Here is a 114,008-nt window from a genome sequence, read left to right as displayed (position 1 = left end):
GAGACAGCGGACGGGGCCGGCGATAGCCGCGATCACTCATGGACGCGAAGGTAGCCCCACGACCTCCTCGGACCGTGGACGCCGAGGCCGACCGGCCCGCCGCACCGCACTGACCACCGGATATGCAGGTGAAGGGCGCGTCGAACCCCTGGTATTGTTTTCCATGTCGCCGCGGGGAACACGCCGCGAACGACAGACACCTTGTCCGGGTGGCGGAATGGCAGACGCGCTAGCTTGAGGTGCTAGTGCCCTTTATCGGGCGTGGGGGTTCAAGTCCCCCCTCGGACACCAGGGTCAACCGACCAAATAGAGCCGGTCAAAGCGACACTTTGTCGCTTTGACCGGCTTTGTTGTTCTGGTGGCCCTGAGCTGGGCCTCGCGCGTCAGGCCTCGCGGGCGCCCTCGTACATTCCGTCGATGACCTCGGCGTACTCACGCTCCACGACGGGCCGCTTGACCTTGAGACTCGGGGTGAGTTCGCCGTGCTCGATATCGAGATCGCGCGGGAGCACGGCGAACTTCTTGATCGTCTGCCACCGCTGCAGATCGCCGTTGACCCGCCGGACGAAGCCGTCGATCAGCTCGTGGACCTGCGGCGAGGAGACGATCTCGGCGTACGTGCGGTCGCCGGGACCCTGGGACGCTGCCCACGACATGATCGCGGACTCGTCGAGGGCGATCAGGGCGGAGCAGAAGTTGCGGCCGTCGCCGATGACCAGAATGTTACTGACGAACGGACAGATGGCCTTGAAGCGGCCCTCGATCTCGGTGGGGGCCACGTACTTGCCGCCCGAGGTCTTGAACACGTCCTTCTTGCGGTCGGTGATCCGGACGTAACCGTCCTTGTCCACCTCCCCGATGTCACCGGTGCGGAACCAGCCGTCGCTCTCCAGCACCTCCGCGGTCTTCTCCGGAAGGTTGTGGTAGCCCCGCATGACCCCGGGGCCTCGCAACAGGACTTCGCCGTCCTCGGCTATGCGGACCTCGGTACCGGGCAACGGCTTGCCGACCGTGCCGACCCGGTAGTCGTCGGCGGGGTTGACGGTGCACGCGGCGCTGGTCTCGGTGAGGCCGTAGCCCTCGAGGACGTGCACACCCGCGCCGGCGAAGAAGTAGCCGATGTCGGGGGCGAGGGCGGCACTACCCGAAACGCTGCCGCGCAGGTTGCCGCCGAAGGCCGCGCGGATCTTGCCGTACACCAGCCTGTCGGCGACGGCGTGTTGCACGGCGAGCGGCAGGGGCACCCGGCGCCGTCCGGTCGCCGCCCTGCTCTCCTGTTCCGTCCGGGCGTAGTCGCGGGCGACCTTGGCCGCCCAGAGGAAGATCTTGTACTTGGCACCGCCCTCCGCTCGGGCCCGGCCCGCGATGCCGTTGTAGACCTTCTCGAAGATCCGCGGCGCCGACGCCATCAGGGTGGGCCGGACGGCGGGCAGGTTGGTGATGATCCGGTCGATCCGCCCGTCCACCGCCATCACATGGCCGGTCCTGACCTGGCCGGAGATCAGGGCCTTTCCGAACACGTGGGACAGCGGCAGCCACAGGAACTGCACGTCGTCGGAGCGCAGCAGCCCGCTGGCCTCCTGGGCGACCCCCTGGTACGACCAGCAGTCGTGCACCAGGCGCACGCCCTTGGGGCGGCCCGTCGTGCCCGAGGTGTAGATCAGGGTGGCGAGCTGTTCCCGCTCGATCGCCCGGACCGTCTCCTCCACCGCGTCCGGATGCTCGTCCAGGTACGCCGTACCCCGCTTCTCCAGCTCGGCGAGGGAGAGCACCTCCAGCCCCTCCACCCGAGGGAGGTCCGCCTCGGGGTCGAAGAGGATCGCGTGGCCGAGCTCGGGCAGGTGTTCGAGGCCGGAGGCGACCTTGTCCAGCTGGTCCGCGTTCTCGACGAAGATCGCCCGACTTCCGGAGTCGGAAAGGATGTAGACCGTCTCGTCGGCATGGGTGCTGGGGTAGACGGCGGTGGTGGCGGCGCCGGCGCACATCGCACCCAGGTCGGCCAGGATCCACTCCACCCGGGTGGAGGAGGAGATCGCCACCCGCTCCTCGGGCCGCACCCCCAGGGCCAGCAGACCGGCCGCTATCGCCCTGACGCGTTCGGCGGTCTGCGCCCAGGTCAGAGAGTGCCATTGCTCCGCGCCGGCAGTGTCGTCGCCTGCCGGCACGGGATAGCGGTAGGCCTCCCGGCCGGGTGTGGCTTCGACGCGGGAGAGAAAGAGATGCGCCACGGAAACCGGGCGGTTGTCGACAAGGGATCGCGCGGAACTCACATTGACCTCCGGGCCTGGGGGCGCCCATCTTCGAGTGGCTTACTGACAGGTAACTCGCAAGCGGTGGTCACACTATGGGGAAGCCCGCCTCCGCGTAAGGGGCTGGGAGCCGGCAGGTCCGGCCGGGGCCGCCACGATCCCGGTCAGAGGCTGAGCACGAGCTTGCCGCGGACCTGCCCGGTCCTGCTGATCAGCTGCGCTTCGGCCGCCTTCTCCAGGGGCAGGACGTCCTGGACCTCGACGCGGACGGCTCCTGAGTCGATGAGCTGCCCGATGTGGCGCAGCGCCTCGCTGTCAGGAGTGACGATGACGCGCCGCCCCGTGATACCCGGGACGCGGTACGTCTCGTCGATCGGTTCCGGCAGGGTGATGAGCACGCCGCCCGGACGCAGCAGTCGCCATGACTCCTGCTGTGTCCGGCCGCCGACGGCGTCGATGACGACGTCGACCGGTTCGATGCCGTGCTGATGGTCCGCCGTGCGGTCCAGGGGCTCGTCGACGCCGAGCCGGCGCAGAAAGCCGAGGTTGCGCGGGGAGGCGGTGGCCGTGACGTGGGCCCCGCGGGTCCTGGCGAGCTGAACGGCGAAGTGGCCGACCCCACCGGCCCCACCGTGGACCAGGACGCGCTGACCGGCGGTCACCTGTGCGGCGTCGAGCGACTGCCAGGCGGTCAGGGCCGCCAGCGGGACGGCCGCCGCCTGGGCGAACGACAGCTCGACGGGCTTGGGAGCCACGGCTGAGACCGGCAGGACGGCGAACTCCTGATAGGCCCCGGCATACGGCAGAGGCAGCATCCCGTATACCTCGTCACCGACAGCCGGGCCGTCGGCCGTCGTCGCGACGACTGTCCCCGCCACGTCCCAGCCCATCCCCAGGGGGAAGGGACGGTCCGTGCCGACCGCTCCCTCTCGGAACTTCCAGTCGACGGGGTTCACACCGGCGGCCCTCACCTTGATCAGGAGCTGTCCCTCGGCGGGAGCCGGTACCGGTTGCTCGGTCAGCTCCAGGACGCTTTCGTCGCCGTGGCGGGAGAAAGTCACTGCTCGCATGGTCGGTGCTCCAAGGGGGGAACGGGCCGGCGCCTCAGACGGCGACAGCTGTGCGCGGTACGCACTGGGCTCCACCGTGGACCGGGAAGATCCTGTCGGCCAGTACCCCGTCAGTACCCCCCTTCGCGGTGAGGAGGGGGGTACTGACGGGGTACATGGCAAACGGCCCCGGTAAAGGCATACTGGCGCCCGAGGTGGGGGGCCACAGCACCCCGCTGTGCTGAGAGGATCCGGGGTCGCCGTGAAGCAGGCACGTGAGCTGGGCAGCTTTCTCCGTTCACGGCGATCGCTGGTGACGCCTGAGGCAGCAGGCGTCCCGGCTCTGGGCCGGCGGGGTGTGCCCGGACTCCGCCGCGAGGAGGTGGCGGGGCTCGCCGGAGTGAGCACCGTCTACTACACGCGCCTGGAGCAGGGGCGGGCGACCAATCCCTCCGAGGCCGTGCTGGAGGCCCTGGCCCGTGTGCTGCGGCTGGACGCGACCGAGCGGGCCCATCTGCACGATCTGGCGCGCCCTCCGCAGCGCCCGCGGGCCGAGTCGTCGTCCCCGAGGACCCGGCGGGTTCGTCCGGATGTCCGTCGGATGCTGGATGCGGTGGGTGCCGTGCCCGCCTATGTCCTCGACCCCAGCATGGAGGTTCTCGCCGCCAACGAGCTCGCTCTGGCACTGGTGCCCGGCCTGGCCGGTGCCCCGGCGGGCGGACCGAACGTCGCCCGTCACATCTTCCTGGACACCGCGGCACGCAGCCTGTACCCGCAGTGGGACCAGGTCGCTCGTCAGACCATCGGCTACCTGCGCTTCTCCGCCGCACGTCACGCACACCACTCCCGTCTCGGGCACCTCGTCGCCGAGCTCAGCGCTCTCTCCCCCGAGTTCCGGATCCTGTGGGCGGCACAGGAGGTCCGGGAGAAGACGTACGGCACCAAGAGCTTCGACCACCCCCTGGCCGGTCGATTCGAGCTCGCGTACGAAACCCTTTCCCTCCCCGGAGACGAAGGCCAGTCGCTCGTCGTCTTCCTGGCTGTCCACGGCACCGCGCGGAGCGCGTTGAAGCGGCTGAGCGGTTCGCCGGTTCCATGCCCGCAGAGGTGAGGAGCTTCACGGGCAGGTGGCATCCTGCGTAGGGCTCGGCCTGGAACTAGGAACGTGTCTGTGCGCTCCGCTACGCCCTCTTCTCGGCAACGGCCGTGCTCAGGACGGTGGACATGTGGGTCTCGGCGCACAGCCCAGAACGGTGCCGGCTTCTGCCATGGTGAGCGGGCGTTCCGCTGTCCGGAGGCCCCGGGAGTGTTCACGCCGAAGTCAGCCGGACGGCACCGTGCCGCCGAGCGCTACAGACGTACGACGATGTTGCCGATCTTGCGGCCGCTGTCGACCCGATGATGTGCCGCGGCGATGTCGCGCAGATCGTAGACCTGGTCGATCACCACGGTGAGTGAGCCATCGGCAGCCAGTCGCAGGAGGAACTCGAAGTCCGCGACCCGCTCGGGTGCGGGGCCCGCGACGACGTTGCCGCGAGCGCGGACAGTGTCGCGCAGATCCGCGACGGCCAGCAGCAACACCCCTTTGTCGCTCAGCAGGCGCCGACCTGCCGTGATCGAGAGGTTGCCCACGGCGTCCAGCACCACGTCGAACCGTTCGGCGACGTCGGCCAGGTCGTCCTGGGTGTAGTCGATGACCCGCGCTGCTCCCAGGTCCGTCACCAGGCGGGCGTTCCCCGTGCTCGTCACACCGGTGACGGTCGCACCGAAGTGTTTCGCCAACTGAACGGCATTCGTGCCGATCGCACCTGACGCGCCGTTGACGCACACCGACATGCCGGGACTCACCGACGCCTTGTCCCGCAGGAAGAACAGAGCTGTCGAGCCCCCGAACAACACCCCCGCCGCATCCTCGTGGCTCACCGCGGACGGCTTCCGCGCGAGCTTCTTCGCCGGCACCACCACGTATTCGGCGTGTGCGCCCAGTCTCATCCCGGTCATGCCGCACACCTCATCACCCGGCGACATGCCATGAACACGCTTGCCGATGGCCTCGACCTCCCCGGAGAAGGAACTGCCCAGGATCGTCCGCCGGGGGCGGAAGAGGCCGAACGCCAGCCGTGCCGGCACCCCGAAACCAGCGGGGAACCGGGCACCTCGGATACGCGCGTCTGCCGAGGTGACCGCCACCGCCTTGACGCGCACCAGCACCTCACCGTCACGCGGCTCGGGCTGTGGGACCTCGCCGATGCGTATGACGTCGGGGGCCCCGTACCGGTTGGCTACTGCTGCCTGCATGACCGCTCCTTACGAGTGTAAGTCTGTGGCTCGAAGGTAGCCTTACTGGTGTAAGGAAGCAAGGCCGATTCGGGAGGTTCCCCCATGCCCCGGCGTCCAGCGCTCAGTCACGAGCGCATCATCGAGGCCGCAGTCGAGGTCGCCGACCGCGGCGGCCTCGACCAAGTGAGCATGCGCAACGTCGGCAAGGAGCTCGGCGTCGAGGCGATGTCGCTCTACCATCACATCGCCGGCAAGGACGCGCTGCTGGACGATCTGGCGAACTGGGTCTTCACCGGGATCGAGCTGCCGGGGCCCCGGCAGCCGTGGCGACAGGCGATGACGGACCGCGCCGCCTCGGCCCGCGCCGCCCTGTCGCAGCACTCATGGGCCCTTGGTCTCATCGAATCGCGCCGCGCCCCCGGCCCGGCCCTGCTTCGCCACCATGACGCCGTACTCGGCTGTCTGCGCCGCAACGGATTCTCGATCACGCTGGCGGCACACGCTTTCTCCGCGATCGACGCGTACGTCTACGGCTTCGTGCTGACCGAGCTCAACCTGCCCTTCGACACCGGCGCCGGAGCCGACGAACTCGCCGACGAGATCCAGGGGCAGTTGCCTCCTGGCGCCTACCCGCACTTGGTCGAGCTGATCACCGAGCACGTCGTGCAGCGCGACTACTCCTACGCCGCCGAGTTCGAGTACGGCCTGGGCCTGATCCTCGACAGCCTCGAATCACGTTTGGCGGACCGGCGGGACGGCCTCCTCTAGCGCGGACCAAGGGGCGGCTCACGCTGCGCGTTCCGGCTGGCACACGTTGAGCGGTCATCACGGCCCCGGCACACCCGTGCCCGGCGGTTCGCGCGGCCGGGTGCGGCATCCCCGGCTGAGACGCAGGCCACATCTTCCGGGGTCGAAGTGACCTCCTGGGTCCCGGGGGCATCTGACCGTGCGTGAGCGAGATGAGCGACGAAGGCATCGTCCGGGCCGTGCGGCGGCTGGCGGCGATGGAGGACGAGCGAGACCGGTTGAGTGAGCGGGTCGACAGGCTCCGGGAAGCCGCGACGGCGCAGGAGCTAGCCGAGCGCGACCGGTGGGGCGACGCCATGGCGGACCTGGATGCCCGCATCCTCCTGGAGTCGATCGGCGTGCTCGACGAGATGGGCATGCGCAGCGCTGCGACGGCGGTACAGCACGTAGCCGAGGAAGAGGGACTGCCGGCCACCCTCGCGGAGCAGGACGCCCAGGGCGCTTTCTGAGCAATACGAGCCGCACGCGACAGTGCGGCGGAGGGCTGCCCCGCCTGCCCGACGTGCCCGTGAATGAGCCCGCGAGGCTCCGGCGCTCCAAGGCCCCCTCTTCGTCCGCCCCTCCGTCACGATCAGGTCTCGGACCCGGGGCGGGGTCTTGTTTTCAGCCATGTAATCGATTCCAATCGTCCCTGTAATCGATTCCACGGCGTCGTGCGAGCGGACTGCCCCCTGGTTTCGAGGTGCACGGAAACCACAAGGAGGTGGTCCGGGCATGGCGGGCATCAAAGATGTCGCGGCCGCGGCGGGCGTGTCCGTCGCGACGGTCTCGCGGGTGCTGAACAGTCATCCGTCCGTCAGCGCGGAGGCGCGCACCCGCGTCATCGCCGCGGTCGACGCCCTCGGCTACCGGCCCAACGCCGTGGCGCGCTCGCTGCGCACCGCGCAGACCCGCACCCTCGGCCTGGTCATCAGTGACGTACTCAATCCGTACTTCACCGAGCTGGCACGCTTCGTCGAGGAGGAGGCCCGCGCGCTCGGCTACAGCGTCATCATCGGCAACGCCGACGAGCGGCCCGAGCTCCAGGACCACCACATCCGCACGCTCATCGACCGCAGGATCGACGGGCTGCTCGTCTCGCCCGCCGACGGAGGCTCCCCGCTGATGCGGGAGGTCGCCCAGAGCGGTACACCGATGGTCTTCGTGGACCGCTGGATCCCCGGCATCGACGTCCCCGTCGTCCGGGCCGACGGTACGGGCGCGGTCAAGGACCTGGTGGCACACCTGCACGGCCTCGGCCACCGCAGGCTCGCGATCATCGCCGGGCCCGCGGCGACCACCACCGGCAACGAGCGTGTCGAGGCCTTCCGGGAGGCGATGCGCGAACTCGGCCTCGCGCTGCCGAACGCCTACATCGGGCAGGGCGACTTCCAGGCCGCCAGCGGACGGCGGGCCACCGAGGGGTTCCTCGCCCTGGCCGAGCCGCCCGAGGTCGTGTTCGCCGCCGACAACCTGATGGCTCTCGGCGCGCTGGACGCGATCCGGGCCCAGGGGCTGCGGGTGCCCGACGACATCGCGCTCGCCGCCTTCGACGACATCCCGTGGTTCGTCCACACGGACCCGCCGATCACCGCCATCGCCCAGCCGACCGCGGACCTGGCCCGCGCCGCCGTACGCGCACTGGCCGACCTGATCGAAGGACGGACCCCGCAGTCCGTCACCCTGCCCGCCCGTCTCGTCGTCCGCCGCTCGTGCGGCCGGGACGCGACCGACCAGAGGAGCGACCGGTGAACGCACCGGAGAGGCAACCGGTGGCCACACCGGACGAGTTGCTGCGCATCGAGGGTCTGCGCAAGACCTTCCCCGGCGTGGTGGCACTCGACAACGTCGACTTCGACCTCCGCAGTGGCGAGGTCCATGTCCTGCTGGGCGAGAACGGCGCCGGAAAGAGCACCCTGATCAAGATGCTTTCCGGCGCCTACCGCCCCGACCGCGGCCGGATCCTCGCCGAGGGCCGCGAGGTGCGCATCAACAACGCGCAGGACGCCGAACAGCTCGGCATCGCCACCATCTACCAGGAGTTCAACCTGGTGCCCGACCTGACGGTGGCCGAGAACATCTTCCTCGGCCGCCAGCCGCGCCGCCTCGGCCTCATCGACCACCGGCGCATGCGGGCGGACGCGGAGAAGCTGCTCCGCCGCGTCGGCGTCGATGTGCGCCCGGACGCCAAGGTCCGTGAACTGGGCATCGCCAGGCTCCAGATGGTCGAGATCGCCAAGGCGCTCAGCCTCGACGCACGCGTCCTGATCATGGACGAGCCGACCGCCGTGCTCACCTCCGAAGAGGTCGACAAACTCTTCGCGATCGTCCGGCAGTTGCGCACGGACGGCGTCGGGATCGTCTTCATCACCCACCACTTGGAGGAGATCGCCGCGCTCGGCGACCGCGTCACCGTTCTCCGCGACGGCCGCAGTATCGACCAGGTGCCCGCCTCCACGCCCGAGGACGAGCTCGTCCAGCTCATGGTCGGGCGCAGCATCGAGCAGCAGTATCCACGCGAACGCCCGGACACGGGCGAGGTGTTGCTGTCCGTCCAGGGGCTCACCCGGGACGGGGTCTTCCACGACATCAGCTTCGACGTGCACGCCGGTGAGGTCGTCGGCCTCGCCGGACTCGTCGGCGCCGGTCGCACGGAGGTGGCGCGCGCGGTCTTCGGCGCGGACCCGTACGACGCGGGCACCGTCGACGTACGCGGCGAACGCCTCACCCGGCACGACGTGCCCGCCGCGATGGACGCCGGGATAGGTCTCGTACCGGAGGACCGCAAGGGCCAGGGGCTTGTCCTGGACGCCTCCGTGCAGGAGAACCTCGGTCTGGTCACCCTGCGTTCCGCGACCCGCTCCGGGCTCGTGGACCTGAAGGGGCAGCGTACGGCGGCCGCCCGCATCGCGAAGCAGCTCGGCGTCCGCATGTCCGGCCTCGGCCAGCACGTCCGTACCCTCTCCGGCGGCAACCAGCAGAAGATCGTCATCGGCAAGTGGCTGCTCGCCGATACCCGGGTGCTCATCCTCGACGAACCCACCCGGGGCATCGACGTCGGCGCCAAGGTCGAGATCTACCAGCTCATCAACGAGCTCACCGCCTCCGGCCACGCCGTCCTGATGATCTCCAGCGACCTGCCCGAAGTCCTCGGCATGAGCGACCGGGTGCTGGTCATGGCCCAGGGCCGGATCGCCGGCGAACTCCCCGCGGCCGAGGCCACCCAGGACGCCGTCATGGCCCTCGCGGTCTCCGCCGCCGGGACGCACGAACCCCACGAACCCCACGCACCGAAGAACCACCCCGCACCGAAGAAGGAAGAAGAGGAGGGCCCCCGTGGCCACTGAGACACAAAAGAGTGACACGGGCGCGGGTGGCACCTCCGTGATACGCCGCGTCCTGCTCGACAACGGCGCGCTCAGCGCCCTGGTCGTCCTGGTGGTGGCGATGTCGCTGCTCTCCGGCGACTTCCTGACCGCCCAGAACCTGCTGAACGTCGGCGTGCAGGCGGCCGTCACCGCGATCCTCGCCTTCGGCGTCACCTTCGTCATCGTCTCGGCGGGCATCGACCTGTCCGTCGGCTCGGTGGCCGCCCTGTCCGCGACGGTCCTGGCCTGGTCGGCGACATCGGCGGGCGTACCGGTCGTCCTGGCCGTCGTCCTCGCGATCGTCACAGGCATCGCCTGCGGCTTCGTGAACGGCGCCCTGATCTCGTACGGCAAACTCCCGCCGTTCATCGCGACGTTGGCCATGCTCTCGATCGCCCGCGGTCTCTCCCTCGTCATCTCGCAGGGCAGCCCGATCGCGTTCCCCGACTCCGTGTCCCGGCTCGGCGACACACTCGGCGGCTGGCTCCCCGTACCGGTCCTCGTGATGATCGCGATGGGCCTGATCACGGCGCTCATCCTCGGCCGCACTTTCATCGGCCGCTCGATGTACGCGATCGGCGGCAACGAGGAAGCGGCCCGGCTCTCCGGTCTCCGCGTCAAGCGCCAGAAAATCGTCATCTACGCGCTCTCCGGCCTCTTCGCCGCCGTCGCGGGCATCGTCCTGGCCTCGCGCCTCGTCTCCGCCCAGCCGCAGGCCGCCCAGGGCTACGAGCTCGACGCCATCGCCGCGGTCGTCATCGGCGGCGCCAGCCTGGCCGGCGGGGTCGGCAAGGCGTCCGGCACCCTGATCGGCGCGCTCATCCTCGCCGTGCTCCGCAACGGCCTCAACCTGCTCTCGGTCTCCGCGTTCTGGCAGCAGGTCGTCATCGGCGTCGTCATCGCGCTCGCGGTCCTGCTCGACACCCTGCGCCGCAAGACCGGTTCGGGCGCGGCCTCCTCGGCCGGAACGGCCCCCGGCGCACCGGGTTCCGGGCGCAGGGGAGCGCTCAAGTTCGCCGGAGCGGCGCTCGTCGTGGCGGTCGTCGTCGGCGGGGTGTCCTACGTCAACTCCGGTTCGTCCGGGGGAACGACGAAGGTCGGCATGTCCCTCTCGACGCTCAACAACCCCTTCTTCGTGCAGATGAAGGACGGCGCACAGGCCGAGGCCAAGAAGGCGGGTATCGACCTCACCGTCACCGACGCCCAGAACGACGCCTCCCAGCAGGCCAACCAGCTCCAGAACTTCACCAGTTCGGGCGTCTCGTCCATCATCGTCAACCCGGTGGACTCGGACGCCGTCGGCCCGGGCGTCCGCAGCGCCAACAAGGCTGGCATCCCGGTCATCGCCGCCGACCGCGGTGTGAACAAGGCCGACGCCGCCACCCTCGTCGCCTCCGACAACGTGGCGGGCGGAAAGCTCGCCGCCGACGCGCTCGCCGACAAGCTCGGCGGCAAGGGCAGCATCGTCATCCTCCAGGGCACGGCGGGCACCTCCGCCAGCCGCGAGCGCGGAGCGGGCTTCGCCGAGGGGCTCAAGGCGTACCCGGACATCAAGGTGGTCGCCAAGCAGCCCGCGGATTTCGACCGCACCAAGGGCCTGGACGTCATGACCAACCTGGTCCAGTCCCACCCGGGCATCACCGGCGTCTTCGCGGAGAACGACGAAATGGCGCTCGGCGCGGTCAAGGCGCTGGGCAGCAAGGCCGGCACGTCCGTGTCGGTCGTCGGCTTCGACGGCACCCCGGACGGCCTGAAGGCGGTCGGGGCCGGGACGCTGTACGCGTCGGTGGCCCAGCAGCCCGGAGAGCTGGGCAGGATCGCGGTCCAGAACGCCGTCAAGGCGGCGAAGGGCGAGAAGGTCGAGAAGACGGTGAAGGTGCCGGTCAAGGTGGTCACCCGCGAGAACGTCGCCGACTTCTCCTGACGCCGCCCCTGCAGCCCTGACCGACCGACGAAAGCAGGAAGCAGAGAAATGCCCGACAACGCACCCGGCGACGACCGTTACGACCTCCTGGTCGTCGGGTCGGCCAACGCCGACCTGGTGATCGGCGTCGAACGCCGCCCCGCCCCCGGCGAGACGGTGCTCGGCTCCGACCTGGCCGTCCACCCGGGCGGCAAGGGCGCCAACCAGGCTGTCGCGGCAGCCAGGTTGGGAGCCCGTACGGCTCTGCTCGCCCGGGTCGGCGACGACGACCACGGCCGCCTCCTCCTGGAGACCCAGCGCACGGCGGGCGTCGACACCGACGGCGTCCTGGTCGGCGGCGCCCCGACCGGCGTCGCGCTGATCACCGTGGACCCTTCGGGCGACAACAGCATCGTGGTGTCCCCGGGCGCCAACGGCCGCCTGACTCCCGAAGACGTACGGGCGGCGGCCCCGCTGCTGGCGGCCGCCCGGGTGGTCTCCGTACAACTGGAGATCCCCCTGGACACGGTCGCGGAGACGGCCCGCGGCCTGGCTCCCGGGTCCCGACTCGTCCTCAACCCGTCCCCGCCCGCCCCGTTGCCCGACGAGGTGCTGGCCGCCTGCGACCCGCTGGTGGTCAACGAGCACGAGGCGCGCTACACCCTCGGCGAGGCAGCGGGCGAGAACCCGCACGACTGGGCCCCGGCCCTGCTCGCGCTGGGCCCGCGCTCGGTCGTGATCACCCTCGGCGCCGCGGGCGCGCTGGTAGCCGACAGCCGCACGGACTCCCTGGACCACCTCGTCAGCCCGAAGGTCGAGGCCGTCGACACGACGGGGGCCGGGGACGCGTTCACCGCCGCCCTGGCCTGGCGCCTGGGCCGGGGCGACGACCTCCGGGAAGCGGCGGCGTTCGCGGTACGGGTGGGGGCGGCGGCCGTCACTTCGAGGGGCGCCCAGGCATCCTTCCCGACGCTGGAGGAGGTCGACGCGCTGTGAAGAAGTCCGGCATCCTCAACCGCCACCTGGCCGGAGCCATCGCCGAACTCGGCCACGGCGACACCGTGTTGATCAGCGACGCGGGCATGCCGATCCCACCAGGCCCTCGCGTGGTCGACCTCGCCTTCCGCGCCGGAACCCCGTCGTTCGCCGAGGTTCTGGACGGCCTGCTCGACGAGCTGGTGGTGGAGGGAGCGACGGCGGCCCTGGAGGTCCGCGACGCCAACCCGCAGGCCACCCGCCTCCTGGACGCCCGCTTCCCCAACCTGGAACTGGTCCCGCACGACGACCTGAAGGCCCGCACGGCGTCGGCCCGCCTGGTCGTACGGACGGGGGAGGCCCGGCCGTACGCGAACGTGCTGCTGCGGTGCGGGGTGTTCTTCTGACGGGCTGACCGACGCTTCGCGGACGGGCCGCACTCCGGTGAGGGCTGCGGCCCGTTCACGAAAAGGGTTCCTGCCGCTCGCGGTGAGCGCGGTCGAGACCGTGACCGTCCGCCGTCAGGCCGGGGACTGGGCTGGGGCCTGCGCCGCAGTAGGCGTCGACGTCGGTCTCCAGCTGCGTTCCGTCGCTCGTGCCCTCGGCCGGGAACTCGCCACCCATATCCGGGCCGACCCTCGCCATCTGGTCCCTGACCTGTTGCGCTGGCACATGCCGAGGATCGCCCCGCACGGGCTGCAGACCTCGTGGCCCACCCTGCAGCCGGCGGGCCGGAACGTCATCGGCCTGTACCCGACGGAGCACACGGCGCCGCTTCTGGAACGGGGACGATCCCGGCTACGTTCCACCCGGGCCGCCGACGTGGGCGCGGGTCACGGAGATCGGGTAGCTGTCCCGGACGAGGGCTGTGCGCCGCGTCAGCACGCCCCCACCAGCTCCGCCAGCGCCCCCGCCAGCGCGTCGAGTCCCGGTCCCGCGGGCCCGCCCGGCTCGCTCATGTACGTGTCGCGGCGGATCTCGATCATCAGGGCCGTGACCCGGCGGTCCGTGCCGTAGTGCTTCAGCGGGACGTACGTACCGGCGAACGGGCTGTCGACGCCCGTACCGCCGAAGCGGGCGAATGCCGCCTCCGCCAGGGACCGCAGCTTTGGCGGGGTGTGGAACGGGTCGGTGCCCAGGCAGACGGGCGGGCGGGGGCCCGTGCCGTGGAGTTCGTACGGGAGGGGCGCCGTCGGGTAGGAGTGGACGTCGACGATCACCGCCTGGCCCGTGGCCGCGATCCGGGCGTCGACCGTCTCCGTCATCGCCTGCGCGTACGGGTGGAAGTAGCGCTCCAGCAGCGGGCGTTGATCGGCGTCCGGGGCGCGCAGCCGTTCGCGGTGGGTGGTGTGCGTGTAGACCGCGCCCATGCCCACGGCGCGCATCTCCTCGCGGTCGTCGGGGAAGCGCTCGGGGTCGACGACCAGGCGGGAGAGGGCGTTGATGTGACGCCAGGGCCGGATGGCGCACGCCTCGGCCGCCCGGGTGGCCAGTTCGGCCGTGTGGGAGTCGGTGATGTGGTCGAGTTCCCGCTCCAGAGCATCGTCGTCCAGCAGGATTCCGTCGCGTACCTCCGCCGGAATCGCCCGGGATCCGTGCGGTACGTGCAGCAGTACCGGGGAATCGGGGCTTCCGGGGACGAGGTGGAACGACGGCTGGGGGGCGGTGCTCATGGAGCGGGTCCTTCACGGGCGGGGGAGGGGCCCCGATTGTTTCACCCGTGGTGTCAGTTGGCGGAGCCGATCACCGGGTAGTGGTCGGAGAGGTTCGTGTACGTGTAGGTCTTGCCCCAGCTGGAGACCGTCCAGGGGGCGCTCTGCTCCTTGATCACGTCGTTCTTCCAGCCTGACGGCTTCGCGTGGCCGGCGCGGTGCAGGACGTGGTCCAGGTCCTCGCGGGGGTCGTTCGGGTAGCGCTCGGCGGCGATCGAGTTGTCGCGGGTGTCGAAGGAGTAGGGGTGGCCCGTCTTGGTGTCGGCCGCCGTCAGGTCCGCGTCCTTGAGGAAGGAGGCGTACTCGGCGGAGTGTCCGTCCACGTTGAAGTCGCCCGCCACGATGACCTGTTCGGAGGCCGGGATCTTCTTGGCGTCCAGGAAGGCGTCCATCGCCTTGAACTGGAGACTGCGCATCCGGGCGGCCTCGCCCGCCGAACAGCCGGGGTCGGTCGACTGGGCGTGGGTGCCGACGACGTGGACGCGGGTGCCGTTGACGTTCAACACCGTGTAGGCGAAGCCCTTGTTGGACCACCAGTCGCCGCCGCAGGCATCCTTGAAGACGTACTGCTCCTTGCGCACGATCGGCCACTTGCTGAGGATCGCGACGCCGCCGTCCTCCGGGGTCGTCGCCGAGTACGAGCCGCTCGTGGCGTCCCAGCCGCTCTTGCTCCGGCCGACCACCGGGGTCTGGTACGGGTACTGGGCGGCGGAGTTCCGCAGCAGGGCGTCGGAGGCCCCGTTGTCGAAGGCCTCCTGGATCACGACCACGTCGTTGCCCCGGAAGAACGAGGTCTTCGGGATCTCCGCCGCCCGGTGGTCCTGGCCCCAGTTGGGATACAGGGTCTTGCTGAAGATGAACGCGTTGTACGAGAGCACCCGCAGCGACGGGGTGTCGGCGGTGGTGGCCGCCGCTGCCTGGGGCGTGTTCACGGCCAGGGGGACGGCGGCGAGCGCGGCGGAGAGGGCCACGCCGGAAAGGCGGCGGAACGTGGAGTGCGGCACGAGGTCTCCTGCTGAATGAGTGGGGGCGTACCGGGTGGCACCCATCAAAGCAGCGGGAGTTACCCACGGGTAGACATCGGATGCCGTGAGTCTGTCCGGGCGAATGCCATCAGGGTTCGGTCGTCGACCCGCTCGGCCGCGCCCGGTTCACCTCAGCCCAGCTCGGCGTAGACGATGAGGTTGTCCACGGGGTGCCCCTCCGTGTCGAACGCGCCGTCGCACGTCACCAGCCGCAACGTGCTGGCCTGGGTGGCACCGTAGACGCGCTCGGTGGGGAACGCTTCCTTGGCTACGGCCTCCTTGCCCGTGACGGTGAAGCGCAGCGACTTCCCGTCGCCGCCCCGGACGCGTACCTCGGCGCCCTTGCGGATGTTCTTGAGGTCGTGGAAGACGGCCCGGCCGAAGCGGGTGTCGTTGTGGCCGATCAGGACGGCCGGCCCCGGACGGCCGGGTACGGATCCGCCCGTGTACCAGCCGGCCGTCATGCCCTTCTCCGCGGGTGGCACCTCGACCGTGCCGTCCGCGTTGAGCCCCAGGCGCATGAGGGAGCTGCGGATCTTGAGGGAGGGGATGGTGACCTGGATGGGGGCGGCCGAGGCGTCCGTGGGGGACGGTTGCCCTTGCGTGGTCGTGGAGGTCGGCGCCGAGGACGCCGGAGCAGACGCTGCCGCCGGGGGTGCGGCGGCCGACGGTGCCGGTCCCGCGCAGGCCGTGAGGGCCGCGCAGGTGACAATCGCGGTCAGCAGAGCGGCCGTTCGGGGACTGCGGGAGAAGCGGGGGGTGTGCATGGGAGCTCCAGGGGCGAGCACCGGGCGTGGCGCCGCCCCGGTGCGGGACGGCGCCACGATCGGTGTGGAGGGGCGGTGATGACTACCGGTCAGCCGTTGCGGCGGCGCAGCACGAGCGTGCCCGCACCCGCGAGCAGCGCGGCTCCGGCCACCGAGCCGGCGAGGGCCGTCGTGCTGTTGTCGCCGGTGCCGGTCGGGCGCTCACCGGCCGCCACGCCACCACGCGGCGCGACCGCCGGGGCGGGCGTGGCCTCACGGGGTGCCTCGGATGCCGCGGGTGCCGGGCGGTCGCCCGCCGCGACGCCGCCACGCGGGGCGACGGAGGGGCGGTCCTCCTTCGGCGCGGCCTCGGCGGCCTTCGCGGCCTTCGCCCGCTCCGGCGACACCTCCGGGGCGCTCTCGGCGGGCGCCGACGGCCCCGGCGTCGCGTCGGCGAAGGCGGCGGTGGACGGGATGAGGACCGCGCCGGCCGCTACGGCGGCGAGCACGGCGGTGCGCAGGGAGAGGCGAGCGGTCAAAGCTGTCATACGGATGGCTCCATTCCATACGTCGCCCCATGGCAGGCCCGGGTGCCGTTGTGCACCGGGTACGGGGCAGGGAGCCAGGCTGACCGGAAGTTATGAGGAAGCTGTCAGGACGCTGTGGTCATCCCATCAGGGCCACCGGCCGCCGCAGCTGCCGGTCAGGGCGTCGGCGCGGCGGCCGGGAGCCGGAGCGTGAAGGTGGAGCCCTCGCCCTCCGTACTGGTCGCGCTCGCCGTTCCGCCGTGCGCCTCGGTCAGCTTCCGGACGATGGCGAGGCCGAGCCCGCTGCCTCCCGTGCGGCGGCTGCGGGACTTCTCCGCACGCCAGAAGCGGTCGAAGACGTACGGGAGGTCCCCGGCCGGAATACCGGACCCGGTGTCCGCCACCTCGATCACCACCTCCCTGGCTCCGGGCCCGGCCTCGGACCTGGCCTCGGGCCCGGCACCGGCCCCGAAGGGCCCGTCCCCGCCCTCGTACGCCCGCAGCGTCACCGTCCCGCCCGCCGGTGTGTGCCGTACGGCGTTGGAGACCAGGTTCCCCACTGCCTGCCGCAGCCTGACCGGGTCCGCCCGCACCATCGCGGCCGCCCCCGCCCCCGCCTCCACCGTCAGCGTGACCCCCGCCGCCTCCGCGCGGGCCTGATGGGCGGCGGCGACCTGGCTCAACAGCTCCCCGATGCGCACCGGTTCGGGGTGTAGCCGCAGCACCCCCGCGTCGGCGGCCGCCAGGTCCTGGAGGTCGTCGATGATGTGCTGGAGCTGCACCGCCTCCTCCAGCAGCGAGGAGACGAACGCCGGATCCGGGTCGGCCAATCCGTCCTGGGCCGCCTCCAGCCAGCCGCGGATGTTGCTCAGCGGGGTGCGCAGTTCATGGGCGACATCGCTGACCATGGCCTTGCGCTGCTCCTCCAGGCGCGCCCGGTGCGCGGACATGTCGTTGAACGCGGCGGCCAGCCGGCCGATCTCGTCGTCCCCCGAGACCGGTACGGAGGCGTGCTCCTGACCGTCTCGCATCCGCTGCGCGGCCCCGGTCAGCGCGTGCAGCGGGCGGACCAGCCGGGCGCCCGCGAGCACCGAGGCGCCCACGGTCAGTGCCAGGACCAGCGCCGCCGCACCGGCGATCTTCGCGGTGTTGGCGGGGGAGAGGTCGAAGCCGGGCACGGTGGCGCCGCCCTCGTCCCCGATGAACAGGAGCGCGGGGGAGGCCACGTACGAGCTGAGTTGTTCGCTGCGCGCCGTCCCCACGCATGAGGCGATGGCCCGGTCGTCCTCCCCGGTGAACTCCCGGGGCGGCTCGACGGCCGGGGCGGGGCCCGCCTCGCGCGCGTCGGTCGGCAGGGGAGCGGGCAGAGGGCCCGGCACGGGTACGGCGACCCCCTCGCCCCACGACAGGTCCCGGTTCAGCCGCACACCGGTGCGGTCCTGGCGCTTCAGGCAGGCGTCGGCCAGCTCGTTGAGCGCGGTGAGCGCCTTCTTCTCCGTACGGGTGGGAGCGTCCAGGTTCGCCGGGTCGCACCGGGTGCCCAGCGCCCGTTCGGGGTCGTTGCCCACCATCTGCACCCGGGGCCGGCCGCTCGGCCCGACGATCACGTCCGCGGCGACCCCCACCCGGTTCAGGCACTCCGCGTTCCGGTCGGCCGCCCGCCGCAGCGCCGCCCGTTCGGCCGCCGGGAGCAGGAACGGCCCCACCGCCCGCGGGTCGATCCGGTCCGCTGCCGTGCCCTGTCCCTCGGTGCTCCGGGCGGCCAGCACGGTGTCCACGGACAACGGGTCGACCACCGCCGAGGCTTCCGGCGGCAGAGCGGGCGGAGTCGCCGCGGTGGCGGAGTCGGCCAGCGGCTGCCTGCTCTGCGTGGTCAGCGCCACGCGCCGGCCCGACTGCTCGGCCAGTTCCCGTACGGTCGCGTCCACCCCGTCCCAGGTCGGGTGGCGGGCCGCGTAGCCGAGCAGGGTGTCGTAGATCCGGGCGTCGGCGGTGAGGTTCTGGCCCTGCTCCTGCAGAATCGCGCCCGAGGTGGTCTGGACGGCGAGCCAGGCCGTGGCCGCCACCGAGCACGCGGCGACCAGCGCCGACACACCGAGCAGCCGGCCCAGCAGGCTCCGCCGCAACGGCACCCGGGCGGACCGGTCCCTACGCACGCCGTGCGGCCTTCGCCGGGTCGGTCAGCTTGTAGCCGACCCCGAAGACGGTGAGCAGGCGCACCGGCCGCCGGGGAGCGGGTTCGATCTTCTTGCGCAGGTTCATGACGTGCACGTCGACGGTCCGGTCGCTGATGTAGCGGTCGAAGCCGTGCAGCTCCTCCAGCAGTCGCTGACGGCTGAACACCCGGTCGGGGCCGGCCGCCAGTGCGGCCAGGATCCGGAACTCGCCTCGAGTGCACTCCACCGGTTCGCCGTCCACCGTCACCTCGTGCCGCTCCGGATCGACCACGAGGCCGCCCACCCGCAGAACGTGGTCGTCGGCCGCTGATGCCGCACCGCCCGGCCGTCGCGCGCGGCGCAGCAGCGTACGGACCCGGGCCATGAGCTCACGCGGGCTGTACGGCTTGGTCATGTAGTCGTCCGCGCCGAGGTCGAGCCCGAGCAGCAGATCGTCCTCGGTGGTGCGGGCGGTCAGCATCAGCACCGGCAGCTCCCGGGCCTCGGCCCGCAGCACCCGCACCACGTCCAGGCCGTCCGCCCGGGGCATCATGACGTCGAGAACGAGCAGGTCGGGTTCCTGGTGCCTCACGGCGTCGAGCGCGGCCAGGCCGTCGCCCACGATCCGTACGGCATGTCCCTCCCGTTCCAGATAGCGGCGTACGAGTTCGGCCTGCTTCTCGTCGTCCTCGGCAACTATGACGTCTGCGCACACGCCCCCGATCGTAGAGCGGGGCCGCTGCGGGGTGCGGAGGGGGCGGGTGCCGGGCGGCGGAGGGGATGGCGTTCCGGCGCCGAACCGGAGGCGGTGAGTTCCGGTGTCGATCTTGTGATCAAACCTGCGCAGATGTCGTACGGGAGTGATCGAAGCATCGTGGGGAAGCGGGCGGGAGTGGGCAGAAAAGGGAGTGATTCCGCCCCGTCGGTTCACGGAACCTCCTTATAGTGGTGCCGCGTTGATCGTATGGTCGCAACGCGCGAAGCCGTCGCCACTGGAGTCCGTACGATGACGAACCCCTCGTCCGCCACGCCCGCGTCCCCGGCCGGTGGAGGCGGTGGCTGCCCCATGGGCTCCGGCAACGGAGCCGTTCCGCTCAGCGGGCCCGGCTTCCACACCGAACCCCAGGCGCTCTACCGCACCATGCGGCGCGACCACGGCCCCGTCGTCCCGGTCGAACTGCCCGGTGGCTTCCCCGCCTGGCTCGTGATCGGCTACCGGGAGCTCCACCAGGTCACCAGCGACGGGGAGCTGTACCCCCGGGACGTCTCCCTGTGGAACCAGTGGGAGAACATCCCCGCCGACTGGCCGCTGCTGCCCATGGTGGGAAGTCCCATGCCGTCCATCTACTTCACCGCCGGAGCCGAGCACCGGCGCCACGTGCGGATGGTCGTCCCGGCGCTCGAAGAGGCCGACCCCTTCGAGATCCGGCAGCACTGCGAGCAACTGGCGGACCGGCTCATCGACGCCGTGTGCAGCCGGGGCACCGCCGACCTGGTCGCCGAGTTCGCCGAGCCGCTCCCCGTCCTCGTGCTCGCCCGGCTCGTCGGCTTCCCCGACGACGAGGGCGCCGGCATCGCCCAGGTGCTCAAGGACCTGGCCGACGGCGGTCCGGGCGCCCAGAAGGCCCACGTGCGCTTCGGCGAGCACATGCACCGGCTCGTCGCGGCCAAGCGGGCGCACCCCGGGGACGACGTGACCTCACGGATGCTCGCCCACCCCGAACCGTTCACCGACGAGGACTACGCGCTCGACCTCATGGCCATCACGGCCGCCGGGCACCTGACCACCGCCGACTGGATCAGCAACTCCACCCGGCTCATGCTCACCGAGGACCAGTTCGCCGACGCCCTCTCCGGCGGCCGGCACAGCGTCGCCGAAGCCATGAACGAGGTGCTCTGGGAGGACGGGCCGACCCAGATCCTGGCCGGCCGGTGGGCCTCGCGCGACGCCCGGCTCGGCGGGCAGAACATCGCCCGCGGCGACATGCTGCTCCTCGGCCTCGGCGCCGCCAACGCCGATCCGCACATCCGGCAGCAGGTCACCGACCAGGTGGTCCGCTCCGGGCGGGGCGGCAACAGCTCCCACATGGCGTTCAGCCACGGCGAGTACCGCTGCCCCTTCCCCGCGCAGGAGATCGCCGAGATCATCGCCCGTACCGGCATCGAGGTGCTGCTGGACCGGCTGCCCGATCTCGAACTGGCCGTACCGGCGACGGAGCTGGTGCGCAGGCCCTCCGCCTTCCTGCGCGGGATGACCGCGCTGCCCGTCCGCTTCACCCCCGTACGCACGACAGGAGACGCGTTGTGAAATGCCCGCACACCGGAGCCGCGGAAACCGACCTGAGCGCCGGGACCATCACCATCGACCCCATGGTCCAGGACCTGGACGGTGAGACCGCCCGGCTGCGCGACGCCGGTGTGCTCGCCCGGATCGACCTGCTCGGGGTCCCCGCCTGGGCGGTCACCCGGCACGCCGGGGCGCGTCAACTCCTCGTCGATCCGCGGCTGGTGAAGGACATCAACGCCTGGGGGCTCTGGCGGAGCGGTGAGGTCACGCACGCGTGGCCGCTGATCGGCATGATCGACGCCGGGCGCTCCATGTTCACGGTCGACGGGGCCGAGCACCGGCGGCTGCGCACCAAGACCTCGCAGGCGCTCACCCCCCGGCGGCTCGAAGCGATCCGCCCGGCCATCGAGAAGTTCACCGACGAACTGCTGGTCGACCTCGGCGCGGCGCGGGGCGAGGACGGGGTCGTCGACCTGAAGGCCGTCTTCGCCCAGCCGCTCCCGATGCGGGTGGTCGGCATGCTGATGGGCGTCGACGAGTCCCAGCATGCGATGCTGACCCGGCAGTACAAGGCGTTCTTCTCCATGCTCACCCCGCAGGACGAACGCCTCGCGCTCCTGGCCGAGCTGGACGTCTTCTACACCGACCTCGTCCGCGCGAAGACCGCCGAGCCGACGGACGACCTGACCAGCGCGCTGATCCTGGCCGAGGAGGGCGGCGAGCCGCTCACCGAGGAGGAGGTGGTGGGCAACCTGAAGGCGATGGTCGCCGCCGGGCACGAGACGACGATCGGTCTCATACTCAACGCCGTACGCGCCCTCCTCTCCCACCCGGACCAGCTGGCGAAGGTGCGCTCCGGCGAGGTCGGCTGGGACGCGGTGATCGAGGAGACCCTGCGCTGGGACACCCCCACCACCCACCTCCTGATGCGGTTCGCCACCGAGGACGTCACCGTGGGCGACACCGTGATCAAGGAAGGGGAAGGGGTCGTCATCTCCTACCGCGCCATCGGTCGCGACCTCGAGCAGCACGGCGGCGACGCCGACGCCTTCGACATCACCCGCGCCACCCGCAACCGCCACATGACCTTCGGCCACGGCCCGCACATCTGCCCCGGCGCCGCTCTCTCCCGCGTGGAGGCGGCCGTGGCCCTGCCCGCCCTGTTCGCCCGCTTCCCCGGACTGCGGCTCGCCGTCCCGGACGCGGAGATCACCAAGCTGCCGGTGATGACGCAGAACGACATGGCGGCCTTCCCGGTGCTGCTGGGCTGAGGCCCGGGGAGCTCCGGAACGGTTCGCCGTACACCGTTCACGGGCTCCCCCGCCGCGGCACCCCTGGCGGGAGACCCACAGGTGCCCGCACGTGCCTCCCGAGTGAGGTGCGTCACGCAGAGTGAAATTCTTGGCATACATTCCGGCGGACGGGGGAGGGGCCCCGACCGCTGGTGCGGCCGTACCCCGGTCCACCGCGCAGGACGCCCTCGGCCGAACCGGCGAGGGCATTTCGGGTACGGAAGGCAGAACACGACATGTCGGCGCTCAGCACCATCCACATCGACGGCACCTGGCGGGCCGCCGGATCAGGCGCGACGCGCGAGATCCTCGACCCGGCCGACGCCGCCGTCCTGGCCGTCGTCGCCGAGGGCGGCGTCGAGGACACCGATGCGGCGATCGCGGCGGCGCGGCGCGCCTTCGACGACGGCCCCTGGCCGCACAAGCCCGTCGCCGAGCGGGCCGGGCTGCTGCGCCGGGTCGCCGAGCTGCTCCAGCGGGACCGCGAGGAGATCGCGATCACCGAGAGCCGCGACACCGGCAAGACCCTCGAAGAGGGCCGGGTCGACGTCGACGACGTCACGAACGCCTTCCGCTACTTCGCCGACCTCGTGATGAACGAGAGCGGCGGCCGGGTCGTCGACGCGGGCGACCCCGACGTCCACAGCATCGTCGTGCACGAGCCCGTCGGCGTCTGCGCCCTGATCGCCCCCTGGAACTACCCCCTCCTCCAGGCCAGCTGGAAGATCGCCCCGGCCCTCGCCGCCGGCAACACCTTCGTGCTCAAGCCCAGCGAGGTCACCCCGCTCTCCACCGTCCACCTGATCAGGCTGCTCGCCGAGGCCGGACTGCCCGACGGCGCCGCCAACCTGGTCACCGGCGCGGGCGACCCGGTGGGCGCCCGGCTCTCCGAGCACCCGGACGTCGACCTGGTCTCCTTCACCGGCGGCCTCGCCAGCGGTACGAAGGTGGCGCAGGCCGCCGCGCCGACCGTGAAGAAGGTCGCCCTGGAGCTCGGAGGCAAGAATCCCAACGTGGTCTTCGCCGACGCCTGCGCCACCGAGGAGGGCTTCGACACCGCCGTCGACCAGGCCCTGAACGCCGCCTTCTTCCACAGCGGCCAGGTCTGCTCCGCCGGCGCCCGCCTGATCATCCAGGAGAGCATCAGCGAGCGGTTCGTCACCGAGCTGGCCCGCCGCGCCGACGCCATCCGCCTCGGCCGGGGCACCCTGGACGGTGTGGAGTGCGGCCCGCTCGTCTCCGCCCAGCAGCTCGCCAAGGTCGAGGCCTACGTCGCCTCCGCCCGCGAGGAGGGCGCGATCGTCCGGGCCGGCGGGACGCGCCCGAAGCCCAGCGACGTACGCCCCGAAGGCGGCTACTTCTACCGGCCGACCGTCCTCGACGGCTGCCACCGGGAGATGAAGGTCGTCCGCGAGGAGACCTTCGGCCCGATCCTCACCGTCGAGACCTTCCGCACCGAGGAAGAAGCCATCACGCTGGCCAACGACACCGACTACGGCCTCGCCGGCGCCGTCTGGACCACGGACGCGGGCCGGGCCCGCCGGGTCGCCGGACGGCTGCGCCACGGCACCGTCTGGATCAACGACTACCACCCCTACCTTCCGCAGGCCGAGTGGGGCGGCTTCGGGAAGTCCGGTACGGGGCGCGAGCTCGGCCCGACGGGGCTCGCCGAGTACCGCGAGTCCAAGCACATCTACCAGAACCTCAACCCGCGCCCCCAGCGCTGGTTCGCCGGCTGACACCTGCGGGGGCCCCGAAACGGCTGGACCCCGGGGCCCCGCCCGGCTGTTCGCAGCACCACGCACACGCACGAACCTTGCAGAAGGAGCAGTGACCGATGCCTCCCACCCCCCGCAGCACCGCTGTCCCCGACCCCGACGGCCCCGTGGCCGACTACGTGATCGTCGGCGGCGGCACCGCCGGATCGGTCATCGCCTCCCGGCTCACCGAGGACCCGGACGTGACCGTCACGGTCATCGAGGGCGGCCCCACCGATATCGACCGCGACGACGTGCTGACCCTGCGCCGCTGGCTCGGCCTCCTCGGCGGCGACCTCGACTACGACTACCCCACCACCGAGCAGCCGCGCGGCAACTCCCACATCCGGCACAGCCGGGCCCGGGTCCTAGGCGGCTGCTCCTCGCACAACACGCTCATCAGCTTCAAGCCGCTGCCCGGCGACTGGGACGAGTGGGCCGAGGCGGGCGCCGAGGGCTGGGACGCGGCCGCGATGGACCCGTACTTCGCCAAGCTGCGCAACAACATCGTCCCGGTCGACGAGAAGGACCGCAACGCCATCGCCCGCGACTTCGTCGACGCCGCCCAGGCGGCGGCCGGGGTCCCGCGCGTGGACAGCTTCAACCGCAAGCCGTTCCACGAGGGCGTCGGCTTCTTCGACCTGGCCTACCACCCGGAGGACAACAAGCGCTCCTCCGCCTCGGTCGCCTACCTCCACCCGCACATCGAGGCCGGTGACCGCCCGGGCCTTCGGATTCTGCTGGAGACCTGGGCCTACCGGCTGGAGTTCGACGGCACCCGCGCCACCGGCGTACACGTCCGGACGAAGGACGGCGAGGAGATCCTCCTGCGAGCGGCCCGTGAGGTCATCGTCTGCGCGGGCGCGGTGGACACACCCCGGCTGCTGCTGCACTCCGGGATCGGTCCGCGCGAGGACCTGGAGGCGCTGGGCATCGATGTCCGCCACGACCTTCCGGGCGTCGGCGAGAACCTGCTCGACCACCCCGAGTCCGTCATCGTCTGGGAGACCGACGGGCCCATCCCGGAGAACTCCGCTATGGACTCCGACGCGGGACTCTTCGTCCGCCGCGACCCCGGCTCCCGGGGCCCGGACCTGATGTTCCACTTCTACCAGATCCCGTTCACCGACAACCCGGAACGGCTCGGCTACGAGAAGCCCGAGCACGGGGTGTCGATGACGCCGAACATCCCCAAGCCGCGCAGCCGGGGACGCCTCTACCTCACGAGCGCCGACCCCGAGGTCAAGCCGGCCCTGGACTTCCGCTACTTCACCGACGAGGACGACTACGACGGCCGCACCCTGGTCGACGGCATCAAGCTCGCCCGTGAGATCGCGGCCACCGAACCGCTCGCCCACTGGCTCACCCGCGAGGTCTGCCCCGGCCCCGAGGTCACCTCGGACGAGGAGATCAGCGAGTACGCCCGCAAGGTCGCCCACACCGTCTACCACCCGGCGGGCACCTGTCGGATGGGCGCCACCGACGACCGAGAGGCCGTCGTGGACCCGCAGTTGCGCGTCCGGGGCCTTGAGGGCATCCGGATCGCCGACGCGTCCGTCTTCCCGACCATGCCCGCCGTCAACCCGATGATCGGAGTCCTGATGGTCGGCGAGAAGTGCGCCGAACTCCTTGGCGACCAGGCGCGTGACGCCGTCCCGGTCACCGGCACCAGCACCGGAGGTGATGTCCGATGACCGCAACAAAGGTCACCGAGGCCGCAGTTGAGGCCGCCGACGAGAACGCCGTGTTCTCCGTACGCAACCTCTGGAAGGTCTTCGGCCCCAAGGCCGACCGCATCCCCGGCAGCGAGCACGCCTCCCTCCCGCCCGCCGAACTGCGCGAGGCCACCGGCTGCACCGCCGCCGTACGCGATGTCTCCTTCGACGTCCGCAAGGGCGAGGTCTTCGTCGTGATGGGCCTGTCGGGCTCCGGCAAGTCGACCCTCGTACGCTGTCTGACCCGGCTGATCGAGCCCACCAGCGGCACCCTCGCCATCGACGGCGAGGACGTTTTGGCGATGGACCGCTCCCGGCTGCGCGAACTGCGCCGCCACCGCGCCGCGATGGTCTTCCAGCACTTCGGGCTGCTGCCGCACCGCACGGTGCTGGACAACGTGGCCTACGGCCTGGAGATCCAGGGCCTGAGCAAGGCCGAACGCCGCGCCAAGGCGGCTGAGCTGGTGGAGAAGGTCGGCCTCGCCGGCCTGGAGGACCGCCGCCCCTCCCAGCTCTCCGGCGGCCAGCAGCAGCGCGTCGGCCTCGCCCGCGCACTCGCCGTCGACCCGTCCGTCCTCCTCTTCGACGAGCCGTTCAGCGCGCTGGACCCGCTGATCCGCCGCGAGATGCAGGACGAGGTGGTCCGGCTGCACCGCGAGGAGGGCCGCACCATGGTCTTCATCACCCACGACCTCAGCGAGGCGCTCCGCCTGGGCACCCGGATCGCGCTCATGCGCGACGGAGGGATCGTCCAGCTCGGCACGCCCGAGGAGATCGTGGGCTCGCCCGCCGACGACTACGTCCGCGAGTTCGTCCGCGACGTGCCGCGCGAGCAGGTCCTCACCGTCGCCACCGCCATGCGCCCCGCGCTCGCCGGGGAGAGCGAGAGCGGCCCGGCCGTGCGCCCCGACGCCACCGTGTACGAGGCCATCGAGGCGGTCTCCCGCTCCGGCGACCCCGCCGCCCGGGTGATGGACGGCGGCCGGCTCGTCGGCGTCGTCGACCACGCCTGCCTGCTGGACGTCGTGGCCGGCACGACCGGGCCCGGCGAGGCGACCGCCCCCGACGCTCCGGACGGCCCCCGCGAGGTGACCGTCTGATGGCCACCGCCCAGGCCGCCCCGGTCCGCCCCGCGCAAGCGGGCGCGCGCCGGGGGCCGCTGGCCGCCCTCCGCGAACGCCCGGCGGCCGGGAAGCTCCTGCTGCTCGCGCTCGCCGCCCTGGTCCTCGTCCCCCTCGTGCACAGCCGCTGGGGCGGCGGCATCTGGCCGGACGCGCTGACCGCCGACCTCTCGGCGCCGCTCGGCGAGGTCACCGACTGGATCGTCTCCAACCGGGACAACCATCCGCTCTTCCTCTACTTCTTCGGCCACATCAGCAACGCCGTCGTGCTCTCCGTGCGCGGCGTCTACCTGGTCCTCCTGGCGCTCGGCTGGGCCGGAGTCACGGTGCTGGCCGCCGCCGTCGCCTGGCGGGTCGCGGGCGTCAGGCTCGCCCTCACCGCGGCCGTGTCGTTCCTGGTCTGCGGACTGCTCGGCATGTGGGTGCCGACCATGCAGACGCTCGCGCTGATGGCCGTCGCGGTCCTCGCCTCCGTCGTCCTGGGCCTGCTCCTCGGCCTGGCCGCCGGGCTCTCGGACCGCACGTTCCGCGTGCTGCGCCCGGTGCTCGACACCATGCAGGTGCTGCCCGCCTTCGCGTACCTGCTCCCCGTGGTCCTGGTCTTCGGCATCGGCGTGCCCGGAGCGGTCCTCGCCACCGTCGTCTACGCGGCTCCGCCGATGGCCCGGCTCACCGCGCTCGGCCTGCGCGGAGCGGACGGCGGCGTCATGGAGGCCGTCGCCTCGCTCGGCGCGACCGGCAGGCAGCGGCTGCTCACGGCCCGACTGCCGCTGGCCCGCAAGGAGCTGCTCCTCGGCCTCAACCAGACCATCATGATGGCGCTCTCCATGGCCGTCATCGCCTCGGTGATCGGTGCCGGCGGTCTCGGCGACCGCGTCTACCAGGCGCTGTCCTCCGTCGACGTGGGCGCCGCCCTCGCCGCGGGCATCCCGATCGTGCTGCTGGCCGTCGTCCTGGACCGTACGACGGAGGCCGCGGGCCGCCGCATCGGCGCCGAACCCACCGGCCCGGCCCTCCTCCGCGGCCGGCGCGGCTGGACCCTCGCCGCCGTGGCCACCGCCGCCGTCGCCTTCGTCGGACGCCTCACCGACGGCCGGGTCTGGCCCGAGGACGTCACCGTGGCGATCGCCGGGCCGGTCAACACCGCCAAGGACTGGATGGTCGACCACCTCTACACCGGCGTGCCCGTCGTCGGCGGCACCGCCGACCTGGCCTCCCACTTCACCAGCGGCGTCCTCAACCCGCTGCGCAGCGGACTCACCGGCCTGCCGTGGTGGTCGGTGCTCCTCATCGTCGCCGCCCTCGCCTGGACGATCGGCACCTGGCGCACCGCCGCCACCGCCGTCCTCGCGATGGCCGCGATCGGCGTCCTGGGCGTGTGGGAGCCGTCGATGGACACCCTCAGCCAGGTCCTCGCCGCCGTGGCGGTCACCCTGGTCCTCGGTTTCGGCATCGCGATCGGCGCGGCTCGCAGCGAACGCCTGGAGCGGCTGCTGCGACCGGTCCTGGACGTCTTCCAGACCATGCCGCAGTTCGTCTACCTGATCCCCGTCGTCGCCCTCTTCGGCGTCGGCCGCGCCCCCGCCGCAGCGGCGGCCATCGTCTACGCGCTGCCCGCCGTGGTCCGCATCACCACCCAGGGCCTGCGGGGCGTCGACCCGGCCGCGATGGAGTGCGCCCGCTCGCTCGGCGCCACGACCGGTCAGCAGCTCCGCCAGGTGCAACTGCCCCTGGCCAGGCCGTCGTTGCTGCTCGCGGTCAACCAGGCCGTGGTCCTGGTCCTCGCCGTCGTCATCATCGGCGGACTCGTCGGATCGGGCGCACTCGGTTACGAGGTCGTCCTCGGCCTCGCCCAGGGCGACCTGGCCACCGGGCTCGTCGCCGGAGCCGCGATCGTCTGCCTCGGCCTGATGCTCGACCGGGTCACCCAGCCCACCACCCGCCGCCAGCGACAGGAGAGCTGAGATGAACCGCTCCCGACCCCGCCTGCTCGTGGCGCTCGCCTCGGCCACCGCCCTGCTCACCACGGCGGGCTGCGGCGCCGCCGACATGACCAAGCAGTCCTCCCCGTTCGCGGCCCCCGCAGGGGTCAAGACGGTCACCCTCTCCGTCCAGTCCTGGGTCGGCGCCCAGGCGAACGTCGCCGTGGCCGAGCAGCTCCTCAAGGAGAAGCTCGGCTACCGCGTCGACCTCGTCCAGACCGACGAGGTCCCCGCCTGGGACGCCCTCAGCCAGGGCCGCGTCGACGCGATCCTGGAGGACTGGGGCCACCCCGACCAGGAGAAGCTGTACGTCGACGAGAAGAAGACCATCGTCCGCGGCGGCGACCTCGGCGTCACCGGCCACATCGGCTGGTACGTCCCCGAATACTGGGCGGACAAGCACCCCGACGTCACGGACTGGAAGAACCTCAACAAGTACGCCGACGAGCTGAAGACCGCCGAGAGCGGCGGCAAGGGCCAGCTCATGGACGGCTCGCCCTCCTACGTCACCAACGACGTGGCGCTGGTGAAGAACCTGGACCTGGACTACAAGGTGGTCTTCGCCGGCTCCGAGGCGGCCCAGATCACCCAGATCCAGCAGTTCGCCAAGGAGAAGAAGCCCTTCCTGAGCTACTGGTACCAGCCGCAGTGGCTGTTCAACGAGGTGCCGATGGTCGAGGTGAAGCTCCCGGAGTACAGCGACGAGTGCGCGGCCAAGGACCCCGGGGACATCGACTGCGCCTACCCGACGACGCCGTTGCAGAAGTTCCTCAACGCCGACTTCGTGGAGCGCGGCGGCGACGCGGCCTCGTTCCTGAAGAAGTTCCAGTGGTCGGAGAAGGACCAGAACGAGGTCTCCGAGATGATCGCGCAGCAGCGGCTGACGCCGCAGGAGGCGGCGAAGCGCTGGATCGACCGCCACCCGGACGTCTGGAAGAAGTGGCTGGAGAAGGCCTGACGGGACGGACGCTGCCGTGCGCCCCGCACGGCAGCGTCCACTGCCGCACAGCTACCGTGCCCGCACGGTTGCCAGCACGTCCCGGTCCGGCTGAAGCGTCAGGCTCGGTACGGGCTCGATGACGCCGGGCTCGACGTCCAGCTCGAAGCGCCGGGCCAGCACGGCCAGGACCAGCACGGACTCGACCATCGCGAACCGGGTCCCCAGGCAGACCCGGGGCCCGCCCCCGAACGGGAACCACGCGTACTCCGCGATCTCGTCGCCGCCCGTAGGGTCCCAGCGCTCCGGGCGGAACTCCTCCGGTTCGGGGAACCAGCGCTCGTCGCGGTGTGTGGACCACTGGCTGCTCCATACCCGGGTCCCCTCCTCGATCGGCAGACCGCCGAGCCGGGCCCCCTCCTTCGCCACCCCCGTGATCAGCCAGATCGTCGGGTACAGGCGCAGGGTCTCCTTCACCACCGCCTGGGTGTAAGTGAGTTGGCCGTAGTCCTCGAAACCCGGCTCCCGGTCGCCGAGCACCCCGTCCAGCTCCTCGGTGAGCGCGGCCCGCACCCGCGGGTTGCGGGAGAGCAGGTACCACGCCCACACCAGGGTCGAACTGGTCGTCTCGTGGCCGCCGATGTACAGAGTGACCGTCTCGTCGCGGATCTCCTTGTCGCTGAGCCGCTCGCCGCTCTCGTCGACCGCGGTGAGCAACCGGCTGAGCAGGTCGGGGCGTTCGCTCTCCCCGTCGCGATGCCGGGCCACCACCCGCCCCACCTCGGAGTCGATCACGGCGGCCGCCTTCTTGATCCGCGCCCGGCCGGGAGTCGGCACCCAGTCGGGCAGCAGTGCCCCGATCCCCGCGAACTCCTTGCCGATCTCCAGCTGAGCCACATCCATCGCCCGGCCCATCGCCTCGGAGTCCGCCGGGGTGTCCACGCCGAAGATGGTGCGCACCGCGATCTTCTGCGTCAGGGCCGCCATCTCCCGCTTGATGTCGACGCGTTCACCGTCCGCCCACGCGTCGGCCAGCTCCACCGCGGAGGACGCCATGGTCGCCGCGTACGACTTGACCTGCTTGGGCCGCACCGAGGGCTGCACCAGCGAACGTTTACGCCGCCAGTCGCGCCCCCGCGCCACGATGAGCCCGTTGCCCAGCACCGTCCGGAACGCGACGCCGAGCCGGGGCTGGTCGAAGGTGCCCTCGGTCTCGGTGAGCAGCTCGCCTATGCACTCCGGGTCGGAGATGAACACGCACCGGTTGCGCCCGAACCTCCACCGCACCATGTCCCCGTGGCCCCGCAGGAGTTCGAAGAAGGTGAGCGGGTTCCGCCCGAACTGCGGCAGGTTCCCGAGCAACGGCAGCCCTTTGGGGCCCGGTACGAGCGTGTGGCCGCTGGGCGGGGTGTCGAGCGCCGGGCCGGTCTGCGTGGACATCGAAGGACTCCGCTCCCTGGGGCGCGCCACGGGAGGCGCGCAATCGTTCGCACCTCATCGAACGTGATGAGGCCGGCACTCCGCCATGGCACCGGGCCGACCTGACCGGATTCCGTCATCAGCCGTGCGGAGTAAGCGCGTTGTCGAGCGTAGTCGCAGCGGCCGGCCGCCAGACCTGAACAGGGGTTGACGGTGGATCTCCCTACTCCTGCGACCATCGCGTCATGTCCATCGATGCAACGCCGGGCCGCGCCCGCGTGCTGCGGCAGGAACAGGCAGTCGCACCGGACGCCGCCGTCAGAACCCCCGGCCGTCCGGCGGTCTTCGTCTCCCCGGACTCGTCCCTGGCACCGCCGTCCTGGGTGGGCCCGGTGACGATCGGGGGCACGGCCCTGATCACCGCCCGCCACCGCCCGGGCCGCCGACGCCGTAGGGACCGCCCTGGACGGAGTCCTGACCGCACGCCTCACCGACCCCGCGACGGTCACGGGTCCGCTCCCGGTGTCCGAGACACCCTCGGCCCGGCGACCCTGGCCCACCTGGCCCCGGAGGACCTCCGCCCGCCCGAGTCCACCGGCACACGAAGAACTGCCGCACCGGCCGTGCCTCCCCGTCTCGAAACGGTCCCGTTCAGGATCTCCGAGAGCCGGGGAGGCTGCCAGCCGGCCGTAGGCCCCTCAGACCCCGTGCGGCACGTGGGTCGTCCGGCCGCGCCCCCGCGTCAGCGAGTAGCCGAACACGGCCGCGAGCGCGGCGAGCACGCCGCCGCCGATCGTCCACAGCCAGCGGCCGGTCCACCAGCCCGAGGCCCAGCCGTCCTCCGGCTCACCGGCGGCCCGGGCCTGGGAGGCTCCCGAGGCACCCGTCACCGAGATGCCCGGCACCAGCGGCTGCGCGAGCGCGCCGTCCACGTGGTGCGCGCCGCCCTGGTCCACCGAGTCGGCCCGCACCTCGGCCTCGAACGGCAGCCCGAGGTCGTCGGCCGGGAGGTTCACGACCGTCAGCCGCACGTAGTAGCTTCCCGGCAGCGGGTCGTTGGCCCACGGCTCGGACCAGGACCGTACGGTGCGCAGCACACAGGAGAGCTCGACCGCCGACGCGTCGGCCGCCGCCTTGCGGGTCTGGTGGCCGTACTGGCACGCCTGGCGGCGGCGCAGCCCGTCGTACACGTCGATCTGCCAGGTGGAGCCCGAGCGCTTCGCCTCGCTCTCCGGCAGCTTCACCGTCGCCTTCACGGTGGGGCGCTGGCCGGTGTCGGCGGGGAACACCCAGTACAGGTAGTCGCCCGCCGACGCCTGCGCGGTGCCGGACTGCCCCTGCTGGAGCGCGGTCGCCGTGCGGAAGGTGGTGCCGGCCTCGGTCGGACCTGAGCCCTCGTCACCGGGGCTCGCGCTCGCCGTCGGGTCGTCGGCCACGGCCGCGCCCGCCGAGGTGAGCAGGGTCAGCCCAGCGAGCAGCGCCCCGGCGAAGGCGCGCCGCGCACCACGGCCGCGGTGGGAAGTCGTCGTCACCATCAGTTGGTCCTCCATGCGGCGATGCGCCAGCGCGTGAGCCAGCCGGTCAGGAGTCCCGCGACCAGTCCGGTCAGGACGAGGACGCCGAGCAGCCACCAGCCGCGGCCGAGCCCGAAGGCCGCCACGTCGGACGCCTGGTCCGGTGCGTCCACCAGGTCCACGGTCAGCTCGACCGGCAGACCGGGCGTGGTCTTCACCGAGGCGGGCGCGGAGAAGGCGTTGGAGAGCTGGAGGCAGACGGTCTCGGCGGCGGGCTTGCCGCTGCCGTTGTCGCCGTCCTCGATCTCCGCCTTCGGGTAGCGCAGGCCGGACGAGATCACATCCGTACGTCCGGTGCCGGACTCGGAGCCCCGGACGATCTCGCGTCCGGCTTCCGTCACCGCGCGCAGCAGTACGCCGTAGTCGTTGTCGACGGCGCGGTCCGCCGCCACGCTCGCCGAGGCGCGCAGCTCCTGACCGGGCAGCACATCGACGCGGTACCAGCGGTGTTCGCCGATCTCCTCGCGGTCGGTGTAGAGACCCGGCTCCAGCTTGGGCGCGGCGGCGCAGCTGCCCGCCCCCTCGGTGGCCACCGGGGTGACGGCCGGCTCGGCCGCCCGGTCCACCAACTGCTTCACGCGGCGGGAGAGTTCGTCCTTGTGCTGGACGGCGGTGTACGTGCCGCCGGTGGCCTCGGCGATGCAGGTGAGCTGCTGGCGGATCTTGGCGTTGGGCACCAGGCCGAGGGTGTCGATGACCAGATGGGTACCGCGCGCGGCGATCTCCCGGGCCACCTCGCACGGGTCGAGCGGACCACAGGTGTCCTCGCCGTCCGTGATGAGGACGATCCGGCGGGTGGCCTCGCCGCCTTCGAGGTCGTCGGCCGCGCCCAGCAGTGCCGGGCCGATCGGGGTCCAGCCGGTGGGGGCGAGGGTGGCGACGGCGGTCTTGGCCTCGGTGCGGTCCAGCGGGCCGACCGGGTAGAGCTGCTTGGTGTCCTTGCAGCCGACCTTGCGGTCGTCGCCCGGATAGTCGGCGCCCAGGGTGCGGATGCCGAGGTGGACCTCTTCGGGTACCGCGTCCAGGACGTCGTTGAACGCCTGCTTGGCGGCGTTCATCCGCGACTGGCCGTCGATGTCGCGGGTGCGCATGGAGCCGCTGACATCGAGGACCAACTCGACCTTGGGGGCGGGGGTGGCGGGTGGTTCGTCGGCGGCTGCGGGGAGCACGGAGCCGAGCCCGGCGGCCAGGGTGGCGAGCGCTATGCACACCCCGGTCGTCAGCCGATTTCTTGTGATCATCGCCGGATCTTATGGAAAATCAGTTGGTATTCCCAACCGTGGGCGCTGTCGTCCGGTCGCTGCCCGCCGTCAGCCGCCGAGCAGCGGCTCCGAGGCGCGGTCCAGTACCGAGGTGACCCGCTGCCAGGCTCCCAGATCCCGCTGCACCGGGTCGAGTCGGCTGCCCGTGTCACCCGCACCCCAGGAGGTCGCCAGCGCCACCGGGTCCCCGCCGCCCGCGGCGGATGCGGCGAGCGCGGCCGCGCCCAGGGCGACCAGCTCGCCGCTCGCCGGGATGACGAGCGGGCGGCCCGAGAGCCGTCGCACCGTCTCCACCCAGCTCCGCCCCTGCGCGCCGCCGCCGATCAGCCGCAGCGGGCGGGCGGCGACCTCGGGGGCGTCGGGGTCCAGGCCGCAGGCCCGTAGCAGCGTGTCCAGGGCCCGCAGGACGGTGACGGCCGCGCCCTCGTAGGCGGCGCCGAGCAGTTGCTGCGGGGTGGTGTCATGGCGCAGGCCGGTGAGGAGCCCCGACGCGGTGGGCAGGTCGGGGGTGCGTTCGCCGTCGAGGTAGGGGAGCAGTACGGCTTCGCCCCCGGGTGCCGTGTCCTCGCGGTGCAGGCCGAGCAGGGTGGCGACCTTGTCCACGGCGAGCGTGCAGTTGAGGGTGCAGGCCAGCGGGAGGTACGTACCGTCGGCGGAGGCGAAACCGGAGAGCACCGGGTCCGTGGACCGGGTGCGGGAGGCGGCGAAGACGACGCCCGAGGTGCCGAGGGAGAGGACCGGGTGGTCCAGCAGCCCGGCGCCCCCGAGACCGAGGCCCACGGCCGCGCTCATGTTGTCGCCGGTCCCGGCCGCGACGGCGATGCCCGGCGGCAGCCCCAGGGCCTCGGCCGCCGCGTCGGTGAGCGAGCCGACCCGGGTGGCCCCGGTGGGTGCGACCTCGGGGAGGAGTGCCGGGTCCAGGCCGAGGAGGTCCAGCAGCTCGGGGTCGTACGCGCCGGTCGCGGTGGCGTACCAGCCGGTGCCGGAGGCGTCCCCGGGGTCGGTCGCCGCCACGCCCGCGAGCCGCTCGGTGAGGAAGTCGTGCGGCAGCCGTACGCCCACGGCGGCCTTCGCCGCGTCGGGGTCGTTCTCCCGCAGCCACTGCCACTTCGAGGCGGTGATGGAGGCGACCGGGACGGAACCGGTCCGCGCGGTCCAGGCGCCGGGTCCGCCGAGCTCGGCCGTGAGCGCGGCGGCCTGCGGTGCGGACCGGGTGTCGTTCCACAGCAGGGCGGGCCGCAGCGGGCGGCCCGAGCGGTCCAGGACGACGAGCCCGTGCTGCTGTCCGGCCACCGCGATCCCGGTCACCGAGCGGGCGGCCAGGCCCGCGTCCTTCAGCCCGGCCGCCACCGCGTCGCCCAGCGCCCGCCACCAGACCTCCGGGTCGCTCTCCCGCGCGCCGGCCTCCCCGGTGACGACGTGCGGGGCACGTCCCACCGCGAGCTGTTCGCCGGTCACGGCGTCGATCACGGCGGCCTTGGTGGACTGGGTGGAGCTGTCCACGCCGATGACGACGGTACGTGACGACATGGGCGGCCTCTTTCGTGTGGCGGGTGGGGCTTGTGCGGTCCGGCGGGTGGGGCTCATTCGGCTGTACCGCGAACAAATTACGTGATCCGCGGCCCGGGGAACAGGCCTCCGGCGGACTCGCCGCGAACCAGGGGGTTACGCCGGGCGGGGGCCGTGTGCATGATTAGTCATGACACTGAACAAATAGGGGGCCGGGTTTCTGATCCCGGCTCCCGACGGCAGGCGAAGGCGGTCGGACGACGATGACGGAACGCTTCACCCCCACCCCCGAGGACAAGTTCAGCTTCGGCCTGTGGACCGTGGGCTGGCAGGGACGGGATCCCTTCGGCGACGCCACCCGCGCGGCCATCGATCCCGTCGAGTCCGTCCAGCGGCTCGCCGAGCTCGGCGCCTGGGGCGTGACCTTCCACGACGACGACCTGATCCCCTTCGGCTCGACCGACACCGAGCGCGAGGCGATCGTCAAGCGGTTCCGGCGGGCGGTCGACGCCAGCGGTCTCGTCGTGCCCATGGTGACCACGAACCTCTTCACCCACCCCGTCTTCAAGGACGGCGGGTTCACCGCCAACGACCGGGACGTACGCCGTTACGCCCTCCGCAAGACCCTGCGCAACATCGACCTCGCCGTCGACCTCGGCGCCACCACCTTCGTCGCCTGGGGCGGCCGCGAGGGGGCGGAGTCAGGCGGGGCCAAGGACGTACGCGTCGCCCTGCACCGGATGAAGGAGGCCTTCGACCTGCTGGGGGAGTACGTCACCGAGCAGGGATACGACCTCCGCTTCGCCATCGAGCCCAAGCCGAACGAGCCGCGCGGCGACATCCTGCTGCCCACCATCGGCCACGCCCTCGCCTTCATCGAACGCCTGGAGCGCCCCGAGCTCGTCGGCGTCAACCCCGAGACCGGGCACGAGCAGATGGCCGGGCTCAACTTCCCGCACGGCATCGCCCAGGCCATGTGGGCCGACAAGCTCTTCCACATCGACCTCAACGGCCAGTCCGGCATCAAGTACGACCAGGACCTCCGCTTCGGCGCGGGCGACCTGCGCCAGGCGTTCTGGCTCGTCGACCTGCTGGAAAGCGGCTACGAGGGCCCGCGCCACTTCGACTTCAAGCCCCCGCGCACCGAGGACTACGACGGCGTCTGGGCCTCGGCGGCCGGGTGCATGCGCAACTACCTGATCCTCAAGGAGCGGGCGGCCTCCTTCCGCGCCGACCCCGAGGTGCGCGCGGCGCTGCGGGCCTCCCGCCTGGACGAACTCGCGCGCCCGACCGCGGGGGCCGGCCTCGCGGAGCTGCTGGCCGACCGCACGGCGTACGAGGAGTTCGACGTGGACGCCGCCGCGACACGCGGCATGGCCTTCGAGGCCCTGGACCAGCTGGCCATGGACCACCTGCTCGCGGTGCGCTGAGGGTGAAGGGGGTGCCCGGGGCCAGCGAAAGGCCCCGGGCACCCGCGCCTCACACCCCCGACGGCTCCGCGTACGCCACCGGGTCGTCCAGCACGTCCTGCACCACCAGGGCCGCCGCGCCCCGCGCCGCGTCCCCCGCCACCGACGACGCGCGGAGCCGGCCGCTGCCCGGGGGCCAGAGGCCCGAGACCACCCGGGCGGTCAGCTCCTCGTCGGCGGGCGGCGACAGCCACGGCATCAGGCCCCGGTAGATCCCGCCGAGCACCACCGCGTCCGGGTCGACCAGGTTCACCGCACCCGACACCACCCGGCCCAGCATCCGACCCGCCTCGGCGACCGCCGCCACCGTCCGCTCGTCCCCGGCCCGCGCGCGCCGCTCCAGCTCCAGCACTCCGGCGCCGCCCCCGGCCCCCTCGACCCCGGCCGCCCGCAGGAGCGCGCTCTGACCGGCGTACTGCTCCAGACAGCCCCGCGACCCGCACCGGCACTCCGGCCCCTCCGGGTCCACCACCACATGGCCGATCTCCCCGGCGAACCCATGCGCCCCGCGCAGCAGTTCACCGTTCACCACGAGCGCACCGCCGACCCCGATCTCACCGGTCAGATACAGGAAGCTGCGTACGTCACCGAGCCCGCCGAACCACAGCTCAGCCAGGGCCGCGAGGTTGGCCTCGTTCTCCGAGGTGACCGGCAGCGCCTCGTGCCCGGGACGCAGGGCGGCGAGCGCGTCGCCGAACAGATCCTGCGCCGGGACGTCGTTCCAGCCGAGGTTGGGGGCCTGCCTGACCGCTCCGCCGGAGACCAGGCCGGGCAGCGCCAGCGCGGCGCCCACCGGCCGCAGCTCCTGCTCGCGCGCCGAGTCCAGGGTCCGTGCGGCGATCGCGGCCGCCCGGGCGAGGACCTCCTCGGCGGGCGCGCCCCGGTTGTCGAGGTGTTCGGTCTGCCGGACCCGGCCGGTGCCCGCGAGGTCGACGACGCAGACCGAGACGTAATCGATGTTGATCTCCACACCGAGCCCGGCCGGGCCGGTGCGGGCCACCTTGAGCGCGGTGCCGGGGCGCCCGGCCTGCCCGCTGAACGTCTTGCCCGACTCGGTGAGGAACCCGCTGTCCATCAGCTGCTCGACGAGCGAGGAGACCGCGGCCCGGGTCAGCCCCACCCGGGCGGCCACTCCGGCGCGGGTCGCCTCACCGCTCTCGCCCTCGTCCCGCACGGCTCGCAGTACCAGGCTCAGATTGTGCCGTCGCACGGTGTCCTTGTCGGCCTTGGGCCCCAGCGGAGTGAGGATGCTCTTCATATCGTCGCCGAGCCTATGCGATGGCGGGCACGGCGGGCAGCACGACGGAGGCGGCCCCCTCCTCGCACTCCGGGAGGGGGCCGCCCACGGTGTCAGGGCTTCGCGCCGCGGGCCTTCAGCATGTCCGTCATCAGCCCGATCTCGGACTGCTGGCCGCTGACCATGCCCTGCGCCAGATTCCTGATGACGTCCGTCCCCGCCGCTCCGGCCCCCGCCCGCGCCATGTCCACGCCCGCGCGGTGGTGCACGGTCATCAGCCGCAGGAACAGCACCTCGGCCGCCCTGCCCTCGGCCGCCTCCAGCGCCTCCAGCTCGGCGTCGGTGGCCATGCCCGGCATCAGCGAACCGTCACCGGTCGGCTTGACGCTGTGATCCATCCAGGCCATCGGCGGCTTCGCCGAACTCTTCGGCAGACCCCACATCTCCAGCCAGCCCAGCATCATGCCGCGCTGGTTGGCCTGGGTGTTGATGATGTCGTACGCCAGCCGTCGCACATCCTCGTCACCGGTGCGCTCGCGCACGATGAACGACATCTCCACCGCCTGCTGATGGTGGATCGCCATGTCCCGGGCGAACCCCGCGTCCGCCGACTCCTCCGCCGGAGCGGACAGCGCCGCCTTCGCGGACGGGGACGCCGCGGACGGCCGTCCGACCATCAGCGCCACCAGCCCCACCGCGAGCAGCAGCACGGCGGCGCCCGCGAGCACCATCCGCCGGGTGGAGGAGAACGGGCTCGTCACGGAGGTCACTTGTCGAGTCCACCGGTGCAGGCGGCGCCCGGCTCAGGGGTCTGCGGGCCCTGCACGTACTGGGTGAAGAACTTCCCGACGCGGTCGTCGGTGGCACTGTCGACCGTGACCTGCTTGCCCCACGCGCTGAGCATCAGCGGTTCCTTCTGGTCCTTGACCGGGCTCATCAGGGAGTACGGGGTGGACTTGACCTTCTCCGTGAGCGCCTTGACGTCGGCCTCCGAGGCCTTGTCGTTGTAAGTGACCCAGACGGCGCCGTGCTCCAGGGAGTGGACGGCGTTCTCCTTCGGTATCTCGGCTGTGTAGACGTCCGCGTTGCAGTTCATCCAGACCTGGCTGTGGTCGCCTCCGACGGGCGGGTTCATCGGGTAGTCGACCTTCTTCTCCACATGGCCCTGCTTGAGGTCCTTCCAGGTGCGCTCACCGGAGATGGGGGCCTTCGCGGCCTCCTCCTTCTCGTTCGCCTGGTACACGAGGTAGCCGCCTCCGGCGACCAGCGCGAGGACCACGGCGACCGACGCCCCGATGGTGATGAGGCGGCCCCGGCGCTCGCGGGCGCGCTCCTTGCGGCGGGCCTCCTCCAGCTTGGCGCGGCGGGCGTTGGCGGGGGAGTTCTGGTTCTTGGCGGAAGCCATGGAAGGTCCTCGTCGTTCAGCGGATGCGGGGAAGGCAGACGGCCGTGCAGGAAAGCAGAGGGACACAGGGCATACGGGCAGCCGCTCCCGGTCCGGCGCGAGGCGCGGAGACGGGGAGCGGACCCGGTGCTAGATCCGTTGAACCTGGAGACGCAGCTGATCGACGGAGTGGGCACCGTCGTGGGAGGGCCCCCGGATCGCGGCCGCCCCGGTCAGCGGGGCGACTGGCACGACGGCCACGGAGGAGGGGAGCGCCACGGATGCGGACGGCACCGGCAGCACGATGGCCGTCGAGTGGGCCGATCCTCCGTGGCACGAGCTCCCGAGTCCCCGCTCGGCGGGGGTGGCCATGACGACCGGCTCGGCGGACAGCCCGGGCACGGGCGTCAGCGTCCGTACGGGGGCCGGGCCCGGAGCCTTGGCCGCCACCGGCACAGCGGCGGCGGCGGAGGGGGCGACCGAGCAGCAGAAGAGCAGGGACAGCAGGGCGAACACCCAGCCCAGCGAGGCGGGCACGCGTGAGCGGTACCGCTGCCGGTCGGTCCGAGCGCTCACCCTGGTCATGGCCCGTCATCGTAGTAGGTGCATGAAGATTCAAAGAATATGGGTCACCGATTCCGCGGGATAGTGTGCCTCAGTGACCACGCAATCGAACATAGCCGCGGGCTGGTTCCCGGATCCTCATGGCGCACCCCAGCTCCTGCGCTACTGGGACGGCAGCCGGTGGAGCGAGCACACGCACCCCGCCGGCGGGCAGCAGGCCCCGGCCGCCGCAGGGATCCCCGCACAGCACCAGGCTGTGGCTCAGCAGCAGCCTGTCGGCCGGCAGCCCGTCTCCGGTGGGTCGCTCTTCGACCAGCCGGTCCTGGTGGTGAACCAGAAGGCCAAGCTGATCGAGGTGACGAACGAGTACCGGGTGTTCGACCAGCACGGGGCGACCGTCGGCTCGGTCGCCCAGGTCGGCCAGAGCGCGCTGCGCAAGGTGCTCCGGTTCGTCTCCAGCATCGACCAGTACCTGACGCACCGGCTGGAGATCCGCGACGCGCACGGCCGGCCGCAGCTGCTGCTGACCCGCCCGGCGAAGTTCATCAAGTCGCGCGTCATCGTGCAGCGCCCGGACGGGCAGCCGGTCGGCGAGATCGTCCAGCAGAACGCGATCGGCAAGATCAATTTCGCGATGACGGCCGGGGGTGTGCAGGTCGGCGCGATCAAGGCGGAGAACTGGCGCGCCTGGAACTTCGCCATCGTCGACCAGCGCGGCACCGAGATCGCCCGGATCACCAAGACCTGGGAAGGCCTCGCGAAGACCATGTTCACGACGGCCGACAACTACGTGCTCCAGATCCACCAGCGGCTGCCCGAGCCGCTGCTGAGCCTCGTCGTGGCCACGGCCCTGACGGTGGACACCGCGCTCAAGCAGGACGCCCGCGGCCTCGGCTGACGCGCGCGCATACGGACCGACACGGCGCCGCTGTCCCTTCGGGGCGGCGGCGCTGCGCTGTGCCTAGGGTATATCTTTTACAGGTGTAATACCTGTTAACGTGTACGGGTGAGTGATACATCCGCCCGGCTCCGGCAGCCCCTCGTCCGCAGCCTTCCGCTGGCCGCCCCGCTACGCCTCGGGCGCCCCTCGGACACGTGGTTCCTGCCCGCGCTGAGCGTGGTCGTCGCCTCCGCCGTACCGCATCTGACGCTCCTGGCCATCGGCCGCCTCGACCTCGTCATCTACACGATGGCCGGTTCGCTCTGCGCGCTGTACGGCCACGGCCTGCCGTACGCCCGGCGCGCCCGCACCGTGGCGGGCGTCGTGCTCTCCATGACCGCCGGGCTCGCCGTCGCGCTGGTCACCGCCTCGCTCACGCACTCCACCGCCGTGCTCGTCGCCGTCGGCGCGCTCCTCGCCGCCGTCCAGAAGGCGGGATGCGACGCGACCCGGATCGGCCCGCCCGGCCATGTGATCCTCACCTTCGTCAGCTGCGCCGCCCTGTTCGCCCCGCAGCGCCTCGCCCAGGTCCCGGCCCATCTCGCCCTGACCCTGGCCGCGGGTGCGATCGCCTGGCTCGTCTGTACGGGGCCCGGGCTGATCCGCCGTGAAGGGCCCGAGCGCCGGGCCGTCGCCCGCGCCCTCGAAGTGGCCGCCGACTGCGCCGCCGCACCCGGCCCCCGTACCCGGCACGCCGCGGCCGCCGCCGTGCACGCCGCCTGGCAGTGCCTGCTCGCCTCCGGCCGCCCCACCCCCGTACGCCGCTCCCTGGAACGGCTGGTGGTGCACGCCGAGGCGGCCCTCTCTTCTTCGCAGCCGGACCCGGACCGGCTGCGCGCCTGGGCCGCCCTGACCCGCGCGCGGGGACCCGTCCCCGTACCACCACCGGCCCCCGGCGCGGCCGACGAGCTGTACGGGATCGACGCCGAGCGCGCCTCACCGCGCGCCTCCGGCGCCCGCCGCACCCTCCTGCGCAGCCTCGGCCCCGGATCGCACCTGCTGCCCGTGGCCGCACGTACGCTGATCGGCTGCGCGCTCGCCGGCTACCTCTGCGCCGCCCTCGGTGTCGGCCGCCCCTACTGGGCCATCGTCACCGCCGCCTCCCTCTACCAGGCCAACGTCACCCTGACCTGGAACCGGACCCTCCAGCGCACCCTCGGCAACCTCCTGGGCGTCCTGGTCTTCGCCGCCGTCCTGCCGCTCTCCCGCACCGGCCCGCTCGCTCTCGTCCTGTGCTGCCTCTTCTTCAGCTTTGCCGCAGAGGCCCTGATCACGCGGAACTACTGGCTCGGCTCCGTCGCCGTCACCCCGATGGCCCTCCTGGTCCTGGAGTTCGGCGGAGCCCACCCGGCCGGGGAGCTGATCGGCGACCGGGTCCTGGACACCGTCCTCGGCGCGCTCGCCGGGTTCCTCGCGGCGGCGCTCGTCACCAACCGGAGGGCGGCGGGCCGCGTCGAGCGTGCCCTCGAAGCCACCGCACGGGCCCGGACCGATACCGAGAGGGCGTACGCGGACCGGGTTCAGGCCGGCCCCGCCGGGCTCGACCGGGCGCGCCGCACGCTGACCGCGCGCCTCGTCGAACTGCGCGAGGCCGCCGACATCGCGGCGGGGGAGTGGTGGCAGCGCGCCCTGCCCGAGCAGGAGCTTCTCGCGGCCGAGCGGGCCGGACACCGTACGCTCGCCGCGACAGCACACCGGCTGGGCCCGCCGGTCCGCGCCCCGGAGAGGCGGTGCGGCACGGTGGCCCCTGCCCCTTCGAACGGAGCGGCGTGACCGACGACATCGTTGCCTCGGTGGTGCGGCAGTGGCAGGCCGTCAACCCCGAGCTCGACACCGGCCCGATGGAGATCATCGGCCGGATCAACCGCTGCGCCGCCCTGCTCCAGCAGGCGGAGGACGCTCCGCTGCGCTCCGCCGGCCTGACCCGCGCCGAGTTCGACCTCCTCGGCGCCGTACGGCGTACCGACCGGGAGCTCACACCGGGTGAGCTCGCCCGGGAGACCTTCTCCTCCGGCGCCGCCGTCACCAAGCGCCTGCGGGCCCTCCAGGAACGCGGCCTGGTGGACCGCCGTGGCGACGAGCGCGACCGGCGGGTCGCCCATGTCCGTCTCACCGAGGCGGGCCGTGCCCTGGTCGACCGGCTGCTGCCCGAACAGCTAGCGTACGAGCGGGTGGTGCTCTCGGGGCTCGACGCCGGGAGCCGCGGTGAACTCGGCTCCCGGCTCGGTGAGTTGCTTGTGCAGCTGGAGGGGCGGATCGGCGGAGCGCGGCGCTGAGCGCGCACTGTACGAACCGCGGCTCCGGCGGACCGTCCGGGCACGCCCCGACCGGCCCGCCGCACGGCGGTCAGGCGGGCGGCACCGGCGCCAGCAGCGCCGCCGACTCCCGTAGCCGCTCCGCGCGTTCGGCCAGCACGGCGTCACCGGACCGGTCCGCCGGAGCCGCGGCCACCAGGGCGAGCCGGTCGCGCCAGCTGGACCCGGCCAGGGAGACGGCGACCGTGGTCATGCCCGGGACGGACGCGCCCCGGCTGACCGCGTGGCCCCTCCGGCGGATCAGCGCCAGCTCGTCCAGCAGAGCCGTCCGCGAGGTGAGAGTGGCGGGGGTGACCGGTTCCAGCTCCTCGTGCGGGTACAGCGCGCACACCTGGTCCGCCGTCATGCGGGAGAGCAGCAGCAGGCCGCCCGAGCCGGCGTGGGCCGGGCCGGTCCGCCCCAACCCCAGGGCCACCCGCACCGGATGGGGCGATTCGCGCCCGTCCGTGACGATGACCTGGTCGCCGATGAGAGCCACGCTCCACACCGTCTCACCGGTCCGCCCGGCGGCGTCCTCCAGCACGGGCCCCAGCCGGTCGCGGGCCGCGCGGCCGAAACCCGCGGGCCGGCCGAGCCGCACCAGCTCCGGGCCCGCCGCGTAGCCGCGTCCCGACGTGTCCCGGATCGCGAACCCCCGGCTCTCCAGCGTGCTCAGCACCCGGTGCGCGGTGGACCGTCCGACGCGGAGGCGCTCGGCGGCCTCGGTGACGGTGAGGGTGTCATGGGTGAGGAAGAGCCGCATGGCGCGGAGTCCCGTATCCAGCGAAGCGATCGTGTAGTCACCTGTCGCCGTCATGCTTCCGCCCGCTCCCTGTCGTCACTCCGGGTACCCGCCGACGCCACCGCGGGGTGGTGCCGACCGCCATGATCCTCGCTGTGGCACCGCGCGTGTGGGGCGCTCGAAGGGGCCCCTGGAATCTGCGGTCGTATACGCGTCAGCGCGGCGATTTTCCGGGTCACCCGCCCAGTGGTCAGGAATCTGTTCCTTTCGATCCGGTTCGATCACCTGTGCCTCTGTCCTGTTCTGCGGTACGAAACCGACTGCCAGTCGTCCGAATTGACCTTGTATTACCTATTACGGGCTCAACTTCATCCCGGCAGCCGGGACGCCGGTCGTGAGGCGTGGCCCCTTTCCGGCCTCCGTCACTCCTCGCGCACGCTCCACAGCGGTGAGTGGGAAAACTGGCGAGTGTATTCCTCTTCGCGGGCTCCCGCAGGGGGTTGGGTGAATATGCCGATCCCCTGTTCTGATCTGGCTAAGCTCACGCGCAGTGAAGTCGAGTTGATGCGAATTCGAGCACTTGTTCATGAGTCTCCGCTCACGTGCGTATACATCCCGGAATCAACCGCCAGAGGGTTTAGATGGTCCGTGTTGAATCACCGCCGACCGACAGAGAAGTCCCCGTCGTCCGCGTAGTCCTGCCGCCCGTGGTCCTGCTGGCCGGCGCCACCGCCGCCGGCGCGGCCCTGGTGGTCCCGGCCGCGCGGATACCAGTCACCGTGTGCGGCGCGATCGCCACGCTCGTGGTCGCCGTGCTCACCGTGGCGCTGCACCGCCGCAGGCGCGTCATGGCCGCCCAGCGCGCGGAGTACGAACAGCGCATCGCCTACCTGGAACACCGCATCCTCAGCCACGACTCCGAGACCGTGCGGCTCACCAAGGAGGTCATGCCCGCCGCCATCCGGCGTCTGCGCGTGGGCAATTCGCCCGAGGAGGTCATGCGCGACATCGTCGACGCGGACGCCGCCAACCGGCATCTGCCCAAGGCGCTGCGAGAGCAGATCTACCAGGTCCTCGAAGTCATCGACAACGAGGAGGCACGGCGTGATTCCGCGCAGCGCGCCTTCGTCAGCGTCGCCCGACGCGTCCAGGCCATCGTGCACCGCCAGGCCAGTGAACTACGGGAGATGGAAGACCACTACGGGCGCAACCCCGAGGTCTTCGACGACCTGCTCCGCATCGACCACGGCACCGCGCTGATCGGCCGGCTCGCCGACTCCATCGCCGTCCTCGGCGGTGCCCGCCCCAGCCGCCAGTGGCCCAAGCCCGTACCGCTGTTCAGCGTGCTGCGCGGCGCGATGTCCCGCATCCTGGAGTACCAGCGCGTCGATCTGCACTCGATCGCCAAGGTGGCCATCGTCGGCACCTCGGTCGAGCCGCTCATCCACGCCTGCGCAGAACTCCTCGACAACGCGACCCGCTACTCACCTCCCCAGACCCGGGTGCACGTCACCGCGGTCGAGGTGCAGACCGGCATCGCCATCGAGATCGAGGACGGCGGCGTCAGCCTCAGCGAGGAGGCTCGCGCCCGGGCCGAGAACATGCTCGCCCAGGCCCAGGCCGGCATCAACATGAACGACCTCGGGGAATCCCCGCGGCTCGGCATGGCCGTCGTCGGACGGCTCTCGCGGATGTACCAGCTCCAGGTGTCGTTGCGCCAGTCGGCGTACGGCGGTGTCCGCGCGGTCCTCATCGTGCCGCGCGACATGATCACCACTGGACCCGCCCCGGGCATCGCCCACGGCATCGGCGCCACCTCGCGGCCCACCAGCTCGCTGGACATGTCGCAGCTGCAGCACGTGGTGCCGCCGCCCGGAAAGCGCAAGCCCAGGCCCAAGCCCGCCGCCACCGGCCCGGTGCCCTCCGTGGTCGCACCGGCCCCCGCCGCGGCCGCCCGCCCGGCCGCGCCCGCCGCGGCCATGGAGGACGACGTCCCCGTGGTCACCGAGTGGACCGAGAACGGACTGCCGCAGCGCCGCAGCCGGGGCCGCGCCCCGCTCGGCTCGCACAACCTGCCGCAGCAGCCCCCGCCGCCGCCCGCCCCCGTCAACGGGGGGCTGCCGAGCCGGGGTGGACACCAGGACGGCGGGCACGGCGGACCGGGCGGATCCGGCGGCGAGAAGCCCCCCGGCCTCTGGCTGGAGGCCTTCACCAAGGCCGTCAACGGCGTACCGCAGGAACCGAAGCACGGCGAAGACTCCGATGACGCGTGGGACAAGGGAGACCTGAAGTGATCCAGCAGCGGGGAAACATGGACTGGATGCTCAAGGAACTGGCCGACGACGTGCCGAGCATCCACCAGATCGTGGTGCTCTCCTCGGACGGGCTGCGCATCGCCATGCACGGCGGCGACCCCGATGTCGCCGACCGGCTGGCGGCGGCCTGCGCCGGGCTGCAGAGCCTGGCCGCCGCCGTGGCCACCGAGATCCCCTACAGCGACGGCCTGATGAAGCTCGTCGTCATCGAAGTGACCGGCGGCTTCTTCTACCTGATGGCGGCCGGGACCGGCGCGTACCTCGCCGTGCTGGCGGGCGAGACCGTGGACGCCGGTCTGGTCGGCGCCCGGATGCGGGACATGGTCGTGCGGATCGGTGCCCACCTGACCAGTCCGCCCCGCCACGGCGGGCAGTCCGGATGAGCGGACCCCGACGAGAACGCCGCAAGACCGATCCGGCGCTCAGCGATCCGGAACGGCTGTACGTGATCACCGGCGATCTCGACGACAGCGAGCGCGCCGCGCTCGACCTGGTCACGATGGTCGTCGCGCAGGCCGAGCCATCGCCGACGTTCCAGCCCGAGCAGGCCGCGATCCTGCGGCTCTGTCAGGCCCCGTTATCGGTCGCGGAGATCTCCGCGTACCTCAGCCTGCCGTTCAGCGTGGTCACCTCGCTCCTGAGCGATCTCCTCGCGACCGAACTCATCGAGTCGCGAGCGCCGATCGTCCGCGCCACACTCCCCGACAGGTCCCTTCTCGAAGCGGTGATGCATGGACTTCAGAAGCTCTGACACGATCACCGGACCCCGCAGCGAGGACGTCCTCCCCACCACGGCCACCGCCGCGGTGAAGGTCGTGATCGTCGGCGGGTTCGGGGTCGGCAAGACGACCATGGTCGGCTCGGTCAGCGAGATCCGGCCCCTGACGACCGAAGAGACCATGACCCAGGCCGGTGTCGGCGTGGACGACAACGCCGGGGTGGAGACGAAGACCGCCACCACCGTCGCCATGGACTTCGGCCGGATCAGCCTCAGCGAGGAGCTGATCCTCTACCTCTTCGGCACCCCCGGCCAGGAACGCTTCTGGTTCCTGTGGAACGGCCTCTTCGAAGGAGCTCTCGGCGCCGTCGTCCTCATCGACACCCGGCGGCTGGAAGTCAGCTTCGACGTGATCGGCCGGCTGGAGGAGCGCGGAGTGCCGTTCGTGGTGGCCGTCAACACCTTCCCCGACGCGCCGCACCACCCGGCCGAGGCCCTGCGCAGAGCCCTCGACCTGCCGGACGAGGTCCCGATGATCGACTGCGATGCCCGGCTGCGGGCCTCCAGCCGCGATGTGCTGATGACCCTGATGCGCTATCTGCACAACCTGGCCGTCCCACTCGCCTGAGGGCTTCGGAACGGTCCCGGCCGGTCCTTCCGCCCGACGGGTGCGGAGCGGTTCCGGTCGTTCCCCCGCCCGACGGGTCCGGAGCGGTTCCGGCCGTTCCCCCGTCCCGATGCCGCGCCGGCCTCGGGACGGTTCCCGGCCGTCCCGGTGCCGGGGGCGCGCGCCGTTCCCCCGACGCGCGCCCCGTACCCCCTGCCCACCCGCGCTCGCCCCTGGCCGTCCTGATCCCTGGAGCCACTGTGACAACCCCCTTCCACCACGAACCCGGCGCCGTCCCGCCGCCCCAGTGCCCGGCCCACAACCTCGGCGTCGGCCCCGGCGGCCTGCGCCGGCTCTACGGCCCCGAGGCGGAGAACGACCCCGCCGGCCTCTACGACAAGCTCCGCGCCGAACACGGCACGGTCGCCCCGGTCCTGCTCCACGGCGACGTACCCGCCTGGCTCGTCCTCGGCCACAGCGAGAACCTCCACCTCACCCGGACCCCGTCCCAGTTCTCCCGGGACTCCCGGCGCTGGCGGGCCCTCCAGGACGGCAGCGTCGCCCCGGACCACCCGCTCGCCCCGATCTTCACCTGGCAGCCCGTCTGCGTCTTCGCCGACGGCGCCAAGCACGAGCGGCAGCGCGGCGCGGTCACCGACAGCATGGAGCGCATCGACACCCGCGGGGTGCGCCGGCACATCAACCGCTTCAGTAACCGGCTGGTCAACGATTTCTCCGAGAAGGGCAGCGCCGACCTGGTCACCCAGTTCGCGGATCACCTGCCGATGATGGTGATGTGCGCGATCTTCGGCATGCCCGAGGAGTACGACGAGCAGCTCGTCCAGGCGGCCCGCGACATGACCCGCGGCACCGAGACCGCCGTGGCCAGCAACGCCCACATCGTCTCCGTGCTGACGCGCCTCGTGGAGCGCCGCCGCGCCGAACCGGCTCCCGACTTCGCCAGCTGGCTCGTCGAGCACCCCGCCACGATGACCGACATCGAGGTGGTGGAACACCTGCGCCTCATCCTCATCGCCGCGTACGAGTCCACCGCCAACCTCATCGCCAACGTGCTCCGCATGGTCCTCACCGACCCGCGCTTCCGCGCCCGGCTCAGCGGCGGCCACATGACCGTGCCCGAAGCGGTGGAGCAGACCCTCTGGGACGAGCCGCCCTTCACCGCGGTCTTCGGCCGCTGGGCGGTCGGCGACACCGAGCTCGGCGGCCAGCAGATCAAGGCGGGCGACGCCCTGCTCGTCGGCATCGCCCCGGCCAACACCGACCCCACGGTCCGCCCGGACCTCAACGCCGGCATGGAGGGCAACCGCGCCCACCTCGCGTTCAGCGGCGGCCCTCACGAGTGCCCCGGCCAGGACATCGGGCGGGCCATCGCGGACGTGGGCGTCGACGCCCTTCTGATGCGCCTGCCGGACCTGGAGCTGGGTGTCGAGGAGAGCGAGCTGCGCTGGGTGGGAAACATCATGTCCCGCCATCTGGTCGAGCTGCCGGTGAAGTTCGCCCCCAGCCCGCAGCAGAAGCTGGACTCCGATCCGCTCTCGGTGATGGCCCGGGCCGTCCGTCCCACGGGCGACTGGGAGATCTCCTCCCCCGCTCGCCCCGTCCCCGAGCCCGCGCACTCCCTCGCGGGGATGCAGCCCGCCCACGCCCCGGGCGCCGCACCGCAGCCCCACCCGGCGGCGGCCCCGGCCCCTGCGGCTCCGCCCGCCCCGGCGACCGGTGAGCCGGCCCCGGACACGGCTGTGATCCCGCAGCAGCGCCGCCCGGCCGCGCCCGCCCGGCTGTGGCGGGCGGTCTCCCGCTGGTGGAACGGCTACTGACCGCGCATCTCGTGGCCCCGGATCCGTACGTTGTCGGGTCCGGGGCCACGCCGCGCGCGAGGCAGCACGGCGGCGCCGCGCCACCCACGTACCATCGACCAGCGTGAAGCTGACAATTCTCGGCGGTGGCGGATTCCGGGTGCCTCTCGTGTACGGGGCTCTGCTCGGCGATCACGCCGAGGGCCGCGTCTCCCAGGTCATCCTGTACGACACCGACGCCGACCGGCTCACCGCTGTCGCCCGGGTGCTCGACGAACAGGCGCGGGGTGTCCCGGACGCGCCCGCCGTCGTCGCCACCACCGAACTCGACGAGGCCTTGCGCGGCGCCGACTTCGTCTTCTCCGCGATCCGCGTCGGGGGCCTGGCCGGACGGGCCGCCGACGAACGGGTCGCCCTCGGCCTGGGCGTGCTCGGACAGGAGACGGTCGGCGCCGGAGGCATCGCGTACGGGCTGCGCACCGTGCCCGTCGCCGTCGACCTGGCCCGGCGCATCGCCCGGCTCGCCCCGCACGCCTGGGTCATCAACTTCACCAACCCCGCCGGGCTGGTCACCGAGGCCATGTCCCGCCACCTCGGCGACCGGGTCATCGGCATCTGCGACTCACCGGTCGGGCTCGGACGCCGTATCGCCCGGGCCCTGGGGGCGGACCCCGACCGGGCCTGGATCGACTACGCCGGACTCAACCACCTCGGCTGGGTGCGGGGCCTGTACGTCGACGGGCGGGACGAACTGCCCCGGCTGCTCGCGGACCCGGGCCTGCTCGGCACCTTCGAGGAGGGCCGGCTCTTCGGCGCGGAGCTGCTCGGGTCACTCGGCGCGATCCCCAACGAGTACCTGCACTACTACTACTTCAACCGTGAAGCCGTGCGCGCCTACCAGGAGGCCGGGCAGACCCGGGGCGCCTTCCTGCGCGACCAGCAGGAGGGCTTCTACGCCCGGATGCGGGAGCCCGGCACTTCGGCCCTGTCCACCTGGGACCGCACCCGAGCCGAGCGGGAGGCCACCTACATGGCGGAGAACCGGGACGTCGCCGGGGCGGGGGAGCGTGAGGAGAGCGACCTGAAGTCCGGCGGGTACGAGCGGGTGGCCCTCGCGCTGATGCGGGCCATCGCCCGTAACGAACGCACCTCGCTGATTCTCAACGTCCGCAATCGCACGGCTCTCCCGGTGCTGGACGCCGATGCCGTCGTGGAGGTGCCCTGCCTCGTCGACGCCAACGGGGCCCATCCGGTGGCCGTCTCGCCCCTCCCGTACCACGCCGTCGGTCTCGTCACCGCGGTGAAGGCCGTGGAGCGCGCGGTGCTGGAGGCGGCGGGGAGCGGGTCGCGGGCGGCGGCCGTGCAGGCCTTCGCGCTGCATCCGCTGGTCGACTCCGTCGCGGTGGCACGGCGGCTGGTGGACGGCTACACCGAGGTCCACCCGCAACTCGCCTATCTCGACCGGCCGTAAGGGCAGGTGCGGCCTCGGATCAGGGGGCGGAGACGACGCTCCTCGCCCAGGTCGGGGCCACGCCCGCCACCTGGCAGACCATCAAGAAGAGCGGGATGGGCGGGGTGTACGGGGTGAGGCTGTCCGGCGAGTGGATCAGGCGGGGGCGCACGGCGGGTACGTCGGCGCCCCGGGCGTACATCACCTGCTCGGGCCAGTCCAGATCCAGGTCGGAGCCGGCGGGGACGATCCACCACCAGCGGTCGGCGTCGGCGAACACGCAGCCGGTGCGCGGAAGATGGGACATCAGGCGGAAGCCGTGACGGGCGGGCACGCCGACCGCGTCGCACCCCAGGCCGGCAGACATCGAGGGCGGCAGCGACAACTGCACCCGGCCGCCTCGGGGCTCTTCGCCGGCCCGCGGGCGGGGCGTACCGCGCAGCCGGGACAGTGCGTTCCTCAGCATGGCTGCTCCACGCCGTGTGCGAGTTCCGCCCACACGATGCGGCCCGAGTCGTCCCCCGCGTCGTGGGAGCCCCACGAGCTGCTCACCGTGTCGACCAGCAGCAGGCCGCGCCCGTGCTCGTCGTCGGAACAGCGGCGCAGACGCGGGCCGCCGGGCTGGTGCCCCTGGTCCTGGACGGCTATCCGCAGCCGTCTGCCGAGGCAGCGCAGCTCGCACACCACGCGGGTGCTCGCGGTGTGCACGACGGCGTTGGTGACCAGCTCGGACACGATGAGCACGGCCGCCTCGTACACATCGCCGCCCAGCCTCCAGCTCTCCAGCCGGGCCCGGGTGAGCTGCCGCGCACCGGCCACCGACTCAGGGTGCGCGGGCAGCGCGAAGCAGTAACGGAGCGCTTCCGTCCCGGGGCTGAGATCCACGAGCCGGGGGATGAGCGCACTGCCAGGTGCCACGACCGATTCCTCACAGTGGGGGCTGCGTCACGCCTCGTTCCCCGGTGTGAGAGGAGCGGTCATGACCGAGCGAACTGGTTCGACAACCAACTCTCCCCCTGACGAGGACACTTGGCAAGAGGCACTCTGAAATTTGCAGAGTGACTGTGTCGTTGGGGGCGCACGCGTGGCACACTGCTCGCAAAACAGCGCATGGGGAGGTCTGAAGTGAGCGAACCGCGGTCCGCCCCGACCGTGGGCCAGGTCGTGCTCGGCAAGCGCCTGCAGGATCTGCGGGAGCGCGTCGGGCTGACCCGTGACCAGGCGGCGAAGGTGCTCAGGGTCGCTCCCGCGACGATACGCAGGATGGAGACGGCCGAGGTCGGCCTCAAGATCCCTTATGTCCAGCTGCTGCTGAAGGCGTACGGCATCGCCGACGACGAGGCCGAGGCCTTCGTCGACCTGGCCGAGGAGGCGAACAAGCCGGGCTGGTGGCAGCGGTTCCACGACGTCCTGCCCGACTGGTTCAGCATGTACGTCAGCCTGGAGGGCGCCGCCAGCCTGCTGCGCATGTACGAGCCGCACTTCGTCCCCGGGCTGCTCCAGACGGAGGACTACGCGCGCTCCGTGATGCGTACCGGGGCCGTCGGCCAGACGCGGCCCGAGGACATCGAACGCCATGTGGCTCTGCGTATGGAGCGCCAGTCGCTGCTCACCAAGGACGACGCCCCACGACTCTGGGTGATCATGGACGAGACCGTCCTGCGGCGGCCGGTGGGCGACGCGCAGATGATGCGTGCCCAGATCGACAAGCTGCTCGAATCCACCGAGCTGCCCCATGTCACCGTGCAGATCGCGGAGTTCGCGAGCGGCCACCACCCGGGTACCTACGGGCCGTTCGTCCTCTTCCGGTTCGCCATCCCCGAACTGCCGGACATGGTCTTCAGCGAGTACCTCACCGGAGCGGTCTACTTCGACGCGCGGCCGGAGGTGGCCTCCTACCTCGAAGTCATGGACCGTATGGCGGCTCAGGCCGCAACCGCACAACGCACGAAGGAAATCCTCCGGAATTTCCGCAAGGAGCTGTGATGAACCACATATACAACGGCATGCCGGCCGCCGACCTCGGCTCCGAAGGCTGGTACAAGCCCTGGAGCGGCGGCAACGGGGGCAACTGCATCGAGGCCATGAAGCTCGCGGACGGTCGGGTCGCGGTGCGCCAGTCCGCCGATCCGGACGGCCCCGCGCTCATCTACTCCAACGGCGAGATCGCCGCGTTCATCCAGGGCGCCAAGGCGGGTCAGGCGGACTTCCTTCTCACCTGACCCGCCCACCTGACGCCCCACCACTTATCCTGTTCCCCGCACCGAAGGAACCGGCCTCTCGGAGCAGTTGGGTTCGTCCCAGCCAGTGCCGGCGTTCCGTTCCTCTTCCTGATCGCCGACCACCACCCATGGAGTGCGCCATGACCGGGCAAGACCCTCAGGCCATCGAGATCGACACGAGCAGGCCGCATCCCGCCCGGATGTACGACTGGTTCCTCGGCGGCAAGGACAACTACCCGGTCGACGAACAGATGGCGCGGCAGCTGCTCGCCCTGGACGCCCGGGGCCGGGACATGGCCCGGGTCAACCGGGCGTTCATGCACCGGGCCACCCGCTGGCTCGCCGAGAGGGGGGTGCGCCAGTTCCTGGACATCGGCACCGGCATACCCACCGAGCCGAACCTCCATCAGGTCGCCCAGCAGATCGCTCCCGACGCGCGGATCGTCTACTGCGACAACGACCCGATCGTCCTCGCCCACGCGGCCGCCCTGCTGCGCTCCACCCCCAAGGGCGCCACGGAGTACATCCAGGCCGACGCCCGCAAGCCCGGGACCATCCTCGCCGAGGCAGGCAAGGTCCTGGACTTCGATCAGCCGATCGCGCTCTCCCTGCTGGCACTGCTGCACTTCATCGACGACGAGGACGGCGCGGCCGAGCTGGTCGACAAGCTCGTCGACCAGCTCCCCTCCGGCAGCTATCTGGTGCTCTCGCACACCACCGGCGACTTCAACCCGGAGGGCGCGGCGCAGGCACGGGCCATGTACAAGGAGCGCGGGATGACCCTGCGCCCCCGCTCGCGCGCCGAGCTCACCGCCTTCTTCGACGGCCTGGAACTGGTCGAGCCGGGCGTCTCGCTCTCCGCCGACTGGCGACCGGAGCTCGGCGAGGTCGTCGACGTACCGGGTGAGGAGCCGATCCCCGGTTACGCGGGGGTCGCCCGCAAGCCCTGAGCCCGTACCGCCTCACCGGGTGAGCGCGTGGCCCGTCGTCGCGTCCACATGGTCCGGTACGGGGTCGTGGGCGTCGCCCACCGTCGACGTACCGGAGGGCTCGAAGAGCAGCAGGGAGGCACCGTCCGCCGAGTGCGGGCGGTGCCAGGTGCCGCGCGGCACGACGAAGACCGCGCCGCGGCGGAGCGTCACGACCCGCTCCCGCTCAGGGGCCTCACCCTCCCGCAGGGCGATGTCCAGCGCCCCCTCCACCACCAGGAAGAACTCGTCCGTGTTCTCGTGCACATGCCAGACGTGCTCGCCGTGGACCTTGGCGACGCGCACGTCGTAGTCGTTGACGCGGGTCATGATGCGCGGGCTCCACAGCGCGTCGAAGGAGCTCAGGGCATCGTCGATCAGAATCGGTTCGGTGGCAGGTCGTGCCGTGTCCGTGGTCATGCGCCCATGGTCGGCACTGGACCGCCGCACCCGTGAGTGCTACGAATCGCATATGGCGAAAGAATCCTCGCACCGGGTCGTCATGATCGTGTCGGCCGGCTCGAACCCCTTCGAAATGGGCGTGGCGACCGAGCTCTTCGGCCTGCGCCGCCCCGAGCTGCCCGTCGACTGGTACGACTTCGCGCTCTGCTCGCCCACCCCCACGGTCCGGATGCACGCGGGCTTCTTCCAGCTCTCCGACGTCTCCGGGCTCGACGTCGTGGACCGCGCCGACACCGTCATCGTCCCCAACCGGCCCGACCCGCTGGCGGAGCCCGCCCCGGAGGTCCTGGCGGCGATCCGGCGCGCCGGCGCGCGGGGCGCCCGGCTGGTCAGCTTCTGCACCGGGACGTTCACGCTCGCCGCCGCGGGCGTCCTGGACGGCAGGCGCGCCACCACGCACTGGCGCTGGGCGTCGGCCTTCACCGCCCGGTATCCGCAGGTGGACCTCCAGCCGGACGTGCTCTTCGTCGACGACCGGCAGGTGATCACCGCGGCGGGCAGCGCCGCCGCCCTGGACACCGCCCTCCACCTCATCCGTGCAGACCACGGGGCCGAGATCGCGGCGGCCGTCAGCAGGAGGCTGGTCCACCCGGCACACCGGGACGGCGGCCAGCGTCAGTTCATCGAGCGCCCGCTGCCCGAGGTCGCCGACGCCTCGCTCGCCCCGCTCCTGGACTGGGCCGCCGAACACCTGACCGAGGGCCTGGACGTGTCCGCGCTCGCCGCCCGCGCGGCCGTCAGCCCCGCCACCCTCCACCGCCGCTTCCGGGCCCAGCTCGGCACCACCCCGCTGGCCTGGCTGACCGAGCAGCGGACCACCCTGGCCTGCCGCCTCATGGAGCGCGGCGAGGACCGCCTCGATGTGATCGCCCGCACCTGCGGCCTCGGCACGGCGACCAACCTGCGTACGCAACTCCGCCGCCGTACGGGGCTGACGCCCACGGAGTACCGCCGCCGGTTCGCGGCGGGGCTCTGAGCACGGGCCGCGCAGGAGGGACGCCGAGCCGGACCGGGTCACAATGGACCCATGTCACGACGCACCTCCCGCCCCCGGCAGCCCTCCGCCCCGCAGGCCCCGCGCCTCACCCCCGCCTCTCCCTGCCCCTGCGGCCCGGCCGCGACGTACGGGGAGTGCTGCGGCCGTTACCACTCCGGCAGCGCGGCCGCCCCGACCTGCGAGGCCCTGATGCGCTCCCGGTACGCGGCCTTCGTCGTCCGGGACGCGGCGTATCTGCTGCGCACCTGGCACCCCGGGACCCGGCCGCCGGGCGTCGACTTCGACCCCGCGATGCGCTGGACGGGGCTGGAGATCCTGGAGACCACCGAGGGCAGCGCCTTCCATGCCACGGGGACCGTCACCTTCCGCGCCCACTACACCGACGACGGGCGCCCCGACTCCCTTCACGAGCAGAGCCGCTTCGCCCGCCACGAGGGCGCCTGGGTCTACGCGACGGCGGTCTTCGTCGACTGAGACCGGGCCGGCGGTGCGACCCTGAAAGCCTTCCGGCGCGGCGAGCACCTGGCCTTCACCTCCATGGAGCCGGACGGCGCCGAGCTGATCCAGAGCCTTCGGCGAACTGCCCGTGCACCGCTGGAAGCGGTCACCCACACCGAGAACGCGGCGGCCCTCGCCACGCTGAAGGCGGGCGGGGTTCACCAGGAAGGCGTACGCCGTTCCTCCTGTCCGCACCGGGGCCGCCGACACGACGACGCGCTCCTGGCCCTGCTCCGCAGGGACCGGGGAGGCGCAGACCCGCCCCCCCGGTCCTGGGACCACGTCCGACCCGGGGATTCAGGCAGGTGCCCCCACCCGCGTGGAGCCGCCGGGGTGCGGGGCGGGGGACAGCTCCTGGGCCAGGTCCTCCGCCAGGAGCCGTTTCGCGATCATGTCCACGGCGATGCGGAGCTGGGTGTCGTCGGGGCTGGCCCCGTCCTCCGCGAGCCGCTCGTTGAGCCAGCGGCCCCAGGCGTCGGAGATCACGGTCGCCTCGCGCCGGCCCGCCGCCGTATGGGAGAAGAGGCGGCCGTCCCCGGTGAGGTAGCCCTCCTCGATCATCCGGTCGAAGACGGGGACCAGTACCTCCGGTGGCAGGCGGTGCCGGGCCGCGATCAGCCGCAGCCCCGCGTGGCCGACCATCCGGGTGAAGAGGTCCACCTGCATCACCGCCCAGGCCCCCGCCACGTCCAGCCGGGTGTCGGACTCGGCGGTGATCCGCCGGGCCGTGTCCGGACCGGCGCCGTGCAGGATCGTGGCCACCGCGATCTCCAGCAACTTCTCGGAGTCGCCGCTGCCGGGCTGGGCGAAGCCGTCCCCCATGTCCGTCGACGCGAGCCGGGCAGAGTCCCGCAGCTTCACCTCCTTGAGGAACAGCGCGACGACGAAGCCGATCAGCGCCACCGGCACCGTCCAGAGGAACACGGTGTGCAGTGTCTGCGCGTACGCCTGGGCCAGCGGCTCCACCTGGGCGGTGGGCAGTGCGTGCAGGGCCTGCGGGCTCTCCGAGGCACGAGCCAGGACCGCGGGGTCGCCGCCCGCCGCCACCGCCTGGGCCACCCCGTCGGTGAGGTTGGGCTTCAGCGCGTTGGCATAGATCGTCCCGAACACGGCCGTGCCGAAGGCGCTGCCCAGAGTACGGAAGAACGTCACGCCCGAGGTCGCCGTACCCAGGTCCGCGTACTCGACGGTGTTCTGCACGGCGATCGTCAGCACCTGCATCGCGAGCCCGATCCCGAGCCCCAGCACCACCATGTAGAGCGACTCCACCCACACCCCGCTCTCGGGGCCCATCCGGGAGAGGAGGAACAGCCCGGCCGCCATGATCAGCGTCCCGAAGATGGGGAAGAGGCGGTAGCGGCCGGTCTTGCTGACCACGCTGCCGCTGAAGATCGAGGCGACGAGCAGGGCCGTGACCAGGGGCAGGGTCCGCACCCCGGAGAGCGTCGCCGAGTCCCCGTCCACGTACTGGAGGTAGGTCGGCAGGAAGATGATCGAGCCCAGCATCGCGAAACCCACGATGAAGCTGAGGATCGAGCAGACGGTGAACACCGGGTTCCGGAACAGCCGCATCGGCAGCATCGGTTCCTTCGCCCGCGTCTCCACCCGGCAGAACAGCGTCAGGGCGACGATCCCGGCGACGAACAGCCCGATGATCATGGGGGAGCCCCAGGCGTACTCGTTCCCGCCCCAGCTCGTCGCGAGGATCAGCGCGCTCGCCCCGGCGGCGACCAGCGCGATGCCGGAGTAGTCGATGACCGGCCGTCCGGCGGCCTTCACCGACGGGATGTTCCGGGCGGCGGCGATCACCACCACGATCGCGATCGGCACGTTGACGTAGAACGCCCAGCGCCAGGTCAGATGGTCGGTGAACAGCCCGCCGAGCAGCGGTCCGATCACCGTCGAGATGCCGAAGACCGCCCCGATCGCACCCTGGTACTTGCCCCGCTCGCGCAGCGGGATGACATCCGCGATCAGCGCCATCGACGTGACCATGAGGCCGCCCGCGCCGATGCCCTGCACACCGCGCCAGATGATCAGCAGCAGCATGTCCGAGGCGAGACCGCACAGGAACGAGCCGGTGATGAAGACGATCGCCGAAACCTGGAAGACCAGCTTCCGCCCGAACAGGTCACCGAACTTGCCGACCAGCACGGTGGCGACGGTCTCGGCGAGCAGATACGCGGTGACCACCCACGACATGTGCTCGGCACCGCCCAGGTCCGAGACGATCGTCGGCAGGGCCGTGCCCACGATCGTCTGGTCCAGCGCCGCCAGCAGCATGCCGAGCACGATCGTGGCGAAGACGATGTTGCGCCGCCGCCGGTCGAGGACGGGCGGCGGCGCGGCGGCACTCTGCGCGGCGGGGGCTTGCTCGCTGGCAGTGGTCACGTCTGCACCCTCACACCGGCCCCCGCCGTCCGCATGCGGGGACAGTCCGGACGGGGGTCAGCCGGTCAGCGCGGCCAACGACCTCTTCAGCCGCGCGACGAACGCCTCCCGAACCTCCTCGCCCACCCGGTCCAGCGAGAGGTACGGGTTGAGGTCCTCCAGCTCCACGAGCAGCAGCTCGCCCTCTCCCGTACGGCAGGCGTCGACCCGCTGGATGCCGTGATCGAGCGCATTCCACTCGATGAACCGCCGGGCGAACGTCAGGTCCGCCTCATCGGCCGCGTACGGCTCCAGCACCCACCGCCGCTCCGGGTCCGGCGCGTACAGCGCGTACTGGAAGTCGTGGTCGACGAAGTAGAAGGACACCTCGTGGCGGAAGTCGATTCGCGGCTGCACTAGCAGGACCCCCTCGTCCTCCCGCTCCAGCTCCGCCCCCACCACCGCCCCCGCGAGGAACCGCAGCCCGGCCGAGTCCGCCCCCAGCTTCGGCTTGACCACGTACTCCCGGGCCTCGGGCAGCAGCCCCAGATCCTCCGCCCGGTCGACCGTGGGGATCACCGGGAACCCCTCCCGGCTCAGCTCCACCAGATACTCCTTGCCCGCCATGTCCCCGCGCCCGCCCAGCGGGTTGTAGACCGGCACCCGCAGCTCCAGCGCCCGCGCGCCGAACGCGTCGTACGCCTCCTGGTAGTGCAGGACGGGCCCGCTGTTGCGTACGAGCGCGAGGTCGAAGCGGGCCAGCAGCGCGGCCGCGTCCCGGGGATGGCAGAGCGCGACGTCGAACTCCTCGCGCAGCCGGGAGGCGAGGAAGATGTCCTCGTCGCAGTAGCGGCGCCCGCGGGCCTGGTAGGAGAGGTCGGTGACGAGGAGGAGGGCGGGGCGGCGGGCGTCGTCACCGGTGCCGGGCACGGGGGTCATGAGGATCTCCGGGAGTGGACGGGGGCGGAGGACCACTATCCCCGACGGCTCAGCCCGGCTCGGCAGAGGGGGAGAGGCCGTCGTGCGCCCGCCCTCTCGGCTGCCCCACACCACCGAGCACCGCGCCGCCGGGCGGGAGAGGACGACCTCCAGGGGCAACCGGTGGGCCGCCGCCGGATCAGGAGAACGAGCCGGGACCCACCGCCAGCCGAGGGTGGTGGGCGGCCAGCACCTTGTTGGCCCGGGCCAGTTCGGACAGGGCCTGCTCGCGGTCGGCCTGGTCCTCGATGCCCAGCCGGGGCCCCCGGAACCTGCGGACCTCACGGGCCGCGCAGTCGGCCTCGAACTCCGCCTCCAGGATGTGCGGCGGGATGCACGAGCCGATCAGCGCCGCGATGCGGTCCGGGATCGGCACGGGGACGAGGAGGTGCGAGGCGGTCATGGGGCGTTCCCTCTCGGATGGTCGGCCAGGAGGCGGTACATGAGTGCTGCCGCCGGATGAGCGGCAGACTCCTCCTTGTGTACGGGACGCGGTTCCGGGTTTCTCTTCGGATACGTCTCCGTGTCGCAACCGTTTGGGACTGACCGTCTATTTCGCCTTACGCACGGGTAAGTTGACCTGTCGCGCCGGACGTGATCCGGATCAGGGGGGCGTGCCGGCCGAGCGGGCACGCAGCCGCAGCGCGCGCAGCACGGCCTCGGTCGCGAACCGGCTCTCCGGGTCGACGAGTTGATCACCGAAGATGGTCTCCAGGCTGCGCATGCGGTAGCGCACGGTCTGCGGGTGCACATCGAGCAGTTCGCCCATCTGGGCCGCCGTACCCCGGGTGTCGAGCCAGATCCGCAGCGTCTCGATCAGCCGTTCGCGGCGGGTGTTGCTGATTCCCGCCACGGCGGCCAGTTCCCGCTGGGCGAGCTGGTCGAGCAGGGCGGGGTCGGAGAGCAGCCACAGCGTGATGAGGTGGTCCTCGCAGCGGATCAGCGGGGCGTCGTCGATCACGCCGGAGTCGACGAGCTCCAGCACCCGGCGAGCCCAGCGGATCGAGTCGCAGGCCAGGGCGGTCGGGACGGTCAGCCCGATCGCCGCGTGACCGGCCGGCAGGGCCTGTTCCAGCATGGATCTCCGCGCGTCGTTCAGGGGGCCGGGGACGAGTAAGTGCGGCTGGGGGTCGCTGAGATCGAGGAGGAGGTCCCGGTCGGCGCTGAGCCGGTCCAGCCCGGCCGGGGCGCGGACGGCGACCAGGGTGACCTCGTCGGGCAGCGTCCAGCCGGTCTGCTCGCAGAGGTCGGCGATGGCGCTGCGGGGGGCGGGCCGCCCGGCGAGGATGAGGTGGAGCAGACGGCGGCGCAGCGCCTCGCTCTGCTCCCCGGACTGCGACTGGACCTCCAGGAAGCCCTCGCGGGAAAGCGATTCCAGTTCGTCGACATAGGCGAAGAGCGCGTCGGCGAAGCTGAGCATCAGGGTGGGGGAGAGGTGGAAGCTCTGCCCCACCCTCTTGGCCCGCCGCAGTGCCACCCGCGCGCCGAGCCGGTAGGCGCCCTGGAGGGTGTCCATCGTCCGGCCCTCGTACGCCTCGAACCGTCCGAAGCGCCGGCACATGTCGTCCCGCAGCGTGGTGGGGGTGGTGGGCTCGGCCACCAGGTCGACGAAGGAGGCGAGGCTCTGCTCGACGCCCACCCGGATGGCCTGGCCGTTCGGACCGTCCAGCAGCCGGGCGTATTCCGGATAGGCGCGGGTGACCTCCACGCCGATCTCCTTGATGAGGCTGGGGAGTTCGGGCCGCATGATCGCGGCGAATTCCTGGGGGAGCGGCCCCAGGGGGTCATCGGTGTCCAACGGCTGTATGAGGTGTGCCATGCCATGTCCCCTCTGCTCTCGGCGCCCGGTGGTGAGGGTGAGACGGTGGGGGAAAGCGCTCCCACGAACCGACAGGTGCGGACCAAGTCCGCGACGAAGATAGACCACGGAACAGGCACTGCACACCACTTGGACGAGATCGGGGTGCAGGGGGCACGCATCGTGTCCATGTGGTGGGACTTACGTGCAGGTCGGGCGGTACTGCGCTCTTTCGGACAATGAATTTCGGCCGCCTGCTCCGGCGGTGAGAAGAGCCGCGACCAGGCCATGACGTCGCCCGGGGCCGTTCCTGGGCGAGCCAGGGCGGTCGGGTTCCGGCGGCCGGTCCGTATTCCGGTGCCTCCGGATGCGCATTGCCTGATAAAGGGGTGACCCCCGGTTACTCAGTTACGGATCAAAAACAGGGCCGCGCAAAAATTCTTGGACGGACGGATTGTGTCGCTGTGTTTCCCGCGAGTAACATCACGCTTCGTTCAATTCGGACATGAAATCTGCCCGAAATTTGACGCTCAGATCTTCCTCCCCCGGGTCCACCCCGCGGCTCCATCACCGCCGACAAATCCGTCGTGGTGCGGGCATGCGTCGGAGAACCGGTCAACTTCGCGCACGAGGCCGCAACCCGGCGGCCGAAAGAGGGGACGACATGAGATCCGTTTCCAACCGCACGCGCATTGGGCTGCTCGCGGCATTCACCGCCTTCAGCGCCGTGCTCTCCACCGGCTCGGCCGCCGCGGCGACCGAGCTCAACGGCGACTGGGCGCCGTTCGACCGCTGCCCGGTGGACGCGCCCGCCATGCTCGCGGCGGACGGCATCACGAATATCGCCACCTGCATCTCGTCGAGTTCGGTCACCGGCTCCATCACCCTCGGCAAGAGCCACGTCCCCACCGGCAACAGCGATCTGCAACTCGGCGTCATCCAGCACAGCAACGGCACCACCACCCTGGTGGCGCCCCCCGAGGGCGCGCTCACCGCCGACCCGGCCGTGGTCCCCGGGGGGCTGCTGGGGCTGATGTGTCCCAGCGCCATCCCCTTCGTCTCCGCGATCTGCCGCCAGTTGACGGACAGCAACCTCAACCGGATCACGGCCACGATCGAACCGGCGGGTGCTCCGCGGGACTTCAACATGGTGGCGGCCTTCTCCACCGGAGAGCCCATCCTCACTCTTCCGGTCCGCATCCACCTCAAGAACCCGTTCCTCGGCGACAAGTGCTACATCGGCACCACCGCGAACCCCGTGCTCCTGAAGCCGCAGAACCTGAACGCGCCGACCCTGTCGCTCCAGCGGTTCGCGGCCGACGGAACCCCGGACGACGAGGGCGAGATGGGCCGGTACACCTTCGCCGGCGCCGACCAGGGCGACGCCGCGTTCGCCGTCCCGGGGGCGAGCGGCTGCGGAGCCGGACTCCTGGACTGGGCGGTGAACCTCAAGACCGGTCTCCCGTCGGCCGCGGGGAAGAACGGCGTGAAGCTCAACGACACCTCGACCTACTTCGGCAGCCCCTACGACCCGGCCGGCCTGGCACCGAACGAGGGTCGGAAGCTGTCGGAATTCTGGCACTCCGCGAAGCGGTAGCGGCCGACGCCCTCCATTCCCCGAGGGCATTGCGGAACCGGCAGAAGGAGGTGGTGCGACAGCCGCCCGACCGCTCCTGACAGAAGGCGGACCGAAAAAGAGCAGCGCCTTCTCCAGTCCAGTTCGAAGCGTGCCGCCCGGATTTCCCGGGCGCGCGTCCACTCGTATCCCCAACGGGACAAGAAAAGGGAGTAACTCCATGATCAAGCGATCCGGTGTACTGACCGCGATCGGTGCCGCCGTGGCATCCGTCGCCCTGGCCGTTCCGTCGGCCGTCGCCGCGCCGACCAGCTGGACCATCACGCCGACCGGCGCCTTCACCGGCAGCGCCGGCGTGACCGTCCTCACCGACAACAACGGCAACAAGATCCAGTGTGCGACCTCCGCGGCGTCGGGCTCGGCCCCCACGTCCCCGGTGGCCGGCTCCCCGGCGCAGCTCGCGTCCATCTCGGCGATCTCGTTCAACTCGCCGTGCACCGGGCCGTTCAGCTCGACGTGGACCGTGACCACCACGCCTCCGTGGCAGATCTGGGGTCTCAACTACACGGCGGGCGCCGGTACCAACTCCACCGGCCAGGTGACCGGTGAGATCCGGACGATCAAGGCGAAGGTCACCGGGAGCAGCCTGCTGGGCCCCTGCACCTTCGACGTCACCGGAAAGGTGGCGGCCAAGTACAACAACCCGAGCGCCGGCGGGAGCAACGGCACGCTGAACACGGCGGGCGGCGGTCTCACCCTGGCCATCGCCAACAAGGTCGGCGGCGGCTGCGGCATCGTCGGCACCACCGCCAGCTTCCAGGGCCTCTACACCATCAAGAACACGGCCACAGGCAAGTCCCCGGTCATCAGTGGCTGATCCACCGTTCCTGATGCTCAGCACGTGAGCGTGGTGCCCGGCTGCGTGCCCTCGGCGGCCGGGCACCTACGCGCTTTCCACTCACTCGCCGACAACTCCACGGGCCGGAATTGTCATCGCCTGCCAAGAGTCGCGTCCGGTGAGAACTCGGAATTCCCGGCTCTTCCCAGGTCGCCGACGACGTGCGTACCGTACCGGTCGGTAGGAGGGCCGTTCCGCGTCCTCCCGAAAGGCCGTTGCCGAGAAGTGGACCCCATTTCGCAGCCATCGAACCGATGGGCCCGCGCGCGCCGGAAGGACACCATCCGCATGACTCTCGATGCACGCGCCGCGGCGAGACGGCCCCTCCATCTCGCCGTGGGCGGGGCGCTCGTCGTCGCCACCGCGCTCATTCCGAGCGCCGAATCGGTGGCGGCCGACCAGACCTCCGAGGTCACCATCCCCTATGCCTGCCAGTTTCCCTCCGGCCCGGAGAAGGCGGACGTCGCGGTCAAGGCGGTGCTCCCGGTCTCGGCCCGGACGGAGGAAACGATCCGTCCCGGTGACGTCTCCGTGGAGGTGGGTCTGGCGCGATCGGCGCTGACACAGTTCACCGCGCTGGAGGCGTCCACCCTGTCGGCCGTCGCCGAGCTGACCGTACGCAACACCGTCGGCGAGCACTCCGCCGACGCCTCGTGGCAGCAGCTCGAAGCCCTCGCGGTTGCCCTGCCGCCCGGAGGCGAGGACGAGGACGGTGTGGTTCTCACCGCGACCGGCGACGTACCCACCATCGCGTTCGGCAGCCCCGGACCCGCGACGATCACACCGGCCGCCCTCAGCCTCACCCTCGCCTCCTTCACCGAGGACGGCACCCCGACCTCGCCCCCGGAGCTCACCGTCGTCTGCGAGCCCGCCGACGACGAGGAGCACCCGCTCGCCCGGATCACCGTCCGCGACAGCGCCGGACCGAGGCCCCCCACACCCGGTCCGGACGCCCCGACACCCGGGGAGGAGGCGGCCGATCCCCCCGATGAGCCAGCTCGCCCGGCCCCCGGACTCGACCCGGACGCCCACCGGAAGATCGACGACCTCACCGAGGCGCGGCTCGAAGCCCTCGACGACGAGGACCCCGGAAGCTGCCCCATCGAGATCCCGCCCGAGTGGGTGATGACCACCGCGGAGACGTACGCCGCCGGGTACGCCAACGCCGTGAAGCTGGACGGGGCGGCGGCGCTCGGGCCCGCGTTCATGAAGGTGGTCCTCAACAAGCGGTACGTCAACGACTCCTGCGCCTCGACCGTCGACGTCACCTCCGAGGTGGAGTTCGCGTACGAGGGCAAACGGCAGCTCCCGCCGACGAAGGCCACCTTCCTCAGTTACGGGTTCATGCCGACGACCGCCACGATGGTCCTGGAGCAGGTGGGGCCACCGGCCGTCGTCCAGACCCACACGGTCACCAACACGCCGACCTACCCCGAGGAATCGACGGTCACCGCCCACCTCTCCATGCGCCTGTACGACGTGAAGGTGAACGGCGTGCCGCTGGACGTGGGCCCCGACTGCCGCACCGAACGGCCCTTCCAGCAGGTCCTGAAGGGGTACGGCCAGAGCTATCCACCGGCCGGCTACCTCGTGGCGACCGGCGGGAATCTGACCGGTTACGCGCACATCCCGCCGTTCAAGGGGTGCGGCGTCGGCGAGAACCTCGACCCGCTCTTCACCTCGGCCATCTCCAGCGTCGGCAAGAAGGCCGACAACTACACCAAGATGACGCAGGCACCGCTCTGCGTGGCGACGAACCCGGACGGGCCCGACTGCCCGCCGAAGGTGCCGAAGCCCGAGCGGTGACCGCGCCGCCGGTGATCTGGACCGAGCCGCAGCCCTTCCGGTCGTCGCGCGGCCGGAAGGGCTGTTCCGATACGGGAAGATGCCGTCCACTCCGCGGAGAACTCATCACCGATTAACAGGTTTGGCACGCCGATCACTCACTCGGAAACAAGTAATCGGGACGCCACGACCACGCCGGAGAAAGTTCCGTATCCAGTATTGCGAAGGCAGGTTACCGAGCCGTAGCGTCCCGGGTGAGCGGCCCGAAACCCCTCCGTACCTGCTTGTTTTCCGACAGTCGGAGCGCTGACAGATGACCAAAGTCACCACCACTTCGAAGGAGGGCCGATGGGAATCGAAGTAGTCGTCGAGGGCCTGACGAAGTCCTTCGGCAAGCAGAACATCTGGCAGGACGTCAGCCTCACCCTGCCCGCCGGTGAAGTGAGTGTCATGCTCGGACCTTCCGGCACCGGAAAGACCGTGTTTCTGAAATCCATCATCGGACTGCTGAAGCCGGAACAGGGCCGCGTCCTCATCGACGGCGTCGACATGGTGAACAGCTCCGAGCGCGACATCATGGAGACGCGGAAGCTCTTCGGCCTCATGTTCCAGGACGGGGCACTCTTCGGCTCGATGTCCCTCTTCGACAACATCGCCTTCCCCCTGCGCGAGCACACCCGCAAGAAGGAATCCGAGATCCGCCGCATCGTCATGGAGCGGATCGACGTCGTCGGCCTGCTCGGCGCCGAGGGGAAGCTCCCCGGCGAGATATCCGGCGGCATGCGCAAACGGGCCGGCCTCGCCCGCGCCCTCGTCCTGGACCCGCAGATCATCCTCTGCGACGAACCGGACTCCGGACTCGACCCGGTGCGCACCGCGTACCTCTCGCAGCTCCTGATCGACCTGAACGCGCAGATCGACGCGACGATGCTGATCGTCACCCACAACCTCGACATCGCGGCGACCGTCCCGGACAACATGGGGATGCTGTTCCGCCGCAACCTCGTCACCTTCGGGCCCCGCGAGGTACTCCTCACCAGCGACACCCCGGTCGTCTCCCAGTTCCTCGCCGGACGCCGCGAGGGCCCCATCGGGATGTCCGAGGAGAAGGACGCCGCGACCCTCGCCGCCGAGCAACAACGCAACGACGCCCTCGGCAACACGGCCACGATCGCTGTGCCGAGGACCGTGGTCCCGCAGCTGGAGCCCTCGCCCGGCATGCCCGTACGCCAGGGGGCGCTGCGCCGCCGGGAGCGGGTCATGTCGATGATGGGCCAGCTGCCGGACGCCGCCCGTACGGCCATCCTCAACAGCTACGCCCCGGCCGCGGGGGGTGCGAGAGCGTGACCGCCCCGACGCCGGTGCGCCCGCCCGAGCCGCCCGAGAGACCGGCGCCTGCCCTCTCCAAGACCCCCGAGCAGGCCCCGGAACAGCGGCGCCCCAGCCGGTTGCTCTCTCCCCTCCGGGAGACCGGGAAGCTGTTCGCGCTCGGCATCGCCGTGGGCCGCGCCATCTTCCGCAGGCCCTTCCAATTACGCGAGTTCATCGAGCAGTTCTGGTTCGTGGCCAGCGTCACGATCCTGCCCGCCGCCCTCGTCTCCATCCCGTTCGGCGCGGTCATCGCCCTCCAGGTCGGCTCGCTCACCCAGCAGCTCGGCGCCCAGTCCTTCACCGGCGGCGCCAGCGTCCTCGCCGTGATCCAGCAGGCCAGCCCCATCATCGTGGCGCTGCTGATCTCCGGGGCGGCCGGCTCCGCGATCTGCGCCGACCTCGGCTCCCGCAAGATCCGCGAGGAGCTGGACGCGATGGAGGTCATGGGTGTCTCGCCCATCCAGCGCCTGGTCGTCCCCCGGGTCCTGGCGACCATGCTCGTCGCCGTGCTGCTCAACGGCCTGATCTCGGTGGTCGGCACGCTCGGCGGCTACTTCTTCAACGTGATCATGCAGGACGGCACCCCGGGTGCCTACCTCGCGAGCTTCTCCGCCCTCGCCCAGCTGCCCGACCTGTACGTCAGCGAGTTCAAGGCCCTCATCTTCGGCTTCATCGCGGGCATCGTCGCCGCCCACCGCGGGCTGAACCCGCGCGGCGGCCCCAAGGGCGTCGGCGACGCGGTCAACCAGTCCGTCGTCATCACCTTCATGCTCCTGTTCTTCGTGAACATGGTCCTCACGGCGATCTACCTCCAGATCGTCCCCGCGAAGGGGGGCTGAGGCAGATGGCGATGCTCAGCTGGCTCGACCGATCGGGCGACCAACTCATCTTCTACGTGAGGGCCCTGATCTGGATCCCGCGCACCCTGCGCCGCTACCTCAAGGAAGTGCAGCGGCTGCTGGCCGAAGTCGCCTTCGGCAGCGGCGGCCTCGGCGTCATCGGCGGCACCATCGGCGTGATGGTCGCGATGACCCTCTTCACCGGCACGGTCGTGGGCCTCCAGGGATACGCGGCCCTCGACCAGATCGGCACGTCGGCGTTCACCGGATTCATCTCCGCGTACTTCAACACCCGGGAGATCGCACCCCTGGTCGCCGGGCTCGCCCTCTCCGCCACCGTGGGCGCCGGGTTCACCGCCCAGCTCGGCGCGATGCGGATCAACGAGGAGGTCGACGCCCTCGAAGCGATGGGCGTGCGGTCGATGCCGTACCTCGTCACCACCCGGATCATCGCCGGGGTCGTCGCGATCATCCCGCTGTACGCGATCGGGCTGCTCTCCTCGTACCTCGCCTCCCGGTACATCACCATCTTCTTCAACGGGCAGTCGGCGGGTACCTACGACCACTACTTCAATCTCTTCCTCTCCCCGACGGACGTGCTGCTGTCGGTGCTGAAAGTGCTGATCTTCAGCGTGCTGGTGATCCTCGCCCACTGCTACCACGGCTTCCACGCCACCGGCGGCCCCGCCGGAGTGGGTGTGGCCGTGGGCCGGTCGGTGCGCAACGCCATCGTGCTCATCAGCGTCACCGACTTCTTCCTCTCGCTCGCCATCTGGGGTGCCACGACGACGGTGAAGGTGGCCGGCTGATGAGTCCACGTGGAGCACGAACCGTTCGCCGCAGAGCCGCCGGAACCGCCTTCCTGCTGGTCCCCGCCCTCCTGGTGTGGGTCTCGGTCTCGGTGTACGACAAGGACTTCAGCGACGACGCCACCGTGACCGTGCGGACCGGCCCGGTCGGCAACGAGATGCACGACAACGCCGATGTGAAGCTGCGGGGCGTCGTCATCGGCCAGGTCCGCTCCATCGCCACCGACGGTGAGGGCGCCCGCCTCACCCTGGCCATCGACCCGGACCAGCTGGACCGGATCCCCGCCGACGTCACCGCGCAGATGCTGCCCACCACCCTCTTCGGCCAGCGCTTCGTCGCCCTCGTCCCGCCCCGCACCCCCTCCACGCGCACCCTGAGCGCCGGTGCGGTGATCCCGCAGGACCGCTCCAGCAACGCCATCGAACTCGAAGAGGTGCTGGACAACGTCCTGCCGCTGTTGACCGCCGTGAAGCCGGAGAAGCTCTCGGCCACCCTGAGCGCCGTCTCCCAGGCGCTCGAAGGACGCGGCGAGAAGCTCGGCGAGACGCTGACCACGCTGGATGCCCACCTGAAGAAGTTCAACCCCCAACTGCCCACGCTGAACGAGGACATCAAGCAGCTCGTCAAGGTGAGCACGCTCTACGCGGACGTGGCGCCCGACGTCCTCGACGCCCTCACCGACGCCACCACCACGAGCGGAACCCTCGCCGAACAGGAGGCGCGGCTCGCCGCGTTGTACGGCACCACCGCCGCCTCCGCGCGCGATGTCACCTCCTTCCTGCGGGAGAACAAGGACAACCTCATCCGGCTCTCCTCCTCCGGCCGCCCGACGCTGGAACTCCTCGCGAAGTACGCCGACTCGTTCCCCTGCACGCTGCGTACGGTCGCCGGCTTCGTGCCGGCCATGGACAAGGCGCTCGGCAAGGGGACGGACCAGCCGGGACTGCACGTGACGGTCAAGGCCGTGCCCGCGCGAGGGAAGTACGTTCCCGGCAAGGACACCCCGGTCTACAACGCCACCGGCGGACCACGCTGCTACTCGGTGCCGTACGTCGGCAAGGGCGCCCCGACCGCCGACACCAGCAGGGCGTCCGACGTCACCGCACCGCCCCCCGCCGCCCAGGACACAGCGCTCGGCCTGCCCAACTCGCCCCAGGAGTCCCAGCTCGTCAACGAGTTGGTCGCCCCCTCACTGAAAGTCCAGCCGCAGACCCTGCCCGACTGGAGCAGCGTGCTCATCGGTCCGGCCTTCCGCGGTGCGGAGGTGAAGCTCAAGTGAAACGCCGCTCCCTCGCGGGACCGCTCACCAAGTCCCTCGTCTTCGTCCTGGTGACCGTCCTCGCCACCACCGTCCTCGGGCTCTCCATCGCCAACACGGGCGTGGGCGACACCACCACGTACAAGGCGCGGTTCACCGACGCCACCGGGCTCATCCCCGGTGACAGCGTCCGCATCGCCGGGGTGAAGGTCGGCCAGGTCGAGTCCGTACGGGTCGCCGACCGCAGGGTCGCCGAGGTCACCTTCGGCGTACGCGAAGGGCGTACGCTCCCCGCCTCGGTGACGGCGTCCATCAAGTACCTCAACATGGTCGGCCAGCGCTACGTCGACCTGGACCGGGGCGCCGGACCGGTCGGCCGGACCTTTGCGGCCGGGGCCACCATCCCGCTCTCCCGCACCACCCCCGCCCTCGACCTCACCCAGCTGTTCAACGGCTTCCAGCCCCTCTTCGAGGGGTTGTCCCCGCCGGACGTCAACCAGCTCGCCGGCTCCATCGTCCAGGTCCTCCAGGGCGAGGGCGGCACCGTCGACAGCATCCTGCGCCACGTCGGATCGCTCACCAGCACCGTCGCCGCCAAGGACAAGGTGATCGGTGAGGTGATCAGGAACCTCAACACGGTCCTCAAGACGGTGAACGACCGGGAGGCCGGGTTCGACGACCTCGTCGTCACCCTGGAGAAGCTCGTCTCCGGCTTCTCCGGCGACCGCAAACCCCTCGGCGACGCCGTGACGGCGATGGGCGCCCTGACCACGGTCACCGCGGACCTCTTCCAGGACGGCCGGAAGCCGCTCAAGGAGAACATCCGCCAACTGGGGCGACTCAGCGACCAGTTGGACAAGGGGACGCCTCAGATCGAGAACTTCCTGGACAAGACCCCGGCCAAGATGGAGGCGATCAGCCGCCTCACCTCCTACGGGTCCTGGCTCAACCTCTACCTCTGCGAGGCCAAGGTCGGCGGGGTGGCCACCGACGACGGCTCCACGCCCCCCACCGGCATCGCCATCACCCAGCCGAGGTGCCTGGCATGACCCTCACCCCCATCCGGGAACGCAACCCGGTCGCCGTCGCCATCGTCGGACTCCTCGTCCTCACCCTTCTGGCCCTCGCCGCCTGGCGCGCCGACTCCCTGCCCTTCATCGGCGGCGGCACCACGTACAGCGCCGACTTCACCGAATCCGCCGGGCTCTCCGACGGCGACGAGGTGCGGATCGCCGGAGTCAAGGTCGGTGAGGTCACCGGGGTCTCTCTCGACGGGCCCCGGGTGAAGGTCGACTTCAAGGTCAAGGACGCCTGGATCGGCAACGCCTCCACCGTGGGCATCGCCATCAAGACACTCCTCGGTGAGAAGTACCTCGCCGTCGACCCGCTCGGCAACGCCCCGCAGGACCCCGGCTCCCGCATCACCGCAAGCCGCACGACCTCCCCGTACGACGTCACCCAGGCGTTCGACGGGCTCGGCGAGACCATCGAGGAGATCGACACCGAGCAGCTCGCCAAGAGCTTCGAGACGATCTCCGCCACCTTCAAGGACTCCCCGCCCCACGTCCGCAGCGCAGCGGAAGGGCTCTCCGCCCTCTCCCGTACGGTCTCCCGGCGCGACGCCCAGCTGGCAACCCTCCTCCAGGGCAGCAAACGCCTCACGAAGACCCTCGCGGGCAAGAAGAGCAGCTTCGAGACCCTCCTGGAGGACGGGAACCTGCTGCTCGGCGAGATCCAGGCTCGCCGCGACGCCATCCACCTGCTGCTCACCGGCACCCGCAGCCTCGGCACCCAGCTCACCGGACTCGTCGAGGACAACGACAAACAGCTGGGGCCGACCCTGGCCTCCCTCGGCCGGGTCACCGCCGTCCTGGCGAAGAACCGCAAGAGCCTGGACAAGGTGCTCGCCATGACCGGCTCGTACAGCCGGCTCGTCGGCAACACCCTGGGCAACGGCCGGTGGTTCGACACGTACGCCTGCGGAGTCGTACCCAGGAACTACGTCCCCGCCGGCACGCCCCCGGCGACCGGATGCATGCCACCGAAGCAAGGCGGCCGCTGACATGAGACGCACACGCATCATCGGCATCGGCGCCGGACTCGCGGTCGTCGCTGTGACCGCCACCACCGGGGTGAGCGCGCTGCGGGAGGACTCCAGGACCACCGTCACCGCCTACTTCGAACGGGTGACGGGCGTCTACGCCGGGTCCGACCTGCGCATCCTCGGGGTCCAGGTCGGCACGGTCGAGTCCGTCACCCCCCGGGGCAAGGAGGTGGAGGTCGTCCTCCGCCTGAACGAGGGAATCAAGGTGCCGAAGGACGCCCACGCGGTCGTCGTCGCCCCCAGCCTCGTCGCCGACCGGTACATCCAACTGGCCCCCGCCTACGACGGCGGGCCGCTCCTCGAGGACGGCGCCGAACTGCCCGCCGCCCGCAACGCCACCCCCGTGGAGGTCGACCAGCTGTACGCGTCCATCACCGAGATCACCACGGCCCTCGGTCCGAACGGGGCCAACGCCGACGGGGCGCTGGCCCGGCTCCTGGAGACCGGGGCGAAGAACATGGACGGCAACGGAAAGGCCATCGGGGACTCCGTCGAACAGTTCGGCAAGGCCGCCAAGACTCTCGACAAGAGCAGCGGCGACCTGTTCGGCACCCTCGCACACCTCCAGTCCTTCACCACCATGCTCAAGGAGAACGACGGCGAGGTCCGCGCAGCCGAGCAGCAGCTCAACTCGGTCACCTCGTTCCTCGCGGACGACAAGAAGAACCTCAGCGCGGCACTCAAGGAGCTCGGCGCCGCGCTCGGCCAGGTCAAGACGTTCATCGCCAGGAACCGGGGCGCGCTGAAGAAGAACGTCGATGCCCTGGTCCCCATCACCCAGGCCCTGGTCGACCAACGTGCCTCGCTGGCCGAGGCGATGGACACCCTGCCGCTGGCGGCGGGCAATGTCCTGAACGCGTACGACCCGGCCAACCGGACCCTCAACGGCCGGGCCAACCTCAACGAACTCTCCATGGGCGGCCCCCTGGTGGACCCGGACGCGGCCTCCGGCCCGCCGCCCGGACTCGCACCCGTCGACGCGAACCGGCGAAAGGTGCTGCCCGTCCTGCCGCTGCCGGAGGTCGGGACGGTCTTCGGGACACCGGAGAAACAGCCGGCGAAGCGGAAGCCGGACGACAAGAAGGGGGCAGGAAGATGAGCGGTTCCCTGCGCACCACCGGCGTCCGGGCGGCCACCGGGGCCGTGGCCCTGCTGGCCACCGGCGCGCTGATCGCCCTGGTCGTGGTCCGCACCGACGGACCGGTCTTCACCGGCATCGAGCAGATCCCGCTGCCCGGCGGCGCCGACCTCGGCGACAGCCCGTACGAGATCACCGCCGAGTTCGGCGACGTGCTCAGCCTGGCACCGCAGTCCTCGGTCAAGGTCAACGACGTGTCCGTCGGGCGCGTCACCGGCATCGCCCTCGCCGCCGACGGCTGGAGCGCCAAGGTCACCATGCGGGTCAACGGGGACATCGACCTCCCCGCCAATGCCTACGCCCGCCTCGAACAGTCCAGCCTCCTGGGCGAGAAGTTCATCCAGCTCACCCCGCCCGCCGAGGGCACCGCCCGCGGCTCCCTGGCGGAGAGCGGACGCATCCCGCTCACCCGCACCAACCGCAACCCGGAGGTCGAAGAGGTCTTCGGCGCCCTGTCCATGCTGCTCAACGGGGGCGGCATCAACCAGCTCAAGACCATCACCACCGAGCTGAACAAGGCCCTCACCGGCCAGGAACCGCAGATCCGCTCCATGCTGAACCGGGTCGACACCCTCGTCACCAACCTGGATGACAACAAGGGCGACATCACCCGGGCCCTGGACGGCGTCAACCGGCTCGCCGCGACACTGGCCACCCGCAAACAGGACGTCGGAACGGTCCTCACCGGGCTCACCCCCGGACTGAAGGTCCTGGAGAAACAGCGCGGCGCGCTCCTCACCATGCTGCGGTCCCTCGACACCCTCTCCACGGTGGCCGTCGACACGATCAACAGGAGCAAGGCGGACATGATCGCCGACCTGAAGGCGCTCGCCCCGACCCTGAAGGCGCTCGCCGACTCCGGCAGGGATCTTCCCGACGCCCTCCAGGCCTCGCTGACCTACCCGTTCACGGACGAGGTGCTGCGCGGGGTGAAGGGCGACTACCTGAACGTCTACCTGGATGTGACGGCCGCACCCGGCACCCGGATCATCCCGGCGCTCACCCCGGACGACCCGGCCCTGCCCCCGCCGCCGCACGACGATCCCGGTGCGGAGGGCGCTGCGGCGGCCCGCAGCGCGCTGCCGCTCCCGCTGCCGGCCGTCTCGCGTACGTCGGTGCCGCCCGGGGCGTCCGAGGGGCCTGCGGGGTCTGAAGGGTCTGAGGGGTCCCGCACACCGGCGCTCGAGAAGGGAGGCACCCCGTGATCACTCCCGCCATCCGGCTCAAGAACATCGCCTTCCTCGTCATCGCCGTGCTGGTCCTGGGCTACCTCGGCGTGCGGTACGCCGGACTCGGCCACTACGTCGGGCTGCGCAGCTACTACACGGTCACGGTCCGACTCCCGCAGACAGGCGGCCTCTACACCCACTCCAACGTCACCTACCGGGGCGTCTCGGTGGGCCGGGTCGGCCCCATCGAGCTGACCGACGACGGGGTGGCGGCCGAGCTGCGGATCGAGAAGGACGCCCCGCCCATCCCGGACAGCCTCCAGGCCGTCGTCGCCAACCTCTCGGCGGTCGGGGAGCAGTACGTCGACCTGCGCCCGTCCCGTTCCGACGGCCCCTACCTGGGCGACGGTTCGGTGATCGACGCAGCCGACACCACCCTCCCGGCGCCGCCCACCGAGATGCTCACCAGCGTCAACGACTTCGCGAGCTCGGTCGATCTGGAGCACCTACGCACGGTCGTCGAGGAGTTCGGCACCGCCTTCGAAGGGCGCGGCGACGACCTCCAGGTGCTGCTGGACAGTGGGGGTGAGTTCATCGACGCGGCCGACCGGGCCCTGCCGACGACCACCCGGCTGATGGCCGACGGCGAGACCGTGCTGCGCACCCAGGCCGAACAGGGAGCGGCGCTCAAGGGGTTCGCCTCCGGGGCCAAGGAGCTGGCCGCCGAACTCAAGGGGTCCGACGCCGACCTGCGGCGGCTGATCGCGACCACTCCGGACGCGGCCGTACAGATCAGTGGGCTGCTGCGCGACCTCGACCCCGCCTTCGGCGTCGTCGTCGCCAACCTGCTCACCACGTCGGAGGTCGCCGTCACCCGTCAACGAGGCCTGGAGGAACTGCTGGTGAAGCTGCCCGCCGTGGTGGCGGCCGGAGCGAGCGCGGTCGACGAGGACGGTGCCCGGTTCGGTATGTCGGTCACCTTCTTCGAACCACTGCCCTGCACCACCGGGTACGGCGCCACCAGGTACCGCAACGGACTCGACACCACACCCCCTCCCGCCCTCAACTCCGGTGCCCGGTGCGCCTCTTCACCCGGTACGGGCATCAACGTCCGGGGCAGCGCCAACGCCCCGAAAGGCGGCCCGGTCCCGACGCCTGCCAAGCCCGGCTCGATGCTGCTGAGCAACGGCGCCGGCGCTGACCCGAAGGACCGGCTGCCCGGAGCGCTGGGCACCGAGCCCCGCACCGCGCCTCCCACTCCCGGCATGGCCGGGCTCCTGGGCCTGGGAGGCGAGCGCTCATGACGCTCCGCACCCGGCACCTCGGCGGCTGGGCCGTCCTGCTGGCCGCCGCCCTCGTCTGCGGACTGGGCACCTGGTCGTACGCCCAGGCGCGCGGCGACCGCCCCCTCGCCTACGCCAAGGCCCGTGACGCGGCCCTGGCCCAGGGCAAGCGGCACCTCGCCACGCTGAACAGCCTGGACGGCAAGGACGCCACCAGCGTCTCCAGCGGCCTGCGGGCGTGGCGCGACTCCTCCACAGGGCCGCTCCATGACCAGCTGAAGCGGACCTCGGCGGCCGACGCGAAGACACTCACGACGGCGGGCGACACCGCCGACGGCAAGGTGACCTCGGCGGCGCTGACCGCCCTGGACGACCGCACCGGCACGGCGGAGCTGATCGCCACCGTGGACGTCGAGGTCACCCCGCGCACGGGCGCCCCCGGCACCCAGCGCAAACGCTTCACCGCCACGCTCGCCCGCACGGGCGACGGCTGGAAGGTCAAGGCGCTCACCGCGATGGCGGCGGGAGACGGCGGATGAGCGGGCGAACGGCCCTGGCGGGCACGGAAATCGAGGACGGGGAACACCTCGACGGCGCCGCACCGGACAGCACCGATGAGCCTGGTCGCCGCCGCCGGTGGGTCCGCGCCCTCGGCGCCCTCCTGGCCGTCGTCCTGCTAGCGACCGGGGGGCTCCTCTTCGCCGAAGGACGGCAGCTGCGCGACACTCCGGCGACCGGCAACCTCGCGCTCACGGACGCCGGGGCCACGACCCGGGTCACCGGCGACGTCAGCAACGCGCTCGGCAGGATCTTCTCGTACGGCCCCGACGCCACCGCCCTCACCAAGGACGCGGCGCAAGAGGTCCTCGCGGGCAAGGCGCTCCAGCAGTACGCGGCGCTGTTCGGCCAGGTCGAGAAGCAGGCCGCTGACCAGAAGCTGACGCTCACCACCCACGTCGTACGGGCCGGAGTAACCCGGCTGACCCACACCGGCGCCCACCTCCTGGTCTTCCTCGACCAGGTCTACGAACGCCGTGGCCGGCCCGCCACGACCGCCTCCGCTCAGCTCTCCGTCACCGCCGAACTGCGGGACGAACAGTGGCGGATCGTCGAGATCAGCTCCATATGACGGCAGGGGAGAGGCATCAGATGGCACGGGCAACGACGAGGAACCCCCTGGTGATCGCGACAACGGCGCTCGCGGTCGTCGCGGCCGGGGCGGCGGGCTGGGGCGGCTGGCAGCGCTACGACGCCGCCCACCACGACGCGACCTCCTACGGGCAGGCGCGGGACGACGCGCTGGCGGCGGGCGAGCAGGCGGTCCAGAACATGAACACTCTGGACCACCGCACGCTGGAGAAGGGCCTTGACAACTGGGAAAAGTCGACAACCGGCGCTCTGCACCGCCAACTCGTCGAAGGACGGGCGGCGTTCGCCGAGCAGATCGTGGCGGCGAAGACGGTCAGCACGGCGAAGGTGCTCTCCGGCGCGGTGACCGAACTCGACGAACGGGCGGGCCGGGCCGGGGTCATGGTGGCGCTGCGGGTCACCGTCACCGCGCCCAAGGGTGACCCGGCGGTGAAGGAGAGCCGGATGCTCGGCACTCTTACCCGGACCTCCGAGGGATGGAAGCTCAGCGCGCTCGGCCAGGCCCCCGTCGGCTCCACGGCCGGCTGAGCCGGCGCCCCGCACCCGCACCCGCTGCCGCCGCCCCCGCTCCGTATCCGAGAGGACCCCTCCCATGTCGACGACCCGCCACCTCGTCAACCGCCGCCGCAGGCTGGCCACTTCTCCGTCGCGCGCGGCTGTGGCCCCGGTATCGGATGAGGAGGCGGTGGAGGAAACCACCGCACTACATGACCTGCCGGAAACGGAGCCGGAGCGGGAACCCGATCCCGGTCCCGGTCCCGAGTCCGAGCCGGACGCCGTGACCGCACCCCCGCAGCGCCTCCGTACCGGCCTCCCGGGCGTCCCCGCCCTCCTCTGCGCCCTCACCATCCTCCTAGGAGCCTTCGCCGCCTGGGCGTTCACCTCGGCCGCGAGTCTGCGCGACGAGCCCGCGCGGCAGAACGCCGCGCTCACCGACATCGCCCGCACCAGCGAGGTGAAGGGCCGGATCGGCGAGGCGGTCGGTGCCGTGTTCTCGTACGACTACGCCTCGCCCGCCCGCTCCGACCGTGCCGCGAAGACCCATCTGACCGGCAGGGCCGTGCAGCAGCACAAGGACATGCTCGCGGAGGTACGGGAACTGGCGCCGAAGCAGAAGCTCGTCCTCACCACGACCGTCACCGCGAGCGGAGTGGAGTACCTGGACGGCGACCGCGCCCGGCTGCTGATCTTCGCCGACCAGAGCAACACCCGTACCGGCAAGGACGAGGAGACCACCTACGCGGCGGCCATGTTCGCCGTGGACGCCGTCCGCCGCGGGGACACCTGGCGGATCGCCGCCATCGACACGTTCACCCGCTGAACCGCCGGTGAACCGCAGGCCCGGGCAGCCGGGGAGAGGGGACCAGCTATGAGGTTCAAGGGCACCGTGCGCCGTCAGCTCACCGGCACGGTCACGGCGGTCGCCGCGATGGCGGCACTCACCGCGTCCCAGGCGCCCGGCTTCACGGACGCGGACGCGGCGGCGGCGTCGCGCGAGGAGCGGACCGCCTCGGGCCCGGACGACGTGGTGTGGCGCGAGGTGGAGGGCGACGACTCGTACCACACCGAGCTGCCGCCGCTTCGGAGCCCGCGGCCGCCCGCGCCGCTCAAGCCGCCCCAGGCCGGGACGGAACCGCCGCTTCCGCTGTTCGCCCGGGCCCGGTCCGAGGCCGGCATCCCGGCGACCGTGCTCGCCGCGTACCGGAACGCCGAGAGGTCCTTACGCCGCAGCGACCCGGGCTGCCGGCTGCCGTGGCAACTGCTCGCGGCGATCGGCAAGGTGGAGTCCGGGCAGGCCGCGGGTGGCCGGGTCGACGCGCGCGGGACGACGCTCACCCCGATCCTGGGGCCCGCCCTCGACGGGGTGGGCTTCGCGCTGATCCGGGACACCGACAACGGGGTGCACGACGGCGACCGCACCTACGACCGGGCCGTCGGGCCGATGCAGTTCATCCCCTCCACCTGGGCGAACTGGGCCATGGACGGCAACGGCGACCGCCGCAAGGACCCGAACAACATCTATGACGCCGCCCTCGCCGCCGGGCACTACCTCTGCGCCGGAGGCCGTGATCTGGGCGTCCGCGCCGACCTGGACCGGGCGATCCTCAGCTACAACCGGTCCGACGTCTATCTGCGTACGGTGCTGTCCTGGCTGGAGTTCTACCGGAAGGGCACCCACTCGGTGGCCGACGGCCAAGGAGCCCTCCCGATCAGCCCCGGACCGGGTGGGCCCGACCGGCCCAAGGCGCCGGTCGGCCCCGGCACTCCGGGCGGGCCGGGCAAGGGAGGCGGCGGCATCGTCATCGGCCCCCAGCCCACGCGCCCGCCGGGCCCCACGCCCACGCCGGCCCCCACGAAGCCCGGTTCGCCGAGCCCCAGCCCCTCCGAACCCGACTCTCCGACGCCGGGCCCGACCGACCCCGGTCCGACCGACCCGGGTCCGACCGACCCGGGCCCGACCGATCCGGGTCCGACCGATCCGGGCCCGACCGATCCGGGCCCGACCGATCCGGGCCCGACCGACCCCGGCCCGACCGACCCGGGCCCCAGTCCCGGTCCCTCCGGCCCCGCAGACCCCGGCCCGACCCCGACCCCCGCCCCGACAGGGCCCACCACCGACCCGAGCCCCGGCGCCGGAACCACCGACCCGGGCTGCCCGGCAGGTGCCCCCATCCCGCCGGGGTCCGCGTCCGCCGGCGCGAGCCCGGCCGGAGAGGACGGGAAGGGCGGCGAGGGCGAGCCGTGCGCAGCGGCCGGCGGGGCCGGAGTCTGAGCCGATGGCGCGACCTCGGGAAGAGTGGCGTGATCATCCTGGGGGACAGAGCCCCCGCTCGGTGTCCGAGGCCGGGATTGGCCCGCTGTTTCGAGCGCCGCACCCACGAAGGAGCAGTTCGAACCGGCCTCCAGGGCGGGCCACCGCATGCGGTGTCCGTCGTCGACCGGGCGGGTCGACGGGGGGACGAGACTGCTCCCCGACGGCCCACCGGGACACGGCAGCCCGGCGCGTCTGCGTGCACGTCGAGGACGCGCCGCCCTTCCTGGACCGGATCATGCGGATCGCGTGAATCCAGCACCTCTTGGCCCGCCAGGAGGACCGTCGGTCCGCCGGAGACGCCGGCGAAGAGGCGCGGTCCATCGAGCAGCGCCCGTTGCCCTCTCCCCAAGCCGCCGTCACCGGGCCGAGGGGCCGGGGGCTTGTCAGGCCAGGGACACCACGGCGACGATGCGTTTGCCGCCCTCATGGGGCGTGACGGACAGGTGCCTGGTGAGCCGGTGGACCAGCGACCAGCCGTAACCGCCCTCGCCGACCGACCCGGGGGGCGGCTCCTGAAGGACGGGATGCCGGGGGTCCGCGTCGTCGACGACGAGGCGGAGCCCGCGCTCGGTGATCCGGGCCGAGAAGCCGGTGAGGCCCCCGCCGTGCCGCAGTGCGTTGGTCACGAGCTCCGAGGTCACCAGCAGCGCGTCCGCTACGACCACGCTCGAGAGAATCTCGTCCGACAACCCGCTGAATTCCTCCGCCAGCAGCTGTGTCACGACATCACGCGCCTCGCCCGCGGTCCGCGGCATTCCCGCGGACGCGCCGTCCGCGTGACGTACGGGAGGAGTGCTGTACACGCCCGTACCTCCTTCCGTGCCGTCGGTGTTTTCTGCTCCCGGTCGAAACCACCGCATTCCCCCAGTCGACGCGTCCACACATGACGCAACTCCTCCGGGTCACGGCCCGGGCGGGAGGGGCGCAGATGGCGGTGAAGAAGATTTGCCTGGCGGCTGCTTCCGTTTCTCCGGGAGCGACCGCGCTCGTCGGATGCGGCGGGGAGAGGGCGGCGGAAAAGCATTTGCGGAAAGAGCGCGCACACGATCGGCGGATGCGAAATGTGCGACCAGCAGGCGCTGATCGCATCGCTCGACAGCGACGAGTCGGAGAGCGAGGGAATGAAGGAGGTCGACACGACCGAGATCGGCGGTCATTCCGTCGTGGCGATCGTGTGACGGTTCGGTCGGTCACCGGAATTGCGCCCCACAGCCGAATACGGAGGTGTGGGGCGGAATTCCGCGGCCAGGCCCGCGGTCAGGTCTGCTCAGGATGGTCGCCCGGACCGTGGGCCCGGGCGGCCAGCGGCGTGGGGGAGAGGTCCGAGCGCTCCTCGCCCGGTTCCAGCAGCGTGTCCGCGGGACCGACGATCAGCGGATCCGGGGGACCGACAACCTCCTCGTCCTTGCTTTCGTAGTCCAACCGCCAGAGCAGGCTGCGCATCGCCTCCAGGCGGCCGCGCTTCTTGTCGTTGTTCTTCACCACGGTCCACGGGGCGTGTTCGGTGTCCGTGGACCGGAACATGTCGACCTTCGCCGCGGTGTAGTCGTCCCAGAGGTCGAGCGAGGCCAGGTCCGTCGGCGACAGCTTCCACTGGCGCACCGGATCGACCTGCCGGATCGCGAACCGGGTCCGCTGTTCGTTGCGGGAGACCGAGAACCAGAACTTCACCAGCAGGACGCCGTCGTCGACGAGCATCCGCTCGAACTGCGGCGCCTGCCTCAGGAAGTGCGCGTGCTGCTCCGGTGTGCAGAACCCCATCACCGGCTCCACGCCGGCCCGGTTGTACCAGGAACGATCGAAGAAGACGATCTCGCCGGCGGTCGGCAGGTGGGCCACGTACCGCTGGAAGTACCACTGCCCGGCCTCGCGTTCGCTCGGCTTCTCCAGGGCGACCACGCGCGCCCCGCGCGGGTTGAGCCGTTCCGTGAACCGCTGGATGGTCCCGCCCTTGCCCGCCGCGTCGCGGCCCTCGCAGAGGACCACCAGCCGCTGTCCGCTCGCCCGGACCCAGCGCTGGAGCTTCAGCAGCTCGATCTGGAGGATGCGTTTCTCCTGCTCGTACTCCCTGCGCCGCATCCGCCGCTCGTACGGGTAGTTCTCCCGCCAGGTCTCCAGCGGGCGGCCCTGCTGGTCGAGCAGCACCGGCTGTTCGGGCCGCCGTCCGTCGACGGTCAGCCCTTTCAGCAGCTCCGCCGGGTCGTCCTGCGGACCGTCGCTCATCGTGGTGTCCCCGTTCTCCTCGACACGTATCCTGCCCGCAGCCTGGTGCCCCCGTCATGGCCACTCATGTATCGGGGGCCCGGCGGTCGTCGGGCACCGGGTCAGCCGCCCGCCAGCACCTCGGCCAGATCGTAGGAGACGACCTCCTCCAGCTGCGCGTAGGTGCAGCCGGCCGGGGCCCGGTCCGGGCGCCACCGCCGGAACTGCGTCGTATGGCGGAACCGGTCGCCCTCCATGTGGTCGTACGCCACCTCGCACACCCGCTCCGGGCGCAGCGGCACCCAGGACTGGTCCTTCTTTCCTGACCAGCGGTTCTGCGTCCCCGGCAGCCGGGAGGCCTCGTGCGCCGCCGCCTCCGCCCACGCCCCCCACGGGTGGTCGGCGAACTCTGTGCGCAGCGGGGCGAGCTCCTGGGCGAGCTCGGCGCGCCGCTTCATCGGGAAGGCCGCGCAGACGCCGACGTGCTGGAGCACGCCCTCGGCGTCGTACAGGCCGAGCAGGAGCGAGCCGACGACCGGGCCGCTCTTGTGCTCGCGGTACCCCGCCACCACGACGTCGGCGGTCCGCTCGTGCTTGATCTTGTACATCACCCGGGTGTCGGGCCGGTACGGCAGATCCAGCGGCTTGGCCACGATCCCGTCGAGCCCCGCGCCCTCGTACCGCTCGAACCACTCCTGGGCGATCTCCACATCCGTGGTGGAGGGGGCGAGGAGCACGGGCGCGAAGGCACCGGAGAGGGCGGCCGTCAGCACCGCCCGCCGGTCCACCTGTGGCGTGTTCAGAAGTGAGGTGTCGTCGACCGCCAGGATGTCGAAGGCGATCAGGCTCGCCGGGGTCGTCTCGGCGAGCATCCGCACCCGGGAGTCCGCCGGGTGGATGCGCTCGCTGAGCCGCTCGAAGTCGAGCCGTCCCTCGTGGGCGATGACGAGCTCCCCGTCGACGACGCAGCGCGGGGGCAGGTTCTCCCGTACGGCGTCGACCATCTCGGGGAAGTAGCGGGTCAGCGACTTGCCGGTGCGGCTGCCGATCTCCACCTCGTCGCCGTCCCGGTAGACGATCGCCCGGAAGCCGTCCCACTTCGCCTCGTAACTCATGCCCGGCGGGATCTTGGACACCGACTTGGCGAGCATCGGCTTCACGGGCGGCATCACCGGCAGGTCCATGGCCCGATTCTGGACCGGCACCTGGCCCATGTCTCCCGATGTGCGGCATATGTGCGACCCGCCTACGGTGGCCGTCATGGGAGCAGCGGTGGAGCTGGACGCGGGCGGACGAGCGGTGAGGCTGTCCAACCCGGACAAGGTGTACTTCCCGGAGAAGGGCTACACGAAGAGGGACGTGGCCGAGTACTTCCTGGCCGTGGGCCCCGGGATCACCCGCGCCCTGAACCACCGGCCCACCACGCTCCAGCGCTTCGTGGACGGGGTGCAGGGCGACTTCTTCTACCAGAAGCGTGCCCCGAAGAACCTTCCCGAGTGGATTCCCACCGCCCGGATCGCCTTCCCCAGCGGCCGCCCCGCCGACGAGCTCTGCCCCACGGAGCTCGCCGCCGTGATCTGGGCCGCCAATCTCGGCACCCTCACCTTCCACCCCTGGCCGGTCCGGGCCGGGGACACCGACCACCCGGACGAGCTGCGCATCGACCTGGACCCGCAGCCGGGCACCGACTACGCCGACGCGGTCACCGCCGCCCATGAGCTGCGTTCCGTCCTGGAGGACCACGGCGTACGCGGCTGGCCGAAGACCTCCGGTGGGCGCGGGATGCACGTTTTCGTCCCCATCGAGCCCGCCTGGACCTTCACCGAGGTCCGGCGCGCCGCCATCGCCGCCGGGCGGGAGCTGGAGCGCCGGATGCCGGAACGGGTGACGACAGCCTGGTGGAAGGAGGAGCGCGGCGAGCGGATCTTCGTCGACTTCAACCAGACCGCCCGCGACCGCACGATCGCCTCCGCCTACTCCGTACGCCCCTTCCCGCACGCCCCGGTCTCCGCACCGCTGCGCTGGGAGGAGATCGACGACGCCGAACCGCGCGACTTCGACATCGTCACGCTCCCGGTCCGGTACGCCGAAGTCGGTGACGTCCACGCCGACATGGACCAGGAGGCGTTCCGGCTCGACGGGCTGCTGGAGCTGGCCGACCGGGACGAGACGGAGCGCGGGCTCGGGGACATGCCGTACCCGCCGGAGTACCCGAAGATGCCCGGCGAACCGAAGCGGGTGCAGCCCAGCCGCGCCCGGCACGACGACGACGGCGAGACGGCATGAGCGGGAGCAGCGAAAAGGACAGGGGCTTCGAAGAGGGTGGGAGCAGCGACAAGGAGAGGGGCCTCCAAGAGGGTGGGAGCAACGGAGAGGGCAGGGACAGCGAGACGGGCGGGAGCAGCCGGAGGCACGGCGCCCATGGCCGGCCGCTCACCCTCCGCGAGCGCTGGGAGGCGTACAAGAACAGCCCGTTCCTCCCCGCGACCGTCCTCGTCCTCATCGTCGCCGCCGCGGCCGGCCTCTTCGCCGGCTCCTACACCTACGCGATGGCCAACCCCACCCCTCACCGCATCCCCGCGGCCCTGGTCACCCAGCCGGAGGTGGAGCGCGGCGAGGTGTTCGTCAGCGGGATGGAGAAGGCGCTCGACGCCTCGCTCGAACTGCGCGAGTATCCGGACGTCGCCGACGCCCGCCGCGCCCTGGACGAGCAGAAGGTCTTCGCGATCGTGCGCGCGTCCGACCGAGGCGTGGTGCTCGACGTGGCAGGGGCGTCGGGGGCGTCCGTGGCCGAGCTGCTCGGCAAGGCGGGTCTTGAGGTGGGCGACGCCACCGGGGTCGAGGTCACGGTCCGGGACGTCAAGCCGCTGCAGAAGGGCGACCCGCGAGGGCTCGCCCTGTTCTACATCTCGCTGGCCGCCGTCATCATGGGCTTCCTCGGCGCGATCCAGCTCAGCGTCCACGCCCACGGCCTCAACCCGGCCGAGCGCATCGCGTTCACCGCCGCGTACGCCCTGCTCGGCGGGTTCGCCATCGCCGCGGCCGTGGACTGGTGGCTCGGGGCGGTCGACCTGCCGTTCACGCAGTCGTGGCTGATCCTGGCGTTCACGATGTTCACCTCGGGCATGGTCTTCACCATGTTCAACACCCTGATGGGCCGCTGGGCGATGATCCCGACCTGGGGGGTCATGGTGCTGCTCGGCAACCCGTCGTCCGGCGGTGCGGTCTCCTGGCCGCTGCTGCCCTCCGCCCTCGGCCACATCGGCCGCTGGCTGCCCCCGGGCGCCTCCGTCAACGCCCAGCACACCGCCGTCTACTACCAGGGCCACCAGTTCCTCTTCCCGTACCTGGTCCTGGCCGCCTGGGCGCTGGTCTCCAGCACGGTCTTCTGGGTGTGGCGGCACCGGCACCCGGGCGGCCGCGCCCGCACGCCGGAGCATGCGGCCGCGGCCACCTGAGGGGCGGAACCTACGCCTACAGCTCCTTGATCCGGATGTCGCGGTACGAGATGACGTCCGTGACCCCGTGCACCTGGAGCCCGATGTAGCCGGAGGCGAACCGCCGGCCGTCGGTGCCCGGGTCGTCGCCGCGCGGCGGCTCGAACAGCTGGCCGCCGGTGTTGTCGAACTCGTTTATCAGGACACCGTTGCGGTAGATCTCGTAGTGCTGGTCCACCACCTTGATCTCGTAGTCGTTCCAGGTGCCCTTGGGTGTGACCCCGGCGCCACCGAGACCCACCCGGTCGAATCCGTACACCGAGCCGGTCTTGTACATGTCGCCGTCGGGCCGGTCGTTGACCTGGATCTCATGCCCGTACTTGATGGCGACCCACTCCGGACGCGACTCCTCCGGGTGGTCGTGGACCTTCGGGAAGCGGACGAAGACCCCGCCGTTGGCGTTGCCCGGGCCCGGGGCGTCGTCCCGCCACTGGAGCTTCAGTGAGAAGTCACCGTACGCACGGGCCGGGAACCAGAGCATGCCCATGCCGTCCACCGTGGTGGAGCTGGTGATCGAGCCCTCCTCCTCGTTCAGCCCGAACGCGCCACCGCCCACGTGCTGCCACTTGGAGAGCGAGGCCGCCGTGCCGTCGAAGAGCTTGGTGTACCCCTCCAACTGGCCCGGGTTTCCGATGCCCGACTGCTTGGCGGCCTGGTTGATCGCCTTGCGCTCGCGCTGGTCGATGACGCCGTCGGCCTTCAGCCTGTCGAGGACAGCGGTCACGTGCTTGAGGAACAGCGCGTGGGAGGGCCAGTCCTTCTCGTCCTCGATCAGCTCGTTGATCGTGCAGCGGTTACGGGTGATCCGGTTCGGGACGCCCGTGTCGACCGTGCCGACGAAGACGGTGTGCCGCTCGTCGAACTCCGCGCAGTTCGGCGCCGGGACCCCGCCGCCCTGCGCGACGGTGAACGACACCCTCTTCGCCTCGGAGGTGTTGCCCGCCTTGTCCGTGGCCCGGTGCGCGACCGTGTGGTGGCCGACGCGGTCGACGATCACGGGGGTGGTGTACGCGAGGTAGGGGCCGCCGTCCAGCGAGTACTCCACCTTGTCCACGCCCGAGTCGTCGTCGGTCGCGGTGACGGTGGCCTTGGCGCTGGTGATGAACGCGCCGTCGGAGTTCTTGCTCCCCTCCAGCTTCACCGAGGTCTCCGGAGCCGTCTTGTCCTGCGACGGCGGCTCGACGACGGTGAACTCGACGGTCTTCTCGTCCGCCACGTTCCCCGATCGGTCGGTGGCCCGGTAGCGGACGGTGTGCTCGCCCACCTCGTGGACCATCACCGGTGCGGTGTACGGCTTCCACTCGCCGTCCGCGCCGATCGCGTACTCGATGGTGTTGACGCCGGACCCGGTGTCGGACGCGGTCACGGTGACCGTGGCCATGCTCAAGTACGCTCCGGCGGCGTCCTGTTCACCCGAGACGGTCGCCGAGGTCTCCGGTGGGGTCTGGTCGTCCGTCGGCGGCGCGGCGACCACGAAGTCGACGGACTTCTCCGCCGCCGCGTTGCCCGCCTTGTCGGTGGCCCGGTAGCGGACCGTGTGGTCGCCGACCTCGTTCACCACGACGGCCGCGGTGTAGGGCTGCCACTCGCCATCCGGCCCCAGCGCGTACTCCACGGTGTCGACGCCGGAGCCCTCGTCGGTCGCCGCGACGGTGACCGTGGCCTGGCCGATGTACGCGCCGTCGCCGTTCTGGTCGCCGTCCACCTTTGCCGAGGTCGCGGGGGCCTCGGTGTCCTCCTCGCCGCCGCCCTCGGTGACGGTCAGGATGCCCTGCATCTGGCCGTGGCCGGGGATCGTGCAGTGGTAGAAGTACCGGCCGGGCGTCAGCGTGACCTCCACGCTGTGCTTGCCGCCCTCCGCGTCACCGGGGTTGGCCAGGATGTTCAGCTGGACGTCGTTGTTGAACTCCGGGTCCGACACGCCGAACGTCAGCGTGTGCGGCATGCTCGTGGTGTTGCCGGTGGCCGTGCTGTTCTCGAAGACGATGGTCGCCTTGCCGGCCACCGCCGTCGCCGGCGCGGTCAGATAGCGGTCGATCGGGTCGCCCGCGGTCCAGGTCAGCACCTGGTCGGCGGCCTTCGCCCCGGGGGCGTCGCCGCCCTTGCCGTACGCGGCCGTCGAGGTGAGCCCGAGGACCATGAGCAGGGAGGCCAGCAGGGCCACCCAGAAGCTGGGCGGCCGATGCCGCCGCCGGGCGAGGTACGTGGGGTGTCTCACCGCGCTGCCGCCTTTCCCACCAGATTCTTGACGGCCGGAGTTGCCCCGCCGCCCTTGTAGGTCACGCGCCACAGCGCGGACTTGGAGTCGGAGGTGAAGAAGCCGCGCCCGTAGTCAAGGACGTACAGCGAACCGTCCGGGGCGAACTTCCAGTCCATGAGGTTGCGGATGCCGTCCGCGCCGACCGGGATGATCTTCTTCACCGACTCGGCGTGCGTGGGCAGTCCGCCCTTCCCGACCGTCTTCGGATCGGTGATCACCGCGTGGCGCGGCTGGGTGTCGTCGTAGAAGTCACCGACGAACCACTTGCCGTCCCAGTACGCCGGCCACTTGGCGGCGGAGTCGCTCTGCGCGTCGTAGCGGTAGACCGGGCCGTTCATGGTCGCCTGGCCGCCGCCCTTGAGCCAGGGCAGTAGCTCCTTCTGCTCCTCGGCCCGGTAGCTGGGGACGCCGTTGGCGTCACGCGGGTAGTCGACCCCGCCGCCCTGCGGCGAGTACCAGATGGTGTTCGGCGTCACCGGCGGCAGCTTGACCAGGCCGTCGTTGTTCGGCGACTCGTTCTTCGGGGCGTTGCAGTCGTACCACCCCAGCGGCTTGCCCGGGTCGGGCAGATTGCGGTCGCGGTAGGGCTGGTTGTTGCCCATGCAGTAGGGCCAGCCGTGGTTGCCCGCCTTGGTGATCGCGGCGAACGTGTCGTACTTCGCCGGGCCCCACGTGGTGGAGGCCGAGCCCGCGTCGGGGCCGACCCAGCCGGCGTACAGCGTGTCGGTCGAGGTGTCGATGGAGATCCGGGCAGGGTTGCGCACGCCCATCACATAGATCTCGCCCCGGGTCTTCCCGCCGCCCTCGTCCGGCTCCTTGCCGGTGAACAGGTTGCCGGAGGGGAGGGTGTAGGTACCGTCGTCCTCGGGGTGGATCCGCAGGATCTTCCCGTTGAGGTTGTTGGTGTTGCCCGAGGTGCGCCGGGCGTCGGCGAAGGAGACGCCCTTGAAGTTGGGCTCGGGGTTGTTGCCGGAGTATCCGCCGCTGAAACCGGAGGAGTTGTTGTCGCCGGTCGCGATGTACAGGTTGCCCTTCGAGTCCCACGCCAAGCCGCCGCCCGCGTGGCAGCAGCTGTGGATCTGCACCGGCCAGCCGAGCAGCACCTTCTCCGAGGCGAGGTCCAGCTTGTCCGTCGACGGATCGAAGGTGAAGCGGGAGACCTGACGGACCGCCATGCGCTTGTCGCGGTCGATCTTCGCGTGCGGGGTGTAGTGCAGATAGACCCAGCCGTTGGAGGTGAAGTCCGGGTCCAGCTCGATGCCGAGGAGCCCCTCCTCGACCTTCACCAGCTCGTCGCCGCCGCCCTTGTTGCCGAAGACGTCCAGGGCACCGGCGAGGGTGACCTCTTCGGTCTTCGGGTCGTAGACGTGGATCTCGCCCTTGCCCTTGCCGATGTCCGGGTTGTTCCAGTCGGTGACGACCGGGACGGAGCTGTCGGCGCCGCCGCGCCCGATGTAGAAGACCCGTCCGTCCGGGGCGGTCACCAGGCCGTGTGGTTCGCCGATCTGGTCGTTCCGGCCGGGCTGGTTGGGCTGGGTGAGGCGCTCGGCCGTGTAGTTGGAGGTGATGGTCGCCTTGCAGTCGGCCTGCGAGGTCCGGTTCGTCCAGGCCAGGGCGCCGCGCAGATGGTCGCGGAAGTCGGTCTCGGCGAAGCTGTCCGCCGTACCGCCCATCGCCGTGTAGAAGGAGCGCCCGCCGTCGTAGTCGCGGCACCAGGAGACCGGGTGGTCCCAGCCGTTGGCGCTCGCACCCGGCTTGTACGTCAGCTCCCGCACCCGCGCCACGGTGTGCACGTCACCGGACGGGTTCTTCGCCCAGTTCAGCCACTTGTCGGGGCGCTTCCACTCCAGCGGCAGGTTCCTGGTGGCCGGGTGGACCCGGTCGCCGATCTCCACGGTGGCCCGCTGCACGGTGGTCGGGCTGCCCGCCGCCGGGCGGGCGCCGACCAGGCCGGTGAACCAGTCGGAGTACGGCTCGGTGCGCGCCGCGTCATGGACGCCGAGGAAGCCGCCGCCCGCCTCCATGTACGCCTCGAGGCCCGCCTCCTGCTCCGGGTCGAGCACGTCGCCGCCGCCGGTCAGGAAGACGACCGCGTGGAAGGAGCCGAGCCGCTTGCCGTTGGTGAAGACGCCCGGGTCGGCGGTGGCCACGGTGGTGAACCGCCCGGCCTCCGGGCCGCTCTGCCCGATCTTCTCGATCGCCTCTATCCCGGCGTCCGCGTACGGCGCCTCGTCGCCCGCCGACGCGTGGAAGACCAGCACCTTCACCTGGTTCACGGCGCCCGGCGGAGACGGCAGGGACAACGTTGTCGCCATCTTCTCGACCAGGTCCCGGCCCGGCGACGGGCCCGCGTTGGCCGGGCCGCCGCTGCCCAGCATGGACACGGTCAGTGCGCCGGCCGCCACGACCGCCGCGAGGCCGCGTCGTGATCTGGACCGGTGATGTGATGTGCGCTGCATGTGGTCACTCACCCCTTGGTGGTCACTGCACCTCTCGGTGACTTGTCGGTCGCTCACTCTTGTTCGGTACCTCTGTGTTGCCGGCCCTCGGTGCTGTCTTTCTCCTCCGTGTCGACTGCGACAGCGCACGAAGCTAGACCTCTTTTCGTGACCCGCCAATAGCTATGGCAGCAATAGCACGAACTTTGTCCTGGGTGTGGATAAACGACCCGTCCCCGGCTACGGTGTGGGCCGTTCCGGGGAGCATCGAGCCCCGTCCGCCTCCGCCAGTCTCTGTATCGCAGTGGGGAGTTCGACATGGACCGAAGGACCTTCAGCCGGCGGATGCTGGTCGGCGGCGCGGCCGCCGCGGCGACTGGCGTGACATCGTTGTCGCTGGGGGCGGTGGAGGCAAGCTCGGCGGAGAACCCGCCACGCACGGCCCCGTCCGGGGGAGTGGTGCGCCGACTGAAGATGTACGCCGAGAAGCTGCCGAACGGTCAGCTCGGCTACGGCTTCGAGAAGGGCAAGGCCTCGATCCCCGGCCCCCTCATCGAGCTCAACGAGGGCGACACGGTCCACATCGAGTTCGAAAACCTCACCGACGTCGACGCCAGCCTCCATGTCCACGGTGTGGACTACGACATCGCCAACGACGGTACCCGGATGAACAAGAGCCACGTCGAGCCCGGCGGCACCCGTACGTACACCTGGCGTACCCACGCCCCGGGCCACCGCAAGGACGGCACGTACGAGCCGGGCAGTGCGGGCTACTGGCACTACCACGACCACGTCGTCGGCACGGACCACGGCACCGGCGGCGTCCGCAAGGGGCTCTACGGGCCGGTCATCGTGCGCCGCAAGGGCGACATCCTGCCCGACAGGACGTTCACGATCGTCTTCAACGACATGACGATCAACAACAAGGCCGAGCACAACAGCACCAACTTCGACGCCACGGTGGGCGATCGGCTCGAAGTCGTGATGATCACGCACGGCGAGTACTACCACACCTTCCACATCCACGGTCACCGCTGGGCGGACAACCGGACCGGGATGCTGACCGGCCCAGACGACCCCAGCCGGGTCATCGACAACAAGATCTGCGGACCCGCCGACTCCTTCGGCCTCCAATTCATCGCGGGCGAACGCGTGGGGGCGGGCGCCTGGATGTACCACTGCCACGTGCAGAGCCACTCCGACATGGGGATGGCCGGGCTGCTGCTGATCAAGAAGCCGGACGGCACGATCCCGGGCTACGAACCCCACCACGTGGCAGGCGGGGCCGAGAAGAAGGAGGCCGCCGAGGACAAGAGCGCGGCCGAACACCAGCACTGAGCACACGTCACTCCGGGCGGGTCAGCCGCTGCTGCTCCTCCTCGACGATCCGGCGGGCCAGCTCACCGTCGGAGACGTCGACGGCGTCCGGCGCGGCCTCCGCGAGGTCGCTGCGCCGCGCGTAAGCGTCGAAGAGCCGGTCCTTGCGGGCCAGCAGCTCCACCATGCGCTGGTCGACGCTGTCCGTCGCGAGCAGCCGGTGCACCTGGACCGTGCGCACCTGCCCCATCCGGTGGGCGCGGGCGACGGCCTGGTGCTCCAGGGCCGGCTTGATCTGCGGCTCGCACAGGATGACCACCGACGCGGCCTGCATGTTCAGTCCGGTACCGCCGGCCTGGATCTGGCTCAACAGCACCGCGTGCCCGTCGGCGGCGGAGAAGGCGTCGACCAGCTCCTGCCGCCGGGCGGCCGGCAGGCTCCCCGAGACCGATCCGAACGCGTCCGGCCCCAGCGCCTCGCCGACTGTGGCCAGCACCTCGCGGAAGTAGGAGAAGACGACGACCTTGAGCCCGTTGCCCCGTGCCTCGTCGACCAGTTCGCGCAGCCGCTCCAGCTTGGCCGAGGCGGCGGGGTCGGCGTACGCGGCCCGGCGCATCCGCATGAACTGCCCCGACGCCACCGCTTCCCGGTACGCCTCCAGATCCCCGGCGCTGAACTCCTCCCACTCGTCCACGTGCACGAGGGCCGGGAGTTCGGCGAGGACATCCACCTGGTTGCGGCGCAGATAGGCCGGGGCGACCGCCCGCCGGAAGGCCTGCGAACCGGCGGCGCCGTGCGTCGTACGCACCGCATCGGCCATATCCGGCCGGAGTTGGCGCACCAGGCTCCGGAACTCCTCCACCCGGTTCTCCATCGGCGTCCCGGTGAGGAACAGGACGTGGTCCGCGCGCTCCGCCCGGACGGCGACCGCCTGTGCCCGCCGGGTGGCGGGGTTCTTCACGAAGTGCGCCTCGTCCACGACCAGCATCGCGAGGGGAATGCTCTCCTCGGGGAGGGTGCGCAGCGCGTCGAACGTGGTCAGCGCGACCCCACCACCCGTCCGCCACTCCGCGAACGCGTCCAGCCGCTCCGGCCCGTGCAGCGGCAGCGCGCGCAGGGTGGAACGGGCCCGGATCTCCCGGCTCCAGTTGATCAGCACGCTGGCCGGGCACACCACCAGGAAGCGGCTCTCTCCCCGCGCCGCGAGATGGGCGATGGCGGCGATGGCCTGCACGGTCTTGCCGAGCCCCATCTCGTCCCCGAGGACGACCCGCTTCTGTGCCAGCGCGAAGCGCGCTCCGAACGACTGGTAGCCGCGCAGGGAGACCCGTAGGTGCGTGTCATCGAGCCGGAGGGCCCGCACCCGGTCCGCGATCCCGGCGGGCAGGAACCCCTCGGCGGCGTCCCGGTCCGGGCCGCCGCCCGACAGCTCGGCGAGCAGGCTGTAGTACTCGGCGGACCGCAGCTCGAAGTCCACCCACGCCCCTGGCGCCGGCTCCGGTGCCCGCAGCAGATCGACCGAGACCTGGCCGAAGAGCATCGGCAGCCCCTGGTCCGCCGCCTCCGTGAGCGCCGCACCCAGGGCGGCCACCGCGTCGAGCACCCGGGCCCGCACCTGCCTGCCGGTGAACAGCATCCGCAGCCGGCTACCGGCCGGTGCTGCGGCGGTCACCAGGGGGGCGAGCCGCTCGGCCAGCCGCCGTGCCGCCTCCACCGCCCGCCGCGCGTCCGGACCGGCCTCGACCAGCCGGTGCAGGGCGACGACCAGCGCGGTCGTCGTCTCGTCCGGGGCGTCCATGTCGATCCGTACCGAGACGGTCTCGCGCACCGCATCGGCGATCTGCCCGGCGGCCGCCAGCGCCTGATCGGCCGTGTGCGCCCCGACTCCGGGGATCAGCCGCAGCTCGTAGCGGGCCGTGCCGTGTACCTGCCCGACGGTCGTGAAACCGGCCTGTTCGAGAGCGCCGAGGCGCAGTCGGCCCTCCGTGACGTCCTTCAGCCGGGCGACCGGGATGGCGGCCAGCCCCCGTTCGACCAGGGAGGCCAGGAGCGGGTCGAGGACGGCCCGTACGGCGTCGACGGCGCGGGCGTGGTCCTCCCGCACGGCACGGGCCCGGATGAGCAGGGCCTCCGCCCCGGTCAGCCGCTCACGGGCGGCCCGGCCCGTGGTCGCCGGGCGAGCGGTCCTGGCCCCCGTGTCGGTCATCGTCGCTCTCGCCGCCGTCGGAAACTGGTCTTCTCGCCGTGCGCCGCCATCGGAAGGGGTCTCTCCGCCGAGTGCGCCGCGACCGGCAGGTGGTGGTCCGTTCGCTGTACGCCGCCATCGTCCCACGGCCCACCGACAGCTCCCGGTGCCCCGACAGCCCGGCCCGCCGACGGCCCCGGCGCCCCGGGCCCGCTACCGGGCGGGCGGCCGCCGTTCCGTCGGGGAGAGCAGCAGCACCTCCAGGCCCGTCCGCAGGCCGTGCGCCGACTCACCGTCGTTGAGCGCCTAGGCCTCGGCCCGCACCCGGAACCAACTCCGCTCCCAGCACGGCCGGTTCGACGGTCGTACGGTCGGTGGACGCGGGCAGCGGCGGCAGCGACCCGGGGTCGCCCTCGCCCGGACGGGCCCAGGCGAGGAGTACCTTGCCGCCGCTCCTGGAGGAGGCCCGCCGGGTCGCCGAGACGGGTTTCCCGGCCCTGGGGGTGCGGCGCTGACCTGCAAAGAGGCGGGGCAGCGGCCCCGGTCGGCCCCGTGCGGACTGCGGTTGTCAGGCGCCGGTGCGAGACTCGACGGGACAGGGAACAGCCCCGCACCGCCGTGGCGGGCGGGGCCACGGGATCCGCTGAAGGAGCACGCCATGCTCAACCCCGCCTTCCCCGACGGAGCACCCAACTGGGTCGATCTCGGCACGCCCGACGTCGACGGGGCCACCGCCTTCTACGGCGGACTCCTCGGCTGGGAGCACGTCTCCGGCGGCCCCGAGGTCGGGGGGTACGGGATGTTCACCCTGGACGGTCACACCGTCGGCGGTGTCATGGCGGTCCCCGAGGAGCAGTCCTCCAGCGCCTGGTCCCTCTACTTCCAGTCGCCCGACATCGACACCACCGCCCAACTGGTGACCCGGGCCGGTGGCCGCTCCGCCGTCGAGCCGATGGACGTCCTCGACTACGGCCGGATGGGAGCGTTCACGGACCCGGCCGGGGCCTACTTCGGCGTATGGCAGCCGCGGCAGAACCCCGGCCTCGGCGTCATCCAGCAGCCGGGCTCGCTCCTCTGGGCCGAGCTGTACACCCCGGACGTCCCGGCGGCGGCCAGGTTCTTCGGCGACGTCTTCGGCTGGAAGACCGAAGCGCTGAAGGTGGAGGGCACCGAGTACGTCTACACCACGGTCCATCCCGCGGGTGCCGGACCGGAGCTCTCGTTCGGCGGCCTGGTCACGATGAGCGACGTCCCGGCCGAGGCAGCGCGCGGCCCGCACTGGATGCCGTACTTCGCGGTCGAGGACGTGGAGGCGACGGTGGACGCCGCGAAGGCGCTCGGCGGGGCGGAGGCGCTGCCGGCGATGGAGGTGCCGGGCGTCGGCACCATGGCCAACGTCTCCGATCCGTTCGGGGCGGTCTTCGCGGTGATGAAGCCCCAGCCGAGGCAGTAGAAGGGGGAGCGCCGACGCCGTGTCACGGCCCCGCGCCGGACGATTGATGAATCGTTGATCAGTCGTTTATCGAGCCGGGGCACCGTAGGTCCCATGCTGATCAACATGGTGACCGAGGACGCGCTCGACTGGCAGGAGACCGCGTTGTGCGCGCAGGCCGGACCCGAGTTCTTCTTCCCGGCCCCGGGCAGTTCGACGCGCGAGGCCAAGCAGCTCTGCGGAGCCTGCGAGGGCCGCGTGGCCTGCCTGGAGTACGCCCTCGCCAACGACGAGCGGTTCGGTGTCTGGGGCGGGCTCTCCGAGAAGGAGCGCGAGCGGCTGCGCAGGAAAGAGAGGCAACAGGGCTGACCGGGCAGGGGAATCGCCATGAGCACCGCCTACGACTACATCGTCGTCGGCGCCGGATCGGCGGGCTGTGTCCCGGCCGCCCGGCTCTCCGAGGACCCGACGGTCAAAGTCGCGCTGGTCGAATCCGGCGGGCGCGACCGGAAGCCGGAGATCGGCATTCCGGCGGCCTTCCCCGAAGCTGTTGAAGACTCCGTACGACTGGGATCTGCACACCGTGCCGCAGCCGGGCCTCGGCGTCCGCGAGCTGTACTGGCCGCGCGGCCACTGCCTCGGCGGGTCCTCGTCCATCAACGCCATGATGTGGGTGCGCGGACACCGCGGACGACTACGACACACCTGGGCGCGGAGCGCGGGGGATGACTGGTCCCTCGACACGCTCGTACGGTACTTCCGGCGAGCGGAGCAGTGGACAGGGCCCACCGGCGACAGCACCGTCCACGGCACCGAGGGGCCGCTCTTCATCTCCCGCCCCGGGGCCCGAGCCCGCTGAGCGCCGCGTTCCTGGCCGCCTGCCGGTCCGGCGGACTGCCGCAGCTGCCCGAACTCAACGTGCCCGAGCACAGCGGCTGTTCCCTCACCCCGCTCAACCAGCGCCGGAGCCGCCGCTGGAGCGCCGCCGACGGCTACCTGAAGCGGGCCGCCCGCTGGGCCGACCTCGACATCCTCACCGGCGCCCGCGTGGCTCTAACCCGGGCGTGGTCGACGACACGGAGCCGGCCCCGGCTCCGTGACCGCTGGGGCGGGCGTCACCCGGCCCGGCACGATCCCCCCATGACCGAAGCACAGCCGCACTCAGCTGCGGATGCTGCGCCAGCACCCCTGCGGCGACGTACGCCATGTGGCGTACGCGCAGTCACGGCAGTGGAGTGACAGGCGCGGGGCGGCGAAGCTATGGCGTCAGGCGCGGCCGCGCGCGGTCATCCGCGCCTTGCGGGCGGCGAGCTTCTCGTCGAACTTCGACGCCTCGCTGTCCAGCCCGCCCATGTACAGGCCGAGCTCCTCCTGCGCCTTCACACCCTCCGGGCCGAGCCCGTCGATGTCCATGACCTTCAGATGGCGCAGCACCGGCTGGATGACGTCGTCGTGGTGGATGCGCATGTTGTAGATCTCGCCGATCGCCATCTGCGCGGCGGCCCGCTCGAAGCCGGGCATGCCGTGTCCGGGCATCCGGAAGTTGACGACGACGTCACGCACGGCCTGCATGGTCAGGTCCGGGGCCAGCTCGAAGGCGGCGCCCAGGAGGTTGCGGTAGAAGACCATGTGCAGGTTCTCGTCGGTGGCGATCCGGGCGAGCATCCGGTCGCAGACCGGGTCACCGGACTGGTGGCCGGTGTTGCGGTGGGAGACGCGGGTGGCCAGCTCCTGGAAGGCGACGTACGCGACGGAGTGCAGCATCGAGTGCCGGTTGTCCGACTCGAAGCCCTCCGCCATGTGCGCCATGCGGAACTGCTCCAGCTTGTCCGGGTCGACGGCGCGCGAGGTGAGCAGGTAGTCGCGCATCACGATGCCGTGGCGGCCCTCCTCGGCGGTCCAGCGGTGCACCCAGGTGCCCCAGGCGCCGTCGCGGCCGAAGAGGGAGGCGATCTCGTGGTGGTAGCTGGGGAGGTTGTCCTCGGTGAGGAGGTTCACCACGAGCGCGATCTTGCCGATGTCGGTCACCTTGGACTGGTCCGCCGACCACGCCTCGCCGTCCTCGAAGACGCCGGGGAAGTTCCGGCCGTCGGAGAAGGGGACGTACTCGTGGGGCATCCAGTCCTTGGCGACCTTGAGATGGCGGTTGAGTTCCTTCTCCACCACCTCTTCCAGCGCGTACAGCAGCTGGGCGTCGGTCCACGCCTTCGAACTGCCGAGGTGGGGAGAGGTGATCGTCACGGGGAGCTCCTGGGGACGGGAGAATTACCTACGGCTTCGTAGGTTACGTGACCGTAGGTTAAAGCGACGTTAAGGGCAAAGCCAAGCCCGTCCCCGCGGGCACCTGATCACGCACCGTTATGTGTCCGGCTCGCGGCGGGCTTCCGTGAACTGCGCGACGTCGTCGACGGGCCTTCGCCGGTCAGCGGGGATCCTCGGGCAGGCCCAGGTCCCGGCGCAGATACCGGGCGGTAACCGAGGTGCGGTCCGCCAGAAGCCTCTCCGGCGTCCCTGCGAAGACCAGCTCGCCGCCCTTCTTCCCGCCGTCCGGGCCGAGGTCGATCACCCAGTCCGCCCGCTTGAGCACCTCCAGGTTGTGCTCGACGCAGATCACCGTGTTCCCCGCGTCGACGAGCCGGTCCAGCAGATCCACCAGCGCCCCCGTGTCGGCCAGGTGCAGCCCGGTCGTCGGCTCGTCCAGGACGTACACGCTGGAGGTGCGGTGCAGCTGGGTGGCGAGCTTGATCCGCTGGCGCTCGCCGCCGGAGAGCGTGCTGAGCGGCTGTCCGAGGGTGAGGTAGGTGAGGCCGACCTGGTCGAGTGTGCGCAGCTTCCGCAGCAGCGCGCGGTCCTCGAACAGCCCGACCGCCTGCGCCGCCGTCATCTCCAGCACGTCGACGATGGACCGGCCGCCGACCCGGTGCTTCAGCACGTCGTCGTGGAACCGGCGGCCCTCGCACTCCTGGCAGGTGGTGGTGACCGGGTCCATGAACGCCAGGTCGGTGGAGATCACCCCGCGGCCCGAGCAACCCGGGCAGGCGCCGGCGGAGTTGAAGCTGAACAGCCCCGCGTCGACGCCGTTCTCCCGGGCGAAGACCTTGCGGATGGTGTCCAGTGCGCCGATGTACGAGGCCGGGGTGGAGCGGGAGGAAGCGGTGATGGCGCTCTGGTCGATGACCACCGTGTGCGGGTGGGCCGCCGTGAACACCTCCGAGACCAGCGTCGACTTGCCCGACCCCGCCACACCGGTCACCACGGTCAGCACCCCGGTGGGGAACGACGCGTCCAGCCCCTTGAGGTTGTGCAGATCGGCGCCCCGGACCGGGAGCTGCCCGGTGGGGGAGCGGAACTCGCTCTTGATGGTGGTCCGTCGACGCAGGCACCGGCCGGTGAGCGTGTCCGCCTCGCGCAACCGGTCGAACGGCCCCTCGAAGACGACGTGGCCTCCCTCCGACCCGGCGCGCGGGCCCATGTCGACGATGTGGTCCGCGACCGCCATCACATCCGGGTCGTGCTCGACCACCAGCACCGTGTTGCCCTTGTCGCGCAGCCGCACCAGCAGATCACCGAGCCGCGCGACGTCCCGTGGATGCAGCCCGACGCTCGGCTCGTCGAAGACGAAGGTCAGCCCGGTCAGCGAACTCCCCAGGTGCCGGACCATCTTGAGCCGCTGTCCCTCGCCGCCCGAGAGGGTGGTCGTCTCCCGGTCCAGGCTGAGGTATCCGAGCCCGATCCCCACGAGCCGCTCCAGCCGCTCACGGGCCGCCGCCGCGATCGGGCCGCCCACCGGATCGTCGATCCCGGCCAGTACGCCGACGAGATCGGCGACCTCCATCCTCCCGTAGTCGGCGGGCGAGAGCCCGTCGATGCGGGTGGCGAGCGCCGCCGCGTTCAGCCGTGCCCCGCCGCAGGAGGCGCAGACCCGCTCGACGGTGAACCGGTCGGCCGCCGCACGCCGCTTGTCGGACAGCGATGCCGTGTCCCGCTTGAGGTACAGCCGCTCGAACCGCGCCACCACCCCCTCGAACCGCATATCGGCCGAAGCGGTCCGCATGTCGACGCGGACCGTGAACCCCGAACCGTGGAGCAGAAGTCGACGCTCCTCCTCGCCGAACTCGGACAGGGGCAGATCGTTGTCGAACCGTCCCGACCCGCCGTACAGGTTCCACTCCCAGCTGCCCACCGAGAGGCCGGGCAGCAGCAGCGCCCCCTCGTTCAGCGACTTCGACCAGTCCACCGCCCGGTCCAGGTCGAGCCGGACGGTACGCCCCACCCCGTCGCACTCCGGGCACATCCCCGCCGGGTCGTTGAAGGAGTACGCGGTGGCCCCGCCGGCGCTCGGGGCGCCGTACCGGGAGAACAGCACCCGGATCACCGACCAGATGTCCGTCGCCGTGCCCACGGTCGAGCGGATGTTGCCGCCCAGCGGCTTCTGGTCGATGACGACGGCCACGGACAGGTCCTCCATGGACTCGGCCCGTGGCCGCTCGTACTTGGGCAGCCGGTTCCGCAGGAACGAGGTGAAGGTCTCGTTCAGCTGCCGCTGGGACTCCACGGCGATCGTGTCGAAGACGACCGACGACTTCCCCGAGCCGGAGACCCCGGTGAAGACGGTGATCCGGCCCTTGGGCAGGGTGAGGGAGACGTCGCGCAGATTGTTCTCGTGCGCTCCGGTGATGACGATGCCGCGCTCGGTGCTGTGATCCATGTCGACGACGCTAGGCGGGATACCCGACAGCTTCTGTCGCCTTTTCCCGGAGATCCTTCGCGGCCGCTCACCGCCCCGCGCGCACCTCCTCGGGAGTCGTGTCCCGCAGCTCCCCGTCCAGCCGCAGCCACCGGGTGATGCCGATCGCCTCCAGGAACGGAACGTCGTGGCTCGCCACGATCAGCGCCCCCTCGTACGCCTCCAGCGCCTCGGTCAGCTGCCGTGCACTCGCCAGGTCGAGGCTGTTCGTCGGCTCGTCCAGCAGCAGCAGCCGGGGTGCCGGGTCGGCCAGCAGCAGCATCGCCAGCGTCGCCCGGAAGCGCTCCCCGCCCGACAGCGTTCCGGCCGGATGGCCGGCGGCTCCCCCCTTGAAGAGGAAGCGCGCGAGCCGGGCCCGGACGCCGTTGTCCGTCAGGCCGGGGGCCGAGCGCTTCACGTTGTCCACCACCGACAGCGCGTCGTCCAGCGTGTCCAGCCGCTGCGGGAGGAAGCCCAGCGGCACCAGCGTCGTCGCCTCACCGGAGATCGGGGTGACCTCACCCGCGATCGTCCGCAGCAGCGCGGTCTTGCCCGCTCCGTTGCGCCCGGTGAGCGCAATGCGTTCCGGCCCACTTACCGTCAACTCCCCGCGCAGGGGCGGCCCGTAGGGCGGTACCGGATCACGCAGGTGCTGCACCTCGTTCCCCGGACGCACCCGCGTCGTCGGCAGCTCGATGCGGATCTCCTCGTCCTCGCGCACGGCCGACTCCGCCTCGTCGAGCCGCTCCCTGGCTTCCGCCAGCCGCTCGGTGTGCAGGATGCGGTGCTTGCCGGCCGACTCCTGGGCGGACCGTTTGCGCTGGCCCATCACGACCTTGGGCTCCCGCTTGGTGTCCCACATCTTCTGCCCGTAGCGCTTGCGCCGGGCCAACTTCACGTGTGCTTGGACCAGTTCGCGCTTCTGCCGCTGAACATCGGATTCCGCGGCCCGCACCATCCGCTGCGCCGCCTCCTGCTCGACGGCGAGCGCCTCCTCGTACGCCGAGAGGTTTCCGCCGTACCAGGTGACCGAGCCCTCGCGCAGATCCGCGATCCGGTCGACCCGCTCGAGCAGCTCCCGGTCGTGGCTCACCAGGAGCAGCGCTCCCCTCCAGGCGTCGACCGCGTCGTACAGCCGCTTGCGGGCGACCGCGTCCAGATTGTTCGTCGGCTCGTCCAGCAGCAGCACCCCGGGGCGGGCCAGGAGCAGGGCGGCCAGCCGCAGGAGCACGCACTCGCCGCCGGACATCTGCCCGACGGTGCGGTCCAGGCCGATGTGGCCGAGGCCGAGCCCGTGCAGGGCGGCACGGGCGCGCTGCTCCACGTCCCAGTCGTCGCCGATCACCGTGAAGAGCTCCTCGCGCACGTCGCCCGCCTCGACGGCGTCGATCGCCGCCCGCCGGTCGGCGATGCCCAGCACCTGGTCGACCCGCAGCGCGGTGTCCAGGGTCACGGTCTGCGGCAGGTATCCGAGGCCGCCACGAGTGCTGATCTCGCCCGCCAGCGGGGCGAGTTCACCGGCGATCAGCCCCAACAGGGTCGATTTGCCGCACCCGTTGGGTCCGATGAGCCCGGTGCGCCCGGGGCCCACGGTGAGGTCGAAGCCGGCGAGGACCTCGGTGCCGTCGGGCCAGGAGAAAGAAAGGGAGGTACAGCTGATGTGGGTGTCGGACGCGGACATACGGATCTCCCGTGTACGTCGGGGAAGCGAGCTGAGGACGGCTGACGAGCTGAGATCGCACACGGGCGCCTGGGGCCACGACGGGGCGTGGCGGCGGCGCTGCACGGTGCGGGGGACCTCAGATCAGCAACGTCCTTCTCCGATCCGGCGACAACAGGAACAGTCACGAACGTAGAACCGGGGGGCACGTCCCGGCAACGGGTTTTTCGGCAGTGCGGCTATGAGGCTGCGCGGCCGTTCAGCTGTGCCGCTCAGAGGTGCAGCGGCCCGCCGCTCAGCAGGCGCCACCGAGCAGATCGGTCAGGTTGCGGTCCAGATCCAGATAGCGGTATTCGTCACCCGCCGGCACCAGCTCCTGCGCCCGCTCCAGGAAGCGGCGCAGCTCCGCCGTGCGTACATGCACCATGGCGATGCCCTCGGCCGCGTGGAACTCCAGCACCGTCCGCTCGTACCCGAACGGCCTGACCCGGACGTCCCCCTCCCCGGCGGGGGTGTCGACCCCTGCCGTCAGCAGCTCACGGGAGAACTCCCAGGACACCTCGGTCCCCTCCAGGGTCGCCGGGGCCGGAAACGCCATGCGCACGGCGAAGGGGTCCTTGCGGTCGTAACTCAGAGTGGCCGGCAGGGTTTCCATCCGCGGGGCGGACGCGACCATGCGGGCCTGCACGGACTGCTCGATAACGCTGGACAAGACCTGCTCCCTCTCGCGGCTGGGTGAACGGTTCCCGGCATTGGAGTAGACGACGGAACGCATCGATCCGTGCACCGGCGGGTGGCGTGAGCTGCGTCACCGCCCACGCGCCGCCTCTCCTCGCACTCTCCTGCACCCCCGCCCTCCTGCCCGCTTCTCGGCGGCGCACCCGGACCGGCGTACGCTCCGGCCGGCACGAAGCCCGGGAAAGAAGTCGCCCGCCCTGCCTACCGGTCCGGCAACTCCTGCTGGAAAGAGGCGAGTTCGGATGCCGTCTTGGTCGCGATGAATTCGGTGATCCGGTAGGCGCAGACCCTGTGCGCGGCGAAGGGGTCGGCCGCGGCGATCGCCTCGATCCGCTCCCTGCCCTCCCCGACGGCGAGGATCACCCCGCCGTCCCGGGGGTTCTTGCGGCCCGACGCGATGAAGACGCCTGCCGCGTACTGCTCGTCCAGCCAGGCGACGTGCTCCTTCATCAGCGCGTCCGCGCGCTCGACGGGAGCCGTGTAGGTCAATTCGAGTACGAACATGATCGTCAGGCTACGGGAACGGGGGTGCTCCGGCACCGCCTAAGCTGCTGGTCATGACGACACAGCCCACTCCCGCCCATGAGACCCCCGCAGACGAAGCCGAGGGCCGGGCGATCCAGGACCGCCTGCGCGGCCTCGTGGTGCTGGACGAGCCGGGCCCGGCGCCCGGGGCCGGTCTGGTGACCGGGGTCGACGTGGCGTACGACGAGGAGAAGGACGTCGTCGTCGCGGCGGCCGTGGTGCTGGACGCCGAGACGCTGGAGACCGTGGACGAGGCCACCGCGGTCGGCAGGATCACCTTCCCGTACGTCCCCGGGCTGCTGGCCTTCCGCGAGATCCCCACCGTTCTGGAGGCCCTGAAGTCGCTGACCGCCGACCCCGGCGTCGTCATCTGCGACGGGTACGGCCTCGCCCACCCGCGCCGCTTCGGGCTCGCCAGCCACCTGGGCGTGCTCACCGGGCTGCCCGTGATCGGGGTCGGCAAGAACCCGTTCACCTTCACGTACGAGGCCCCCGGTCCCCGGCGCGGCGACTTCTCCCCGCTGGTGGACGGCGACGAGGTGGTGGGCCGGGCGCTGCGCACCCAGGAGAACACCAACCCGGTCTTCGTCTCCGTCGGCCACCGGATCAGCCTCGACAACGCCTGCGCCCACACCCTGCTCCTGGCCCGCCGCTTCCGCCAGCCGGAGAGCACCCGCCGGGCGGACGCGCTGTGCCGGCAGACCCTGGGGGAAGCGACCGCCTGAGGGCCGCCGCTACCGCGGGATTCGGTTGAGCAGCTGTTCGACTGAGTATCTGTACGGATGGCATAAATCGATCTTGGTGGGCAGGCTGAACGTATGAACACCTCTCGCACAGTCGTCCGCCCTATGCCCCTCGACCCCGCCCAGCGGCGTATCGCGCTCGGTATGGCGCTCGGCGGGGTCGTCGGCCTCGTCTGGCTGGGCGCGATGCTCTACACGCTGGCCAGCTGGATTTTCTAGCGCGGCCCGTTCACCGCACCGCCGCCACCCGGAAGCGCAGCCCCGCCGCCGTCAGGCGTTCCAGCAGCGCGTCGCCCATCGCCGTCGCCGTCGTGACCTGGCCGGAGGTGTCCGGGAGCCTGTCCAGGGCGAGGCAGAGGGCCGACTCGGCGAGCATTTTGGCCGTCTCGTCGTAGCCCGGATCGCCGCCGGACACCTCGGTGAAGACCCGCCGGCCGCCGCCCTCCCCGACGAAGCGGACGGTGAACCAGCTCCGCTGACGGCGCTCCGCGTCCGGCCCCTGCCCCGCCTCGTACCGCCCCATCAGCCAGTCGCGTACCGGCCCCGCCTGGGCCGCGGCGATCAGTGCACCGACCGCCGCGGGTCCGCCGAGGGCCATCGGCAGCGTCTTGACCGAGGCGAAGTGGCGGTAGCGGAAGTCGGGGCCGTACCGTTCCAGCGCCCTCGCGGAGCGGCCCACGACCGCCGGGTCCACGGTCGGCAGCGGCAGCGCCCAGGTGCCGGTGGCCCCGTTGTAGTGCGGGGAGCCCGCCGGGGTGCGGACCCGGCGACCCACCTGGCGGGGCTCGTGCAGGCGCCGCTCCCGGGCGGCGAGCAGCATCTGAGGGCCGCGGCCCATCGCGGTGAGCGCCGAGGCGAACGTACCGCCGGAGAACACGGCGTTGCTGCGGACGAAGCCGTCGACGGTCAGCGGCACGCCCTCGGGCAGTTGCTTGACCGTGAAGTACGCCCCGAGGTCATGGGGTACGGAGTCGAAGCCGCAGGCATGCACGATACGGGCGCCCGTCTCCCGGGCCCGTGCGTCGTGGCGCACATAGGTCCGGTCGATGAACTCCGCCTCGCCGGTGAGGTCCAGGTAGTCCGTCCCGGCCTCGGCGCAGGCGGCGACCAGCTTCTCGCCGTACAGGATGTACGGGCCCACGGTCGTGGCCACCACCCGTGCCGAGGTGGCGAGATCACGCAGGGCGCTCTCGTCGTCCGCATCGGTCTCCAGCAACGAGAGCTCGGCGCAGCCCGGTTCGATCGCGGCGAGCCGTTCGCGCAGCCGTCGCAGCTTGGTGCGGCTGCGGCCGGCCAACCCCCAGCGCAGCCCCTCGGGGGCGTGCGTCGCCAGGTACTCCGCCGTGAGCACTCCCACGAAGCCGGTGGCACCGAAAAGGACGACGTCCAGGGGGCGGGCGGCCCTTTTCTGCCTGTTCACGAGTACCTCCGGGGGGCGAGGGGACGGGTGGAGACGTGGCAGGCAGGGTAGCGGAGGGGGCCGTAGGGAGTGCGACCGGGCGGGCTCGGGCGTGGAACGTCCGGCGGGGATGCGAGAGGATCGCGGAAAGAACTAAGCGCTTGCTCGGCTCGGGGGGTTGTGCCGAGCGGGGTGCGTTCTTAGCATCGTTGATGTTACATCGGTTGTGTCACACCCTGGGGGCTCACGGATGGCAAGGACCGGGCACGGCCCGCTGACGGGAATCCGGGTCGTCGAGCTGGCGGGCATCGGCCCCGGACCGTTCGCGGCGATGCTCCTGGCGGACCTCGGAGCCGACGTCGTACGCGTCGACCGGCCCGGCGGAGCGGCCCTCGGCATCGATCCGGCGTACGACCTCACCAACCGCAACAAGCGCTCCGTCCTCGTCGACCTCAAGGGCGAGGGCGGCCCCGGCCGTGTACTCGACCTGGCCGAACGCGCCGACATCCTCATCGAGGGGTACCGCCCCGGCATCGCGGAGCGGCTCGGCGTCGGGCCCGACGCCTGCCTCGCCCGCAACCCGAAGCTGGTCTACGGGCGGATGACCGGCTGGGGCCAGGACGGCCCGCTGGCGCAGAGGGCCGGGCACGACGTCGCGTACCTGGCCCTCACCGGCACCCTCTCCATGATCGGCAAGCCGGACGAGCCGCCCGTGGTCCCCGCCAACCTGGTCGGCGACTACGCGGGCGGCTCGCTCTACCTCGTCGTCGGGGTCCTCGCCGCTCTCCAGCACGCCCGCACCCCCGGCGGCGCCGGCCAGGTGGTGGACGCGGCGATCGTCGACGGCGCCGCCCACCTCGCCTCGATGATCCACGGCATGCTGGCCGCCGGGAGCTGGCAGGACCGGCGCGGCGCCAACCTGCTGGACGGCGGCTGCCCCTTCTACGGCACCTACGCCACCTCCGACGGCGGCCACATGGCGGTCGGCCCGCTGGAGGGGCGGTTCTACGCCGAGTTCATCGGCCTGCTCGGGCTCGCGGACGCCTTCCCCGACCGGTGGGACCTGGCCCGCTGGGACGAGCTGCGCGCCGCCGTGACCGAGCGCTTTCTCACCCGTACGCGGGTGGAGTGGACCGAGGTGTTCGACGGCACCGACGCCTGCGTCGCCCCCGTGCTCTCCCTCCGCGAGGCGCCGCACCACCCCCACCTCGCCGCCCGCTCCACCTACGTCGACCACGGCGGCATCACCCAGCCCGCCCCCGCCCCGCGCTTCTCCGCCACCCCTGTCTCCGTCCGCAGCGGCCCCGCACTACCGGGCGCTGACACGGACGCGGTCGCCGCCGACTGGGACGTACCGGGGCTCCGGCCCCACCCTCACGACTAGGAGACCCCGTGCAACGCCAGATCTTCACCGAGGAGCACGACGCGTTCCGCGAGACCGTCCGGGCCTTCCTGGCCAAGGAGGTGCTCCCGTACTACGAGCAGTGGGAGCAGGACGGCATCGTCTCGCGCGACGCGTGGCTGGCCGCCGGGCGCGCCGGGCTCCTCGGCCTCGCCGTCCCCGAGGGGTACGGGGGCGGCGGCTCCACCGACTTCCGCTACAGCGCCGTCCTCGCCGAGGAGTTCACCCGGGCCGGGGCGCCGGGCCTCGCGATCGGCCTGCACAACGACATCATCGGCCCCTACCTCACCGGCCTCGCCACCGAGGAGCAGAAGCAGCGCTGGCTGCCCGGCTTCTGCAGCGGCGAGACCATCACCGCCATCGCCATGACCGAGCCGGGCGCCGGATCCGACCTCCAGGCCATCCGCACCACCGCCGAGGACAAGGGCGACCACTGGCTGCTCAACGGCTCGAAGACGTTCATCTCCAACGGCATCCTCGCCGACCTGGTGATCGTCGTCGCCAAGACCACTCCCGACGGCGGTGCGAAGGGGCTCTCGCTGATCGTCGTCGAGCGCGGGGCCGAAGGGTTCGGGCGCGGCCGTAACCTCGACAAGATCGGCCAGAAGTCGCAGGACACCGCCGAGTTGTTCTTCGACGACGTCCGCGTCCCGAAGGGGAACCTCCTCGGCGAACTCGACGGCGCCTTCATCCACCTGATGACCAACCTGGCCCAGGAGCGCATGGGCATAGCGGTCGCCGGAATCGCCGCGGCCGAACACCTGCTGGAGATCACCACGCGGTACGTCAAGGAGCGCGAGGCCTTCGGGCGGCCGCTCTCCAAGCTCCAGCACATCCGGTTCGAGATCGCGGAGATGGCCACCGAGTGCGCCGTCACCCGGACCTTCCTGGACCGGTGCATCGTCGACCACTCCGACGGTGTCCTCGACGCCGTCCACGCCTCCATGGCCAAGTGGTGGGCCACCGAACTGCAGAAGCGCGTCGCCGACCGCTGTCTCCAACTCCACGGCGGATACGGCTACATGAGCGAGTACAAGGTCGCCAAGGCGTTCACCGACGGCCGTATCCAGACCATCTACGGCGGCACGACCGAGATCATGAAGGAGATCATCGGCCGCTCGCTGCTCGCCTGACGACCTCTCCGCCCTCCCTCTCCACCCCTCGAAAGGCAGCTGTCTTGAGTACCGAAGCATTCGTCTACGACGCGATCCGCACCCCGCGCGGCCGCGGCAAGGCCAACGGCGCCCTGCACGGCACCAAGCCGATCGACCTGGTCGTCGGCCTCATCCACGAGATCCAGGGCCGCTTCCCGGACCTGGACCCGGCCGCCATCGACGACATCGTCCTCGGTGTGGTCAGCCCGCTCGGCGACCAGGGCTCCGACATCGCCCGCATCGCCGCCATCGCCGCCGGTCTCCCCGACTCCGTCGCCGGGGTCCAGGAGAACCGCTTCTGTGCATCGGGCCTCGAAGCGGTCAACCTGGCCGCCGCCAAGGTCCGTTCGGGCTGGGAAGACCTCGTCCTGGCCGGGGGCGTCGAGTCGATGTCCCGGGTGCCGATGGGCTCCGACGGCGGGGCCTGGGCCATGGACCCGATGACCAATTTCGAGACCGGCTTCGCCCCGCAGGGCATCGGCGCCGACCTCATCGCCACCATCGAGGGCTTCAGCCGCCGCGACGTCGACGAGTACGCCGCCCTCTCGCAGGAGCGCGCCGCCGCAGCCTGGAAGGACGGCCGCTTCGCCCGCTCCGTCGTCCCGGTCAAGGACCGCAACGGCCTCGTCGTCCTCGACCACGACGAGCACCTGCGCCCCGGCACCACCGCCGACTCCCTCGCCGGCCTCAAGCCGTCCTTCGCCGCCATCGGCGACATGGGCGGCTTCGACGCGGTGGCGCTCCAGAAGTACCACTGGGTCGAGAAGATCGACCACGTCCACCACGCGGGCAACTCCTCCGGCATCGTCGACGGCGCCGCTCTCGTCGCCATCGGCTCGAAGGAGGTCGGCGAGCGCTACGGCCTCACCCCGCGGGCCCGCGTCGTCTCCGCCGCAGTCTCCGGCTCCGAGCCCACCATCATGCTCACCGGCCCCGCCCCCGCCACCCGCAAGGCGCTCGCCAAGGCCGGACTCACCATCGACGACATCGACCTCGTCGAGATCAACGAAGCCTTCGCCGGAGTCGTCCTGCGCTTCGTCAAGGACATGGGCCTGACCCTGGACAAGGTCAACGTCAACGGCGGCGCCATCGCGCTCGGCCACCCCCTCGGCGCGACCGGCGCGATGATCCTCGGCACCGTCATCGACGAACTGGAGCGGCGCGACCAGCAGTTCGGCCTGGTCACCCTCTGCGTCGGCGGCGGCATGGGCGTCGCGACCATCGTCGAACGCATCTGACCCGTCCTGCCCCGGCCACCCCTGCTTACGGAGAAGACACCGACATGACCGACAGCACCACCATCCGCTGGGAACAGGACGAGACCGGCGTCGTCACCCTCGTCCTCGACGACCCGAAGCAGTCCGCGAACACGATGAACCAGGCTTTCAAGGACTCCATCGCGGCGATCGCGGACCGCGCGGAGGCCGAGAAGGACTCCATCCGCGGCATCATCTACACCTCCGCCAAGAAGACCTTCTTCGCGGGCGGCGACCTCAAGGACATGATCAAGGTCGGCCCCGAGAACGCCCAGGCCGCCTTCGACACCGGCACCGCGATCAAGCGCTCGCTGCGCCGCATCGAGACCCTCGGCAAGCCCGTCGTCGCCGCCATCAACGGCGCGGCCCTCGGCGGCGGTTACGAAATCGCGCTCGCCTCCCACCACCGCGTCGCCCTCGACGCCCCCGGCTCCCGCATCGGCCTCCCCGAAGTCACCCTCGGGCTGCTCCCGGCGGGCGGCGGCGTCACCCGTACCGTACGCCTCATGGGCATCGCGGACGCCCTGCTCAAGGTGCTCCTCCAGGGCACCCAGTACACCCCGCAGCGCGCTCTGGAAAACGGCCTCGTCCACGAAGTCGCCGCCACCCGCGAGGAGATGCTGGAGAAGGCCCGCGCCTTCATCGACGCCCACCCCGAGTCCCGGCAGCCCTGGGACGTCAAGGGCTACCGCATCCCCGGCGGCACCCCGTCCAACCCGAAGTTCGCCGCCAACCTCCCCGCGTTTCCCGCCAACTTGAAGAAGCAGATCGCCGGCGCGCCCATGCCCGCGCCACGCAACATCCTGGCGGCGGCCGTCGAGGGCTCCCAGGTCGACTTCGAGACCGCCCTGACCATCGAGGCCCGGTACTTCACCGAGCTGGTCACCGGCCAGGTCTCCAAGAACATGATCCAGGCGTTCTTCTTCGACCTCCAGGCCGTCAACTCCGGTGCCAACCGCCCCCAGGGCATCCCCGACCGCCCGGTCCGCAAGGTCGCCGTCCTCGGCGCCGGGATGATGGGCGCGGGCATCGCCTACTCCTGTGCCAAGGCCGGGATCGACGTCGTCCTCAAGGACGTCTCCACCGAGGCGGCCGCCAAGGGCAAAACGTACAGCGAGAAGCTGCTCGCGAAGGCGCTCTCCCGGGGCCGTACGACGGAGGCGAAGCGCGAGACGCTGCTGGCCCGGATCACCCCGACCGGCGACGCGGCCGACCTCGCGGGCTGTGACGCGGTGATCGAGGCAGTCTTCGAGGACACCGCGCTCAAGCACAAGGTGTTCCAGGAGATCCAGGACGTCATCGAGCCCGACGCCCTGCTCTGCTCCAACACCTCCACCCTTCCGATCGCGGTCCTCGCCGAAGGCGTCTCGCGCCCCGTCGACTTCGTCGGGCTGCACTTCTTCTCGCCCGTCGACAAGATGCCACTGGTCGAGATCATCAAGGGCGAGCGGACCGGCGACGAGGCGCTGGCCCGCGCCTTCGACCTGGTACGACGCATCAAGAAGACGCCGATCGTCGTCAACGACTCGCGCGGCTTCTTCACCTCGCGTGTCATCGGCCAGTTCATCAACGAGGGCGTAGCGATGATCGGCGAGGGTGTGGAGCCCGCCTCGATCGAACAGGCCGCCGCGCAGTCCGGCTACCCGGCCAAGGTGCTCTCCCTGATGGACGAGCTGACCCTGACCCTGCCCCGCAAGATCCGCAACGAGACCAAGCGGGCGGTGGAGGAGGCCGGCGGCACCTGGCCCGGCCACCCCTCGGACGAGGTCATCGACCGCATGGTCGACGAGTTCGGCCGCCCGGGCCGCAGCGGGGGAGCGGGCTTCTACGACTATGACGAGGAGGGCAGGCGCACCGGCCTGTGGCCCGGCCTGCGCGAGCACTTCGCCAAGCCGGACGCGAACGTGCCCTTCGAGGACATGAAGGAGCGGATGCTCTTCTCCGAGGCCCTGGACAGCGTCCGCTGCCTGGAGGAGAACGTCCTCATCTCCGTCGCCGACGCCAACATCGGCTCCATCATGGGCATCGGCTTCCCGCCGTGGACCGGCGGCGTCCTCCAGTACATCAACGGGTACGAGGGCGGCCTGCCCGGTTTCGTGGCCCGCGCCCGGGAACTCGCCGAGCGCTACGGTGACCGGTTCCTGCCGCCCGCGCTGCTCGTGGAGAAGGCCGAGAAGGGCGAGACCTTCCACGACTGACCCCGTCCCGGGGCGCGTTCACCATCACTCGGTGGTGAACGCGCTCCGCAGCTCTTCCTTCAGCGACCGCTGAAACGCCGTCACCAGTGCCTGCACCACGATCGGTTGCATGTGGGCCGACAGTGACTTCATCGCCGCCACATGCTCCGGATCGCCCTCGCGCTCCCGGTACGGGTTCCACACCTCGTCCCGGAACAGCCGCGTCATCTCCTGGGCGGCCGACCGGGTGTGCTCCAGCAGCACCGTCCGCGCCGCCAGGATCGTCTCGTGCGCGATCGGTACGTCCAGCAGCTCCACCCCGAGCCGCAGCAGCCCGAGGTCCACCCGGTACGCCCCGCCGTCCCCCTCCGGCCGCACCAGCACCCCCATCGCCGCCAGCCGATCCACATCCGGCTCCGCAAGCGCCCGCCCCGCCCGCCGCTCCAGCTCCGCCCGCGTCAGGTCCTCCGCCGTGTCCGGCGCCCAGGACGCCACCAGTGCCCGGTGGATCGCCAGGTCGTGGGCGCTCAGGTCGGGCGGCAACTGCTCCAGATAGCGCTCGATGGCGGCGAGCGTCATGCCCTGGTGCTGGAGCTCCTCGATCAGCGCGAGCCGGGAGAGGTGATCGGCCCCGTAGTGCCCGACCCGGCGCGGCCCGATGACCGGAGGCGGCAGCAGGCCCCGGGTGCTGTAGAACCGCACGGTACGTACCGTGACTCCGGCGCGCGCCGCCAGCTCGTCCACCGTGAGCGTGGGCTCGTCGGTCCCCGTCGCCATCTCTGCTCCCCGCAGTCGAACGCTTGTATCGGACAGTGCTGCTGTCTCACCACTACTGTGAAAGTCTCCGGCACCGCGGCCCCGCCGTCCACCCCGGCCTGTTGATGCTCCTATCGGGCTGTCAAGCGGCGGTTAGCCGGTCTCGGTAGGCGTTGGCCAGGGTGTCGTCACGGTGGGTGCCGTGTTCGATGCACGAGGTGACTGCGGGCCAGACGCTGAAATGACCGGCGACGGCGGTGAGGGTGATGTTCTTGGCCCGGCGCGCGGGCAACGACTTCGCCCTGGGGAGCGGTCCAGTTCGTCCAGGTCGGCCCGTATCTCTGGGTGGCCAACATGGTCGGCCAGCGGGGGATGCGCACCGGCAGCAAGGGCGTGCCCGTGCGGTACGAGGCCCTCGGCGCCGTGGCCGTCCGGGCGGGCGAGCTCGGAGCCGCGGTCCATATGCCGCGCATAGGCTGCGGCCTCGCGGGCGGCACGTGGTCGCGCGTCGAGCCGATCGTCGAGGGGCGCCTGATCCGGGAAGGCGTGCCCGTGACCGTGTACGACCACCACTGACCGGGACGCCGGCGGCCCCGGACCCCGCCACCACGTTCCTCCCGTCCGCGAGGGATCATGGAGGGAAGGGACGGGCAGCGCACGGCAGGCCCGCCGGGAGTGCGGGAGCACCGGATGACCAGCGCGAAGGACAGCACCGGATGACCAGCGCGAAGGACATCGAGGAGCCTTTCCCGCCTCCGCCCGGCGGGGTCCTGTGGAGCCTGTCAGGTGACATCCGGGCCCTGCTGATGCTGCCCGCCGCCCTCACCCTCCAGGTCGCCCACCCCGCCGTCGGCGCGGGCGTCGACGAGCACTCCGTCTTCCGCACCGACCCCTGGGGGCGCGGCGAACGCTCCCTGCGTTCGCTCCAGCTCTGGGTGTACGGCGGAGCGGAGGCCACCGAGGAGGGCCGCAGGCTGCGCCGGCTCCACCGCACCATCCAGGGCACCGACACCCGGGGCCGCGCGTACCACGCCCTGACACCCGCCAACTACGCCTGGGTGCACGCCACCGGCTTCCCCGTCTACCGGCACGCGGCCCGCTATCTGATCCGGCCGATGACCCCCGCGCAGGAACGTGCCCTGTACGCGGAGTGGCTCCAGGTCGGCCGGATCCTCGGCATCCACGACCGGGACATGCCGCAGACGATCGAGGAGTTCTGGCCGTACTGGGAGAAGTTGCTCGCCGGGGAGATCGAGGCGACGACCGTGGTGCGCGAACTGGTCGACGTCGATCAGCCCGTACCGCCGCCGGACCGCGGCCCGTGGCCGCTGCGGATGGTACTGCGGGCTCTGTGGCCGGTGCTCCTGCCGCCGCTGGCCCGCGGTCGGCGCTTCGTCACCATCGGACTCATGCCGCCGGACGCCCGCGCGGCGATCGGCCTGCCGTGGACGGCGGCCCAGGAGAAGCGGCTGCGGCGGCTCTGCGCGGTGCTACGGGTCGTCGTACCCGCGCTTCCGGAGCGGCTGCGGTATCTGCCGATGGCACGGGCGGCCCGCGCCGCGCACGCCACCGGGGGCCTCGGGAACGGCTGAACCCCACCGCTCCGAGGGCCCCCGATGGAGCGTGTACAGCGGGGCAGCGATGGACGTGACCGCGTCCGCCGGCCGCTTCGGCGAGCCCCGAAGTCGAGGTCGGAGCGGGGCAGGTCCTGCGTGGTGGTGGCGAGGATCGTCGGGTGCCCTCCAGCAGGTCGGCCGCCGACCGGTACGTCAGCCGGAGGTCGTAGTGGGAGCCGTCGCAGTCTCCGCTGGCCGGGTAGTAGGGGTCGCCGATACCCGGGGCGCCCACGGTGCCGGTGGAGGCCGATGCCGGGGATCGCCGGCGGGTGGCCGCCAGAGCGCTGCGGCCGATGAGTCCGCGGTGCACGCATACTCCACGTCGTCGGGACGGTCGACCGGGCGGAGGTTGTGGCCGACCGGTCGTGGGACCGGGCGGGGGGCGGTTCCGACCGGTCAGGAAGAAGGCTGAGCAGCCCGCCAGGCAGGGCGGTCGATTCCGGGCATCTCTGTCACACGATCGCCATGCCCTCGTCACGACCGGCAATGATCGCCCCCTGTTGCACAAGAGTTGACCCGGGTAACGTCCGCCGCACCGCCAGACCGGCGGGCACCGCTGTGCCCGGGGCTCCTGGCCCGCTCCGACCGCGCTCCCCCTCTGCTCCGACCCCGCTCCTGCTCCGTTCGTACTCGGCTCGTACTCCGGGAGGCAGCCGCCGATGACCCCTCGCATCGCCCGCGCGCTCCGCATGCTCAGCCCGCACCCGTGGCTCGGACCGGTCGCGCACCCCGGCCGCCCGCCGTCCGATGTGCGGCGGCGGAGCCTGGCGCTCCGGCGCCCCGGCGCGGGGGGGGGCGGGGGGGGGTGGGCGGGGGGCGGCCCCGGAGCGCACGCCCCCGCCCACGCCCACAAGGGAGGGGGTGGGGGT

The 114,008-nt window shown here is 71.3% G+C and carries 101 protein-coding genes, 1 tRNA gene and 3 pseudogenes (1 of these 105 running past the window's edge); 64 read left to right on the top strand and 41 right to left on the bottom strand.

Annotated elements, in window-relative coordinates:
• Positions 1–40, bottom strand: the 5' portion of a protein-coding gene (locus tag ABZ154_RS13255) for a DUF2254 domain-containing protein (protein ID WP_356831978.1). It extends 1,265 nt beyond the left edge of the window; only the first 40 of its 1,305 coding nucleotides appear in the window; it begins with the start codon at positions 38–40; its stop codon lies off the left edge, out of view.
• 163 nt (positions 41–203) lie between these two features.
• Here ABZ154_RS13255 and ABZ154_RS13250 point away from each other — a divergent pair.
• Positions 204–291: transfer RNA gene (locus ABZ154_RS13250), tRNA-Leu, on the top strand.
• A gap of 92 nt (positions 292–383) precedes the next feature.
• Here ABZ154_RS13250 and ABZ154_RS13245 read toward each other — a convergent pair.
• Both ABZ154_RS13245 and ABZ154_RS13240 read right to left on the bottom strand, forming a co-directional pair.
• A complete protein-coding gene (locus ABZ154_RS13245; RefSeq protein WP_356831976.1) occupies positions 384–2,270 on the bottom strand; it encodes a long-chain fatty acid--CoA ligase in 1,887 nt (628 codons plus the stop codon).
• A 143-nt stretch (positions 2,271–2,413) separates the two neighbouring features.
• A complete protein-coding gene (locus ABZ154_RS13240) occupies positions 2,414–3,319 on the bottom strand; it encodes an NADP-dependent oxidoreductase (RefSeq protein ID WP_356831974.1) in 906 nt (301 codons plus the stop codon).
• A gap of 241 nt (positions 3,320–3,560) precedes the next feature.
• Between ABZ154_RS13240 and ABZ154_RS13235 the strand changes: the two genes are divergently transcribed.
• Positions 3,561–4,409 carry a helix-turn-helix transcriptional regulator gene (locus tag ABZ154_RS13235; RefSeq protein WP_356831972.1) on the top strand — a complete coding sequence of 283 codons (849 nt, stop codon included), beginning with the start codon at positions 3,561–3,563 and terminating at the stop codon, positions 4,407–4,409.
• A 239-nt stretch (positions 4,410–4,648) separates the two neighbouring features.
• On the opposite strand, the gene ABZ154_RS13230 is transcribed toward ABZ154_RS13235, so the two are convergent.
• Positions 4,649–5,509, bottom strand: a complete 861-nt coding sequence (locus ABZ154_RS13230; protein WP_356831970.1) for an NAD(P)-dependent alcohol dehydrogenase — start codon at positions 5,507–5,509, stop codon at positions 4,649–4,651.
• Positions 5,510–5,680: 171 nt separating this feature from the next.
• Between ABZ154_RS13230 and ABZ154_RS13225 the strand changes: the two genes are divergently transcribed.
• The 8 genes and pseudogenes from ABZ154_RS13225 to ABZ154_RS13190 form a co-directional block, all read left to right on the top strand.
• Positions 5,681–6,346, top strand: a complete 666-nt coding sequence (locus ABZ154_RS13225) for a TetR/AcrR family transcriptional regulator (protein WP_356831968.1) — start codon at positions 5,681–5,683, stop codon at positions 6,344–6,346.
• Between the two features lie 191 nt (positions 6,347–6,537).
• Complete coding sequence (locus ABZ154_RS13220) at positions 6,538–6,834, top strand: hypothetical protein (protein ID WP_356831966.1); 297 nt, start codon at positions 6,538–6,540, stop codon at positions 6,832–6,834.
• Between the two features lie 265 nt (positions 6,835–7,099).
• Positions 7,100–8,116, top strand: coding sequence for a LacI family DNA-binding transcriptional regulator (locus ABZ154_RS13215; RefSeq protein ID WP_356831964.1), 1,017 nt, complete (start codon positions 7,100–7,102; stop codon positions 8,114–8,116).
• Positions 8,113–9,711: a sugar ABC transporter ATP-binding protein gene (locus tag ABZ154_RS13210; RefSeq protein WP_356831962.1), complete on the top strand. Its 1,599-nt coding sequence runs from the start codon at positions 8,113–8,115 to the stop codon at positions 9,709–9,711. Before ABZ154_RS13215 ends, ABZ154_RS13210 begins: the two co-directional genes overlap by 4 nt.
• Positions 9,701–11,656, top strand: coding sequence for a substrate-binding domain-containing protein (locus ABZ154_RS13205; protein WP_356831960.1), 1,956 nt, complete (start codon positions 9,701–9,703; stop codon positions 11,654–11,656). The genes ABZ154_RS13210 and ABZ154_RS13205 overlap by 11 nt, the downstream gene beginning before the upstream one ends.
• A gap of 48 nt (positions 11,657–11,704) precedes the next feature.
• On the top strand, positions 11,705–12,631 hold the full coding sequence (locus tag ABZ154_RS13200) for a ribokinase (RefSeq protein ID WP_356831958.1): 927 nt from the start codon (positions 11,705–11,707) through the stop codon (positions 12,629–12,631).
• Positions 12,628–13,017, top strand: a complete 390-nt coding sequence (gene rbsD, locus ABZ154_RS13195; RefSeq protein WP_356831956.1) for a D-ribose pyranase — start codon at positions 12,628–12,630, stop codon at positions 13,015–13,017. Before ABZ154_RS13200 ends, rbsD begins: the two co-directional genes overlap by 4 nt.
• Positions 13,018–13,054: 37 nt before the next feature.
• A pseudogene (locus ABZ154_RS13190) lies at positions 13,055–13,309 on the top strand (hypothetical protein); the annotation flags it as partial.
• Between the two features lie 179 nt (positions 13,310–13,488).
• Here ABZ154_RS13190 and ABZ154_RS13185 read toward each other — a convergent pair.
• From ABZ154_RS13185 to ABZ154_RS13160, 6 genes are all read right to left on the bottom strand, one after another.
• Positions 13,489–14,283, bottom strand: a complete 795-nt coding sequence (locus ABZ154_RS13185) for an N-formylglutamate amidohydrolase (protein WP_356831954.1) — start codon at positions 14,281–14,283, stop codon at positions 13,489–13,491.
• Between the two features lie 53 nt (positions 14,284–14,336).
• Positions 14,337–15,326 carry a sphingomyelin phosphodiesterase gene (gene sph / locus ABZ154_RS13180; RefSeq protein WP_356831952.1) on the bottom strand — a complete coding sequence of 330 codons (990 nt, stop codon included), beginning with the start codon at positions 15,324–15,326 and terminating at the stop codon, positions 14,337–14,339.
• Positions 15,327–15,478: 152 nt separating this feature from the next.
• Positions 15,479–16,114 carry a class F sortase gene (locus ABZ154_RS13175; RefSeq protein ID WP_356831950.1) on the bottom strand — a complete coding sequence of 212 codons (636 nt, stop codon included), beginning with the start codon at positions 16,112–16,114 and terminating at the stop codon, positions 15,479–15,481.
• Between the two features lie 89 nt (positions 16,115–16,203).
• Positions 16,204–16,632, bottom strand: coding sequence for a hypothetical protein (locus ABZ154_RS13170; protein ID WP_356832000.1), 429 nt, complete (start codon positions 16,630–16,632; stop codon positions 16,204–16,206).
• A 164-nt stretch (positions 16,633–16,796) separates the two neighbouring features.
• Positions 16,797–18,776, bottom strand: coding sequence for a HAMP domain-containing sensor histidine kinase (locus tag ABZ154_RS13165; RefSeq protein ID WP_356831948.1), 1,980 nt, complete (start codon positions 18,774–18,776; stop codon positions 16,797–16,799).
• A complete protein-coding gene (locus tag ABZ154_RS13160) occupies positions 18,769–19,491 on the bottom strand; it encodes a response regulator transcription factor (RefSeq protein WP_356831946.1) in 723 nt (240 codons plus the stop codon). Before ABZ154_RS13160 ends, ABZ154_RS13165 begins: the two co-directional genes overlap by 8 nt.
• 291 nt (positions 19,492–19,782) lie before the next feature.
• On the opposite strand from ABZ154_RS13160, the gene ABZ154_RS13155 reads away from it, so the two are divergent.
• From ABZ154_RS13155 to ABZ154_RS13125, 7 genes are all read left to right on the top strand, one after another.
• Entirely contained in the window at positions 19,783–21,084 is a 1,302-nt protein-coding gene (locus tag ABZ154_RS13155) for a cytochrome P450 (RefSeq protein WP_356831944.1), read from the top strand.
• Positions 21,081–22,334, top strand: coding sequence for a cytochrome P450 (locus ABZ154_RS13150; protein ID WP_356831942.1), 1,254 nt, complete (start codon positions 21,081–21,083; stop codon positions 22,332–22,334). Before ABZ154_RS13155 ends, ABZ154_RS13150 begins: the two co-directional genes overlap by 4 nt.
• 257 nt (positions 22,335–22,591) lie before the next feature.
• Positions 22,592–24,094 carry an aldehyde dehydrogenase family protein gene (locus ABZ154_RS13145; RefSeq protein ID WP_356831940.1) on the top strand — a complete coding sequence of 501 codons (1,503 nt, stop codon included), beginning with the start codon at positions 22,592–22,594 and terminating at the stop codon, positions 24,092–24,094.
• 98 nt (positions 24,095–24,192) lie between these two features.
• Positions 24,193–25,806: a GMC oxidoreductase gene (locus ABZ154_RS13140; RefSeq protein ID WP_356831938.1), complete on the top strand. Its 1,614-nt coding sequence runs from the start codon at positions 24,193–24,195 to the stop codon at positions 25,804–25,806.
• Entirely contained in the window at positions 25,803–26,927 is a 1,125-nt protein-coding gene (locus ABZ154_RS13135; protein ID WP_356831936.1) for a glycine betaine/L-proline ABC transporter ATP-binding protein, read from the top strand. Before ABZ154_RS13140 ends, ABZ154_RS13135 begins: the two co-directional genes overlap by 4 nt.
• On the top strand, positions 26,927–28,912 hold the full coding sequence (locus ABZ154_RS13130) for an ABC transporter permease subunit (RefSeq protein ID WP_356831934.1): 1,986 nt from the start codon (positions 26,927–26,929) through the stop codon (positions 28,910–28,912). The genes ABZ154_RS13135 and ABZ154_RS13130 overlap by 1 nt, the downstream gene beginning before the upstream one ends.
• 1 nt (position 28,913) lies before the next feature.
• Entirely contained in the window at positions 28,914–29,888 is a 975-nt protein-coding gene (locus tag ABZ154_RS13125) for an ABC transporter substrate-binding protein (RefSeq protein WP_356831932.1), read from the top strand.
• A 51-nt stretch (positions 29,889–29,939) separates the two neighbouring features.
• Here the strand turns inward: ABZ154_RS13125 and ABZ154_RS13120 are convergent, their stop codons facing one another.
• The 4 genes from ABZ154_RS13120 to xylB form a co-directional block, all read right to left on the bottom strand.
• Positions 29,940–31,307 (bottom strand): cytochrome P450, encoded by a 1,368-nt coding sequence (locus tag ABZ154_RS13120; protein WP_356831930.1) that lies wholly within the window; start codon positions 31,305–31,307, stop codon positions 29,940–29,942.
• Positions 31,308–31,984: 677 nt separating this feature from the next.
• On the bottom strand, positions 31,985–32,821 hold the full coding sequence (locus ABZ154_RS13115) for a hypothetical protein (protein WP_356831928.1): 837 nt from the start codon (positions 32,819–32,821) through the stop codon (positions 31,985–31,987).
• Positions 32,821–34,101 carry a VWA domain-containing protein gene (locus ABZ154_RS13110; protein WP_356831926.1) on the bottom strand — a complete coding sequence of 427 codons (1,281 nt, stop codon included), beginning with the start codon at positions 34,099–34,101 and terminating at the stop codon, positions 32,821–32,823. The genes ABZ154_RS13115 and ABZ154_RS13110 overlap by 1 nt, the downstream gene beginning before the upstream one ends.
• Before the next feature lie 69 nt (positions 34,102–34,170).
• Entirely contained in the window at positions 34,171–35,652 is a 1,482-nt protein-coding gene (gene xylB / locus ABZ154_RS13105) for a xylulokinase (protein ID WP_356831924.1), read from the bottom strand.
• A gap of 242 nt (positions 35,653–35,894) precedes the next feature.
• On the opposite strand from xylB, the gene xylA reads away from it, so the two are divergent.
• Complete coding sequence (gene xylA, locus ABZ154_RS13100; protein ID WP_356831922.1) at positions 35,895–37,061, top strand: xylose isomerase; 1,167 nt, start codon at positions 35,895–35,897, stop codon at positions 37,059–37,061.
• A 49-nt stretch (positions 37,062–37,110) separates the two neighbouring features.
• On the opposite strand, the gene ABZ154_RS13095 is transcribed toward xylA, so the two are convergent.
• The 4 genes from ABZ154_RS13095 to ABZ154_RS13080 form a co-directional block, all read right to left on the bottom strand.
• Positions 37,111–38,358: an ROK family protein gene (locus tag ABZ154_RS13095; protein ID WP_356831920.1), complete on the bottom strand. Its 1,248-nt coding sequence runs from the start codon at positions 38,356–38,358 to the stop codon at positions 37,111–37,113.
• A 92-nt stretch (positions 38,359–38,450) separates the two neighbouring features.
• Positions 38,451–39,107 carry a DUF305 domain-containing protein gene (locus tag ABZ154_RS13090; RefSeq protein WP_356831918.1) on the bottom strand — a complete coding sequence of 219 codons (657 nt, stop codon included), beginning with the start codon at positions 39,105–39,107 and terminating at the stop codon, positions 38,451–38,453.
• The gene (locus ABZ154_RS13085; RefSeq protein WP_356831916.1) at positions 39,104–39,742 is read right to left on the bottom strand and encodes a DUF3105 domain-containing protein; all 639 of its coding nucleotides are present in this window, start codon (positions 39,740–39,742) and stop codon (positions 39,104–39,106) included. Before ABZ154_RS13085 ends, ABZ154_RS13090 begins: the two co-directional genes overlap by 4 nt.
• A 129-nt stretch (positions 39,743–39,871) precedes the next feature.
• Entirely contained in the window at positions 39,872–40,306 is a 435-nt protein-coding gene (locus ABZ154_RS13080) for a hypothetical protein (RefSeq protein ID WP_356831914.1), read from the bottom strand.
• A 73-nt stretch (positions 40,307–40,379) separates the two neighbouring features.
• Between ABZ154_RS13080 and ABZ154_RS13075 the strand changes: the two genes are divergently transcribed.
• The 3 genes from ABZ154_RS13075 (at position 40,380) to ABZ154_RS13065 (ending at position 43,501) form a co-directional block, all read left to right on the top strand.
• A complete protein-coding gene (locus tag ABZ154_RS13075; protein WP_356831912.1) occupies positions 40,380–41,183 on the top strand; it encodes a phospholipid scramblase-related protein in 804 nt (267 codons plus the stop codon).
• Positions 41,184–41,291: 108 nt separating this feature from the next.
• Positions 41,292–42,998 (top strand): FUSC family protein, encoded by a 1,707-nt coding sequence (locus ABZ154_RS13070; protein ID WP_356831910.1) that lies wholly within the window; start codon positions 41,292–41,294, stop codon positions 42,996–42,998.
• Positions 42,995–43,501 carry a MarR family transcriptional regulator gene (locus ABZ154_RS13065; protein WP_356831908.1) on the top strand — a complete coding sequence of 169 codons (507 nt, stop codon included), beginning with the start codon at positions 42,995–42,997 and terminating at the stop codon, positions 43,499–43,501. The genes ABZ154_RS13070 and ABZ154_RS13065 overlap by 4 nt, the downstream gene beginning before the upstream one ends.
• Positions 43,502–43,571: 70 nt before the next feature.
• Here ABZ154_RS13065 and ABZ154_RS13060 read toward each other — a convergent pair whose 3' ends face one another.
• On the bottom strand, positions 43,572–44,336 hold the full coding sequence (locus ABZ154_RS13060) for an IclR family transcriptional regulator (protein WP_356831906.1): 765 nt from the start codon (positions 44,334–44,336) through the stop codon (positions 43,572–43,574).
• 566 nt (positions 44,337–44,902) lie between these two features.
• Here ABZ154_RS13060 and ABZ154_RS13055 point away from each other — a divergent pair.
• The 6 genes from ABZ154_RS13055 (at position 44,903) to ABZ154_RS13030 (ending at position 51,189) form a co-directional block, all read left to right on the top strand.
• Complete coding sequence (locus tag ABZ154_RS13055; RefSeq protein WP_356831904.1) at positions 44,903–46,555, top strand: ATP-binding protein; 1,653 nt, start codon at positions 44,903–44,905, stop codon at positions 46,553–46,555.
• Complete coding sequence (locus ABZ154_RS13050; RefSeq protein WP_006128841.1) at positions 46,552–46,959, top strand: roadblock/LC7 domain-containing protein; 408 nt, start codon at positions 46,552–46,554, stop codon at positions 46,957–46,959. Before ABZ154_RS13055 ends, ABZ154_RS13050 begins: the two co-directional genes overlap by 4 nt.
• Complete coding sequence (locus ABZ154_RS13045) at positions 46,956–47,327, top strand: DUF742 domain-containing protein (RefSeq protein ID WP_026241710.1); 372 nt, start codon at positions 46,956–46,958, stop codon at positions 47,325–47,327. The genes ABZ154_RS13050 and ABZ154_RS13045 overlap by 4 nt, the downstream gene beginning before the upstream one ends.
• A complete protein-coding gene (locus tag ABZ154_RS13040; RefSeq protein WP_356831902.1) occupies positions 47,308–47,922 on the top strand; it encodes an ATP/GTP-binding protein in 615 nt (204 codons plus the stop codon). Before ABZ154_RS13045 ends, ABZ154_RS13040 begins: the two co-directional genes overlap by 20 nt.
• A gap of 239 nt (positions 47,923–48,161) precedes the next feature.
• A complete protein-coding gene (locus ABZ154_RS13035; protein ID WP_356831900.1) occupies positions 48,162–49,739 on the top strand; it encodes a cytochrome P450 in 1,578 nt (525 codons plus the stop codon).
• Positions 49,740–49,842: 103 nt separating this feature from the next.
• Positions 49,843–51,189 (top strand): 6-phospho-beta-glucosidase, encoded by a 1,347-nt coding sequence (locus ABZ154_RS13030; RefSeq protein WP_356831898.1) that lies wholly within the window; start codon positions 49,843–49,845, stop codon positions 51,187–51,189.
• A gap of 19 nt (positions 51,190–51,208) precedes the next feature.
• Here the strand turns inward: ABZ154_RS13030 and ABZ154_RS13025 are convergent, their stop codons facing one another.
• Together ABZ154_RS13025 and ABZ154_RS13020 are read right to left on the bottom strand one after the other, a co-directional pair.
• Positions 51,209–51,634, bottom strand: coding sequence for a hypothetical protein (locus ABZ154_RS13025; protein WP_356831896.1), 426 nt, complete (start codon positions 51,632–51,634; stop codon positions 51,209–51,211).
• The gene (locus ABZ154_RS13020; RefSeq protein ID WP_356831894.1) at positions 51,628–52,086 is read right to left on the bottom strand and encodes an ATP-binding protein; all 459 of its coding nucleotides are present in this window, start codon (positions 52,084–52,086) and stop codon (positions 51,628–51,630) included. The genes ABZ154_RS13025 and ABZ154_RS13020 overlap by 7 nt, the downstream gene beginning before the upstream one ends.
• 207 nt (positions 52,087–52,293) lie before the next feature.
• Here ABZ154_RS13020 and ABZ154_RS13015 point away from each other — a divergent pair, with 207 nt between their 5' ends.
• The 3 genes from ABZ154_RS13015 to ABZ154_RS13005 all read left to right on the top strand — a co-directional run bounded on the left by ABZ154_RS13015 (position 52,294) and on the right by ABZ154_RS13005 (position 54,340).
• Positions 52,294–53,154 (top strand): helix-turn-helix transcriptional regulator, encoded by an 861-nt coding sequence (locus ABZ154_RS13015; RefSeq protein ID WP_356831892.1) that lies wholly within the window; start codon positions 52,294–52,296, stop codon positions 53,152–53,154.
• Positions 53,154–53,390, top strand: a complete 237-nt coding sequence (locus tag ABZ154_RS13010) for a DUF397 domain-containing protein (protein WP_030573999.1) — start codon at positions 53,154–53,156, stop codon at positions 53,388–53,390. The genes ABZ154_RS13015 and ABZ154_RS13010 overlap by 1 nt, the downstream gene beginning before the upstream one ends.
• Positions 53,391–53,530: 140 nt before the next feature.
• Positions 53,531–54,340, top strand: a complete 810-nt coding sequence (locus ABZ154_RS13005; protein ID WP_356831890.1) for an SAM-dependent methyltransferase — start codon at positions 53,531–53,533, stop codon at positions 54,338–54,340.
• 12 nt (positions 54,341–54,352) lie between these two features.
• Here ABZ154_RS13005 and ABZ154_RS13000 read toward each other — a convergent pair whose 3' ends face one another.
• Positions 54,353–54,778, bottom strand: a complete 426-nt coding sequence (locus ABZ154_RS13000) for a cupin domain-containing protein (RefSeq protein WP_356831888.1) — start codon at positions 54,776–54,778, stop codon at positions 54,353–54,355.
• A 52-nt stretch (positions 54,779–54,830) separates the two neighbouring features.
• Here ABZ154_RS13000 and ABZ154_RS12995 point away from each other — a divergent pair, with 52 nt between their 5' ends.
• Both ABZ154_RS12995 and ABZ154_RS12990 read left to right on the top strand, forming a co-directional pair.
• Positions 54,831–55,796, top strand: coding sequence for a helix-turn-helix domain-containing protein (locus ABZ154_RS12995; protein ID WP_356831886.1), 966 nt, complete (start codon positions 54,831–54,833; stop codon positions 55,794–55,796).
• 51 nt (positions 55,797–55,847) lie between these two features.
• On the top strand, positions 55,848–56,291 hold the full coding sequence (locus ABZ154_RS12990) for a YchJ family metal-binding protein (RefSeq protein WP_356831884.1): 444 nt from the start codon (positions 55,848–55,850) through the stop codon (positions 56,289–56,291).
• Positions 56,292–56,612: 321 nt separating this feature from the next.
• On the opposite strand, the gene ABZ154_RS12985 is transcribed toward ABZ154_RS12990, so the two are convergent.
• The 4 genes from ABZ154_RS12985 to ABZ154_RS12970 all read right to left on the bottom strand — a co-directional run bounded on the left by ABZ154_RS12985 (position 56,613) and on the right by ABZ154_RS12970 (position 61,482).
• The gene (locus ABZ154_RS12985) at positions 56,613–58,706 is read right to left on the bottom strand and encodes an MDR family MFS transporter (RefSeq protein WP_356831882.1); all 2,094 of its coding nucleotides are present in this window, start codon (positions 58,704–58,706) and stop codon (positions 56,613–56,615) included.
• A gap of 57 nt (positions 58,707–58,763) precedes the next feature.
• Positions 58,764–59,624: a hypothetical protein gene (locus ABZ154_RS12980; protein ID WP_356831880.1), complete on the bottom strand. Its 861-nt coding sequence runs from the start codon at positions 59,622–59,624 to the stop codon at positions 58,764–58,766.
• 178 nt (positions 59,625–59,802) lie between these two features.
• Complete coding sequence (locus ABZ154_RS12975) at positions 59,803–60,066, bottom strand: hypothetical protein (RefSeq protein WP_356831878.1); 264 nt, start codon at positions 60,064–60,066, stop codon at positions 59,803–59,805.
• A 201-nt stretch (positions 60,067–60,267) separates the two neighbouring features.
• A complete protein-coding gene (locus tag ABZ154_RS12970; RefSeq protein WP_356831876.1) occupies positions 60,268–61,482 on the bottom strand; it encodes a helix-turn-helix domain-containing protein in 1,215 nt (404 codons plus the stop codon).
• 643 nt (positions 61,483–62,125) lie between these two features.
• Between ABZ154_RS12970 and ABZ154_RS12965 the strand changes: the two genes are divergently transcribed.
• The 17 genes from ABZ154_RS12965 (at position 62,126) to ABZ154_RS12885 (ending at position 79,614) form a co-directional block, all read left to right on the top strand.
• The gene (locus tag ABZ154_RS12965; RefSeq protein ID WP_356831874.1) at positions 62,126–63,058 is read left to right on the top strand and encodes a hypothetical protein; all 933 of its coding nucleotides are present in this window, start codon (positions 62,126–62,128) and stop codon (positions 63,056–63,058) included.
• A 199-nt stretch (positions 63,059–63,257) separates the two neighbouring features.
• Positions 63,258–63,914 carry a hypothetical protein gene (locus ABZ154_RS12960; protein WP_356831872.1) on the top strand — a complete coding sequence of 219 codons (657 nt, stop codon included), beginning with the start codon at positions 63,258–63,260 and terminating at the stop codon, positions 63,912–63,914.
• 309 nt (positions 63,915–64,223) lie between these two features.
• Positions 64,224–65,741, top strand: coding sequence for a DUF6801 domain-containing protein (locus ABZ154_RS12955; RefSeq protein ID WP_356831870.1), 1,518 nt, complete (start codon positions 64,224–64,226; stop codon positions 65,739–65,741).
• A 327-nt stretch (positions 65,742–66,068) separates the two neighbouring features.
• Complete coding sequence (locus ABZ154_RS12950; protein WP_356831868.1) at positions 66,069–67,067, top strand: ATP-binding cassette domain-containing protein; 999 nt, start codon at positions 66,069–66,071, stop codon at positions 67,065–67,067.
• Positions 67,064–67,930, top strand: coding sequence for an ABC transporter permease (locus tag ABZ154_RS12945; protein WP_356831866.1), 867 nt, complete (start codon positions 67,064–67,066; stop codon positions 67,928–67,930). Before ABZ154_RS12950 ends, ABZ154_RS12945 begins: the two co-directional genes overlap by 4 nt.
• 5 nt (positions 67,931–67,935) lie before the next feature.
• Complete coding sequence (locus ABZ154_RS12940; protein ID WP_356831864.1) at positions 67,936–68,739, top strand: ABC transporter permease; 804 nt, start codon at positions 67,936–67,938, stop codon at positions 68,737–68,739.
• Complete coding sequence (locus ABZ154_RS12935; RefSeq protein WP_356831862.1) at positions 68,739–70,019, top strand: MCE family protein; 1,281 nt, start codon at positions 68,739–68,741, stop codon at positions 70,017–70,019. The genes ABZ154_RS12940 and ABZ154_RS12935 overlap by 1 nt, the downstream gene beginning before the upstream one ends.
• On the top strand, positions 70,016–71,047 hold the full coding sequence (locus tag ABZ154_RS12930; RefSeq protein WP_356831860.1) for an MCE family protein: 1,032 nt from the start codon (positions 70,016–70,018) through the stop codon (positions 71,045–71,047). The genes ABZ154_RS12935 and ABZ154_RS12930 overlap by 4 nt, the downstream gene beginning before the upstream one ends.
• Positions 71,044–72,060 carry an MCE family protein gene (locus ABZ154_RS12925; RefSeq protein ID WP_356831858.1) on the top strand — a complete coding sequence of 339 codons (1,017 nt, stop codon included), beginning with the start codon at positions 71,044–71,046 and terminating at the stop codon, positions 72,058–72,060. The genes ABZ154_RS12930 and ABZ154_RS12925 overlap by 4 nt, the downstream gene beginning before the upstream one ends.
• A 1-nt stretch (position 72,061) precedes the next feature.
• Complete coding sequence (locus tag ABZ154_RS12920; protein WP_356831856.1) at positions 72,062–73,201, top strand: MCE family protein; 1,140 nt, start codon at positions 72,062–72,064, stop codon at positions 73,199–73,201.
• Positions 73,198–74,445 carry an MCE family protein gene (locus ABZ154_RS12915; RefSeq protein ID WP_356831854.1) on the top strand — a complete coding sequence of 416 codons (1,248 nt, stop codon included), beginning with the start codon at positions 73,198–73,200 and terminating at the stop codon, positions 74,443–74,445. The genes ABZ154_RS12920 and ABZ154_RS12915 overlap by 4 nt, the downstream gene beginning before the upstream one ends.
• Positions 74,442–75,713: an MlaD family protein gene (locus tag ABZ154_RS12910; RefSeq protein WP_356831852.1), complete on the top strand. Its 1,272-nt coding sequence runs from the start codon at positions 74,442–74,444 to the stop codon at positions 75,711–75,713. Before ABZ154_RS12915 ends, ABZ154_RS12910 begins: the two co-directional genes overlap by 4 nt.
• Positions 75,710–76,231: a hypothetical protein gene (locus ABZ154_RS12905; RefSeq protein WP_356831850.1), complete on the top strand. Its 522-nt coding sequence runs from the start codon at positions 75,710–75,712 to the stop codon at positions 76,229–76,231. Before ABZ154_RS12910 ends, ABZ154_RS12905 begins: the two co-directional genes overlap by 4 nt.
• Positions 76,228–76,821 carry a hypothetical protein gene (locus ABZ154_RS12900; protein ID WP_356831848.1) on the top strand — a complete coding sequence of 198 codons (594 nt, stop codon included), beginning with the start codon at positions 76,228–76,230 and terminating at the stop codon, positions 76,819–76,821. The genes ABZ154_RS12905 and ABZ154_RS12900 overlap by 4 nt, the downstream gene beginning before the upstream one ends.
• A 20-nt stretch (positions 76,822–76,841) precedes the next feature.
• Complete coding sequence (locus ABZ154_RS12895) at positions 76,842–77,369, top strand: hypothetical protein (protein ID WP_356831846.1); 528 nt, start codon at positions 76,842–76,844, stop codon at positions 77,367–77,369.
• A 64-nt stretch (positions 77,370–77,433) separates the two neighbouring features.
• Positions 77,434–78,162, top strand: a complete 729-nt coding sequence (locus tag ABZ154_RS12890) for a hypothetical protein (protein ID WP_356831844.1) — start codon at positions 77,434–77,436, stop codon at positions 78,160–78,162.
• 48 nt (positions 78,163–78,210) lie between these two features.
• The gene (locus tag ABZ154_RS12885) at positions 78,211–79,614 is read left to right on the top strand and encodes a lytic transglycosylase domain-containing protein (protein WP_356831842.1); all 1,404 of its coding nucleotides are present in this window, start codon (positions 78,211–78,213) and stop codon (positions 79,612–79,614) included.
• A 425-nt stretch (positions 79,615–80,039) separates the two neighbouring features.
• On the opposite strand, the gene ABZ154_RS12880 is transcribed toward ABZ154_RS12885, so the two are convergent.
• The 3 genes from ABZ154_RS12880 to ABZ154_RS12870 all read right to left on the bottom strand — a co-directional run bounded on the left by ABZ154_RS12880 (position 80,040) and on the right by ABZ154_RS12870 (position 83,042).
• On the bottom strand, positions 80,040–80,459 hold the full coding sequence (locus ABZ154_RS12880; protein ID WP_356831840.1) for an ATP-binding protein: 420 nt from the start codon (positions 80,457–80,459) through the stop codon (positions 80,040–80,042).
• A gap of 454 nt (positions 80,460–80,913) precedes the next feature.
• Entirely contained in the window at positions 80,914–81,879 is a 966-nt protein-coding gene (gene ppk2 / locus ABZ154_RS12875; protein ID WP_356831838.1) for a polyphosphate kinase 2, read from the bottom strand.
• 101 nt (positions 81,880–81,980) lie between these two features.
• Positions 81,981–83,042: an ATP-dependent DNA ligase gene (locus ABZ154_RS12870; RefSeq protein ID WP_356831836.1), complete on the bottom strand. Its 1,062-nt coding sequence runs from the start codon at positions 83,040–83,042 to the stop codon at positions 81,981–81,983.
• 76 nt (positions 83,043–83,118) lie between these two features.
• Here ABZ154_RS12870 and ligD point away from each other — a divergent pair, with 76 nt between their 5' ends.
• Together ligD and ABZ154_RS12860 are read left to right on the top strand one after the other, a co-directional pair.
• Positions 83,119–84,144 carry a non-homologous end-joining DNA ligase gene (gene ligD, locus ABZ154_RS12865; protein ID WP_356831834.1) on the top strand — a complete coding sequence of 342 codons (1,026 nt, stop codon included), beginning with the start codon at positions 83,119–83,121 and terminating at the stop codon, positions 84,142–84,144.
• Positions 84,141–85,316: an ABC transporter permease gene (locus ABZ154_RS12860; RefSeq protein WP_356831832.1), complete on the top strand. Its 1,176-nt coding sequence runs from the start codon at positions 84,141–84,143 to the stop codon at positions 85,314–85,316. The genes ligD and ABZ154_RS12860 overlap by 4 nt, the downstream gene beginning before the upstream one ends.
• Positions 85,317–85,332: 16 nt before the next feature.
• Here the strand turns inward: ABZ154_RS12860 and ABZ154_RS12855 are convergent, their stop codons facing one another.
• Both ABZ154_RS12855 and ABZ154_RS12850 read right to left on the bottom strand, forming a co-directional pair.
• A complete protein-coding gene (locus ABZ154_RS12855; RefSeq protein ID WP_356831830.1) occupies positions 85,333–87,573 on the bottom strand; it encodes a family 16 glycoside hydrolase in 2,241 nt (746 codons plus the stop codon).
• Positions 87,570–90,074 (bottom strand): ThuA domain-containing protein, encoded by a 2,505-nt coding sequence (locus tag ABZ154_RS12850; RefSeq protein WP_356831828.1) that lies wholly within the window; start codon positions 90,072–90,074, stop codon positions 87,570–87,572. The genes ABZ154_RS12855 and ABZ154_RS12850 overlap by 4 nt, the downstream gene beginning before the upstream one ends.
• Before the next feature lie 297 nt (positions 90,075–90,371).
• Between ABZ154_RS12850 and ABZ154_RS12845 the strand changes: the two genes are divergently transcribed.
• Entirely contained in the window at positions 90,372–91,391 is a 1,020-nt protein-coding gene (locus tag ABZ154_RS12845; protein ID WP_356831826.1) for a multicopper oxidase domain-containing protein, read from the top strand.
• 7 nt (positions 91,392–91,398) lie between these two features.
• Here the strand turns inward: ABZ154_RS12845 and ABZ154_RS12840 are convergent, their stop codons facing one another.
• Entirely contained in the window at positions 91,399–93,576 is a 2,178-nt protein-coding gene (locus ABZ154_RS12840) for a DEAD/DEAH box helicase (protein ID WP_356831824.1), read from the bottom strand.
• A gap of 637 nt (positions 93,577–94,213) precedes the next feature.
• On the opposite strand from ABZ154_RS12840, the gene ABZ154_RS12835 reads away from it, so the two are divergent.
• From ABZ154_RS12835 to ABZ154_RS12820, 4 genes are all read left to right on the top strand, one after another.
• Complete coding sequence (locus ABZ154_RS12835; RefSeq protein ID WP_356831822.1) at positions 94,214–95,008, top strand: VOC family protein; 795 nt, start codon at positions 94,214–94,216, stop codon at positions 95,006–95,008.
• A 93-nt stretch (positions 95,009–95,101) separates the two neighbouring features.
• Positions 95,102–95,356 carry a WhiB family transcriptional regulator gene (locus ABZ154_RS12830; RefSeq protein WP_356831820.1) on the top strand — a complete coding sequence of 85 codons (255 nt, stop codon included), beginning with the start codon at positions 95,102–95,104 and terminating at the stop codon, positions 95,354–95,356.
• A gap of 181 nt (positions 95,357–95,537) precedes the next feature.
• On the top strand, positions 95,538–95,846 hold the full coding sequence (locus ABZ154_RS12825; protein WP_356831818.1) for a GMC family oxidoreductase N-terminal domain-containing protein: 309 nt from the start codon (positions 95,538–95,540) through the stop codon (positions 95,844–95,846).
• Positions 95,762–96,226, top strand: a complete 465-nt coding sequence (locus ABZ154_RS12820) for a GMC family oxidoreductase N-terminal domain-containing protein (RefSeq protein WP_356831816.1) — start codon at positions 95,762–95,764, stop codon at positions 96,224–96,226. The genes ABZ154_RS12825 and ABZ154_RS12820 overlap by 85 nt, the downstream gene beginning before the upstream one ends.
• A gap of 27 nt (positions 96,227–96,253) precedes the next feature.
• Here ABZ154_RS12820 and ABZ154_RS12815 read toward each other — a convergent pair whose 3' ends face one another.
• From ABZ154_RS12815 to ABZ154_RS12795, 5 genes are all read right to left on the bottom strand, one after another.
• A complete protein-coding gene (locus ABZ154_RS12815) occupies positions 96,254–97,228 on the bottom strand; it encodes an acyl-ACP desaturase (protein WP_356831814.1) in 975 nt (324 codons plus the stop codon).
• 181 nt (positions 97,229–97,409) lie between these two features.
• Positions 97,410–99,695, bottom strand: a complete 2,286-nt coding sequence (locus ABZ154_RS12810; RefSeq protein WP_356831812.1) for an excinuclease ABC subunit UvrA — start codon at positions 99,693–99,695, stop codon at positions 97,410–97,412.
• A gap of 67 nt (positions 99,696–99,762) precedes the next feature.
• Positions 99,763–101,394 (bottom strand): ABC-F family ATP-binding cassette domain-containing protein, encoded by a 1,632-nt coding sequence (locus tag ABZ154_RS12805; protein WP_356831810.1) that lies wholly within the window; start codon positions 101,392–101,394, stop codon positions 99,763–99,765.
• Positions 101,395–101,668: 274 nt separating this feature from the next.
• Positions 101,669–102,085, bottom strand: coding sequence for an SsgA family sporulation/cell division regulator (locus tag ABZ154_RS12800; RefSeq protein ID WP_356831808.1), 417 nt, complete (start codon positions 102,083–102,085; stop codon positions 101,669–101,671).
• Positions 102,086–102,312: 227 nt separating this feature from the next.
• Complete coding sequence (locus ABZ154_RS12795) at positions 102,313–102,615, bottom strand: YciI family protein (RefSeq protein ID WP_356831806.1); 303 nt, start codon at positions 102,613–102,615, stop codon at positions 102,313–102,315.
• Between the two features lie 53 nt (positions 102,616–102,668).
• Here ABZ154_RS12795 and ABZ154_RS12790 point away from each other — a divergent pair, with 53 nt between their 5' ends.
• Both ABZ154_RS12790 and ABZ154_RS12785 read left to right on the top strand, forming a co-directional pair.
• A complete protein-coding gene (locus ABZ154_RS12790) occupies positions 102,669–103,361 on the top strand; it encodes an endonuclease V (RefSeq protein ID WP_356831804.1) in 693 nt (230 codons plus the stop codon).
• 93 nt (positions 103,362–103,454) lie between these two features.
• Positions 103,455–103,598 (top strand): hypothetical protein, encoded by a 144-nt coding sequence (locus ABZ154_RS12785; protein WP_356831802.1) that lies wholly within the window; start codon positions 103,455–103,457, stop codon positions 103,596–103,598.
• Positions 103,599–103,608: 10 nt separating this feature from the next.
• On the opposite strand, the gene ABZ154_RS12780 is transcribed toward ABZ154_RS12785, so the two are convergent.
• Positions 103,609–104,799, bottom strand: coding sequence for a saccharopine dehydrogenase NADP-binding domain-containing protein (locus ABZ154_RS12780; RefSeq protein WP_356831800.1), 1,191 nt, complete (start codon positions 104,797–104,799; stop codon positions 103,609–103,611).
• A gap of 229 nt (positions 104,800–105,028) precedes the next feature.
• On the opposite strand from ABZ154_RS12780, the gene ABZ154_RS12775 reads away from it, so the two are divergent.
• Genes ABZ154_RS12775 through ABZ154_RS12760 form a run of 4 tightly spaced genes read left to right on the top strand, consistent with a single transcriptional unit; the run spans position 105,029 to position 110,788 of the window.
• Positions 105,029–106,162: a CaiB/BaiF CoA-transferase family protein gene (locus ABZ154_RS12775; RefSeq protein ID WP_356831798.1), complete on the top strand. Its 1,134-nt coding sequence runs from the start codon at positions 105,029–105,031 to the stop codon at positions 106,160–106,162.
• A gap of 8 nt (positions 106,163–106,170) precedes the next feature.
• Positions 106,171–107,313, top strand: a complete 1,143-nt coding sequence (locus tag ABZ154_RS12770; protein WP_356831796.1) for an acyl-CoA dehydrogenase family protein — start codon at positions 106,171–106,173, stop codon at positions 107,311–107,313.
• Between the two features lie 44 nt (positions 107,314–107,357).
• Complete coding sequence (locus ABZ154_RS12765; RefSeq protein ID WP_356831794.1) at positions 107,358–108,572, top strand: acetyl-CoA C-acetyltransferase; 1,215 nt, start codon at positions 107,358–107,360, stop codon at positions 108,570–108,572.
• Between the two features lie 44 nt (positions 108,573–108,616).
• Positions 108,617–110,788: a 3-hydroxyacyl-CoA dehydrogenase NAD-binding domain-containing protein gene (locus ABZ154_RS12760; RefSeq protein ID WP_356831792.1), complete on the top strand. Its 2,172-nt coding sequence runs from the start codon at positions 108,617–108,619 to the stop codon at positions 110,786–110,788.
• A 24-nt stretch (positions 110,789–110,812) separates the two neighbouring features.
• Here the strand turns inward: ABZ154_RS12760 and ABZ154_RS12755 are convergent, their stop codons facing one another.
• Both ABZ154_RS12755 and ABZ154_RS12750 read right to left on the bottom strand, forming a co-directional pair.
• Complete coding sequence (locus ABZ154_RS12755) at positions 110,813–111,544, bottom strand: MerR family transcriptional regulator (protein ID WP_356831790.1); 732 nt, start codon at positions 111,542–111,544, stop codon at positions 110,813–110,815.
• Positions 111,545–111,665: 121 nt separating this feature from the next.
• Positions 111,666–111,815, bottom strand: coding sequence for an XRE family transcriptional regulator (locus ABZ154_RS12750; RefSeq protein ID WP_356831788.1), 150 nt, complete (start codon positions 111,813–111,815; stop codon positions 111,666–111,668).
• Here ABZ154_RS12750 and ABZ154_RS12745 point away from each other — a divergent pair.
• Positions 111,805–112,099: pseudogene (locus ABZ154_RS12745) on the top strand (Appr-1-p processing protein); the annotation flags it as partial. The gene ABZ154_RS12750 and the pseudogene ABZ154_RS12745 overlap by 11 nt on opposite strands.
• A 140-nt stretch (positions 112,100–112,239) precedes the next feature.
• On the top strand, positions 112,240–113,115 hold the full coding sequence (locus ABZ154_RS12740; protein WP_356831786.1) for an oxygenase MpaB family protein: 876 nt from the start codon (positions 112,240–112,242) through the stop codon (positions 113,113–113,115).
• A gap of 86 nt (positions 113,116–113,201) precedes the next feature.
• Here the strand turns inward: ABZ154_RS12740 and ABZ154_RS12735 are convergent.
• A pseudogene (locus ABZ154_RS12735) lies at positions 113,202–113,449 on the bottom strand (M1 family peptidase); the annotation flags it as partial.
• Between the last annotated feature and the right edge of the window lie 559 nt (positions 113,450–114,008).

This window comes from Streptomyces sp. NPDC006261, from assembly GCF_040613515.1.
Lineage (GTDB): Bacteria > Actinomycetota > Actinomycetes > Streptomycetales > Streptomycetaceae > Streptomyces.
Note: the sequence above shows the minus strand (reverse complement) of the source record. Positions and strands in the feature narration are given on the sequence as shown.

Bases quoted from the DNA above. Each gene is read 5' to 3' on its own strand.
- ABZ154_RS13120 (WP_356831930.1), bottom strand. From the start codon at position 31,307: ATGTCCACGCAGACCGGCCCGGCGCTCGACACCCCGCCCAGCGGCCAC.
- ABZ154_RS13080 (WP_356831914.1), bottom strand. From the start codon at position 40,306: ATGACCAGGGTGAGCGCTCGGACCGACCGGCAGCGGTACCGCTCACGC.
- ABZ154_RS13145 (WP_356831940.1), top strand. From the start codon at position 22,592: ATGTCGGCGCTCAGCACCATCCACATCGACGGCACCTGGCGGGCCGCC.
- ABZ154_RS12905 (WP_356831850.1), top strand. From the start codon at position 75,710: ATGACGCTCCGCACCCGGCACCTCGGCGGCTGGGCCGTCCTGCTGGCC.
- ABZ154_RS13005 (WP_356831890.1), top strand. From the start codon at position 53,531: ATGACCGGGCAAGACCCTCAGGCCATCGAGATCGACACGAGCAGGCCG.
- ABZ154_RS13095 (WP_356831920.1), bottom strand. From the start codon at position 38,358: ATGAAGAGCATCCTCACTCCGCTGGGGCCCAAGGCCGACAAGGACACC.
- ABZ154_RS13085 (WP_356831916.1), bottom strand. From the start codon at position 39,742: ATGGCTTCCGCCAAGAACCAGAACTCCCCCGCCAACGCCCGCCGCGCC.
- ABZ154_RS12775 (WP_356831798.1), top strand. From the start codon at position 105,029: ATGGCAAGGACCGGGCACGGCCCGCTGACGGGAATCCGGGTCGTCGAG.
- ABZ154_RS12995 (WP_356831886.1), top strand. From the start codon at position 54,831: ATGGCGAAAGAATCCTCGCACCGGGTCGTCATGATCGTGTCGGCCGGC.
- ABZ154_RS12785 (WP_356831802.1), top strand. From the start codon at position 103,455: ATGAACACCTCTCGCACAGTCGTCCGCCCTATGCCCCTCGACCCCGCC.
- ABZ154_RS13220 (WP_356831966.1), top strand. From the start codon at position 6,538: ATGAGCGACGAAGGCATCGTCCGGGCCGTGCGGCGGCTGGCGGCGATG.
- xylA (WP_356831922.1), top strand. From the start codon at position 35,895: ATGACGGAACGCTTCACCCCCACCCCCGAGGACAAGTTCAGCTTCGGC.
- ABZ154_RS12920 (WP_356831856.1), top strand. From the start codon at position 72,062: ATGAGACGCACACGCATCATCGGCATCGGCGCCGGACTCGCGGTCGTC.
- ABZ154_RS13185 (WP_356831954.1), bottom strand. From the start codon at position 14,283: ATGAGCACCGCCCCCCAGCCGTCGTTCCACCTCGTCCCCGGAAGCCCC.
- ABZ154_RS12955 (WP_356831870.1), top strand. From the start codon at position 64,224: ATGACTCTCGATGCACGCGCCGCGGCGAGACGGCCCCTCCATCTCGCC.
- ABZ154_RS12965 (WP_356831874.1), top strand. From the start codon at position 62,126: ATGAGATCCGTTTCCAACCGCACGCGCATTGGGCTGCTCGCGGCATTC.
- ABZ154_RS13115 (WP_356831928.1), bottom strand. From the start codon at position 32,821: ATGGTGACGACGACTTCCCACCGCGGCCGTGGTGCGCGGCGCGCCTTC.
- ABZ154_RS13060 (WP_356831906.1), bottom strand. From the start codon at position 44,336: ATGACGGCGACAGGTGACTACACGATCGCTTCGCTGGATACGGGACTC.
- ABZ154_RS12885 (WP_356831842.1), top strand. From the start codon at position 78,211: ATGAGGTTCAAGGGCACCGTGCGCCGTCAGCTCACCGGCACGGTCACG.
- ABZ154_RS12860 (WP_356831832.1), top strand. From the start codon at position 84,141: ATGAGCGGGAGCAGCGAAAAGGACAGGGGCTTCGAAGAGGGTGGGAGC.
- ABZ154_RS13240 (WP_356831974.1), bottom strand. From the start codon at position 3,319: ATGCGAGCAGTGACTTTCTCCCGCCACGGCGACGAAAGCGTCCTGGAG.
- ABZ154_RS12740 (WP_356831786.1), top strand. From the start codon at position 112,240: ATGACCAGCGCGAAGGACATCGAGGAGCCTTTCCCGCCTCCGCCCGGC.
- ABZ154_RS12795 (WP_356831806.1), bottom strand. From the start codon at position 102,615: ATGTTCGTACTCGAATTGACCTACACGGCTCCCGTCGAGCGCGCGGAC.
- ABZ154_RS13040 (WP_356831902.1), top strand. From the start codon at position 47,308: ATGGACTTCAGAAGCTCTGACACGATCACCGGACCCCGCAGCGAGGAC.
- ABZ154_RS12830 (WP_356831820.1), top strand. From the start codon at position 95,102: ATGCTGATCAACATGGTGACCGAGGACGCGCTCGACTGGCAGGAGACC.
- ABZ154_RS12895 (WP_356831846.1), top strand. From the start codon at position 76,842: ATGGCACGGGCAACGACGAGGAACCCCCTGGTGATCGCGACAACGGCG.
- ABZ154_RS12755 (WP_356831790.1), bottom strand. From the start codon at position 111,544: ATGGCGACGGGGACCGACGAGCCCACGCTCACGGTGGACGAGCTGGCG.
- ABZ154_RS12970 (WP_356831876.1), bottom strand. From the start codon at position 61,482: ATGGCACACCTCATACAGCCGTTGGACACCGATGACCCCCTGGGGCCG.
- ABZ154_RS13000 (WP_356831888.1), bottom strand. From the start codon at position 54,778: ATGACCACGGACACGGCACGACCTGCCACCGAACCGATTCTGATCGAC.
- ABZ154_RS12915 (WP_356831854.1), top strand. From the start codon at position 73,198: ATGAGCGGTTCCCTGCGCACCACCGGCGTCCGGGCGGCCACCGGGGCC.
- ABZ154_RS13135 (WP_356831936.1), top strand. From the start codon at position 25,803: ATGACCGCAACAAAGGTCACCGAGGCCGCAGTTGAGGCCGCCGACGAG.
- ABZ154_RS12940 (WP_356831864.1), top strand. From the start codon at position 67,936: ATGGCGATGCTCAGCTGGCTCGACCGATCGGGCGACCAACTCATCTTC.
- ABZ154_RS12900 (WP_356831848.1), top strand. From the start codon at position 76,228: ATGAGCGGGCGAACGGCCCTGGCGGGCACGGAAATCGAGGACGGGGAA.
- ABZ154_RS12975 (WP_356831878.1), bottom strand. From the start codon at position 60,066: ATGACCGCCTCGCACCTCCTCGTCCCCGTGCCGATCCCGGACCGCATC.
- xylB (WP_356831924.1), bottom strand. From the start codon at position 35,652: ATGTCGTCACGTACCGTCGTCATCGGCGTGGACAGCTCCACCCAGTCC.
- ABZ154_RS13225 (WP_356831968.1), top strand. From the start codon at position 5,681: ATGCCCCGGCGTCCAGCGCTCAGTCACGAGCGCATCATCGAGGCCGCA.
- ABZ154_RS12760 (WP_356831792.1), top strand. From the start codon at position 108,617: ATGACCGACAGCACCACCATCCGCTGGGAACAGGACGAGACCGGCGTC.
- ligD (WP_356831834.1), top strand. From the start codon at position 83,119: ATGGGAGCAGCGGTGGAGCTGGACGCGGGCGGACGAGCGGTGAGGCTG.
- ppk2 (WP_356831838.1), bottom strand. From the start codon at position 81,879: ATGAGCGACGGTCCGCAGGACGACCCGGCGGAGCTGCTGAAAGGGCTG.
- ABZ154_RS13140 (WP_356831938.1), top strand. From the start codon at position 24,193: ATGCCTCCCACCCCCCGCAGCACCGCTGTCCCCGACCCCGACGGCCCC.
- ABZ154_RS12845 (WP_356831826.1), top strand. From the start codon at position 90,372: ATGGACCGAAGGACCTTCAGCCGGCGGATGCTGGTCGGCGGCGCGGCC.
- ABZ154_RS13125 (WP_356831932.1), top strand. From the start codon at position 28,914: ATGAACCGCTCCCGACCCCGCCTGCTCGTGGCGCTCGCCTCGGCCACC.
- ABZ154_RS12950 (WP_356831868.1), top strand. From the start codon at position 66,069: ATGGGAATCGAAGTAGTCGTCGAGGGCCTGACGAAGTCCTTCGGCAAG.
- ABZ154_RS13200 (WP_356831958.1), top strand. From the start codon at position 11,705: ATGCCCGACAACGCACCCGGCGACGACCGTTACGACCTCCTGGTCGTC.
- ABZ154_RS12990 (WP_356831884.1), top strand. From the start codon at position 55,848: ATGTCACGACGCACCTCCCGCCCCCGGCAGCCCTCCGCCCCGCAGGCC.
- ABZ154_RS13130 (WP_356831934.1), top strand. From the start codon at position 26,927: ATGGCCACCGCCCAGGCCGCCCCGGTCCGCCCCGCGCAAGCGGGCGCG.
- ABZ154_RS12870 (WP_356831836.1), bottom strand. From the start codon at position 83,042: ATGGACCTGCCGGTGATGCCGCCCGTGAAGCCGATGCTCGCCAAGTCG.
- ABZ154_RS13110 (WP_356831926.1), bottom strand. From the start codon at position 34,101: ATGATCACAAGAAATCGGCTGACGACCGGGGTGTGCATAGCGCTCGCC.
- ABZ154_RS12810 (WP_356831812.1), bottom strand. From the start codon at position 99,695: ATGGATCACAGCACCGAGCGCGGCATCGTCATCACCGGAGCGCACGAG.
- ABZ154_RS12840 (WP_356831824.1), bottom strand. From the start codon at position 93,576: ATGACCGACACGGGGGCCAGGACCGCTCGCCCGGCGACCACGGGCCGG.
- ABZ154_RS13175 (WP_356831950.1), bottom strand. From the start codon at position 16,114: ATGCACACCCCCCGCTTCTCCCGCAGTCCCCGAACGGCCGCTCTGCTG.
- ABZ154_RS12925 (WP_356831858.1), top strand. From the start codon at position 71,044: ATGACCCTCACCCCCATCCGGGAACGCAACCCGGTCGCCGTCGCCATC.
- ABZ154_RS12890 (WP_356831844.1), top strand. From the start codon at position 77,434: ATGTCGACGACCCGCCACCTCGTCAACCGCCGCCGCAGGCTGGCCACT.
- ABZ154_RS12980 (WP_356831880.1), bottom strand. From the start codon at position 59,624: ATGACCCCCGTGCCCGGCACCGGTGACGACGCCCGCCGCCCCGCCCTC.
- ABZ154_RS12935 (WP_356831862.1), top strand. From the start codon at position 68,739: ATGAGTCCACGTGGAGCACGAACCGTTCGCCGCAGAGCCGCCGGAACC.
- ABZ154_RS12805 (WP_356831810.1), bottom strand. From the start codon at position 101,394: ATGTCCGCGTCCGACACCCACATCAGCTGTACCTCCCTTTCTTTCTCC.
- ABZ154_RS13155 (WP_356831944.1), top strand. From the start codon at position 19,783: ATGACGAACCCCTCGTCCGCCACGCCCGCGTCCCCGGCCGGTGGAGGC.
- ABZ154_RS13010 (WP_030573999.1), top strand. From the start codon at position 53,154: ATGAACCACATATACAACGGCATGCCGGCCGCCGACCTCGGCTCCGAA.
- ABZ154_RS12960 (WP_356831872.1), top strand. From the start codon at position 63,258: ATGATCAAGCGATCCGGTGTACTGACCGCGATCGGTGCCGCCGTGGCA.
- ABZ154_RS13055 (WP_356831904.1), top strand. From the start codon at position 44,903: ATGGTCCGTGTTGAATCACCGCCGACCGACAGAGAAGTCCCCGTCGTC.
- ABZ154_RS12835 (WP_356831822.1), top strand. From the start codon at position 94,214: ATGCTCAACCCCGCCTTCCCCGACGGAGCACCCAACTGGGTCGATCTC.
- ABZ154_RS12850 (WP_356831828.1), bottom strand. From the start codon at position 90,074: ATGCAGCGCACATCACATCACCGGTCCAGATCACGACGCGGCCTCGCG.
- ABZ154_RS13215 (WP_356831964.1), top strand. From the start codon at position 7,100: ATGGCGGGCATCAAAGATGTCGCGGCCGCGGCGGGCGTGTCCGTCGCG.
- ABZ154_RS13025 (WP_356831896.1), bottom strand. From the start codon at position 51,634: ATGCTGAGGAACGCACTGTCCCGGCTGCGCGGTACGCCCCGCCCGCGG.
- ABZ154_RS12790 (WP_356831804.1), top strand. From the start codon at position 102,669: ATGACGACACAGCCCACTCCCGCCCATGAGACCCCCGCAGACGAAGCC.
- ABZ154_RS13045 (WP_026241710.1), top strand. From the start codon at position 46,956: ATGAGCGGACCCCGACGAGAACGCCGCAAGACCGATCCGGCGCTCAGC.